At 71.1% G+C, this 91,877-nt stretch carries 80 protein-coding genes (1 of these 80 only partly in view); 70 read left to right on the forward strand and 10 right to left on the reverse strand.

The window, feature by feature from the left end:
- The 8 genes from VF584_00450 to VF584_00485 all read left to right on the forward strand — a co-directional run.
- Nucleotides 1–27, forward strand: the 3' portion of a protein-coding gene (locus VF584_00450; GenBank protein HEX8208622.1) for a diguanylate cyclase. It extends 1,677 nt beyond the left edge of the window; 27 of the gene's 1,704 nt are visible here — the last part of the coding sequence; the start codon falls outside the window, past its left edge; its stop codon occupies nucleotides 25–27.
- Between the two features lie 123 nt (nucleotides 28–150).
- Nucleotides 151–1,371 (forward strand): sensor histidine kinase, encoded by a 1,221-nt coding sequence (locus tag VF584_00455; GenBank protein ID HEX8208623.1) that lies wholly within the window; start codon nucleotides 151–153, stop codon nucleotides 1,369–1,371.
- A 187-nt stretch (nucleotides 1,372–1,558) separates the two neighbouring features.
- Nucleotides 1,559–4,000 (forward strand): glycogen/starch/alpha-glucan phosphorylase, encoded by a 2,442-nt coding sequence (locus VF584_00460; protein HEX8208624.1) that lies wholly within the window; start codon nucleotides 1,559–1,561, stop codon nucleotides 3,998–4,000.
- A gap of 532 nt (nucleotides 4,001–4,532) precedes the next feature.
- Nucleotides 4,533–7,637, forward strand: a complete 3,105-nt coding sequence (locus VF584_00465; GenBank protein ID HEX8208625.1) for a SusC/RagA family TonB-linked outer membrane protein — start codon at nucleotides 4,533–4,535, stop codon at nucleotides 7,635–7,637.
- A gap of 1 nt (nucleotide 7,638) precedes the next feature.
- Nucleotides 7,639–9,213, forward strand: coding sequence for a SusD/RagB family nutrient-binding outer membrane lipoprotein (locus tag VF584_00470; protein ID HEX8208626.1), 1,575 nt, complete (start codon nucleotides 7,639–7,641; stop codon nucleotides 9,211–9,213).
- A 10-nt stretch (nucleotides 9,214–9,223) separates the two neighbouring features.
- The gene (locus VF584_00475) at nucleotides 9,224–10,003 is read left to right on the forward strand and encodes a DUF4397 domain-containing protein (protein ID HEX8208627.1); all 780 of its coding nucleotides are present in this window, start codon (nucleotides 9,224–9,226) and stop codon (nucleotides 10,001–10,003) included.
- A gap of 176 nt (nucleotides 10,004–10,179) precedes the next feature.
- Complete coding sequence (locus VF584_00480; protein ID HEX8208628.1) at nucleotides 10,180–11,715, forward strand: family 10 glycosylhydrolase; 1,536 nt, start codon at nucleotides 10,180–10,182, stop codon at nucleotides 11,713–11,715.
- A 194-nt stretch (nucleotides 11,716–11,909) separates the two neighbouring features.
- Nucleotides 11,910–12,158 carry a hypothetical protein gene (locus tag VF584_00485; protein ID HEX8208629.1) on the forward strand — a complete coding sequence of 83 codons (249 nt, stop codon included), beginning with the start codon at nucleotides 11,910–11,912 and terminating at the stop codon, nucleotides 12,156–12,158.
- Between the two features lie 29 nt (nucleotides 12,159–12,187).
- Here VF584_00485 and VF584_00490 read toward each other — a convergent pair whose 3' ends face one another.
- The 5 genes from VF584_00490 to VF584_00510 form a co-directional block, all read right to left on the reverse strand.
- Nucleotides 12,188–14,254, reverse strand: coding sequence for a PBP1A family penicillin-binding protein (locus tag VF584_00490; protein HEX8208630.1), 2,067 nt, complete (start codon nucleotides 14,252–14,254; stop codon nucleotides 12,188–12,190).
- A gap of 154 nt (nucleotides 14,255–14,408) precedes the next feature.
- The gene (locus VF584_00495; GenBank protein HEX8208631.1) at nucleotides 14,409–15,161 is read right to left on the reverse strand and encodes a transglycosylase SLT domain-containing protein; all 753 of its coding nucleotides are present in this window, start codon (nucleotides 15,159–15,161) and stop codon (nucleotides 14,409–14,411) included.
- Between the two features lie 84 nt (nucleotides 15,162–15,245).
- Nucleotides 15,246–15,479 carry a PAS domain-containing protein gene (locus tag VF584_00500; protein HEX8208632.1) on the reverse strand — a complete coding sequence of 78 codons (234 nt, stop codon included), beginning with the start codon at nucleotides 15,477–15,479 and terminating at the stop codon, nucleotides 15,246–15,248.
- A 517-nt stretch (nucleotides 15,480–15,996) separates the two neighbouring features.
- The gene (locus VF584_00505; protein HEX8208633.1) at nucleotides 15,997–17,019 is read right to left on the reverse strand and encodes an LLM class flavin-dependent oxidoreductase; all 1,023 of its coding nucleotides are present in this window, start codon (nucleotides 17,017–17,019) and stop codon (nucleotides 15,997–15,999) included.
- Nucleotides 17,016–17,615, reverse strand: a complete 600-nt coding sequence (locus VF584_00510; protein ID HEX8208634.1) for a short chain dehydrogenase — start codon at nucleotides 17,613–17,615, stop codon at nucleotides 17,016–17,018. Before VF584_00510 ends, VF584_00505 begins: the two co-directional genes overlap by 4 nt.
- Before the next feature lie 383 nt (nucleotides 17,616–17,998).
- Here VF584_00510 and VF584_00515 point away from each other — a divergent pair, with 383 nt between their 5' ends.
- Nucleotides 17,999–18,442, forward strand: coding sequence for a hypothetical protein (locus tag VF584_00515; GenBank protein ID HEX8208635.1), 444 nt, complete (start codon nucleotides 17,999–18,001; stop codon nucleotides 18,440–18,442).
- Between the two features lie 83 nt (nucleotides 18,443–18,525).
- Here the strand turns inward: VF584_00515 and VF584_00520 are convergent, their stop codons facing one another.
- Complete coding sequence (locus tag VF584_00520; protein HEX8208636.1) at nucleotides 18,526–19,500, reverse strand: DUF4349 domain-containing protein; 975 nt, start codon at nucleotides 19,498–19,500, stop codon at nucleotides 18,526–18,528.
- A gap of 272 nt (nucleotides 19,501–19,772) precedes the next feature.
- Between VF584_00520 and VF584_00525 the strand changes: the two genes are divergently transcribed.
- The 12 genes from VF584_00525 to VF584_00580 all read left to right on the forward strand — a co-directional run bounded on the left by VF584_00525 (nucleotide 19,773) and on the right by VF584_00580 (nucleotide 36,139).
- Nucleotides 19,773–21,002, forward strand: a complete 1,230-nt coding sequence (locus VF584_00525) for a serine hydrolase (protein ID HEX8208637.1) — start codon at nucleotides 19,773–19,775, stop codon at nucleotides 21,000–21,002.
- 430 nt (nucleotides 21,003–21,432) lie between these two features.
- On the forward strand, nucleotides 21,433–23,385 hold the full coding sequence (nagB, locus tag VF584_00530) for a glucosamine-6-phosphate deaminase (protein ID HEX8208638.1): 1,953 nt from the start codon (nucleotides 21,433–21,435) through the stop codon (nucleotides 23,383–23,385).
- Between the two features lie 3 nt (nucleotides 23,386–23,388).
- Nucleotides 23,389–24,303, forward strand: a complete 915-nt coding sequence (locus VF584_00535; GenBank protein ID HEX8208639.1) for a BadF/BadG/BcrA/BcrD ATPase family protein — start codon at nucleotides 23,389–23,391, stop codon at nucleotides 24,301–24,303.
- A 246-nt stretch (nucleotides 24,304–24,549) separates the two neighbouring features.
- Nucleotides 24,550–26,229: a D-aminoacylase gene (locus tag VF584_00540; GenBank protein ID HEX8208640.1), complete on the forward strand. Its 1,680-nt coding sequence runs from the start codon at nucleotides 24,550–24,552 to the stop codon at nucleotides 26,227–26,229.
- A 232-nt stretch (nucleotides 26,230–26,461) separates the two neighbouring features.
- Nucleotides 26,462–27,397, forward strand: coding sequence for a carboxypeptidase-like regulatory domain-containing protein (locus tag VF584_00545; protein HEX8208641.1), 936 nt, complete (start codon nucleotides 26,462–26,464; stop codon nucleotides 27,395–27,397).
- A 177-nt stretch (nucleotides 27,398–27,574) separates the two neighbouring features.
- A complete protein-coding gene (locus VF584_00550; GenBank protein ID HEX8208642.1) occupies nucleotides 27,575–28,477 on the forward strand; it encodes a diacylglycerol kinase family protein in 903 nt (300 codons plus the stop codon).
- Nucleotides 28,478–28,758: 281 nt separating this feature from the next.
- Entirely contained in the window at nucleotides 28,759–30,198 is a 1,440-nt protein-coding gene (locus VF584_00555) for an Ada metal-binding domain-containing protein (GenBank protein HEX8208643.1), read from the forward strand.
- Complete coding sequence (locus VF584_00560; GenBank protein ID HEX8208644.1) at nucleotides 30,195–30,659, forward strand: methylated-DNA--[protein]-cysteine S-methyltransferase; 465 nt, start codon at nucleotides 30,195–30,197, stop codon at nucleotides 30,657–30,659. Before VF584_00555 ends, VF584_00560 begins: the two co-directional genes overlap by 4 nt.
- Before the next feature lie 417 nt (nucleotides 30,660–31,076).
- Complete coding sequence (locus tag VF584_00565) at nucleotides 31,077–31,325, forward strand: hypothetical protein (protein HEX8208645.1); 249 nt, start codon at nucleotides 31,077–31,079, stop codon at nucleotides 31,323–31,325.
- Between the two features lie 224 nt (nucleotides 31,326–31,549).
- Nucleotides 31,550–31,849, forward strand: coding sequence for a PDZ domain-containing protein (locus tag VF584_00570; protein HEX8208646.1), 300 nt, complete (start codon nucleotides 31,550–31,552; stop codon nucleotides 31,847–31,849).
- Nucleotides 31,846–32,517 carry a DsbA family protein gene (locus VF584_00575; GenBank protein ID HEX8208647.1) on the forward strand — a complete coding sequence of 224 codons (672 nt, stop codon included), beginning with the start codon at nucleotides 31,846–31,848 and terminating at the stop codon, nucleotides 32,515–32,517. Before VF584_00570 ends, VF584_00575 begins: the two co-directional genes overlap by 4 nt.
- 13 nt (nucleotides 32,518–32,530) lie before the next feature.
- Nucleotides 32,531–36,139, forward strand: a complete 3,609-nt coding sequence (locus VF584_00580; GenBank protein ID HEX8208648.1) for a carboxypeptidase regulatory-like domain-containing protein — start codon at nucleotides 32,531–32,533, stop codon at nucleotides 36,137–36,139.
- Between the two features lie 63 nt (nucleotides 36,140–36,202).
- On the opposite strand, the gene VF584_00585 is transcribed toward VF584_00580, so the two are convergent.
- Nucleotides 36,203–37,876, reverse strand: coding sequence for an ATP-dependent DNA helicase RecQ (locus VF584_00585; protein ID HEX8208649.1), 1,674 nt, complete (start codon nucleotides 37,874–37,876; stop codon nucleotides 36,203–36,205).
- Between the two features lie 378 nt (nucleotides 37,877–38,254).
- Between VF584_00585 and VF584_00590 the strand changes: the two genes are divergently transcribed.
- On the forward strand, nucleotides 38,255–38,947 hold the full coding sequence (locus VF584_00590; GenBank protein HEX8208650.1) for an OmpA family protein: 693 nt from the start codon (nucleotides 38,255–38,257) through the stop codon (nucleotides 38,945–38,947).
- A gap of 322 nt (nucleotides 38,948–39,269) precedes the next feature.
- Here the strand turns inward: VF584_00590 and VF584_00595 are convergent, their stop codons facing one another.
- Nucleotides 39,270–40,202, reverse strand: a complete 933-nt coding sequence (locus tag VF584_00595; GenBank protein ID HEX8208651.1) for an agmatinase family protein — start codon at nucleotides 40,200–40,202, stop codon at nucleotides 39,270–39,272.
- A 134-nt stretch (nucleotides 40,203–40,336) separates the two neighbouring features.
- Here VF584_00595 and trpS point away from each other — a divergent pair, with 134 nt between their 5' ends.
- From trpS to VF584_00650, 11 genes are all read left to right on the forward strand, one after another.
- The gene (gene trpS, locus VF584_00600) at nucleotides 40,337–41,302 is read left to right on the forward strand and encodes a tryptophan--tRNA ligase (protein ID HEX8208652.1); all 966 of its coding nucleotides are present in this window, start codon (nucleotides 40,337–40,339) and stop codon (nucleotides 41,300–41,302) included.
- 341 nt (nucleotides 41,303–41,643) lie between these two features.
- Entirely contained in the window at nucleotides 41,644–42,033 is a 390-nt protein-coding gene (locus VF584_00605; protein HEX8208653.1) for a hypothetical protein, read from the forward strand.
- Nucleotides 42,034–42,037: 4 nt separating this feature from the next.
- Nucleotides 42,038–42,946: a 4-hydroxy-tetrahydrodipicolinate synthase gene (gene dapA / locus VF584_00610; GenBank protein ID HEX8208654.1), complete on the forward strand. Its 909-nt coding sequence runs from the start codon at nucleotides 42,038–42,040 to the stop codon at nucleotides 42,944–42,946.
- Between the two features lies 1 nt (nucleotide 42,947).
- Entirely contained in the window at nucleotides 42,948–43,739 is a 792-nt protein-coding gene (gene dapB / locus VF584_00615) for a 4-hydroxy-tetrahydrodipicolinate reductase (protein HEX8208655.1), read from the forward strand.
- A gap of 358 nt (nucleotides 43,740–44,097) precedes the next feature.
- Nucleotides 44,098–44,799, forward strand: a complete 702-nt coding sequence (locus VF584_00620; protein ID HEX8208656.1) for an MgtC/SapB family protein — start codon at nucleotides 44,098–44,100, stop codon at nucleotides 44,797–44,799.
- On the forward strand, nucleotides 44,796–45,824 hold the full coding sequence (locus VF584_00625) for a D-2-hydroxyacid dehydrogenase (protein HEX8208657.1): 1,029 nt from the start codon (nucleotides 44,796–44,798) through the stop codon (nucleotides 45,822–45,824). Before VF584_00620 ends, VF584_00625 begins: the two co-directional genes overlap by 4 nt.
- A gap of 2 nt (nucleotides 45,825–45,826) precedes the next feature.
- On the forward strand, nucleotides 45,827–46,981 hold the full coding sequence (locus VF584_00630) for a PilT/PilU family type 4a pilus ATPase (protein HEX8208658.1): 1,155 nt from the start codon (nucleotides 45,827–45,829) through the stop codon (nucleotides 46,979–46,981).
- Nucleotides 46,982–47,121: 140 nt separating this feature from the next.
- Nucleotides 47,122–47,628, forward strand: a complete 507-nt coding sequence (locus VF584_00635; GenBank protein ID HEX8208659.1) for a DUF456 domain-containing protein — start codon at nucleotides 47,122–47,124, stop codon at nucleotides 47,626–47,628.
- 318 nt (nucleotides 47,629–47,946) lie between these two features.
- Nucleotides 47,947–48,552, forward strand: a complete 606-nt coding sequence (locus VF584_00640; protein ID HEX8208660.1) for a CDP-alcohol phosphatidyltransferase family protein — start codon at nucleotides 47,947–47,949, stop codon at nucleotides 48,550–48,552.
- Nucleotides 48,553–48,651: 99 nt separating this feature from the next.
- A complete protein-coding gene (locus VF584_00645) occupies nucleotides 48,652–50,055 on the forward strand; it encodes a rhodanese-like domain-containing protein (GenBank protein ID HEX8208661.1) in 1,404 nt (467 codons plus the stop codon).
- A 410-nt stretch (nucleotides 50,056–50,465) separates the two neighbouring features.
- Nucleotides 50,466–50,744: a hypothetical protein gene (locus VF584_00650; GenBank protein ID HEX8208662.1), complete on the forward strand. Its 279-nt coding sequence runs from the start codon at nucleotides 50,466–50,468 to the stop codon at nucleotides 50,742–50,744.
- 151 nt (nucleotides 50,745–50,895) lie between these two features.
- On the opposite strand, the gene VF584_00655 is transcribed toward VF584_00650, so the two are convergent.
- On the reverse strand, nucleotides 50,896–51,795 hold the full coding sequence (locus VF584_00655; protein HEX8208663.1) for a hypothetical protein: 900 nt from the start codon (nucleotides 51,793–51,795) through the stop codon (nucleotides 50,896–50,898).
- Between the two features lie 18 nt (nucleotides 51,796–51,813).
- Between VF584_00655 and VF584_00660 the strand changes: the two genes are divergently transcribed.
- The 18 genes from VF584_00660 to VF584_00745 all read left to right on the forward strand — a co-directional run bounded on the left by VF584_00660 (nucleotide 51,814) and on the right by VF584_00745 (nucleotide 71,270).
- A complete protein-coding gene (locus tag VF584_00660; GenBank protein ID HEX8208664.1) occupies nucleotides 51,814–52,941 on the forward strand; it encodes an NAD-dependent epimerase/dehydratase family protein in 1,128 nt (375 codons plus the stop codon).
- An 11-nt stretch (nucleotides 52,942–52,952) separates the two neighbouring features.
- Entirely contained in the window at nucleotides 52,953–54,035 is a 1,083-nt protein-coding gene (locus VF584_00665) for a GDP-mannose 4,6-dehydratase (protein HEX8208665.1), read from the forward strand.
- Nucleotides 54,036–54,485: 450 nt separating this feature from the next.
- Nucleotides 54,486–55,466 carry a zinc-binding dehydrogenase gene (locus tag VF584_00670; GenBank protein HEX8208666.1) on the forward strand — a complete coding sequence of 327 codons (981 nt, stop codon included), beginning with the start codon at nucleotides 54,486–54,488 and terminating at the stop codon, nucleotides 55,464–55,466.
- An 82-nt stretch (nucleotides 55,467–55,548) separates the two neighbouring features.
- Nucleotides 55,549–56,580, forward strand: a complete 1,032-nt coding sequence (locus VF584_00675) for a Gfo/Idh/MocA family oxidoreductase (GenBank protein ID HEX8208667.1) — start codon at nucleotides 55,549–55,551, stop codon at nucleotides 56,578–56,580.
- Nucleotides 56,577–57,698, forward strand: a complete 1,122-nt coding sequence (locus VF584_00680; protein ID HEX8208668.1) for a glycosyltransferase family 4 protein — start codon at nucleotides 56,577–56,579, stop codon at nucleotides 57,696–57,698. Before VF584_00675 ends, VF584_00680 begins: the two co-directional genes overlap by 4 nt.
- Nucleotides 57,695–58,825: a glycosyltransferase gene (locus VF584_00685; GenBank protein HEX8208669.1), complete on the forward strand. Its 1,131-nt coding sequence runs from the start codon at nucleotides 57,695–57,697 to the stop codon at nucleotides 58,823–58,825. Before VF584_00680 ends, VF584_00685 begins: the two co-directional genes overlap by 4 nt.
- On the forward strand, nucleotides 58,816–59,898 hold the full coding sequence (locus VF584_00690) for a glycosyltransferase (protein ID HEX8208670.1): 1,083 nt from the start codon (nucleotides 58,816–58,818) through the stop codon (nucleotides 59,896–59,898). The genes VF584_00685 and VF584_00690 overlap by 10 nt, the downstream gene beginning before the upstream one ends.
- Nucleotides 59,895–60,974: a glycosyltransferase gene (locus VF584_00695; protein ID HEX8208671.1), complete on the forward strand. Its 1,080-nt coding sequence runs from the start codon at nucleotides 59,895–59,897 to the stop codon at nucleotides 60,972–60,974. Before VF584_00690 ends, VF584_00695 begins: the two co-directional genes overlap by 4 nt.
- 124 nt (nucleotides 60,975–61,098) lie before the next feature.
- Nucleotides 61,099–62,433, forward strand: a complete 1,335-nt coding sequence (locus tag VF584_00700) for a hypothetical protein (protein ID HEX8208672.1) — start codon at nucleotides 61,099–61,101, stop codon at nucleotides 62,431–62,433.
- A gap of 434 nt (nucleotides 62,434–62,867) precedes the next feature.
- Nucleotides 62,868–63,809, forward strand: a complete 942-nt coding sequence (locus VF584_00705) for a ribose-phosphate diphosphokinase (GenBank protein ID HEX8208673.1) — start codon at nucleotides 62,868–62,870, stop codon at nucleotides 63,807–63,809.
- Nucleotides 63,806–65,146: an erythromycin esterase family protein gene (locus VF584_00710; GenBank protein ID HEX8208674.1), complete on the forward strand. Its 1,341-nt coding sequence runs from the start codon at nucleotides 63,806–63,808 to the stop codon at nucleotides 65,144–65,146. The genes VF584_00705 and VF584_00710 overlap by 4 nt, the downstream gene beginning before the upstream one ends.
- A 104-nt stretch (nucleotides 65,147–65,250) precedes the next feature.
- Nucleotides 65,251–65,835 carry a hypothetical protein gene (locus VF584_00715; protein ID HEX8208675.1) on the forward strand — a complete coding sequence of 195 codons (585 nt, stop codon included), beginning with the start codon at nucleotides 65,251–65,253 and terminating at the stop codon, nucleotides 65,833–65,835.
- Nucleotides 65,836–65,913: 78 nt separating this feature from the next.
- Complete coding sequence (locus VF584_00720; protein ID HEX8208676.1) at nucleotides 65,914–66,396, forward strand: DUF2059 domain-containing protein; 483 nt, start codon at nucleotides 65,914–65,916, stop codon at nucleotides 66,394–66,396.
- A 111-nt stretch (nucleotides 66,397–66,507) separates the two neighbouring features.
- On the forward strand, nucleotides 66,508–68,802 hold the full coding sequence (locus VF584_00725; GenBank protein HEX8208677.1) for a DPP IV N-terminal domain-containing protein: 2,295 nt from the start codon (nucleotides 66,508–66,510) through the stop codon (nucleotides 68,800–68,802).
- 151 nt (nucleotides 68,803–68,953) lie between these two features.
- Nucleotides 68,954–69,454 carry a hypothetical protein gene (locus tag VF584_00730; protein ID HEX8208678.1) on the forward strand — a complete coding sequence of 167 codons (501 nt, stop codon included), beginning with the start codon at nucleotides 68,954–68,956 and terminating at the stop codon, nucleotides 69,452–69,454.
- Nucleotides 69,455–69,596: 142 nt separating this feature from the next.
- Nucleotides 69,597–69,932: a TfoX/Sxy family protein gene (locus VF584_00735; GenBank protein HEX8208679.1), complete on the forward strand. Its 336-nt coding sequence runs from the start codon at nucleotides 69,597–69,599 to the stop codon at nucleotides 69,930–69,932.
- 26 nt (nucleotides 69,933–69,958) lie between these two features.
- A complete protein-coding gene (locus tag VF584_00740; protein HEX8208680.1) occupies nucleotides 69,959–70,675 on the forward strand; it encodes a hypothetical protein in 717 nt (238 codons plus the stop codon).
- A gap of 196 nt (nucleotides 70,676–70,871) precedes the next feature.
- Nucleotides 70,872–71,270, forward strand: a complete 399-nt coding sequence (locus VF584_00745; protein ID HEX8208681.1) for a hypothetical protein — start codon at nucleotides 70,872–70,874, stop codon at nucleotides 71,268–71,270.
- Between the two features lie 53 nt (nucleotides 71,271–71,323).
- Here VF584_00745 and VF584_00750 read toward each other — a convergent pair whose 3' ends face one another.
- A complete protein-coding gene (locus tag VF584_00750) occupies nucleotides 71,324–71,878 on the reverse strand; it encodes a hypothetical protein (protein HEX8208682.1) in 555 nt (184 codons plus the stop codon).
- Between the two features lie 185 nt (nucleotides 71,879–72,063).
- Here VF584_00750 and VF584_00755 point away from each other — a divergent pair, with 185 nt between their 5' ends.
- The 19 genes from VF584_00755 to VF584_00845 all read left to right on the forward strand — a co-directional run bounded on the left by VF584_00755 (nucleotide 72,064) and on the right by VF584_00845 (nucleotide 91,666).
- Nucleotides 72,064–72,435, forward strand: coding sequence for a hypothetical protein (locus VF584_00755; protein HEX8208683.1), 372 nt, complete (start codon nucleotides 72,064–72,066; stop codon nucleotides 72,433–72,435).
- Between the two features lie 258 nt (nucleotides 72,436–72,693).
- Nucleotides 72,694–73,806 carry a glycine cleavage system aminomethyltransferase GcvT gene (gcvT, locus tag VF584_00760; protein HEX8208684.1) on the forward strand — a complete coding sequence of 371 codons (1,113 nt, stop codon included), beginning with the start codon at nucleotides 72,694–72,696 and terminating at the stop codon, nucleotides 73,804–73,806.
- A 24-nt stretch (nucleotides 73,807–73,830) separates the two neighbouring features.
- On the forward strand, nucleotides 73,831–75,414 hold the full coding sequence (locus VF584_00765; GenBank protein HEX8208685.1) for a sigma-54 dependent transcriptional regulator: 1,584 nt from the start codon (nucleotides 73,831–73,833) through the stop codon (nucleotides 75,412–75,414).
- A gap of 205 nt (nucleotides 75,415–75,619) precedes the next feature.
- The gene (locus VF584_00770; protein ID HEX8208686.1) at nucleotides 75,620–76,786 is read left to right on the forward strand and encodes a THUMP domain-containing protein; all 1,167 of its coding nucleotides are present in this window, start codon (nucleotides 75,620–75,622) and stop codon (nucleotides 76,784–76,786) included.
- Between the two features lie 703 nt (nucleotides 76,787–77,489).
- Nucleotides 77,490–78,527, forward strand: a complete 1,038-nt coding sequence (locus tag VF584_00775) for a LysM peptidoglycan-binding domain-containing protein (GenBank protein HEX8208687.1) — start codon at nucleotides 77,490–77,492, stop codon at nucleotides 78,525–78,527.
- A gap of 82 nt (nucleotides 78,528–78,609) precedes the next feature.
- A complete protein-coding gene (gene ccsA / locus VF584_00780; protein ID HEX8208688.1) occupies nucleotides 78,610–79,428 on the forward strand; it encodes a cytochrome c biogenesis protein CcsA in 819 nt (272 codons plus the stop codon).
- A gap of 130 nt (nucleotides 79,429–79,558) precedes the next feature.
- A complete protein-coding gene (locus tag VF584_00785) occupies nucleotides 79,559–80,197 on the forward strand; it encodes a bifunctional precorrin-2 dehydrogenase/sirohydrochlorin ferrochelatase (GenBank protein HEX8208689.1) in 639 nt (212 codons plus the stop codon).
- Nucleotides 80,179–81,489, forward strand: coding sequence for a glutamyl-tRNA reductase (gene hemA / locus VF584_00790; GenBank protein HEX8208690.1), 1,311 nt, complete (start codon nucleotides 80,179–80,181; stop codon nucleotides 81,487–81,489). The genes VF584_00785 and hemA overlap by 19 nt, the downstream gene beginning before the upstream one ends.
- The gene (locus VF584_00795; GenBank protein ID HEX8208691.1) at nucleotides 81,486–82,193 is read left to right on the forward strand and encodes a MotA/TolQ/ExbB proton channel family protein; all 708 of its coding nucleotides are present in this window, start codon (nucleotides 81,486–81,488) and stop codon (nucleotides 82,191–82,193) included. The genes hemA and VF584_00795 overlap by 4 nt, the downstream gene beginning before the upstream one ends.
- Complete coding sequence (locus VF584_00800; GenBank protein ID HEX8208692.1) at nucleotides 82,193–82,624, forward strand: biopolymer transporter ExbD; 432 nt, start codon at nucleotides 82,193–82,195, stop codon at nucleotides 82,622–82,624. The genes VF584_00795 and VF584_00800 overlap by 1 nt, the downstream gene beginning before the upstream one ends.
- Before the next feature lie 4 nt (nucleotides 82,625–82,628).
- Complete coding sequence (locus VF584_00805) at nucleotides 82,629–83,621, forward strand: hypothetical protein (GenBank protein ID HEX8208693.1); 993 nt, start codon at nucleotides 82,629–82,631, stop codon at nucleotides 83,619–83,621.
- 4 nt (nucleotides 83,622–83,625) lie between these two features.
- Nucleotides 83,626–84,942 carry a hypothetical protein gene (locus tag VF584_00810; GenBank protein HEX8208694.1) on the forward strand — a complete coding sequence of 439 codons (1,317 nt, stop codon included), beginning with the start codon at nucleotides 83,626–83,628 and terminating at the stop codon, nucleotides 84,940–84,942.
- Nucleotides 84,939–85,241 carry a hypothetical protein gene (locus tag VF584_00815; protein HEX8208695.1) on the forward strand — a complete coding sequence of 101 codons (303 nt, stop codon included), beginning with the start codon at nucleotides 84,939–84,941 and terminating at the stop codon, nucleotides 85,239–85,241. The genes VF584_00810 and VF584_00815 overlap by 4 nt, the downstream gene beginning before the upstream one ends.
- A complete protein-coding gene (locus VF584_00820) occupies nucleotides 85,238–85,549 on the forward strand; it encodes a hypothetical protein (GenBank protein HEX8208696.1) in 312 nt (103 codons plus the stop codon). The genes VF584_00815 and VF584_00820 overlap by 4 nt, the downstream gene beginning before the upstream one ends.
- Before the next feature lie 85 nt (nucleotides 85,550–85,634).
- Entirely contained in the window at nucleotides 85,635–86,252 is a 618-nt protein-coding gene (locus VF584_00825; protein ID HEX8208697.1) for an OmpA family protein, read from the forward strand.
- Nucleotides 86,249–87,049: a tol-pal system protein YbgF gene (gene ybgF, locus VF584_00830; GenBank protein HEX8208698.1), complete on the forward strand. Its 801-nt coding sequence runs from the start codon at nucleotides 86,249–86,251 to the stop codon at nucleotides 87,047–87,049. The genes VF584_00825 and ybgF overlap by 4 nt, the downstream gene beginning before the upstream one ends.
- A 10-nt stretch (nucleotides 87,050–87,059) precedes the next feature.
- Nucleotides 87,060–87,593, forward strand: coding sequence for a transcriptional regulator NrdR (nrdR, locus tag VF584_00835; protein ID HEX8208699.1), 534 nt, complete (start codon nucleotides 87,060–87,062; stop codon nucleotides 87,591–87,593).
- Between the two features lie 290 nt (nucleotides 87,594–87,883).
- A complete protein-coding gene (gene tatC, locus VF584_00840) occupies nucleotides 87,884–88,651 on the forward strand; it encodes a twin-arginine translocase subunit TatC (GenBank protein HEX8208700.1) in 768 nt (255 codons plus the stop codon).
- A gap of 87 nt (nucleotides 88,652–88,738) precedes the next feature.
- Nucleotides 88,739–91,666 (forward strand): putative LPS assembly protein LptD, encoded by a 2,928-nt coding sequence (locus VF584_00845; GenBank protein ID HEX8208701.1) that lies wholly within the window; start codon nucleotides 88,739–88,741, stop codon nucleotides 91,664–91,666.
- Nucleotides 91,667–91,877 lie beyond the last annotated feature (211 nt).

Genomic DNA, 91,877 nt, shown 5'->3' on the forward strand with positions numbered 1-91,877 from the left:
CGGCCCACCATCGCCGAAGCAACGTAGTTCTTTCCGTCTGCCTCTGTGTCTCTGTGTGAGCCGCGGTTGCGATGCAGAATACGGCACGGCCCGTGGCCTGCAACATGCTTGTGGAGATCCCACTTACCCTCAAGGCGAGTCGCGAGCGCGATGGAGATCAACATCAACTGCAGGCTCGCCGCGGCGCTCGCCGGGCGGATGCGCGAAGCCCGGGAAGATCTCACGCGCCGCTGGCTGGAGCGGATCGTGGCGCGCGTAGCGATCGACCCCAACCGCGTTTTTCCCACCGACGAGCTGCTGAACCACGTCCCGCTGCTGATGGACCGCATCGCGGACTACATGGAAGACCCCGCGGACGAGATCAGCGCCGACGCGCCCGTCACCGCCAAGGCCATCGAGCTGGGGGAGCTGCGCTACTCGCAGGGCTTCGACGCGCACCAGATCCTCAAGGAGTACGAGATCCTGGGCGGCGTCCTCTTCGCGTTCCTGGTGCGCACGGTCGACGACATCGACGAGGAGTGCACACGCTCCGAGCTGCTGGCGTGCGCGCACCGCCTCTTCCGCGCCGTCACCATCATCCAGCAGGTGACCACCACCCATTACCTGCGTCTGGGCGCCGAGCGGGTGAACGAGCGCGAGGAGCGGCTGCGCGGCTTCAACCGCATGGTGTCGCACGAGCTCAAGAACCGCATCGGCGCCGTGCTGGGGGCGGGGCAGCTGCTGGCCGACCCCGACATCTCGGCCGACCCGGCGCGGCGGGAGCGCTTCGCGCGCATCGTGGTGGAGAATGCGCACGCCATGCAGGGGGCGCTGGAGAACCTGATCGAGCTGTCGCGGATGGATCCCGGGATGCGCCGCCAGCGCAACGTGGTGCTCCCCAGCGTGGTGGCGGAGGTGGCGCGGCAGCTCCGCGAGATGGCGCAGTCGGCGGGCGTGGAGGTGCGCATCGACGCCGAGATGCCGCAGGTGGAGGTCAACGCGGCGGCGCTGGAGCTGGCGCTCACCAACTACCTGTCCAACGCCATCAAGTACTCGGACCCCGCGGCCGACCCGCGCTGGGTGCGGATCGGCGGGCATCTGGCGCCCGGCGGGGAGCTGGTGGTAGAGGTGGAGGACAACGGGCTGGGGGTGCCGCCGGAGAAGCGCGCCGATCTCTTCACCCGCTTCTTTCGCGCGCACGGCGAAACGGTGACGGGCATCGAGGGTACTGGACTGGGGCTGAGCATCGTGCGCGAGACGGTCGAAGCGCTCGGCGGGCGCGCCTGGGCGGAGTTCGACCGGCCCGCGGGGTCGCGCTTCCTGCTCTCGCTCCCATCGCGCCGCGCCGAGGACCGCCACGCGGCACTTCCGCAGGCGGACGGGGATGGGTAGCTTTACGGAGCATCCCTTCAAGAATCGCAACTGCATGGCTCACACGGAGACACAGAGCCACAGAGAGGGACTTCTTGCCTTTCCTCCGTGTCTCCGTGTCTCCGTGTGAGATTGCAGTTCCACGGCCACGATCCTTACTTCGCGGCGACCGCCCCGGCCGCCGCATCTCTTTCAGTATCTCCTGACTATGTCCGAAGCAAACGTCCTGGACGCGGGGCGCCGCACGACGCGTGTGGATGCGCTCAAGCGGGCCATCGACGACCACATCAAGTATACCCTGGCCCGCGACCGCGGCACGGCCACCGAGCGCGACGTCTACATGAGCGCCGCGTGGACGCTGCGCGACCGCATGGCGGGGCACTGGGCGGACACGCAGGCGCGCTACCACAGCGAGAACGCCAAGCGCGTCTACTACCTGTCGCTCGAGTTCCTCATGGGGCGCACCTTTGGCAACGCCCTCCTGAACCTGGGGATGGAGGACGCCGCCGCCGAGGCGCTGGCGGAGGTGGGGTACCGCGTGGAGGAGCTGGAGGAGGTGGAGCCCGACGCCGGCCTGGGGAACGGCGGCCTGGGGCGCCTCGCCGCCTGCTACCTGGATTCCATGGCCACGCTGAAGCTCCCCGGCTACGGCTACGGGATCCGCTACCAGCACGGGATCTTCAAGCAGGCCATCACCGCCGGCCGGCAGGTGGAGAAGGCGGACAACTGGCTGCGCGACGACAACCCCTGGGAGATCGCCCGCCCGGACCGCACCTACCCGGTGAAGTTCTACGGGCGCGTGCTGGGTGAAAAGGATGCCGAGGGCCGCGTCCACTTCAGCTGGGTGGAGACGCAGGACGTGCTGGCGATGGCGTACGACACCCCCATCCCCGGCTACCGCAACGGCACGGTGAACACGCTGCGCCTCTGGTCCGCCAAGGCGACCGAGGAGTTCGACCTGGAGGACTTCATCCGCGGCAACTACATCGCCGCGGTGGAGGCGAAGACGCAGACGGAGACGATCTCCAAGGTCCTCTATCCGCCGGACGATACGGGGCAGGGGAAGGAGCTGCGGCTGAAGCAGCAGTACTTCTTCGTCTCGGCCACGCTCCAGGACATCCTGGCGCGCTACCTCACCGAGCGCCGCACCTTCACGGACTTCGTGGACAAGGTGCAGGTGCAGCTCAACGACACCCACCCCGCCGTCGCCATCCCGGAGCTGATGCGGCTCCTGATGGACGAGCACGAGATGGAGTGGGACAAGTCGTTCGACATCGCGCGCCAGACCTTCGCGTACACCAACCACACGGTGCTCCCCGAAGCGCTGGAGACGTGGAGCGAGGAGCTCTTCGGCCGGCTCCTTCCGCGCCACCTGGAGATCGTTCGCGAGATCGACCGCCGCTTCCGCAACCGCGTCCGCGAGGCATTCGCGGCGGACCCGGGGCGAGAGGAGCGCATGGCGATCCTTTCCGGCGGGCTGGTGAAGATGGCGCACCTGGCCATCGTGGGGAGCCACACGGTGAACGGCGTGGCCCAGCTTCACACGCAGATCCTGCAGGAGCGCATCTTCCGCGACTTCGCCGAGCTGTGGCCCGACCGCTTCACCTCGGTGACCAACGGTGTGACGCAGCGGCGCTGGCTGCTCAAGGCCAACCCCGGCGAGTCGCGGCTGATCACGGGCGCCATCGGCGACGGGTGGATCACCGACCTGCCGCAGCTCTCCGCGCTGGAGCCGTTCGCGGAGGATGCCGAGTTCCGCAACCAGTGGCGCACGGCCAAGGCGCGCAACCGGCAGCGGCTGGCGGAGCTGGTGAAGAAGGAGGCGGGGGTGCAGATCGACCCGCACGCGCTGATGGACGTGCACGTCAAGCGCATGCACGAGTACAAGCGCCAGCTGCTGAACGCGCTGCGCGTGGCCGACGAGTACCTGCAGCTGCGCGACACGGACAAGCCGGACGCGGTGCCGCGCGCGGTGCTCTTTGGCGGCAAGGCGGCGCCCACCTACTGGACGGCGAAGCTGATCATCCAGCTCATCAGCGCGCTGGCCGGCCGGGTGAACGGCGACGCGCGGGTGAGCAAGGTGCTCCAGGTGGCGTTCATCCCGGATTACCGGGTGTCGCTGGCGGAGTGCATCTTCCCGGGCAGCGACCTTTCCGAGCAGATCTCCACCGCGGGCTTCGAGGCGTCGGGTACGGGGAACATGAAGTTCGCCCTGAACGGCGCGCTCACCATCGGCACGCTGGACGGCGCGGTCGTGGAGATCGCGGAGGCGGTGGGGCGCGACAACATCTTCATCTTCGGCCTGACCGCCGAGGAGGTGGGGCGGCGCAAGGCGGAGGGCTACAACCCGCGCGCCGAGGTGGAGGCGAGCCCCCGGCTGCGGCGCGTCCTGGAGTTCATCGCCAGCGGCGAGCTCTCGCCCGACGAGCCGGGACGCTTCCGCCCCCTGGTGGACAGCCTCCTGCACCACGACGAGTACATGCTGCTCGCCGACTTCGACGCCTACCTGGCCGCGCAGGACGAGGTCGACGCCGCCTTCCGCGACCCCGAGCGGTGGACGCGCATGGCGATCCTGAACGTGGCCCGCTGCGGCTACTTCAGCAGCGACCGCTCGGTGCGCGAGTACGCCAAGCGCATCTGGAAGCTGTAACGAACCGCATCCCACACAGAGACACAGAGCCACAGAGAGATCTTCGCTGTCTTTCCTCTGTGGCTCTGTGTCTCTGTGTGAGCCAGTGTGAGCCATGCAGTCGCCGTTCTCTCCCGCGCCTCCGCGCCTCCGCGCCTCCTCGTGAGACCCTTTTTCAAAGGATTCTGGAGATGTGGCGGCGCAGAGGGAGCGCTCAAGGGTTTCCGCGTTCCGTAGCTATTGGACGCACGGTGGCCGCTTCTGTGTCGGCTACTGGAAGCGCGCCCAAAGGCGGATATTGTCATTCTTGCGGCGGGGACGTTACATAGTTTACATTAGCGTCCCATTACCAGTCACCGATCTTGCAGCCCGTCCCCATCTCGCCGCAGGACAAGGAGTTAGTCAGTAACTCCCGCTTCCTCATCCAGAGCCGGGGTTCCGCCCGTCACCTCACCGCCCGCAGGAGGAGATGAGATTCCGCTCGTCCGCTGAGTCCGTGCCGTCTCCCGTTGTCCCATCTCATCAGGCAGTGCATCCCATCAGGAGGAAAAGGATGATCTACAAAGCTCGTGCGATGACGATCCTGCTCTTCGCCGCGCTCGCGGCGGGGCTCGGTGTGTCGCCCGATCCACTCGCCGCACAGGCGACCGGCAGCGTCCGGGGCAGAGTCGTGGAGAGCGGCTCCAACCGTCCCATTAGCGGGGCGCAGGTGTCCATCCCCAACACCGCGATCCGCACCGTCACCTCCGCGGGGGGCGAGTACACGCTGGGCAGCGTGCCCGCGGGCACGCAGCGCGTGCGCGCGTCGCTCATCGGCCACACCACCAGCGAGCAGACCGCGCAGGTTACGGCGGGGCAGGCCACGCAGGTCAACTTCACCCTCTCCTCCGCGGCGGTGGCGCTCGACGCGCTGGTGGTGACGGCGCTGGGGCAGACCACGGCGCAGCGCTCCGTGGCCACGGCGCAGCAGAGCGTGCGCGGTGAAGAGATCGCGCAGACGCAGCGCGAGAACTTCGTGAACGCGCTGCAGGGGCGCGTGGCGGGCGTGGAGGTGACCACCTCCTCCGGCACGCCGGGCGCATCGTCGTCCATCACCATCCGGGGCGTGAGCTCCATCAGCGGGAGCAACCAGCCGCTGATGATCGTGGACGGCCTGCCGATGGACAACAAGACGCTGAACACGGCGTCGATGGCCTCCGACGCCCCGGGCTCGTCGACGGCGCTGACCAACCGCGGGGTGGACTTCACCAACCGCGCCGCCGACATCAACCCCGAGGACATCGAGACGCTGACGGTGCTCAAGGGGCCCGAGGCGTCGGCGCTGTACGGCATCGACGCGGCCAACGGCGCCATCGTGATCACCACCAAGCGCGGGAAGGCCGGGCGCGGCGGGATCGAGTACAACAACAGCTTCCGCTTCGAGAGCACCCGCACCCGCCCCGAGCTGCAGCGCGAGTTCGGCATCAGCGGGGTGGGGGGCAGCACCTTCCAGTTCTTCGGCCTGCCGTACGCGGACTCGACGACCTTCTACGACAACGTGGAGGGCTTCTTCCAGACCGGCAGGACGCAGAAGCACAACCTGGCGTTCAGCGGCGCCGCCGCGGACAACCGGGTGAACTACCGCATCTCGTCGGGCCTTACGCAGCAGGAAGGCGTGGTGCCGGGCACGCGCTACGACCGCATCAACGTGACGGGCGCGTCGCAGGCGCAGGTCAACCGCTGGCTGAACGTCGACCTGTCGATGCAGTACGCCAATGCCGCCAACGACCAGGACTTCAAGGGCGCCAACGGGCCGCTGATCGGCCTGCTGGTGTGGCCGCAGACGGACCGGGCCAGCGACTACCTGACCCCTGCCGGCACGCGCCGCCGCGTGACCAGCCTTTCTGGCGGCGCCGAGGTCGACAACCCGTATTTCAGCACCGACAAGAACGACGTGCAGTCGCGCACCAACCGGCTGCTCGCCAACTTCGGCTTCGTGCTCTCGCCCTTCTCGTTCGGCAACCTCCGCACGAACCTGGGGGTCGACAGCTACACGAACCAGAACCAGATCGTCCGCCACCCGGAGAGCACGTTCGGGATCTCGAACAACGGCATCATCGGCGTGGACACCGACATCACGCGCAACCTGAGCGCGCAGTCGGTGCTTAACTTCAACCGCCGCACGCTCAACCGCCGCTTTTCCGTCACCGGGCTGGTGGGCGGCTCCGCGCGCGACGACAAGTCCAACGTGGAAGGGCTGCAGGGAACGCAGTTCATCGAGCCGGACTTCGTCTCGGTGAACAACGCCCAGCTGCGCAGCAACCGCAGCGTGATCGCGCAGCGCCGCCTGCTGAGCGCGTTCGGCAGCGCCACGGTGGACTACGACCGCTACCTGTTCGTTACGGTCACCGGGCGTAACGACTGGACGTCGACGATCCCGCAGGGGGCCAACTCGTTCTTCTACCCGTCCATCTCCACCGCCTTCGTATTCTCGGACGCGATCCCGGGGCTGGGCGACGTGATGTCCGGCAAGCTGCGCGCGGCGTACGCGCAGGTGGGCAAGGACGCCCGCCCGTACGCGTACCGCTCGGCGCTCGAGTTCAAGACCTCGTCGTACGGCGGCTACGGCTACGGCTTCACCGGGCCGAACCCGGGGCTGCGCCCGGAGTTCGCCAGCTCGTACGAGATCGGAACGGAGCTGGGCTTCTTCGAGGATCGGCTGGGGCTGGACGTGACGATGTACCGCAAGGACACGCGCGACCAGATCATCAACGACGTGCGCGGAAGCTACGCTACGGGTTTCGTGCTGCTGAACATCAACGGAGGCGTCACCCGCAACACCGGCCTCGAGGTGTCGCTGCGCGGCACGCCGGTGCAGAGCGACCGCTTCCAGTGGAACTTCCTGGTCAACTTCGACCGCTCCAAGGGCCGGGTGATCTCGCTGCCGCGCGACCTGCCGGAGTCGTACGTGTCCGACACGTGGCTGTACGGCAACGTGCGCAACGGCACGGCCAAGGGGCTCTCGACCCGCTCGCTGACCGGCCAGTTCTACCTGCGCAACAACAACGGCGACATCCTGATCGACCCCACCAGCGGGCTTCCGCTGCGCTCCACCGCGTTCATCGACGCGGGGTACGACCGCCAGCCGGACTGGACGGCGGGGATCACCAACACGCTGCGCTACGGGCGCGCCTCGCTCAGCTTCCTGCTGGACGTGCGCCGCGGCGGCGACGTGCTGAACGCCACGCAGCACTTCCTTACGGCACGCGGCCTCGCCACGGGGACGCTGGACCGCTTCGAGCCCCGCGTGATCGACGGCGTGCTGCGCGACGGCAAGGAGAACTCGCCCAACCCGACGCCGAACAACATCGTGGTGGTGCCGGGCGTCAACACCGGGTACTACACGCTGATGAGCGAGGAGCAGTTCATCGAGAAGGACATCAACTGGGTGCGCCTGCGCGACGTCACGCTGCGCATGGGGCTTCCGCGGCGCTTCGGGCAGAACTCCAGCGTGTTCGTGACGGGCACCGACCTGTTCCTGCTGACCAACTACTCGGGGCTCGACCCGGTGGTGAACGGCAACACCGCGGCGGTGGGCGGTTCCGGCGCGGCCGGCATCGACTACGGCAACTTCCCTATGCCTCGCGGCATCAACTTCGGCATCAGCACGAGATTCTGAGATGAGAAATGCGCGTATCGCACTCGTGGCCGGCTCGCTGGGCCTGCTCGCGGGGTGTGAAAACTTCCTGGACGTCAACAACAACCCGAACGCGCCCGAAACGGTATCGGCGAACACGTACATCCCGCCGATGCAGCACCAGATCGCCACCGGGCTGCAGCTCGACGGCCGCCTCATCGGGCGGTACACCCAGCAGTGGTTCACGACCGGCAACACGTCGCTCAACCAGTACGACCGCATGGGGTACCTCGCCGGCAGCGACGAGGGCGGCGAGGTGTGGCGCAACGTGTACTGGATGCTGGGGCAGAACCTGGTCGACATGATGGCCAAGGCCGAGGCCGAGGAGCGGTGGGACGTGCTCGGCATGGGCCACGTGATGAAGGCCTGGGGATGGCATACCGCCACCAGCCTGTATGGCGAGATCATCATCAAGGAGGCGTTCGACGTCAACAAGTCGACCTTCAACTACGACAGCCAGGAGTTCGCGTACGAGGAGGTACGCCGGCACCTGAACCTGGCGATCGAGAACCTGCAGCGCACCGACGGCCGGGTGGACCCGGTGTACCTGGGGCGCGGCGACCGCTGGTACAACGGCGACCGCGAGAAGTGGCTCAAGTTCGCGTACGGCCTGCTGGCCATGAACCTGAACCATTACAGCAACAAGGCGTCGTACAAGCCGGCCGAGGTGATTGCGGCGGTGGACAAATCGTTCGCCAGCAACGCGGACGACGCGCTGCACACGTACACCAACCAGAGCACCAACAACGACGACGTCAACTTCCTGGGCCGCAGCCGCAGCAACCACCAGGCGTTCCGGCAGACCCGGTTCGTGGTTGACCTCATGAACGGGACGCACTTTGGCGGCGTGGTGGACCCGCGCATGAGCCGGATGCTGGCGCCGGCGCCGGACGGGCAGTACCGCGGGCTGGACGTGAACACGGTCAACTTCGGGGCGCTGCCGGTGGCCCAGCGGCCGAACAACTTCTTCGGCTACCCGGAGCTCGGCGGGCTGAACCTGCCCGGCCGCTACCTGTTCGACAACCGGGCCAAGATGCCCGTGATGACGTACGCGCAGCTCCAGTTCGTGAAGGCCGAGGCGGCGCTCCGGTCCGGCCAGCGCACGGTGGCGCTCACGGCGTACCGCAACGGGATCGGCGCGCACATCGACTTCGTGAACGCGCGCAACAACGACGCGGGGCAGACCCCGACGCAGATCACCGCGACGGAGCGCGCGGCGTTCCTGGCCAGCCCGGCCGTGGTGCCCACGGCGGCCAACCTGACGCTGTCGCACATCATGACGCAGAAGTACATCGCGCAGTGGGCGTGGGGGCACAGCGAGCTGTGGATGGACATGCGCCGCTACCACTACACGGACGCGGACCCGCAGGCCGGCCGGCAGGTGTACCCGGGCTTCGCGATCCCCACCAGCCTGTTCCCGGACAACAACGGGAACCCCGTGTACCGCCTGCGCCCGCGCTTCAACTCCGAGTACGTGTGGAACCGCCCCGGTCTGGAGGCGATCGGCGGGCTGGACGCCGCCTACCACACGAAGCGGCTCTGGATCACCGAACCGTAACGGGATGACGATGCAGAAACTCAAATCGATCGCGGCGCTGCTGTGCGCCGCCGCCGCGCTGGCCGGGTGTGAGAAGATTGGGCCGCAGGACATCACCGGCCCGGACCCGGTGGCCCGCATCAAGTTCTACAACTTCGGCGTGAACGCGCCGGCGGTGAACTTCTACGCGAACGACACCAAGATGACGGCGGTGAGCTCCACCACCGGCAGCGAGTCCACGAGCGGGGTGGCCTACGCGGGCGTGGGGAACGCGGGGCTGTACTCCGCCATCACGCCGGGGCAGTACACCGTGTCGGGCCGGATCTCGGCCACGACCGACAAGGACCTGCCCATCTCCAGCATCCCGGTGAACATCGCGGCGGGGAAGCTGTACTCCGTGTTCCAGAGCGGGGTATACAACGCCACGGCCAAGTCGGTGGACGGCTTCGTGGTGGAAGACAACTTCCCCACGGCGCCGGATTTCACGACGGCGCGGGTGCGCTTCGTGAACGCGATTCACAACTCTGCCCCGATGATGCTGATCGCGCGCGACTCCACCACCAAGCAGGAGTACCCGGTGGGCGGCACGATCGCGTACAAGTCGGCCGGCGAGTTCGTGAACCTTCCGGCGGGGATCTACACCCTGAGCACGCGCACCCAGGGCTCCAGCACCAACGTGATCGTGCGTACCGACGTGGGCTTCGGAATCGGCCGCGTGTACACCATCGCCTCGCGCGGCGACATGACGATCACCTCCGCTACACCCGCTCCTGACCGCCGTCCGTCGCTGGACCTGACGACGAACTTCTAGTCGCTGGGGGGAACACGCACGGAAAAGGCGCCCGGCTCCGGCCGGGCGCCTTTCGTTCGTCCGGGCACGGGATGCCGCCCGTCGGAGTGGCGCCGCCCGCGGCCGTGCCGTATGCTACACGGACGACGCGATCTCGCCGATCCCCTCGCACCCCGCTGCCCATGCGACCCGGTTCAGTGCCTTTCGTGCTCCGCCGCTCACCCCGCCCGCTCGCCGCCGCCATGCTCCTGCTGGCGGCGGCGTGCACGCCCCCACCCGCCTCCGCGCCCGCCCCGGCTGCCATGGCGGGCCCCCCTGCCTCGCCCGACGCGCCGCCGCCCGTGCAGCGCGAGTTCCGCGGAGTGTGGGTGGCCACCGTCGCCAACATCGACTGGCCGTCGCGCCCCGGCCTTCCCGCCGACAGCCAGCGCGCGGAGATGGTGCGCATCCTGGACCGCGCCGCGGCGATGAAGCTGAACGCCATCGTTCTGCAGGTGCGGCCCGCGGGGGACGCGCTCTACCCGTCCGCGCTGGAGCCGTGGTCGGAGTACCTCACGGGGGCGCAGGGGCGCGCGCCGTCGCCCGCGTACGACCCGCTGGAGTTCGCGGTGACGGAGGCGCACCGCCGCGGGATGGAGCTGCACGCCTGGTTCAACCCGTACCGCGCGCGGCACCCCTCCGCCACCACGCCGCAGTCGGCTGGGCACCTCAGCAACACGCGCCCGGCGCTGGTGCGCACGTACGGCCGGCACCTGTGGATGGACCCCGGCGAGGACTCGGTGCGCGCCCACTCGCTTGCCGTGATCCGCGACGTGGTGCGCCGCTACGACGTGGACGGCGTGCACATCGACGACTACTTCTATCCGTACAAGGAGCGTGACGCGGCCGGGGCGTTGATCGACTTCCCGGACGACTCGTCGTACGCGCGCTACCAGCGCGGCGGCGGCCGGCTGGGTCGCGATGACTGGCGCCGCAACAACGTGGACCGCTTCGTGGAGGAGATGTACCGCGAGGTGAAGCGCGAGAAGCCGTGGGTGCAGGTGGGGATCTCGCCCTTCGGCGTGTGGCGCCCCGGCTATCCGCCGCAGATCACCGGCTTCGACGCGTACCAGGAGCTCTACGCGGATTCGCGGAAGTGGCTGCGCGAGGGATGGGTGGACTACTTCACCCCGCAGCTCTACTGGCAGACGGCGCGCACCGGCGTCAGCTACCCCGTGCTGCTGGGGTGGTGGATCGGCGAGAACGTGCACGCCCGCCACATGTGGCCCGGCAACTTCACCAGCCGCGTGGGGAACGCCACCGAGGGAAACTGGCGCACCGACGAGATCATCGAGCAGATCTACATCACGCGCGGTCAGGCGGGCGCCACGGGCAACGTGCACTTCAGCATGAAGATCTTCATGCAGAACCCCGACTCGCTGGTGGACCGCCTCACCAACGACGCCTACCGCGAGCCGGCGCTCATCCCCGCCACGCCGTGGCTGGGCGGCCGCGCGCCGTCGCGCCCGGCGGTGACGCTGGAGGGGTCCACGGTGCGCTTCACCCCCGGCGCCGGCACTCCGCCCGCGCGCTGGGTGGTGCAGTCTCGCCACGGCGACCGCTGGCGCACCGCCATCCTCCCCGGCGGCGCACGGTCGCACGTGGTGGCGGCCGACTCGCTGCGCGCCGTGGCCGTATCCGGCGTGGACCGGCTGGGGAACCAGAGCGCGCCCGTCGTGGTGCAGGCGCCGTAGCGGACGGCCACGCGCGCCGTACGAGCAGCGGAAGGCCCGGCGAGAAGCGTCTCGGCGGGCCTTTTCGCGCTCAGTGTCCGATCTGGCAGCGCCAGCCGCAACTGGACAGCGTTGCAGCTTGTGCCGCGGCGCCCGTGCGGTTTACTCGTAGAACCGGATGTGTCCCTCTGTTGATGCGGCCGGAGAGAAGTCGTATGCCAAAGATCGGGATCCTGACGATTCACGGGATGGGCGAGCAGGAGGAGGACTTCGACGGAAACGGGAGTCTCACGCGGAGGCGCAGAGACGCAGGAGAGAACTGCGACTGCATGGCTCACACAGAGACACAGAGCCACAGAGAGAACCCGCAAAAGGTTTTCTCTGTGGCTTTCAGTTCCTTCTGTGGCCTCTGTGTGAGGCTTTTCTCTGTTGTTCTCTCCCTGCGTCTCTGCGCCTCTGCGTGAGACAAGCCGGTTCTCTGTGTGGTGCTGTTTTACGGCGCCGCGGTATCCGGCGCGGGGGCGAGCGAGTCGGGCACCAGGGAGTCGGGCGCGGGGCGGGCGGGGGCGACCACGCGGCCTCCCAGCACGCGGCAGGCACCCGCGGGCTCGGTTCCGGCGATGAAGTACTCGCGGCGGGCCGCGGCGGCCGGGCAGGCGCCGCTGAGGGGCCGCCGCGTCGCCGCGTCCGCCGCCACGGCGACGACGCCGGCCGGCATCGCCCACGGCGCCGGAGAGCGGCGGCGGGCGTAGGCGGCGCGCATCATCTCCCCCCAGATGGGCGCGGCCAGGGTGCCGCCGAACGCGCCCGGGCCGATGGAGCGCGGACGGTCGAAGCCCAGCCACACCGCCGTCACCATCTCTGGCGTGTAGCCCACGTACCAGACGTCGGTGCCGTCGTTGGTGGTCCCCGTCTTCCCCGCCATGGGGACGCGCGCGGGGAGGCGCGTGCGTGCCTCGCGCCCGGTGCCGCGCTCGGCCGCGTCGCGCAGCAGGTCGGTGGTGACGAAGGCCAGGGCCGGGGAGAGGGTGCGCACTCCGCGCCCGCGCCCGTCGTACACCACGCGCCCGCCGCCGTCCATCACGCGCCGCACCAGAAACGGCTCCACCCGCATCCCGTTGTTGGCGAACGCCGTGTACGCCGCCGCCATCTCCAGCGGCGCCACCGCGCTCGCGCCGATGGCGGAGGACGGGTACGGCTGCACCTGCGACTTGATGCCGAAGCGGGCCGCGATCGCCGGGAGCGTCTGCCACCCCATCGTCTGCGCGAGCTGCACGGCGACGGTGTTGACCGACTCCACCAGCCCGTCGCGCACGGAGATCGGCCCGCGAAATCGTCCGTCCGAGTTGCGCGGCGAGTACACCGCGCTGCCGCGCATGACGATGCGGAGCGCCGTGTCTTCCATCATGGTGGCCGGGGTGGCGCCCTGCTCCAGCGCGGCGGCGTACACCAGCGGCTTGAACGACGAGCCCGGCTGGCGGCGCGCGGCCGTCACCCGGTTGAAGTGCGACTCCTCGAAGTTGCGCCCGCCCACCATCGCCAGGATCTCGCCGGTGCGGGCATCCACCGTGACGATGGCGCCCTGCAGGTAGGTGGTGCCGGTGGGGCTCGCCGTCCCCGGCGCGCCCATGCGCGGGCCACGGTACCACGCCTCGCGCTCGATGCGCGCCAGCCCGCGCACGAGGGCGCTGTCGGCGGCGTTCTGCGCGGCGGGGTCGATGGTGGTCCACACGCGGGCGCCGGTGGTGCCGTACTGCGGGCCCACGCGCTGCGCCAGGATCTGCTTCGCCTGCTCGATGGCCCACTGCGGGCGCGCCGAGTAGCCGTGGTTGGGCGCCAGGCGGATGGTGGTGCGCTTCGCCGCCGCCGCCTGCGCGCGGGTGATGGCGTTGCTCTGCGCCATCAGGTCCAGCACCAGGTTGCGCCGCTCCAGCGCCCGCGCCGGGCTGATCTTGGGGGAGTAGACGCCGGGCCCCTTGGGCAGGGCGGCCAGCATCGCCGCCTCCTCGATGCTGAGCTGCGCCGCGCCCTTGCCGAAGTAGTGCCGCGCCGCCGACTCGATGCCGTACCAGCCGTGGCCGAAGTAGATCCAGTTGAGGTACGACTCCAGGATGCGCTCCTTGCCGTGCCGCTGCTCCAGCTCCAGCGCGAGCCGCATCTCGCGCAGCTTGCGCTCGGCGGTCTGCTCCTGCCGGTTGACCCGCTCCGGGTACATCGCCCCGATGAGCTGCTGCGTGATGGTGGACGCTCCCTCGCGGTCGCCCCCCAGCGTGTTCCTCAGCGCCCGGGCCACCGCGCGCGCGTCCACCCCCGCGTGCTCAAAGAACCTGCGGTCCTCCACCGCCACGAACGCCATCGGCACGTACCGGGGCAGCGTGCGCATGGCGATCACCGTGCGAACCTGCGGCCCCAGCTCCGCGATCAACGACCCGTCGCGTGCGTAGACGCGCGCGCTCTGGGTGGGCGCGCGCAGGGTGATCTCCTGCGCACTCGCGGGGAGGGCCAGGAGCGCGGCCGCGGGAATCGCGAGCCGAAGGGCGCAGGGGAGGCGGATGGGCATGGGATGACTGGGTCTGACGGCGGGAAGTGTGCGACGGAGGAATATAGCGAAAAGAATCACACAGAGGGCACAGAGGAGACTGCAAGGCCACGGAGAACCCCTTTCCGTTCCACTTGCCGTACCCCTCTGCGTCTCTGTGTGAGGGCTGTTGTCGTTACTGCGTCGTCGCGGCGGTGGCGGTGGCGGGGAGCAGGCCCTTGCCGGTGTAGCGCTGGCCGCCGTGGTGGCGGGGACCAAGGACGCGCTCGCCGTAGCCGTTCTCGGGGTCCTTGCCGCGGCGGAGGGCGCGCTGCACGGCCACCTCGCCGCGGTTGTAGGCGATCACCGCCAGGCGCACGTCGCCGTCGAAGAGCTCGATCATGTTGCGCAGGTTGGTGAAGCCCACGCGCATGTTGGTGTCGGGGTCCAGCAGCTCCTTGGGGGTGTCCACCTCGGGGTCGATGTCGGTGGCGGTGCCCAGCATCACCTGCGTGAGGCCCAGGGCGCCCATGTTGCCGGCGTCGGCGTCGAAGACGCTCTCCACGCGGATCAGGCGGAAGGCCAGCTCGGGGTCGATGCGCTGCGCGAGGGCGGCGTCGTAGATGCGGCGCGCCAGGGGGCGGGTGACGTTGTAGCGCTCCATCAGCCCCGTGAGCACGGCCTCGCGCCCCGTTTCCTTGAGGACCGCGCGGCGCAGGTAGCGCGCCTCCACCCCGAGAGGCGGCTTGGCGACCGGAGTGCCCAGGTGCTTCAGCGTGTCCGGCGGGCCGGCGGGCGGCCGGAACACCGCCGCGACCCCCGCGGTGTTGTAGGCGATCGCCACCGCACCCGGGATCACCAGGAGCGCGGCAAGCAGCAGCTTCCACCACGACCAGGCGGCGACCCGGCCGGTGACCTGCCTGGGCTGCTGGCGCCTTTGTTCGATCATCCTGCCACTCCGGGTTGCGGCTTCAACAGGCTCACGAGACGGGAAGGCGGAGGGTGAACGCGCTCCCCTCGCCGGGGGCGCTCCTCACCGTGAGCTCCGCGCCCAGTAGCCGCGCCGGGCGTGCTCGTAGCCGTACATGCGCGCCATCGCGTCGTTGCACTCCAGGAGCACCCCGTGCCGGTACGCGTGCTCGATCTGCTCGTCCATCGGCACGTCCAGCGGCACGGGCGGATCGAACTCGAAGCACCAGATCCCCTCCGAGCTCTGCTCGACGAAGGCGCGGTAGCGCTCTTCCGGGGTGGAATCGGTACGCAGCACGACGGTCCGGTAGCGGGTTCCGGGCGATGCGGGCAGCGTGCGGTTCCTGCAAAGCCGGAGCCGCGGAGAAAAGCCTCACACGGAGGACACGGAGGGGACGGCAAGGCCACAGACCACACTTCCTGAACGGAGCGCCTCACCGTCGCCTGCGTACACGCGGAGTCCTGGCGCGGAGTGAAGGAGAGGGGCTCTGCCGCGCCTGCGGATCCATCCAATGTTCGGTAGCCGGTCGTTTGGGAACCCATGCGAGCGGGATGCCCAAGGCCGCTGCTGGAATGGGCCGCGGCCGGCGGAGCCTCTTCGATACGGTGTTGTCGTGCCCGAACATGGGATGGGATGGTGCACACCGCAGAGCCCGTCTCCTTCACTACGCGCCACCGGATTGTGCCGTGAAGCCGCGGGCGGAGGGGGGCGCTCCGTTCAGGAAGTATTTTGTATCTTGGCTCTGTGTCTCTGTGTGAGCCATGCTGTTGCTTTTCTCTCCCGCGTCTCCGCGCCTCCGCGTGAGGCCCGCTGTTCATGTCGGCGTGAGCTCCATCGCCTGGGCCAGCAGCTCGTGGGAGCGGAGGCGGGCGGCGTGGTCGTGGGTCACGGTGACGGCCATCACCTCGTCGACGCCGCAGCGGGCGGCCAGGCGGCGCAGCTCGGCGGCGACGTGGGCGGGGTCGCCGACGATGGCGCGGGCGCCGTCGGTGCCGAGATCGGGGAGGCGCCAGGATTCGCCCAGCTCGCGCAGCGCTTCGTCGGGGGAGGGGATGCCCCGGTCGCGCCCGATGGCGATGCGGCGGCGCCAGAGCTCCAGCGAGGAGGAGAGGCGCCGCGCCGCATCGTCCGTGTCCGCGCAGATGACGCCGACCGCGAGGGATGCGCGCGGATTGGGGAGGTGAGGCCCGGGGAGGAAGCGCTCGCGGTAGGCGCGCAGGGTGGTGGCGCCGTCTTCGCCGCTGATGAACTGGGCAAAGGTGAAGCTGAGCCCCATCTGCGCGGCGTACCCCGCGCTGCCGCCGCCGGAGCCCAGGAGCCAGAGCTGCGGGATCGTATCGCCGCGGGGCATCGCGCGGACGCGGCCCCACGGATGCCGCTTGTCGTACGAGTTCTCCAGCCAGCCGATCAGCTCCGCCACCTGCTGGGGGAAGTGCTCGATGGAGATGCTGCGCCCGTAGCCCAGCGCCATCACCGCGCGCGCGTCGCCCCCCGGCGCCCGCCCGATGCCCAGGTCCATGCGGCCGGGGAAGAGCGCCTCCATCACGCGGAACTGCTCCGCTACCTTGAACGGCGAGTAGTGCGGCAGCAGCACGCCGCCGGAGCCCACCCGCAGCGTCGTCGTGGCGGCGGCGACCATCGGGATCAGCACCTCCGGCGCGGAGCCCGCAAACGAGTTGGTGCTGTGGTGCTCGGCCAGCCAGTAGCGCGAGTAGCCGAGCCGCTCCGCCAGCCGCGCTAGCTCCAGCGTGTTGCGCACCGCGTCCGCCCCCGTGCCGCCGGTGGGCACGGGGGATTGGTCGACGATGCCGATCTTGAGAGGTGTGCCGCCGCTCACGCGAAGCGGCGCGCGTCGATGACGGTGCCGTTGACCTCGTCGTGGACGCTGCTGAGGTACGCCCTCGCCACCACCGCCGCGGGGAGGCCGCCCGACGGGTCCTGCCCCATCTGCACCAGCGTCTCGCTCACCCACGGCGGGCTCACGGTGTTGACGCGGATGCCGCGCGGAGCCTCCAGCGCGGCGGCGCGCGCGAACGCCTCTACCCCCGCGTTCACCAGGCTGATGGCCGCGCTACCGGGGATCGGCACCTGGCTCAGGACGCCGCTGGTGAGGGTGATGGAGCCGCCGTCGCGGACGTGCTCCATCCCCAGACGCACCAGGTTGACCTGCCCCATCAGCTTGTTCGCCAGGCTGAAGGCGAAGTCGTCGTCGCTCAGCTCCGCCAGCGGGTTGAAGCGCGCGCTCCCCGCGCACGACACCACCGCGTCCACCTGGCCGATGCCCGCAAAGAGCTCGCGGATCGACTCGGGGCGCGAGATGTCGGCCCGCACGTCGCCGCTGCTGCTTCCCACGCGGATGACCTCGTGCCCGCCCAGCGCATCCGCCACCGCGCTCCCGATGGTCCCCGTCGCGCCGATCACCATCACTCTCATCTTCCCACCTCGTTCCGGAATGGACTTCGACCGTGTGCAGCACGATGCCGCCGCGTTGTCGCGGGGGCAAGGCCGGCTCCCACCCCGCCGTCCTGAAGCGCCGTGCCGCCATCGCCGACAACTCCGAAATGAATGGGGAGCCGGCCAAATCGCAAGCACCGGCACGCGCGCCCTGTGCACACTTAAAGTCGGTAATTGCGAGATAGCAATTTCTCACATACATTGAGCGCACGAGAGTCTGATCGACCGCTCGCACGGGACCCGACCGGCGATATCCGTCCGATGGGCGACGTCACACACGAGCAGGTCCTGGGCATCCATTGGACGATCGGGACCCGCCATCCGGGCGGGTCCGGCTGCTACTCCGCTCGTTGGAGGACGTAATGTTTCTCAAGCGGTATCTGTCCCCGCTCTTCGTCTGTGCGTTGCTGGCGGGCTGCACGGATTCGCCCGGGATCACCGCTCCGGAGCGCCGCTCATCGGTCGCGACGAGCTACGACGTGGCGATGACGGGCCCCACGTACGCGTACGATGAGTCGTACACGGTGACCGCGGAGGGGACCCCCGCCGGCAGCTACCACTACACGTGGACGTACTCGGACTGCTACGTCAGCGAGCCGGGATGCAACAACGGCTTCGTGGAGATCCAGAGCGGGTGGGACGTCACCTCGACGTCCAACTACATGCCCGCATGGGGGGTCAACCAGAAGTACCGCGTCGACCTGCGGGCGAGCGAAAGCGGGCCCATCCTCGCCTCCGGCTGGGTGATCGTGCACGGTGCGGCGGAGGCGAACCCGAACCCGACCTGCACCGGGATCGTCTGCTAGCGTAGCGGAGGACGGAGAACACGGCGGAGGCCGGGAGATCACCTGATCTCCCGGCCTCCGCCGCGTCGCGCCCGTTCGTGTGCCTAGCGACCGCTCGGCGCGGGCGGATCCGTAGGCTGGCGCGCTGGCGGCGTGCCTCCCCCCGGCCCAGAGCGCCTCCGGCGAAGGCGGCGCACCGCCCATACGAGCACGGCCACGATCAGCCCCAGCGGCACCAGGAAGCCCAGCGACGCGATCAGGCCCGCCGTGAAGCCGATGAAGTTGCGCCACGCGTCGCGGAACGCCTCGCGAATGGGGCGGGCGCGGGGATGGTCGCCGATCAGGGCGCGGGGCTCGTGCACCGTCACGTTCAGCGTGCTCACCGCCGCGCGCGAGCGGAGGAAGCGGAGGCGCCCCTCCTGCGTGTCGATCTCCTGGCGGACGCGGGCCAGCTCGCGCTCCACCGCCAGCACGTCTTCCAGCTTGCCGGTGCGCGTGGCGAGGAGGCCCAGCAGCCGCTCCTCCAGCCGCCGCGCGTTGGCCGTGCGGGCGGAGAGGTCCACGTACTCCTCGCCCACGTCTTCCGCGTGCACCTGCACGCTCTCCACCTTGCCGAGCGGGCGCAGTCCGTTGACCGCCTGGTCGAAGCGCGCGGCGGGGATCTTGACCTCCAGCGTGGCGGACCTCGTCGCCTGCTCGCCACCGCTGACGGAGGTGTTCCCCACGTAGCCGCCGAGCCGCTGCGCCAGCTCCTGCACCCGCGCCACCGCCAGCTCCACCGAGTCCACCTCCACAGACGCGTTCCCCGTGCGGATCAGCATGCTCGGGGCGACGCTGGCGGAATCAGCCAGGGCGGGGGGGCGCGGGGGCGAGATCGCCAACGCCGCCGGCTGTCCCACGTTGTCACCGCCGCTCTCCTGCCGGTCTCGGGGTGCGGAGGTCGCCACGCCCTCGTTTCGCATCGGGGGCGAAGCCGCGCGGTCCACCTGCCATGTGTCGGTGGCGGATGTGGCCTCTCCGCTCGTCTCGCCCGAGCAGGCGGCGAAGGCCAGAAGTGCAAGGATGATGACGGGCTTCATGGAGTCTCGTAGGGCGAGAGAAGGGGAGCGCGGTCCGGAGTACGCGTGAGGCAGCGGCCGTGCCGTTGTGTGCTCGATCGCAACTGATTGTGAGGCAGCGGTTTGGATGATGCGCGCCACCGCACCTCGTTGTTCGGCGGTCGTCCGCTGGGCACCGGGCGGCGTTCAGTGAACGCGGTCCGTACGCCGGTTCTGACGGCGCGGGGTGGTTTGACGCGGGGGGCGCCGGCGTCTAGGATAGGGAAAACACTCCCCCGAACCGACTTCCCGAGATGCGCCGCACCGCGCTCGCCCTCCTCCCCCTCGCCGCCGCGTGCGCCGCGCCGCGGCCGGCGGTCGTGCCCACCCCCACGCCCGTGCTCGCGCCGGTGGCGGTGCTGACGCCGGCCCCGCCGGGCCAGGTGGGGATGCTGGCCACGCTCCCTGCGCGGCTCGACTCCATCGCCAACGAGGCCATCGCCAACGGGGCGGCGCCGGCCATCGCGGTGGCGGTGGGGCGGCACGGGCGGCTGGTGCACATGGCGTCGTACGGCCGCATCGACCGGCCGGAGGGCTCGCCCGCGGTGGACGACAGCACGCTCTTCGACCTGGCGTCGCTCACCAAGGTGGTCGCGACCACCACCGTCGCCATGCGGCTGGAGCAGGACTCGCTGCTGGACCTGGACCGCACGGTAGCCTCGTACCTCCCGGAGTTCAACGATTCCGCCAAGGCGGGGATCACGGTGAGGATGCTGGTGGCGCACAACGGCGGCCTGGAGGCCGGGGCGCCGCTGCACCGCCAGTTCCGCGGGCGCGAGGCGTTCCTCCAGCAGATCAGCCAGCGCCCGCTGCGCTTCACCCCCGGCACGCGCACCACCTACAGCGACTGGGACATGGTGCTGGCGGGCTTCATCATCGAGCGCCTGACCGGCAAGACGCTGGACGTGATCGCGGACGAGCAGCTCTTTCGCCCGCTGGGGATGCGCGAGACCCGCTGGAACCCCGGCGCCGCGCTCCGCCCGCGCACGGCGGCGACCGAGGTGGCGGCCGACCGCGGCGGGCTCATCTGGGGCGAGGTGCACGACGCCAACGCCTGGGCCATCGGTGGGGTGGCGGGGCACGCGGGGCTCTTCAGCAGCGTGCGCGACATGGCCGTCTTCGCCCAGATGCTGCTGAACGGCGGCGAGTACAACGGCGTGCGCATCCTTCGCCCGCAGACGGTGGCGCGCTGGACGGCGCCGCAGGGGCGCGGCGCGAGCCGCGCGCTGGGGTGGGACACGCCCTCCGAACGGTCCAGCGCGGGACGCTACTTCGGGCCGCGCTCCTTCGGCCACACGGGGTACACGGGCACCTCGCTCTGGATCGATCCGGAGCGCGGGCTCTTCGTCATCATCCTCACCAACCGCGTGAACCCGACCGCCGAGAACCAGAAGCACGTCCCCCTGCGCCGCGCCATCGCGGACGTGGTGCAGGAGGCGATCACCGACGCGCCGCTGGTGGATTGGGAGGCCAGGCGGCAGTAGGGGAATGGGGAATGGGAACAGCAGGGGACAGGCGGGGGCCGCGGTATTATCCCCAACCCTCTGTCATCCTGAGCGACGCGCCTCTCCATCCTTTCCTGTGCTCCAATCTTTGGCGCGGAGCGAAGGATCTACTGCGCTTGGCGAGGGGTCCGTAGCGACGTGCCGTCCTCTTGCCTCGCCGGCTAGATCCTTCGGGGCGCCGCAGGAGTGCGGCGTGCACCGCGGCGCTGGGAGCAGGCGGCTTCCTCAGGATGACAAGATGGGGACAGGTGTACCGAGAGGCACTTGGCACTTAGCACTTAGCACTTAGCACTTAGCACTGTTTTACATCGTTTGTCCTTGCGCTGGACCCCGCCCGGTGCTAGAAAAGGGGCTTGCGTGGCGCGCGGAGGGCGCCCACACCAAACCAGCAAACCCCGAACGAGGTGGCATGGCGCAGACCCGTGAGCGCGTCCCCGTCGTCATCGTAGAGTACGACCAGATCGCCAACACCATCGCGCGGCGCATCGCGGAGATCGTCCGCGAGCGCAACGCCCAGGGGCGACCCGCGGTACTGGGGCTCGCCACCGGGAGCACGCCCATCGGCATCTACCGCGAGCTGATCCGGCTGCACAGGGAGGAAGGGCTCGACTTCTCCAACGTCGTCTCCTTCAACCTGGACGAGTACTACCCCATGGAGCCGGAGAGCATCCACAGCTACCACCGGTACATGCGGGAGAACCTCTTCGACCACATCAACATCCCGCAGGGGAACGCCCACCTCCCGCCCGGCAACATCGAGCGCGTGCGGGTGGAGGAGGCGTGCGAGGAGTACGAGGACGCCATCCGCGCGGCGGGCGGCATCGACTTCCAGATCCTGGGGATCGGCAAGACGGGGCACATCGGCTTCAACGAGCCGGGGTCGGGGGTAAACAGCCGCACCCGGCTGATCGCGCTGGACACCGTCACCCGGCGCGACGCCGCGGCCGACTTCTTTGGCGAGGACAACGTCCCCACCGAGGCGGTGACGATGGGCGTGGCCTCCATTCTGGACGCGCGCGAGATCGCGCTGGTGGCCACCGGCGAGCACAAGGCCGCCATCGTGCGGCGCTCGGTGGAGGGGGAGCCGGACCCGGACGTGGCCGCCACGTATCTGCAGGACCATCCCAACGCCACCTTTTACCTGGACCCCGCCGCCGCCGCCGAGCTCACGCGCATCAAGACGCCGTGGGTGGTGGGCGAGGTGACGTGGACGCGCAAGCTGGAGATAGAGGCGGTGATCTGGCTCAGCCAGACCACGGGGAAGAGCATCCTGAAGCTGGACCCGGAGGACTACCGCGAGAACCACCTGAGCGCGCTGCTGGCGCGCTACGGATCGGCCGGGCCGCTGAACGGCGAGGTGTTCAACGCGCTGATCTCCAAGATCCGCGGGCGCAGCAAGCTGCCGCAGGGGAAGCGCATCATCGTCTTCAGCCCGCACCCGGACGACGACGTCATCTCGATGGGCGGCATCCTCAACAAGCTGCACCAGAACGAAAACGACATCGTCGTGGCGTACCAGACGTCGGGCAACATCGCCGTCTTCGACCACGAGGTGCGCCGCTACCTGGACTTCCTGCAGCGCTTCGGCAGCGACTTCGCCAACGGCGGGGAGCTGCTCGACCTCACGCGGCGCATGGAGTCGTTCCTCGACTCCAAGCACCCGGGGCAGGTGGACATCCCCGAGGTGCAGACGATCAAGCAGCGCATTCGCGAGGCCGAGGCCGTCTCCGGCATCGAGACGTTCGGGATGACGCGCGACCAGGCGTGCTTCCTCAAGCTCCCGTTCTACCAGACGGGGAAGGTGCGCAAGGACCCCATCGGCCCGGAGGACGTGGCCATCGTCCTGCGCCTGCTGGAGGAGCAGCGGCCGGAGCTGATCTACGTGGCCGGCGACCTTTCCGATCCGCACGGCACCCACCGCATGTGCCTGGAGGCGGTGGAGCGCGCCCTGCAGCAGTACAGCGGCGAGCAGCCCGAGGTGTGGTACTACCGCGGCGCATGGCAGGAGTGGAGCGTGAGCGACGCGGACATCCTGGTGCCGCTCAGCGAAGAGGAGCTGCGCACCAAGATCCTGGCCATCTACAAGCACCAGAGCCAGAAGGACAAGGCGCCGTTCCCCGGCCAGGACGAGCGCGAGTTCTGGCAGCGGGTGGAGGAGCGCAACACCGGTACGGCGCGCATCGTGGACCAGCTCGGCCTTCCGGAATACTTCGCGATGGAGGCGTACGTGGTGCGCAAGAACGGCCAGCCGGTGGAGCAGGAGACGATCTCCACCAGCGGGCTGGCCCGTCCGCCTCGCCACCGCCGCGCGACGGACGTACCCGGTGCGCGCGGGGTCGAGCTGGCCGGCGCCGCGGGCTGAACGGTGGAGACCTTTGCGGGGGTGGACGGCGGCGGCACCCGCACCACGCTGGTGCTGGCCGACGGTTCCGGGCGCGAGATCCTGAGGCGGGTGGGGGGCGCGGGGCTGGTGGACCCGCGCGACCCACTCGCCAGCGCCGCGCTGGTGGCCGACCTGGTGCGCGGCGCCATGGCGGAGGCGGGGCTCTCGCAGGCCCCCGCCGCCCTCTGCGCCGGACTGGCCGGCGTGGGGAACGAGACGGAGCGCCTCGCCGTGGAGAACGCCCTCGCCGCCGAAGGGGTGGCGGGGCGCGTGAGGATCGTGACGGACGGGGAGATCGCGCTGGAGGGCGCCCTCGGCGGCGGGGCGGGCGTGCTGATCATCGCCGGCACCGGCTCCGTGGCCTTCGGGCGCGCGGAGGACGGGCGGGTGGAGCGGTGCGGCGGGTGGGGGATGTTCGTGGGCGACGAGGGGAGCGGGTACTCGATCGGCCGCTCCGGCATCATCGCCGCCCTGCGCGCGGCGGACGGGCGCGGGCCCGCCACCACCCTCCTCGCCGAGCTGATGGCGGAGATGGGGGTGGACACCGCCAGCGGGATTCCGCCGTGGGTGGGGCGCGCGGCCAAGGGCGACATCGCCGCGCTCTCCCGCCACGTCGCCGCCGCCGCCGACGCGGGCGACGGCGTGGCGCTGGACGTGCTGCGCCGCGAGGCGGGGGAGCTGGCGCTGCACCCGCGCGCCCTGGCCGAGGTGCTGGGCCCCTGGACGGCACCCGTGTCGGTCGTCTTCCACGGCGGCGTCCTCTCCTCGCCCCTGTACGCGCGCCTGGTGACGGAGGCGCTCGCGGGCGGCCCGCAGGAGCTCCGCGTGCGCCCGCCCGTCGCCGATGCGGTCGCCGGGGCGCTGGCGCTGGCGATGGGCCCTCACCCGGCGGCCTGACAGCCGCCACCCTCTCCCACAAACCGCCGTGGGAGAGGGGGCAACACCGGCGCGGACGGCAGGCGCCGGTGCGGGGGCTGGCACGGGCGGCCACGTGGGGCCGCCCCTACCGGATCCGTGCGCAAACGAGCGGATGCCCGCGCCCGCCCCTCCCCAGGTTGTTTTGGGGGTGGGGCAGCGAGGAACGAGCGGGGTGGGGGCCCGCGCGACGCCCGCTCCCGATCCCCAACCATCCCACCACATCTCATGCGCAACTCGATCCGTCTCGCCGCCGCGCTCGCCCTGCTCACCGCCTGCGCGAACCCGCCGCGCACAGGGCCCGCGCCGGATGCGCCGTACGACCTGCTGATCCGCGGGGGGCGCATCGTCGACGGCACCGGGAGCCCCTGGTACCGCGGCGACGTGGCGGTGCGCGGGGATCGGATCGTGGCCGTGGGGCTCCTGCCGGGAGCACGCGCGCGCGACACCATCGACGCCACGGGGCTCGTCGTGGCGCCGGGGTTCATCGACATGCTGGGGCACTCGGAGTACCCCCTGCTGCGCGACCCGCGCGCCATCTCCAAGATCACGCAGGGCGTGACCACCGAGATCACCGGCGAAGTCACCAGCGTGGTGCCCGTCAACGAGAACACGCTGCGCGAACTGCCCTCCGAGACCCGGCCCCGCGTCACCTGGACCGACCTCGACGGCTACTTCGCGGCGCTGGAGCGCGCCGGGCCCGCCATCAACCTGGGCACATTCGTCACCGTGGGCTCGGTGCGGCGCTACGTGATTGGCGACACGGACCGCCCCGCGACGCCCGCCGAGGTGGAGCAGATGAGGGGGCTCGTGGCCGGCGCGATGCAGCAGGGAGCGATGGGGCTCTCCAGCGGCCTCATCTACGCCCCGGCATCGTACGCCAGCACCGAGGAGGTGACCGAGCTGGCGCGGGTGGCGGCGCGCTACGGCGGCGGGTACGCGTCGCACATCCGCTCCGAGGGCGACCGGCTGGTGGACGCGATCAACGAGGCGATCGCCATCGGCGAAGGAGCGGGGACGTGGGTGCAGATCCACCACCTCAAGGCGTCCGGCCGTGCCAACTGGGGGAAGATGCGCCCCGCCGTCGCCGCCATCGAAGCCGCCCGCTCCCGCGGCGTGGACGTGACGGCGGACCAGTACCCGTACATCGCTTCGGGGACCGGGCTGGACGCCACCATCCCCAACTGGGCGCACGCGGGCGGCACCGACTCGCTCCTCGCCCGCCTGCGCGACCCCGTCACCCGCGCCCGCCTGCGCACCGAGCTCACCAGCGGCGGCACGGACTGGCGGATCGGCACCTCGGCCGGCGGCCCCAGCGGCGTGATGATCGCCTCCGTGGGCGCGGACTCGCTGCGCCGCTACCAGGGGATGCGCCTCAACCAGGTGGCGGAGGCGCGCGGCCAGGAAGTGGTCGACGCCCTCTTCGACGTCCTGCTGGCGGACCGGGCCCGCACGGCCGCCATCTACTTCTCCATGTCCGAGGAGGACCTGGAGTGGGCGATGAAGCAGCCGTGGGTGAGCGTGGGGATGGACGCCGGCGCCCGCGCCGCGGATTCCACGGTGACCAGCCGCCCGCACCCGCGCGCGTACGGCACCTTTCCGCGCATCCTCTGCCGCTACGTGCGCGAACGCCAGGTGATCACGCTGGAAGACGCCGTGCGCAAGTTCACCGCGCTCCCCGCATCGCGCGTCGGGCTGGCGGACCGCGGCGTGGTGAAGGCCGGGATGTACGCCGACCTCACCCTCTTCGACCCCGCCACCGTCTGCGACCGCGCCACATTCGAGAACCCCGTCCAGACCTCGATCGGCATCCGCCACGTCCTCGTCAACGGCACCCCCGTGGTGCGCAACGGCGCGGTGACCGGGGCGCGGTCCGGCCGCGGGCTTCGGCGCGGCGCGGGCAGGTGACCGATCCCTCGTAGGGGCGCGATTCATCGCGCCCGCCCTTTCCATTCCTCGAAAGATGCCTTTCCCGCGGGTGCCGGCGTAGGGGCAGCCCCATGTGGCTGCCCGTGCTATCCCCTGCGCCGCAGCCCGCCAACAGCGCCCAACCGACGGGTCGCTACGAGGGTGCGGGCTCTCACCCGCACCCCGCGCTCGCTGTCCCATTCGCTCCTGATCTACACCCGCCCACCCAATCATGCGCCCCACCACGACGTGGCGGATCATTGCCCTGCCGCTCTCCCTTCTTGTTTTGTGCGCCCCAACTGCCGCAGCCCAGGTTCGGGGCTCCGTTGTCGACAGCCTGGGGAACGCCGTCCCCGCTGCCAGCGTGGAACTGTGGAGCGGCTTGCGGCGCGTTCGGGAGACGCGAACCGACGCGCAAGGTGCCTTTCAACTCGAGACCGACCGCGCCTCGCCTCCAACCGGGCTGTTCGTGCGGCGGATCGGGTTCGAGGACAGCTCGCTCGCGATTCGCAGCGATACGAGTGTCGTGATCGCGCTTCGCGCGACGGCCTTGCGACTGTCGGGGATCGTTGTGACGGCCGGGAAGCGCGTCTGTCCGAATCGCGAGGATCCAGCGGCGCGGGCTCTTTGGGAGTCGATGCGGGCGCGGTACTCGGCGCTCTCGGGAACAGGTTACTTTCACTCCCTCGGCACCCGAGTCCGCACGACTGTGCCGTTTGAACAGATCGAAGAGGTTGGGGAGGTGGAACCGCAAGAACGCACCTGGCAGTACTCAGGCACACCAACCTGGAGCGTGTGGCGAGACATCATCGGCCGGGACGGATATGCGATGCGGATCAACGGAGGAATGGGGGAGGCGTATGCTTTCTGGTTCTATGCACCCCTCCAGCTGGCGACCGCACAGCACTTTGTGGAGTCGCAGTTCGCTGAGCTGCATACGATCAGCATCGTGAGTACCGGCCGCGGCGAGACGGTTCTCGGCTTCTGCTCGCACCCGGGCAACGGGCGCACTCGAACGCGGCTCGAAGGGATTCTGACGCTGTCCGCCGCGCGTGAGCTGATTCGTGCCAGGTGGCGGTATCTCACACCGACCTTGAACGAGGACGCGGGTTCGGAAGTAGAGTTCCTGCCCCCTGGTACCGTCTCTGGCGCGCTGCTCCTTCCGTGATCGTACCGCTACTGGCGGCGAACGAACCGGGGGCGCTTCTTCGTGCAGCAGCAGACTTTTTCCGAGTGGCGCATTTTACCGGATCGAACGCCTCCCGTGATGCCTGCGCGACGCGATGACTGACGACACGGCCGGGTGGTTGCATAGGCGCGGGCCCACCCCCGCACCCGTGCACCGATGCCGCGCTCGCTCCTGATCTACAATCCCGCCGCCGGCCAGCGCTGGCGGCACCCCTCGCCCGCCTCCGTGCTCCGCGAGCTGGAGCGCCGCGGCTGGACGGCGGAGCTCCTCGTCACCGAGGGACAGGACCACGCCACGCACCTCGTGCGCGAGCATCTGTCGCCGGAAGTGGAGGCGGTGTGGGTCTGCGGCGGCGACGGGACGCTGGGGCAGGCCGCCACGGCGCTGGTGGGGAGCGGGGTCCCGCTCGGCATCCTCCCCACCGGCACGGTGAACGTCATCGCGGCGGATTGCGGCATCCCGAACGGCCCTGGCCCGGCCCTGGACGCGCTCACCCGCCGTCCGGGGCGGCGCGCGTTTCGGACGTGGCGGGTGGGCGAGCGGGCGGCGCTGCTCGGGCTGGGAGTGGGCTTCGAGGCGCGGGTGATGGAGCGCGTGTCGCTGGGGATGAAGCGGACGCTCGGCTTCCCCGCCATCGGCGCGCGGGGGGTGCTGGAGTGGGCGCGCTACGAATTCCCCGCGTTGCGCGTGTCCGGCGAAGACGGCGACGGGCACCCGTTCGATCTCCCCGCAACGCAGGCGCTCGCCACGATCACGCGCCGCTTTGGCGGCACCCACACCGTCGCCCCCGCCGCGGATCCCGAGGACGGGTGCATCGATCTCGTCCTCTTCAGCGGCCGCTCGCGGGCGAGGATGGCGGGTTTCTGGCTCGGCGTCCAGCTTCCCGGCACCGCCCACCTGCGCATCCCCGGCGTCCGCACCCTGCGCGCCCGCCGCCTCCGCGTCACCGCCGCCGACGGCTCCGCCGTCATCGCGCACCTCAACGGCGACCCCGTCGAGCACACCCCCTTCGCCGCCGACCCGTGGGGCCCCGTCCAGATCCTGGTCCCGCCTCGATAAACCGCCCCCGCTGTCGATAAGAGGTTGGTGCGGAAGGCAGGGGTTGCGATGGGGCAGGCGGTGGGCGGCGGTCGCGGTGGGGGCGAGGGCGGGCGCGATGGATCGCGCCCATACGATGGCATCCGCGTAGTGCCCGCCCCCTCTCCAGATAACAGCGAGGGCGCAGCCCTCTCCCGTTATCGGGAGAGGGGGCAGCGAGGAACGAGCGGGGGTGAGGGCCCCCCCGATTCCAGCGGCCGAATCAGGACGACAGCGCCGCCCCGGCATGTTAGACTGTCCGCATGACGCTGACCCACGACGAGATGATGGCGCGCTTCTACGGGCGCGACCGCACGGCCAACGGGCGCTTCCTCACCGGCGTGCTGACGACGGGGATCTACTGCCTACCCTCGTGCACGGCGCGCAAGCCGCGGCCGGAGAACGTCCGCTTCTTCGGCAGCGAGGACGAGGCGCGCACCGCCGGCCTGCGCCCCTGCCGCCGCTGCCGCCCGGACCACTTCTACCAGGAATACGATCCGGACCTCCACCTCCTCGCCACGCTGGTATCCGAGGTCCGGCGCGGACCCGCCGCATTCGGCGATGCCGCCGCGCTCGTCTCCGCCTCCGGGATCGGCGCGACGAAGCTGAATGCGCTCTTCCGCCGCCATCATCACACCACGCCCGCCGCCTTCCTGGCCCGCGAGCGCGTCCGCGCCGCCTGCCGCGTGCTCTCCGAGGGCGAAGGAACGACGGGGGCGGCGTACGCGGCGGGGTTCGAGAGCCTCTCCGCCTTCCACGAGAACTTCCGCCGCCACACCGCCCTCACCCCCGGCGAGTACCGCCGCCTGGGAAGCTCGGACGGGTTCACGCTCACCCTCCCCGACGACTTCCAGGGTGGCTACGCGCTGCGCGTGATCGGGCGCGACGCGGAAAGCGCGGTGGAGCGGGTGGAGGGCGGCACCGCGTACAAGGCCGTGCGCCTCGCCGGCCGCCCCGCGGTGCTGGTGATGGAGGTCGCGGACGGCCGCGTCCGCTGCCGCGTGGAAGCCGCGCACGAGCCCGATTCCGAGACGATGCGCCAGGCCCACGCCATCTCGCTGCGGCTCCTGGGTCTCACGATGGACCCCGCGCCATTCGAGCGCCGGCTGACGGAGAACCCGGCGCTCCTTCCGCTGATCGAGGGGCGCCGCGGCCTGCGCATTCCGCAGACGGCCGATGCGTTCGAGGGAATCGTGTGGGCGATTGCCGGGCAGCAGGTCAACCTCCCCTTCGCCTACGCGCTGCGCCGCGACCTGGCGCGGCTGTGTGGCGAGCCGGCCGGCCGCGGGCTCCGCGCGCACCCCACGGCCGAGGCGGTGGCGGCGCTCGGCTACGACGACCTCACCGCGCTCCGCTTTTCGCGCCGCAAGGCCGAGTACCTGGTGGACACCGCGCGCCTGGTCGTAACCGGAGAGCTGCCGCTGGACAGCTTCGCGGACGTCCCCGCCACGGAGGTGGAGCGTCGGCTGGGGGCGGTGCGCGGCTTCGGGCCGTGGAGCGTGCACTACTTCATGATGCGCGCGTGCGGCTTCGCGGACTGCGTCCCGGTGGGCGACACGGGGCTCTCCACCGGCCTGATGAACTTCTTCGGGATGGACCATCGGCCGGGCGCGGACGAGGTGCGGTCGCTGATGGAGCCCTTTGCCCCCTTTCGCAGCCTGGCGACCTTTCACCTCTGGATGAGCCTGGGAGACCCCGCATGAGCCTCTTCGCGACGTGCATCGACACCCCCATCGGCGCCCTGGTCGCGCTGGTGGACGAAGACGGCGCCCTCGCGCGCCTCCTCTTCCCCCACCAGCCCGTGCCCGACGGCGTGGCGCGGGACGACGCCCGCTGCGCCCCCACGGCCGCGCAGCTCGCCGAGTACTTCCGGGGGGAGCGCCGCAGCTTCGACCTGGCGCTCGCCCCGCGCGGCACCGACTTCCAGCGCGCCGTGTGGGACGAGCTGCGGCGCATCCCGTACGGCGCCACCGTCAGCTACCGCGCGCTGGCCGAGCGCATCGGCCGGCCGAAGGCATCGCGCGCCGTGGGCCGGGCCAACGCCACCAACCCGCTCCCCATCGTCGTCCCCTGCCACCGTGTCATCGGGGCGGACGGCACGCCCACCGGGTACGCGGGCGGGATTGATGCCAAGATGCAGCTGTTAGCGCTGGAGACGCGCTAACAATCGCTCTCCGCGGAACATGGCAACCCTCTGTCTTTCTACAGCACAGGGTTCGGGAATATGGTTTGTTTCACACCAGAGCGACGGAGATGCCCTGTTTCCATGCCTTTGTCTCGTTTGGATACGCGAAACACACCAGAGGCTCCCCATGAGCCAATCTTGTGTGAAGCTCAGTAGAGTCCAGGGCTGGACTGGAACTTGTCATCAGAGCGCCCAAGCCCGTACGTCATTGGATTTAGCGGCCGACATGCTCGACGCAGCACCTTTCCAGACAATTGACTTGGCCGAGACTGTCGGCTACTGTCCAATCGCAGTCTAGCAGGGACCCCTGGTGAAGCTCGCCACGAGCCCACGATGGCAAAATACGAGTACTCACTCTGGCGGTACCCAACCACGCACCCCACCCCGGAGGACATCATGAGGAACGCAAAGCTCGGGACCTGCCTCGCCGCCGCCGCGATCACCCTCGCTGGCTCCACCTACCTCGCCAAGCCGGTGGCCGCCACGGAGCTGGCGCGCCCGTGCAACGCGGAGGAGCTCGCCTACGCGAACGGCTACGTGGACGGTTATTGCGCCGCGAGCGGCATGGGTGACGGCACCGTCACCTCCTGCGAGTCGGACGGGAACGGAAATCTGAGCGGCACCGCTACCTGCTCTGCCGCCTAACGGCAGGTATTCGCCGTCCAGTGGTTTCCGGGTTTCCACAGGTGTGGCCGCGGGTTTCTCCGCGGCCACACCGCCGCTTCTCTACTTCTCAGAGGAATTACATGCGCAGATCCGCATTTGCTCCCGCCCTTGGCCTTGCGGCGCTGCTCCTGTGCAGCGGGTGTGCAGCCGCGCAGAACCCGGCTGGAGCCGCGCCCGCGCCTACCGGCCTCGGGGGACCTGCCGTGGCCGAGCGTGGCTACACCGGCTTCTCGATCCGCTTCGCGATGACGATGACTCCGGGCCGGGCGACCTCGGATTACCCGGTGATCGACGCGGTCCATCCCGGCTCGCCGGCGCAGAAGGTCGGACTTGCATCAGGCGACGTGATCCTCGAGGTAGACGGGCGTGATGCTCGGGAAGAAGGCGCGCTCCGCATGCGTCCGGGGGGGCGGTACTCACTGCGCATCCGCCGCGGCGACGCGGAGCGGGAAGTGGCGCTAGTGGCGGTTACCCGTCCCGCCACAAACGGCGCACGTCCGTGAAAACGGAACGCCTCCTGAATGTGGCGGTCGCCATCCTCACGGGGTGCGCGCTCGTTGTGACGGCGCTCGTGGTGCGCCGGGAGCTTTCGGCCCCGCGCGCGGCGTCTTCCGCACCCATGCAGATCCCATCGTGGCGCAGCTTCGCACAGAGCGGACACCGGATGGGACCCGCAAAGGCCCCGGTGATGATCGTCGTCTTTTCCGACTTCCAGTGTCCGTACTGCGCGGTGCTTATGGAGCGGCTCCAGAAGCTGAGGAGCGCGCGACCCGCCGAGGTGGCGGTGGTCTACCGGCACTTTCCGGTCGCGGGCCACCCGCACGCGGTCGCGGCCGCGCGGGCGAGCGAATGCGCGGGCGAGCAGGGACGATTTGAGCCGTTCCACGACGCGCTGTTCGCGGCCCCGCCCGATTCTATCGGCATCGTTCCCTGGGAACGCTACGCGGAGGCCGCGGGAGTAGGCAGCCTGCCGAAGTTCAGGGAATGCGCCGGCGCGACCGGCCCAGTGGCCGCGCTGGCGCGCGACACCCTGGCAGCCCGTAAGCTCTACGTCAACGCCACTCCCACGATGCTCATCAACGGACTGCGCGTGGTGGGCGCCCCCTCCATGGACTCGCTGGAGGCGTATGTCGGACGCGCGATGCGGTCGAGCGCGGTAGCCGGGTCATGAACCGCCCGATGCTTTGAGAGTCTTCCCCATCCGCGCGGCGCCCCTGCGGCTCGCCGGCGCCATGCTGGGCGTGCTCGCCGTGCTGGCCACGCCCGCGATGGCGCAGGAGCGTGCTGCCGCCGACACCGTGGCCGGGCGCGTGATCGCGGCCGGCAACGCTCCGATTGCAGGCGCCACCGTGCGTCTCACGCAGGAGGCGGGCGCGCGCGAGCAGGCGGTGCTGACCGACAGAGGGGGATGGTACCGGTTCGTGGTGCCGGGCGGGTCCGGATCCTACGTGGTGAGCGCGACCGCCTTCGGCTACCTGCCGTTCAGCGTGGCGGTGGAGCGCGGCCCCGGCGCCACGCGCATTGACCGCGACCTCCGCCTCAGTCCCCGTGCGCTGGTGCTGGACACGCTGCGATCGCGCGTGCCGAGGCCCGGCCGGGAGACGCCGACGGCCGCGGAACGTGCGGCGCGCTGGAGCTCCCTGAGCAGTGAGGGCTTCCCGGTGGACCCCGGGAGCTTCGCAGACGTCGCGGCCCTCGAGCCGGGCGTGGTGCGCGTCGGCGGGGAGGGGTCAGAGCTCTCCATCGCCGGCCAGTCGCCGGAGCAGAATGGGGCCACGGTGGACGGGGCGACCTACGGCGGCGGCAGCCTCCCTTCCGAAGGGGTCCGCAGCGTAGGCGTGTTCACCAGCAGCTACGACGTGGCGCGAGGGCAGTTCTCGGGTGGGCAGATCGCGGCGACCACCATTAGCGGAACCAACCTGTGGGGCGGCTCGCTCAGCAGCTACGTGGATGACCCGGCGCTGCGATACGGGGTCGCGCCAGAGGGGCTCGCGGGCCGGACCGGTCGACAGGTGCGCCTGAACGGCGGGGGTGGCGGGGCCCTGGTACGGGACCGCCTCTTCGTGTACGGAGCACTGGACCTGTCGCATGGCAGTGCCACGAGCACCGGGCTCGAGCTGCTGGATTCCACGGCGCTGCGCCGGCTGGGCGTTGCGCCCGACTCGGTGCGGCGTCTGGTCGAGATCGCCCAGCGCGTGGGAGCGGCGGCGGAGGAGGGACCCCAGCGGTCGGGCTCGCGTGCCTTCGCGTCGGCGCTCGCACGGGTAGACTACACGTTGTCCGAGCACCAGTCGCTGACGGCACGCCTGGACTGGCGCGGGTTCGACGGGTCCGGGTTCGGCTCCTCACCCCTCCGCCTCGGCGGCGAGGGAGCGGACCAGCGGGTGCGGGATGGTGGGCTCCTCCTGCAGCACACCGCCGGGCGGGGACGATGGGCCAACGAGCTGCGGGCCTACGCTTCGGCCGGGCATTCCGGCGCGGGGGCGGATGCTCGCACGCCCTCCGGTACGGTACGCGTGCTCTCGACCCTCCCGGACGGTATGACAGGGGCCTCGGTGCTCGGGTTCGGCGGAGCGCCGTTCGCCAGGCGGGAGGAGCACTCCCTGCGGGAGGTGGCCAACGAGCTGAAGATAGAGGCGGCGGGCGGACACCTCGTGAAGGCCGGGCTGCTCATCCAGGAAGAGCGCGCGACGGGGGGGGCGGCGTCGGCCCCGGCCGGCAGCTTCGCCTTCAACAGCCTCGGCGACCTTGAGAACGGGCGTCCTTCCGCCTTCACTCGCATCCTCGCGCGGGAGCCTGCGGAGGCGATGCGCCGCTACGGCGCGCTCTACGTGGGTGACAGCTGGAAGCCGTCTGAGCGGCTGGGCCTGGTGTACGGGCTGCGGCTGGAGGGAACCCGGTACCGCCAGCGCCCTGCCCTGGCCCCGGCCGTGGATTCGCTCGTCGGCGGAGGGCGTGGCCAACCGCCGGCGGAGCTGATGCTCACGCCGCGCCTGGGGCTTCGCTATGACGTGCCCGGCCGGGGTGCCTGGACCATCGCGGGCGGAGCGGGCGGCTTCGGCGGGGTGCCCCCGCTGGCGCCGCTAGCGGCGCTCTGGAGCCACACGGGAGCGGGAGAGGCGAACCTCGTCTGCATCGGCGCCGCCGCTCCCACCCCGGAGTGGGAACGCTACGGGGCGGACTCCAGCGCGATCCCCTCCGCATGCGCCAACGGGGGCTCCATCTTCGCCAGCACCGCGCCCCGGACAACCCTGTTCAACCCGGAGTTCGGCGCGCCCCGCACCTGGCGGCTGTCGCTGGGCGCGAGCGGAAAGGTCAGCCGCCGGGTAGGGGTGGGAGTGGACGCGCTCCTGGTGCGCGGTACGCACCTGCCCAGCGCCACAGACCGCAACCTGAACGGCACGTCCGCCTTCGTACTCCAGCAGGAGGGAGGGCGCCCGGTCTACGTGGCACCTGAGGAGATCGATCTGGCGACGGGCGGGATCGCGCCGGGCGGATCACGCGCCATACCGCCTCTCGGCCCGGTTCTGGAGCTCGGCTCCCGCGGTGAGTCGCGGACCGGGCAGCTTACGGGAACGGTGAGCGCGCTGCTGCCGCGCGGTCAGCTGAGCCTTGCTTACACCATGACGCACTCCCGGACGCTCGCGGGTGGCATACCGGCGCCCGGCGCCGCTCCCGCGAGCACGGCCGGCGATCCCACGCACATGGAGTGGACCAACGCGTCTTTCGCGCCCCGGCACCTTGTCCAGGGCATTCTCAGCACCCGGCTGACGCGGCGCCTGCGCCTCAGCGCGGTCGGCCGGCTCGCCTCCGGGCTCCCGTTCACGCCGCTGGTGAGCGGAGACGTGAACGGCGACGGGTATGGCAACGACCGGGCCTTCGTCTTCGACCCAGCGTTCACCACCGATCTGGAGGTCGCCGCCGCGATCGAGCGGCTGGTGGACGACGCACCCGCCGGTGTGCGGCGGTGCCTGCGCGACCAGGCGGGGCGCGTCGCGGAGGCCGGCTCATGCCACACGCCCTGGTCGCCAACGCTCGACCTGCGCGCCGAGCTCCTGGCGCGGGGGAACGTGAACACGCGGCGAGCGACGCTCACGCTGACCGCGACCAACGTGACGGCCGGGCTGGATTACCTGCTGCACGGCCCCGACCGGCTCCACGGTTGGGGGCAGTACTCGTTCCCAGACGCCACCCTCCTCGAGGTGCGCGGATTCAACCGGGAGCGCCGGGCGTTCGACTACGGCGTGAATCCGAATTTTGGCAGGCCGCTGGGTGGCGGCACGCTGCGCCTCCCGTTCCGCGTCGCGCTGCAGGCTCGGATCACCCTCGGCGCGGACCCGCGCTACCAGCCGCTCATGCAGGCCATCGAGCTGGGCTCCGGGCGCGCGCGCGAGTCCATTCGCGCGGACCTCGCGCGGCGCGTCCGCAACGTCCCCGCGATCCTCCTCAACCTGAGCGCCGGCGACACCGCCGCACTGGCGCTCACCCCCATGCAGCGCGCCCGGCTGCGCGCGCTGGCCGATTCCATCGCGCCCGCCATCGCCTTCGCGGTGGACTCGCTCACCGACGTATATACGGAGAAGGGTCCGTTCACGGCGTTGCGCAGCGCGCGACTCCAGGAAGCAACCGCGCGGGCGGGTAGGCTCGCCGCAAGCGTCATCGAGCGCACGCGCGAGCAGCTCACTCCCGAGCAATGGGACCGGGTCCCCGCCTGGCTTGCGCGCCCGCCGAGCACGGAGGAGCTGAACAGCCCGCCGAGGATCGAGATGTCCATACCCATGGGAGGACCATAGAAACGGAGGCACAGAGGAGCTTCCTCTCTGTGCCTCCATCCGCTGTGCGAGCCCTGCAGTTTTTCAGTCGATGCGGCTCAGGAACTCGGTCTTCACGGTGCGGGTGCCGTGGCCGAAGAAGTCGACCTCGGCGCGATCCTGAGTGATGGCCAGCACGAGGCCCTCGCCGAATGTGCCGTGCGTCACTTCGTCGCCGGGGGCGAGGCCGGCGGGCGGAGGCGCGGCGGGCGAGGCGATGGCGGGCGCCGGGCCGGACTCCCGCTCGGCGGAGTCGGTGCGGGGGTGGAGGTCGTTGTCGCAGTGGCCGCAGACGAAGTCCTCGCCCGGTTTCTCGCCGAAGTACTCCAGGATCATGCGGGTGCGGCAGCGCGCGGTGCGGCAGTAGCGCACCATCTCGTCCAGCTTCTCGCGGTCGCGGGCGCGGCGCTGCTCGTAGTCCACCAGCTCGCGGCTCAGGTCGGCGGCGGTCACGTCGTCCGCCATGCGCTCCCACACGCCGCCCCGGTGCTCGCGCACCATCCCGTGGCGCTTGAGGAGTGTTAGGACGATGCGCGCCTTGCGCCGCGCCACGTTCGCCATCTCGGCCAGCTCGTCCAGCGGCCTCTTTTCTTCTTTGGGCGCGGAGTTGATGATGCGCGCCACGGCGACCGCTTCCTCCAGGTCCGGATACTTGCCGCCCAGGAAGTAGCCCTGCACGGCGCTGTCTTCCACGCGGTAGAAGATGGTGCAGCGCGACGGCAGCCCGTCACGCCCGGCGCGCCCCGCCTCCTGGTAGTACGACTCGATGGAGCCCGGGAAGTGGTAGTGGATCACGAAGCGGATGTCCGGCTTGTCGATCCCCAGCCCGAAGGCGTTGGTGGCGATCACGGCGCGCACCGCACCGGCCATGAACCGGTCCTGCGCCTCGTGCCGCTCCGCCGACGCGAGCTTGCCGTGGTACAGCGCCAGCTCATGACGTTTCCCGAACTCCTCGTACAGCCGCTCCGCCTCCTTGATGGTCGCCACGTACACGATCCCCGTGCCACTAGCCGTGCGCAGGTAGCGCTCCAGGGCGGCATCCTTTTCGGAGTCGTTGACGGTGGGGACCACTTCCAGCGTGAGGTTGGAGCGCACCAGGTCGGCGATGTGCTCCACCGGCGTGCGCATCCGCATCTGGCGGGTGATGTCGTCGCGCACCTCGGGCGACGCGGTGGCGGTGAGCGCAAGGATCGGCGGGCGGCCCAGCCGCTCGGCCACGGCGCCCAGCATCATGTAGTCGGGCCTGAAGTCGTGCCCCCACTGCGACACGCAGTGCGCCTCGTCCACCACGAAGAGCGACACCTCGCGGTCCAGCAGCACCTCGAAGAAGGCGCGGTCGCGGAAGCGCTCGGGGGTGATGTAGAGGATCTTGCCGCCTCCGCCCTCCACGGCCTCCTCCGCCTGGCGCTGCTGGCGGGCCGTCTGCGACGAGTTGATGGTCCAGGCGTCTACGCCCAGTTCGTCCAGCTTGTCCGTCTGGTCCTTCATCAGCGCGATCAGCGGGCTCACCACCACGGTCAGGCCGGGCAGCAGGAGCGCCGGAAGCTGGTACAGGAGCGACTTTCCCGCGCCGGTGGGCATCACCACCAGCGTGTCGCGCCCTTCCAGAACGCCGCGGATCACTTCCTCCTGACCCGGGCGGAACTCGTTGAGCCCAAAGTTCTTGCGAAGCGTGGCGAGGAGCTCGTCACGCGCGATGCCGGTAGTGGCGGTGGTCAAGCAGTGCTCTGGGGGTGTGGGGTGCCGGGAGCGCGGTTTCCGGCGCTCAGGCAAGGCAAGCATCGGACCACGCGCGGCCTGAAAACGGCGGTGAAGCCCATGTGAGTTGATCGATGAACGTAACTGTAGATGCGCCATGTACTTGCCCGTGCGGACGAATTGTACTCCAACGAGGACAGGGGCGCTGGTGGAGGTTTGGGCATCCGGCACGTGGAACTCACCGGAAACAGCTGTATTCGCAAGGGTTTGGGCGGATTTCAAGGATCGCGGGGCGTCCGCGGGGGCAATGCGAGCGGCGGGCCCGGTGCTTGCAAAGAGGATGGGCACAACTGGCCCATGGGGCGACAGTTTCCGGAGAACCACAGCCAGAGGCGACGAATGACTACGTTTTCACGCAAGCTGACCGTGCTTGCCTGCGTCAGCACCCTGGGGATGACGGGTGTGACCGGGTGCGCTTCGCTGAACAGGACGGAGCAGGGCGCCGTGATCGGCGCCGGTACGGGTGGCGCCATCGGAGCGGTGATCGGCAAGCAGACCGGGAGCACGGCGCGTGGCGCCATCCTGGGCGCGGTGCTGGGCGGCGCGGCCGGCGCGGTGATCGGGCGCCAGATGGACCGCCAGAGCCAGGAGCTGGAGCAGAGCCTTCCCGACGCCGAGGTGCAGCGCGTAGGCGAGGGGATCGCGGTGACCTTTGCGTCGGGGATCCTCTTCCCCACCAACAGCACGCAGATCCTTGCGGCCGGGCAGAACAATCTGGCGCAGCTCGCGAGCAGCCTGCAGCGCTACCCGGAGACCACGGTGCTGATCGTGGGGCACACGGACGCCCGCGGGACGGACCAGTACAACATGCAGCTGTCGCAGAACCGCTCGCAGTCGGCGGCCAACTTCCTGATCTCCCGCGGGATCGCCGCCTCGCGCATCCGCACCGAGGGCCGGGGTGAGTCGGAGCCGGTCGCCTCCAACGAGACCGACGCCGGGATGCAGCAGAACCGCCGCGTCGAGGTCGCCATCTTCGCGAGCGAGCAGTACCGCCAGCAGATCCTCCGCGAGTACGGCACGCGCCCGCAGTAAGCACGGTCCCGCACGACGGAGCAGCATCGCCCCCGGCACACGCGTGCCGGGGGCGATTGCATTTGGGGAATGGGGAATGGGGAATGGGGAATGGGGCAGGTCCGGGGCGGCGTGGTGCGTCGTGGGGGAAGGCACGGGCAGCCACGTGGGGCGGCCCCTACGCGGGATCGGTGTGCCGCACGGGGCGGCGGAGCGGCGCCGGGCACGGGCGCGATGAATCGCGCCCCTACCGGATCTGGGCGCGCCTGACGGAGTTCTCCCCCTCGCCCGCCCTGCGCCCCCGCAGGCGGGGGAGGGGGCCGGGGGGAGGGGACGTTTGCCCTCACCCCATCGCCGCCATCAGCTCCAGCAGGAGGCGCGCGGCGAGCTTCGCGGTGCGGCCGTCCTGGTCGTACGGCGGGGAGGTCTCCATGATGTCGGCGGCGGCGAGGCGCGGGTCGGCGGCGAGGGCGCGGACCAGCGCGATCATCTCGCGCGCGGAGAGGCCGCCGATGCCGGGGGCGCTCACGCCCGGGGCCGCGGAGGCGTCCGCGGCGTCCATGTCGATGCTCAGGTAGAGCGCGTCGGCGTCCGCGGTGATGCGGTCCAGGGCGGTGCGGGCGGCGCGCTCCGGGGACTGCGCGGCCACCTCGTCGACGCTCGCCAGGTGGATGCCGCTGGACGCCGCCCACTCCAGGTAGAAGCGCGAGTTGGCGAAGCGGCGCAGCCCCAGCATCGCCACGCGCGCGCCCTTCAGCACCGGCGTCTCCAGCGCGCGGCGAAAGGGGGTGCCGCTGGAGAGCGAGGCCTGGTCGTCGTACTCGCGCACGTCCAGGTGGGCGTCCACCGTGGCGAGGGCGAGCTTCGTGTGCGGGCGCGCGGCGGCGAGGCCGCGGATCAGCGAGCCCGTGATCCCGTGGTCGCCGCCCAGGAAGATGGGGCGCGCGCCAGCCTCGAACACGCGCCGCGCGGCGTCCTCGATGCGGGCATGCGCGGCCGCGCCGTTCATCGAGGGAAGCGACAGGTCGCCCAGGTCCAGCGCGGGAGGCACCTCGCGCTCGCCATCCCAGGTGCCGAACGAGGAGAGCGCGTCGCGGATGGCGCGCGGGCCGAAGCGGGCGCCCGGGCGCGATGGGATGCCGCCATCGTACGGAATCCCCAGGAGCACCACGCGGCCGCCGATGGAATCCGCGTCGCCGCGCGGATGGAGGAGCGCTGGCGCGCGGGGGTCGCGCGGGTCGGGCTCGGCGCGGAGGCCCTGGAGCGGATCGGTCATGGCGGCGCGGCGTGGGGATTCGGCTTGTCAGCGATCGTCGGCGGGGGCTAAGTTACGCCCACGGGCCGATGTGCTGCCAGTAAGCACGCCGCCGGCCCGCCACGTCCGCCCGCAACGCACCGGCACCTGACCTGATGAAGCGCATCCTGACGGGGATCCAGCCTTCCGGCACCCTCCACATCGGCAACTATTTCGGGGCGATGCGCCCGATCCTGGACCGGCAGGGCGACGGCGAGGTGTTCGTCTTCCTGGCCGACCTGCACGCCCTCACCTCGCTGCGCGACCCCGGCGCCCTTCGCGCCAACGTGCGCGAGGCCACGGTCGACTTCCTGGCGTGCGGGCTGGACCCGGAGCGCACCGTCTACTGGCGCCAGTCCGACGTCCCCGCCCACTCCGAGCTGATGTGGATCCTCAGCACGCTCACCCCCATGCGGATGCTGGAGCTGGCGGTGTCGTACAAGGACAAGGTGGAGCAGGGGATCGCGGCCTATGCGGGCCTCTTCACCTACCCCGTCCTCCAGGCCGCCGACATCCTCCTCTACGACGCCGACGTCGTCCCCGTGGGCAAGGACCAGAAGCAGCACCTGGAAATGACGCGCGACATCGCCGTGAAGTTCAACGCGGTGTACGGCGACACGCTCAAGCTCCCCGCGCCTGAGATCAGCGAGAACGTGGCGGTCGTGCCGGGGCTCGACGGCCGTAAGATGAGCAAGAGCTACGGCAACGCGCTGGACATCTTCCAAGACGAGAAGCCGCTGCGGAAGCGGGTGATGAGCATCGTCACCGACTCCACGCCGCTGGAGGAGCCGAAGCTGATCGAGGGCTCCAACATCCTCGCGCTCTACCGCCTCGTCGCCTCGCCCGAGCAGGTGGCACGGATGGAGGACGACTTCCGCGCCGGCGGCATCGGCTACGGCGACTTCAAGAAGCGTCTCTTCGAAGCGCTGTGGGAGTACTTCGCCCCCATGCGCGCGCGCCGCGCCGAGATCCTGGCGCGCCCCGGATACGTGGACGAGGTGCTGGAGCACGGCGCCCGCCGCGCCCGCGACATCGCTGACGCCACGATGGAGCGGGTGAGGGCGGCGGTGGGGTTGCGGTAGGGGGGCGGGGGTGAACCCAGGCGCCGGGGGCTGAAGCCCCCGGCTGGAACCACGGGAAGCCCACTGAAGTGGGCTCGAGAAGCGCGGTATCAGACCCCGAGTCCGCGCAGGCGGACTTTGTGCTTTTGTTGCAGCGAGTTCACTCGCCCGGAATCGTCGGCCTGGCTATTCCCTGTCTCCTGCCATTCCCCATTCCCTATTCCCCATTCCCTATTCCCCATTCCCCATTCCCCATTCCCCATTCCCCATTCCCCGCCGTCCCGCTGGTCCGCCTTGTGCACCCCGCGCCCTTCTGCCCCGCGGCACCGGCCGCGGCACACCCGAGAGCCGGAAGGAAGCGCATGCAAGACGAGAATCGAGATCCCAACCAGCACCTGCACCAGGCCGAGGCGTACACGTCGGACGACGCGACGATCGCGGGGGCCAAGCACGCCACCGAGAACCTGCGCGCCAACCCGGCCGGCGAGCCGCCGCGCGGGCGCGAGCCGGCGACCGAGGTGCTGACGCTGGTGTGCGAGAACTGCGGCAAGGACTACTTCTTCGAGGACGAGCAGCCGCTCCCCGGCATGACGTGCGAGAAGTGCGGCGCCTCCGTCTTCCGCTCCTTCCACACGCCCATCGGCGACGAGGCGGCGGACGACTTCCGCGACTCCACCGAGCGCGACCTGGACCCGGACGATCCCGAGGGCGACGTCCTCCCCGGCGACATCCTGGACCTCAACCGGCTCTAGGCGGATGCCCGACGCAACCCGGCCCGCCGGCGCCCTCTTCGTGGGCTCCGGCGTGGCGCTCGTCAACCCGTTCGACGACCGCGGCGTCAACGAGGCCGTCCTCCGCGAGCTGGTCCGCTTCCAGCTCGGCGAGGGGACGGACGCCTTGATCGTCAACGGGAGCACCGGCGAGGCCCCCGCCATGTCCGCCGCCGAGCAGCGCCGCGCGGTGGAGATCGTGGTGGATGAGGCGGCGAAGCGCGTTCCCGTGATCGCTGGGGCGGGGGGGAGCGACACGGCCGCGGTGGCCGGGCTGGCGCGCGGGGCACGCGAGGCCGGCGCCGATGCCCTCCTGATCGCGCCGCCGCCCTACAGCAAGCCGCCGCAGCGCGGGATCGTCGCGCACTTCCGCCACGTGATGGACGCGGGCGGCCTCCCCGCCATCGCGTACAACGTCCCCGGTCGCACCGCCTGCAACATCCTCCCCGAGACGATGGAGATCCTCGCGGAGGACGAGCGCATCGTCGGCATCAAGGAGGCGAGCGGTGACATCTCGCAGGTGGCGGAGGTGTGCCGCCGCCTGACGGACCGCGTGGCCGTATACAGCGGCAACGACGACCAGATCGTCCCGCTGATGTCGCTGGGCGGCGTGGGCGTCATCTCCGTGCTCGCCAACGTCGCGCCGCGCGACACGGCGCGGATGGCGCACGCCTTCCTGGAGGGCGAAGCCGCCGAGGCGCGCGACCTCCAGCTCCGCTACCTGCCCCTGATCGCGGCCATCTTCCGGGAAGCGAATCCCATCCCCATCAAGGCCGCGGTGGAGATGCTGGGCTTCGCGGTGGGCGCGCCACGGCTCCCGCTCGTCCCGCTCGCGGACGCGGCCCGCGCGGAGCTGGTGGAGGCGATGCGCAACCTGGGGCTGGGGGAGCGCTGAGGTGGCGGCGCTGCGCGTGGTGCTCAGCGGCGTCACCGGGCGGATGGGCACCGTCCTGGCCGAGCTGATCCGCGTGGACGACGGCATCGAGCTGGTCGGCGGGATCGGGCGCATCCCCGAGCGCGGGTGCGACGTGGGATGCCCCATCGTGGAGACGCCGGAGACCGCCGGCGCCTGGATCCGGGAGGCCGACGTGGTGATCGACTTCTCCTCGCCGGAGCTTTTCGGCCGCCTGCTGGAAGGGCAGGGGGATGCGCTGGCCGGGAAGGCGCTCGTCGTGGGGACCACCGGGCTGGGCGACGATGGCGAGCGCACGCTGGACGAGGCCGCGCGCCGCACGGCCGTCCTCCCCGCGGCCAATTTCAGTATCGGCGTCAACCTCCTCCTGGCCCTTGCCGAGCGCGCCGCCGCCGTCCTGGGCGACGGCTACGACGCCGAGGTCGTGGAGGCGCACCACCGCCGCAAGGCCGACGCGCCCAGTGGGACCGCGCTGGCGCTTGGCGAAGCGCTCGCCCGCGGGCGCGGCGTATCGCTCGCGGACGTGCGCGCGGACGGGCGCAGTGGCATTTCGGGGGAGCGCCCGCGCGGCGAGATCGGCTTCCACTCGGTGCGCGGCGGCGACATCGTGGGCGAGCACCGCGTGATGCTGATCGGAGAGCGCGAGCAGGTGGAGCTGGGCCACGTAGCCCGCGACCGCGCGCTGTTCGCGGAAGGCGCGCTGCGGGCCGCCCGCTGGCTCGCCGGCAAGCCCGCCGGCCGCTACACCATGCGCGACGTGCTCGGATTGTCGTGATGCCGCTTTCCCGCCCGCGCTGCCGATAGATCATCTGCGCCGACTTCCTGAACGGAGCGCTACGCTGTATTTGCCTCCACACGGTTGCCGGACGCGAAGTGAAGGAGCCGACCGACGCCACCCGCGTCCAAACGGCCCCCGCGCAGCAGCCTGTACGGCCCCCGCCTGACCGAGGAACATGGTCCAGTGGGGGAGTGGGCGGCATGGATCACTTCCTTCACTCCGCACCTGATCTCGGCGCGGAGGCACGGATCGGGCGGTGCTCCGTTCAGGAGGTGGGCGTGCTATGTCTGCGCTCCGGCGATGTCGACAGGCCTCCTATCTCCCGCGAACCAGCCCCCATCCCCCACCTGAATCCATGGACGAATTCCTCCTTCGCATCGGCATACCGGCCGCGGTGGTGGCGGCGCTGCACCTGGACACGCTGGGGCGGCTCGTGCTTGCGTGCGTGCTGGGCGGCGCGGTCGGCGTGGAGCGCGAGGCTTCCGGCAAGCCCGCGGGGCTGCGCACCAACATCCTCATCTGCGTGGGCGCGGCGCTTATCACCGAGATTTCGGTGCTCATTACCATGCTGGCCGGGGGAGGGGTGCGCGGCGACCCGGGACGCCTGGCCGCGCAGATCGTCTCCGGCATCGGCTTCATCGGCGCGGGGACGATCCTGCAGTCGCGCGGGCGGATCATCGGTCTGACGTCGGCGGCGACGCTGTGGGTGGTGGCGGCGGTGGGGATCGCGATCGGCGCGCACCAGTACACCGTCGCCATCGGCGCCACGACGCTCATCATCATCACCCTCTTCGCCCTGCGCAGGCTGGAGAGCGCCTTCCTGCAACGGCGCGTGGACCGGCGCTACAACGTGGCGGTGGACCCCACGATGGAGTCGCTGGCGACAGTGGAGGAGAAGCTGAAGGGGCTCGGCCTTCGCACCCGCATCGAATCGATCGACAAGGAGAGCGAGCTGTTCCACCTGGTGATCCGCGCCGTCGGGCCGCTTCCCGGGCACGATCGCGCGGTGAGGATGATGGCGATGGAGCCACAGGTGCGCAGCGTGGGGCGCGGATGAAGCGCCGCATCGTCGTGGACCTCAACGACCGCCGCCCGCTCTGGTCGATTCCGGATTGGGCGGTGGAGGAAATCTGCGCCGCCGTTCCGGAAGATTGGGAGACGGTGGTGCTGCGCGACGTGGTGGACGCCAGCGGCGACGGCGGCGAGCCGACGCCCGCCGCGCTGCACGCCATCAGGGACGCCGAGGTGTACCTGGGCTACGGCATCCCCGCCGCGCTGCTGGAGGCGGCGGGCGATGGGCTGCGCTGGGCGCACTCGGGCGCGGCGGGCGTGGGAGGATCGCTGCACGAGGGGATGCTCGCCTCCGACGTGGTGCTCACCAACTCCGCGGGCGTGCACGCGGAGCCCATCGCGGACACGGTGCTCGCCGCCATCCTCTACTTCGCGCGGGGGCTGGACTGGGCCGTGCGCCTGCAGGCGGAGCATCGCTGGGACAAGGGCCCCTGGGAGGCCGCCGACGCCCCCGTGCGCGAGCTCACCGAGCTGACGCTGGGGGTGCACGGGCTGGGCGGCATCGGCAAAGCGGTCGCGCGGCGCGGGGTGGCGCTGGGGATGCGCGTCGTCGCCACCCGCCGCCGCCCCGGCGACGGCCCGGATGGCGTGGAGCTGCTCACGGGCGACGACTCGCTGGACCGCCTCCTCGCAGCGAGCGACGTGCTGGTGGTCACCGTGCCGCGCACGAAGCAGACGGAGGGGAGCATCGGCGCGGCGGAGCTGGCGCGGCTGCCCAAGGATGCCACGCTGGTGCTGATCTCGCGCGGGGGCGTGGTGGACGAGGACGCGCTGGCGGATGCGCTCCGCGACGGGCGGGTGCGCGGGGCCGCGCTGGACGTGTTCGCGCACGAGCCGCTCCCGCCCGAGTCGCCGCTGTGGGCCCTTCCCAACGCGCTGCTCACCCCCCACATTTCGGGTGCCTCACACCTCTTCTGGCGGCGCCAGACCGGCCTCGTGGTGGAAAACATCCGTCGGTACCTCTCGGGCGCCCCGCTCCTGAACACCGTCGACAAACAAGCGGGATACTGAGCGTGGACACCCCAGCGCAGGGCGTGGAGCCGATTGCCGGCGGCGACTTCCAGCAGGCGGTCGGGCGCATCATCGCCACGGCCGTGCAGCGCGGCGCCAGCGACCTGCACATCAAGGCGGGCGACGTCTTCCGCGCCCGCATCCACGGCGCCCTCGTTCCCCTCACCAAGCAGCGCCTGTCGCCCGAGCAGACGCGCGCCATCGCCCTGCAGCTCATCCCGCGCGACCGCGACCGCGCGCAGATCGACGAGCTGAACGACTACGACTGCTCCTGGGGGATCCCGGGGGTGGGGCGCTTCCGCGTGAACATCCTTCGCCAGCGGGGGAGCTTCATGATCGTGATGCGGGTGATCCCCTTCGAGATCCCCACCTTTGAGGGGCTCGGCCTGCCGCCGGTCCTTGAAAAGATCACGGCGAACGAGCGCGGGCTGGTGCTGGTGACGGGCGTCACGGGCTCTGGAAAGAGCTCAACGCAGGCCGCGATGATCGGCCACATGAACCAGCACATGCGCCGCCACGTGGTGACGCTGGAGAACCCGATCGAGTTCCTTCACCGGGACCTCAACTGCTCCATCACGCAGCGCGACGTGGGGATCGACACGGACTCCTTTCGCGTGGGGCTACGCGCGGCACTGCGCCAGGACCCGGACGTCATCCAGATCGGCGAGATGCGCGACGCGGAGACGATCGACATCGCGCTCAAGGCCGCCGAGACGGGCCACCTGGTGATCTCCACCGTGCACACCAAGGACGCCGCCTCCACCATCTCGCGCCTGGTCGCCACCTTCCCCCCGGAGGAGCAGCAGATGGCGCGGCTGCGCCTGGCCGAGTCGCTCCAGGCCGTGGTCTCGCAGCGCCTGCTCCCGTCGAAGGACGGCAAGGGCCGCGTCCTGGCGGCCGAGGTCATGGTCGTCACGGGCACCATCCGCGACTGCATCGCCGATCCGGAGCGCGTGGAGGAGATCCGCGAGCACATCGCCGAGGGGCGCACCACGTACGGGATGCAGACCTTCGACCAGTGCCTGATGGAACTCGTCCAGGCGGACCGGGTGGAGTACTCGATCGCCAGGGCCGCCGCCACCAACCCGGGCGACTTCGAGCTGAAGCTGAACATGCTGTCCGGGCGCGGCGGCGGGGCCACGACCGCGTTCTACTGAGGCGAACTGCCGTTTCACACAGAGCCGCAGAGGTAAAAAGAAAGGCACGGAGAACTGCAACCAACCCGTTCCTCCCTCCGTTCTTGTAGTTTCCTCTGTGGCTCTGTGTGAGGCTTTTCATCACCTTCCGGAGAAAACGAATGGGTGTCCCCCTTCTGGTGCTGGCGCAGGTCGCGGGGCTCCTGCTGATCCCGTTCGGTCTGCCCGGGATCTGGCTGCAGGTGGTGTCGCTGGGTGTGTTCGCCTGGGCGACGGGGTTCCGCGAGGTGGGGGTGATCACGCTGGTGCTGGTGGTGGTGCTCGCCGTCCTCGCGGAGGTCGCGGAGTTCGCGCTCGGCGGCAAGTACGCGGAACGCTACGGCGGCAGCAAGCGCGCGGCGTGGGGCGCCATTCTGGGCGGCATCGCGGGCGCCATCCTGGGCGTGCCGGTTCCCATCATCGGCAGCGTGATCGGCGCCTTCGTGGGGTCGTTCGTGGGCGCGGCGCTGCTGGAGATGACCAACTCCAAGGACTGGCGCAACCCCGAGTGGCGCGGCGCCATGCGCGTGGGCTGGGGCGCCTTCCTCGGCCGGCTCGTGGCCACGGCGGTGAAGTCGGGGATCGGGGTGGCGGTCGCGGCGGTGGCGGTGCTGTCGGCGGTGTTGTAGGGGGCCCTCACCCGGCAGCTTACAGCTGCCACCCTCTCCCACAAACCGCCGTGGGAGAGGGGACCTGGGGCCGGCGCGTCGGGCGGGCGGCGGTGCGGGTGTCGGGCACGGGCGGCCACGCGGGGCCGCCCCCACGGGATTGGTTCGCCAGGCCGGAGGTCGAGCCGCGGCATCGGAGGGCAGACACGCAGGTCTGCCCCTACCGCATCTGTGCACCGCGCGTGGAGTTCTCCCCCTCACCCGCCCTGCGCCCCCGCAGGCGGGGGAGGGGGCCGGGGGGAGGGGGCTCCCCGTTCAACATCAACCCAGCGCAACACCTTGCACGGTTCCCAGCGCCGCGGGGGCGGCGGATGGTTCGCCGCGGTCCGGGGCTACCTCAGCACCCCGGCGAACCTGCTCACGGGGCTCCGCCTCGCCGCGATCCCGGTGCTCTGGATGCTTGCGCTGGACGGGCGCGACCAGGCGCTGGGGTACGGGCTCGCCGCGGCGTTCGCCAGCGACCTGATCGACGGGCCGCTCGCCCGCCACCTGGGGCAGACCTCCGAGATCGGGAGCCGCACCGACTCCATCGCCGACCACATGCTGGCGACGTCCACGGTGGTGTGGCTCTTTCTCCTGCGCCCGGCGTTCTTCCAGGACCACGCGGCACTGCTGCTGGGGTGGTCGGCGATCGCGCTCTTTACGCTCGGCCTGGCGTGGGTGAGGTTCCGGCGGTTCGTGGACCTCCACCTGTACTCGGCCAAGGTCACCGTCTTCTTCGCCTACACCATGGCGATCGGGATGCTGGCGACGGGGCACTTCCGCGAGTGGCACTTCCGCATCGCCTTCGCCGTGGCGATGTTCGCGGCGCTGGAATCGCTCGCGATCCTGCTGACGTACAAGGACCCCGACAGGCACGGCGGATCCATCTTTCTGAAGCGCTAGAAAACACGCCCCGCTCCGCACCCCTCGCGGAACGGGGTTCTTCTTTGTACGTTGTCGCGCGCGTGCATCCGCTCGCGTCCACATCCGCGCAAGGCGGCCATGATCCTCAGGCGCTTCTACGACGAAAAGCTGGCGCAGGCGAGCTGGATGATCGGCTGCTCCGGCCAGGCGCTGGTGGTGGACCCCGCGCGCGACGTGGAGCCGTACCTGCGCGCCGCGGAGGAGGAGCGCGTCCGCATCAGCCTCGTTACCGAGACGCACATCCACGCCGACTTCGTATCCGGCGCGCGCGAGCTGGCGGCGCGCACTGGTGCGCAGCTCCTCCTCTCGGGCGAGGGCGGCGCGGACTGGAGCTACGGCTTCGATGCCACCCTCCTGCACGACGGCGACGAGCTCACGGTGGGCAACGTGCGGATCGGGGTGATGCACACACCGGGGCACACGCCGGAGCACCTGTCGTTCGTGGTGACCGATGGCAACGCCGACGCGCCGATGGGGGTGCTGACCGGCGACTTCGTCTTCGTGGGGGACGTGGGGCGCCCGGATCTGCTGGAGCGCGCCGCCAGCCAGGCCGGCACGATGGAGGCGGGCGCGCGCACCCTCTTCCGCTCCCTGCGCCGCTTCGCGGAAGAGGTGCCGGACTTCGTGCAGCTCTGGCCGGGGCACGGGGCGGGCTCGGCATGCGGAAAGGCACTCAGCGCCATCCCCACCTCCACGCTCGGATACGAGAAGCGCTTCAACTGGGCCTTCCGCCACGCCGACGAGGACGGATTCGCCGCCGAGGTGCTCGCCGGGCAGCCGGAGCCGCCGATGTACTTCGCGCGGATGAAGGCGATCAACCGCGACGGCCCGCCGCTCCTCGGCGAGATGGGTCGCCCAGCGCGCATCGACGGCGCCCGCCTGCACGAGCTGCTCGCGGATGGCGCCACCGTCGTGGACACGCGCCCCGCAGCGGAGTGGGCGCGCGGGCACGTCCCCGGCACGCTCAGCGTACCGCTGGGGAAGAGCTTCGCCACCTGGGCGGGCTCGGTGCTCTCCTACGAGCGGCCGTTCTACCTGATCGTAAACGACGCGCGCGTGGATGAGGCGGTGCACGACCTGGCCGCCATCGGGCTGGACGCCCCGGGCGGCTACGCGACGCCGGACGTGGTGGACGCCTGGGCCGCCGAGCACGACCCCGCCACTCTCACCGACGCAGACCCCGCTGAGGCCGACGAGCTCCGCGCCGCGGGCGCGGTGGAGATCGTGGACGTGCGCAACGGCTCCGAGTGGGCCGCCGGCCACATCCCCGGGAGCCGCAACCTCCCTTTGGGCCGCCTGTCGGAGCGCATTGGCGAGCTTCCGCGCGACCGGCCGCTGGTGGTGCACTGCCAGTCGGGAGCGCGCGCCGGCGTCGCCATCTCGCTTCTCAAGGCGCGCGGGTTCAGCGACGTGCGGCACCTCGCGGGGGACTGGGCGGAGTGGAGCCGGGAGGGGCGGGCGGCGGAGGTGGGCGGGGGGTGACGGCGGGGGATGAAGGGTCCGGGGGCTGAAGCCCCTGGCTGGGACGACGGGAAGGCGGCTGAAGCCGGCTCGAGAAGCGCGGCGTTGGCTCCTGGATGCGGGTTACGGCACAGGCCCAGCGCACGGGCGGCCACGCGGGGCCCACGCGGGCGCTGGGCGAGGGTCGAGGAAGGGCGAAGGGTGCGCGCGATGAATCGCGCCCCTACGAAGGTATCCGTGCAGCAACAGGTAGGGGGCAGCGAGGAACGAGCGGGGGTGAGGGCCCCCCAAAAGAAACACCCTGGACAAATCTTCTTCTTCTTCTACATTGCACGGCACGCCGCTTGCTCGTGAGGCACGCAATTATCGGCCCGATGGCGCAGCGACGGCCCTGGAGAGCGGTTTACTCAATCCCACGAACCCCGCTCCGCATGCTGAGCTCACCTCCCCCGAATGAGGCCCCCGAGGCCGCGGCGCTGCGCGGCCGCATCTTCACCGACCTCGACCGCCTCGCATTCGCGCTGGAGATGGAAGCAGCACAACAAGTTGACGCGGGCGACGAAGACCGGGCCCGCCGCACCCACGAGCTGCGCCTGGGCGTACGGCTCGCGCAGCGGCTGGTGGCCGGCGTCTACGCGGACGAAGTGGACAGCCGCCTCTCTCGCTGGGCCGGGGAGTACGACGCCCGCCTCTCCCCCACGGCCGGATGATCTCCCCGAACACCGATCGCTCGGTGCGCGACCGCGGATGCCGCCTCCAAGGCACCGCCGCCCGCACCGCGCCGCCGCATTCGTCGTCCATGGAAGCAGTCGAGCCCCGCACCCCCGCGCGTACGGCACGGAGGGCAGGGCTCGTCGTTCGCTACGGCTGCGCGACCGGAGCCGTGAGGGCGCCGTAGCGCTCGGCCATGCGCACGGCGAAATCGGCGAACTCGCCGGGGTCGCGCGGGGGGGAGGTGTGGTCGGGGCGCAGGCCCACGCTGCCGGGGGTGAAGCAGAGGGTGACGCAGACGTCGTAGGGCTCCAGGGCGCTCATCACGCGGTCGAACCAGCGCTCATGGCCGGGGATGTGGCTCTCGGCCCAGGAAAGGCCGGTGCGCACCTGGCGGACGCCCAGCCGCTCGAACCAGCGGACGGCAAGATCGAGCGCGCGCTCGTCGTTGTACTGGAACCACTGGCAGATCCCGAAGTCGGGAGTCCACGAGTCCAGCGCGCGCTTGGGAGTGCCGTCCCAGCGCAGGAGGCCGAAGTGGAAGTGCCGGAAGTACGAGCTTCCCTCCGCACGCTTGTGGCGCGTGGTGGCCTCGTACACGGGGGCCAGGTCCAGGAGCGTGTACCAGAAGACGCGCTCCCCGGCCAGCAGGGCGCGCATGCGGCGCAGCCCCCAGGCCGCGGTGGCCTCGCTGGCGAAGGAGGAGACGCCGGTCTCGGTGACCCACACGGGCTTGCCGAACTCGGCGCGGATCGCCTCGATGCGGGCCGGCCACTCCTCCACGGGCCACAGGTTCCAGTCCAGGGGAAAGCCGTGCAGGGCCAGCACGTCCACCGCGTCCAGTGCGCCCAGGTCGCGCATGCGGCGCAGGAAGCCGGGATCGATGGGGGAGATCCCGCCCAGCACCAGGGGACGGTCCCACCCGGCGGAGCGCAGGCCGGCGGAGGTGCGGCGCACCAGGTCGGCGTAGATCTCCCAGCCGGGGTCCAGCAGGAAGTCCCAGTGGGAAAGGTTGTTGGGCTCGTTCCAGATCTTGATCGAAGTGATCACCGCTACCGGAGGTGTTGAGTGTCGGGTCGGACGACGTTGGTGACGGGAGGGGCGGGGTTCGTGGGGAGCCACCTGGTGGACGCGCTGCTGGAGCGCGGGCACCGGGTGCGCATCCTGGACAACCTCGATCCGCAGGTCCACGGACCGGAACAGCGGCGCCCCGCCTGGGTCCCCGACGACGCCGAGCTGATGGTGGGCGACATGCGCGACGCCGACGCGGTCCGCCGCGCCCTGGAGGGCGTGGGGGTCGTCTATCACCTTGCCGCGGCGGTCGGTGTGGGGCAGTCAATGTACCAGATCGCGGATTACACGGCAACGAACACCCTGGGCACCGCGCACCTCCTCCAGAAGCTGGTGGACGACCGCGGGCAGGTGGAGCGCGTGGTTGTGGCGTCCTCCATGTCCATCTACGGCGAAGGGCGTTATCATCGGCCCGAAGGAACCGTCGCGCAGTCGCCGGTGCGCCCGCTGGAGCGGCTGCGCGCGGGCGAGTGGGAGCCGCTGGACGCCGACGGGGCCGTGCTCTCTCCCGCGCCCACCGACGAGGAGAAGCCGCTCGACCCCACCTCCATCTACGCCCTCACCAAGGCGGACCAGGAGCGGATGGTGCTGCAGATCGGCGCGGCGTACAACATCCCCAGCGTGGCGCTGCGCTTCTTCAACATCTACGGGCCCCGTCAGGCGCTCTCCAATCCGTACACGGGTGTGGCCGCCATCTTCAGCGCGCGGCTGCTGAACGGCGAGCGGCCCATGATCTTCGAAGACGGCGAGCAGCGGCGCGACTTCGTGTCGGTGCACGACATCGTACAGGGGCTCCTGCTGGCCGCCGAGCGCGACGAGGCGGTGGGAAGGGCGATCAACATCGGCAGCGGCGAGGCGGTCTCCGTGCGGCGCGTGGGCGAGACGCTGGCCAACGTGCTGGGGGTGGAGGTGGAGCCGCTGGTGACCGGCAAGTACCGGATCGGCGACATCCGCAACTGCTATGCGGACATCACGCGGGCGCGCGAGGTGCTGGGCTACGAGCCGCGCGTGACCTTCGAGGCGGGGATGGAGGAGCTGGTGGGGTGGCTGAGGGAGCAGGAGCGGCCCGAGGACAGGGTGGAGAGCCATGCCGCCGAGCTCGCGGCGCGCGGACTGACGCTTTGAGGGAGGCGAGGATGATGAACAGGGGTAAGCGCGAGTACGTGCTGATCACCGGCGGCGCCGGCTTCGTGGGCTCCAACCTGGCCGACGCCCTCCTCCGCGAGGGGGAGCGGGTGATCGTGGCCGACAACTTCTCCCGCGCCGGGGTGCGCCTCAACGCCGCCTGGCTCAAGGCCACCCACGGCGACCGGGTGCGCATCGAGAACGTGGACGTGGCGGATGCGGCGCGGATGCGCGCCCTGGTTCGCGAGAGCAGGCAGGTCTTCCACCTGGCGGCACAGGTGGCGGTCACCACCTCGCTGATCGACCCCGCGCTCGACCTGCGGACGAACATCATCGGCACCTTCAACGTGCTGGAGGCGGCGCGCACCATGCTCAACCCGCCGCCCATCCTCTTCACCAGCACCAACAAGGTGTACGGGGGGATGGAGGAGGTGCCGGTGGAGCTGGGGGAGGGCGGATACCGCTACGGTGGCGGCCTGACCGGCGTCACCGAGGAGCAGCCGCTCGACTTCCACTCGCCGTACGGGTGCAGCAAGGGCGCCGCCGACCAGTACGTGCACGACTACGCCCGCATCTTCGGACTCCCGACGGTGGTCTTCCGCATGAGCTGCGTGTACGGTACGCGCCAGTTCGGCACTGAGGATCAGGGGTGGGTGGCCCATTTCGCCCGCGCCATCCGCGCCGGCGAGGGGCTCACCATCTACGGCGATGGCCAGCAGGTGCGCGACATCCTCTGGATCGACGACCTGGTTCGTGCGATGCGGCTCGCGATGGACCGCATGGGCACGGTGGCGGGCGAGGTGTTCAACATCGGCGGCGGCGCGCGCAACGCGGTGTCGGTGCGCACGGTCATCGACCGGCTGCACGAGATCAGCGGCAGCGAAGTTCCCGTCACCATGGCCGACTGGCGCCCCGGCGACCAGCGCGTCTACGTCTCGGACACCGGGAAGCTGGAGCGCGTCCTCGGCTGGCGCCCGGAGACTTCGTGGAAAGCCGGCCTGGAAAAGCTCGTCGCATGGCTGGACGAAGCCAAGCTCGACACCGCCCTCGCGGAGGTGGAGGACGAGGGGGCGCTGGTGAAGGCGGGGGGGTGAGGGGCCGGCGCCGGATCGCCGGGGGATGAGCACCGGGGGATGAGCACCGGGGGATGAATCCCCCGGCTGGAACCACGGGAAGGCGGCTGAAGCCGGCTCGGGAGGCGCGGCGTTGGGGGTTCTGGAGGCGGGCTGCGGTACGGGACCAGGGCACGGGCAGCCACGTGGGGCTGCCCGTACGGGATTTGTGCGTTGGGCAACGGTCGAGGTGCGGCGAAGGGTGGGCAGACACGCAGGTCTGCCCCTACGGGATCGGTGCGGATGGACGGGCGGCGGTGCGGTGCTGGGCACGGGCGCGATGAATCGCGCCCCTACCGGATCTGCGCAGCGCGCGCGGGGTTCTCCCCCTCACCCGCCCTGCGCCCCCGCAGGCGGGGGAGGGGGCCGGGGGGAGGGGGCCAGCGTAACGAGCGGGGGTAAAGGCCCCCGCCATCACATACATCCAAACGAATGACGGATACAGTAGCGACCTCCACCATGCGCGCGGCGCGGCTGGAGGGGCCGGGGCAGATCGTGATGGAAGAGACCGCGATCCCCGGGCCGGGCGCGGGCGAGCTGCGCATCCGCCTGGAAGGGTGCGGGGTGTGCGCCTCCAACCTCACCCCCTGGGCCGGCGCGGAGTGGATGCAGTACCCGTTGGAGCCCGGCGCCATGGGCCACGAAGGCTGGGGCGTCGTCGATGCGCTTGGCGACGGCGTCAGCGGCGTGCGGGTGGGCGACCGGGTGGCCGCACTCTCGTACAAGTCGTACGCGGAGTACGACGTGGCCGCCGCCGACGCCATCGTCCCGCTCCCGGCCGTGCTCGACGGCAAGCCCTTCCCCGGCGAGCCGCTGGGGTGCGCGATGAACATCTTCCGCCGTAGCGGCATCAGCGCGGGGCAGACGGTGGCCATCGTCGGGATCGGCTTCCTGGGCGCGCTCCTCACGCGCCTGGCGGCGGACGCGGGTGCGCGCGTGATCGCCATCTCGCGGCGCCCCTTTTCGCTCGACGTGGCGAAGGAGATGGGCGCGCACGAGCTGATCCCCATGGACGACCACTGGCGGATCATCGAGCGGGTAAAGGAGCTGACCGGCGGCACCTTTGCCGACCGTGTCATCGAGGCAGTCGGCAAGCAGTGGCCGCTCGACCTCGCCGCCGAGATCACAAAGGAGCGCGGGCGGCTGGTGGTGGCCGGATATCACCAGGACGGGCCGCGTCAGGTCAACATGCAGCTCTGGAACTGGCGTGGGCTGGACGTGATCAACGCCCACGAGCGCGACCCGCAGGTCTATCTCGACGGCATCCGCGCCGCCGTGGACGCGGTCGCCGGCGGGCGCCTGGACCCGTCCTCGCTCTACACGCACAGCTACGCGCTGGACGAGCTGGGCCGCGCCCTGGACGACACCCGCGACCGCCCGGACGGATTCCTGAAGGCGCTCGTCACCATGTAACCGCCTGGCACCCGCGGCTCACCCCGCGGGTGCCTTTCTTGCTTTGTAGATCCTGTGCTTTGTAGATCCTGGGAGATATTCAGTGACCGACGCGCTGCTCGAAGAACGCACTGACGCACTTACGCACTCACGCACTCCCCGCTTGGGATTCCTGGGTGTCGGCTGGATTGGCCGGCACCGCATGGAGGCCATCGCGCGCGCCGGCTTCGGCACGGTGGCTGCCGTCTCCGATCCGTCGCCGGAGATGACGGCGGCGGCGCGCGAGACCGCCCCGGACGCCGAGGTGGCGGACGGACTCGATGCGCTGCTGGAGATGGGGCTGGATGGGATCGTCATCGCCACGCCGAGCGCGCTGCACGCCGAGCAGTCGATCCGCGCCCTCGAAGCAGGCGTCGCGGTGTTCTGCCAGAAGCCGCTCGGGCGCACGGCGGACGAGGTGCGGCGCGTGGTGGATGCGGCGCGGTCCGCTGACCGGCTCCTCTCCGTCGACCTGTCGTATCGCTTCACCGAGGGGATGCGCCACATCCGCGAGCGGATCGAGGGGGGCGAGCTGGGGCGGGTGTACGCGGTGGACCTGACCTTCCACAACGCGTACGGCCCGGACAAGCCCTGGTTCTACGATCCCGCTCTCTCCGGCGGCGGGTGCGTGATGGATCTGGGGGTGCACCTGGTGGACCTGGCGCTCTGGACCCTCGGCTTCCCGGCCGTCGATTCGGTGGATGGGAAGCTCTTCGCGGGCGGCGAGCCGCTGCGGGACGCGGCGAAGCAGGTGGAGGACTACGCAGTCGCCTCCATCGGGCTCCAGGACGGTACGGCGGTGCGGCTGGCCTGCTCCTGGCGCCTTTCGGCCGGCCAGGACGCGGTGATCGCGGCCGACTTCTACGGCACGGGCGGCGGCGCGGCGCTCCGCAACGTGAACGGCTCCTTCTTCGACTTCACCGCCGAGCTCTTCCACGGCACCTCCCGCGAAACGCTCGCGACGCCGCCGGACGAGTGGGGCGGGCGCGCGGGAGTGGATTGGGCGCGGCGGCTGGCGGCGGGGGAGCGCTTCGATGCGGCCAGCGAGCGGCTGGTGGACGTGGCGGCCGTGCTCGACCGCATTTACGGTCGATGAAGATACTCCTCACGACCGACACACTCGGCGGGGTGTGGGACCACACGGTGACGCTGGCGTGCGAGCTGAGCGCGGCGGGGCACGACGTGCTGGTCGCCGCGCTGGGCGAGGTGCGCGACGAGCGGCTGGCGCACCTCTCCGCGGGCGTCCAGGTCACCTCGCGCCCCTACAAGCTGGAGTGGATGCCCGGCGCGGGCGACGACGTGCGCGCCGCCGCCGGCTGGCTGCGCGGGCTGGCCGAGGTGTGGAACGCGGACGTGGTGCACCTCAACCAGATGGCGTACGCGGCGTTCGGCTTCTCCGTGCCCGTCGTGGCGGCGGTGCACAGCGACGTGCTCTCCTGGTGGACGCACGTGCTGGGCGGCGACGCGCCGATGGACGAGTGGGGGCAGTACGCGGAGTGGGTGCGCGAAGGGCTCCTCGCCGCGGACGCGGTGGTGACGCCCACCCAGTACCAGGCCACCCTCCTCGTGCGCCACTACGACGTGCGGGGGGCGCGCGTCATCTACAACGGCGTGGAGCTCGCCGCCGGCGACGATCCGCGGCCGCGCACCGAGTTCTGCGCGCTCAGCGTGGGGCGGCTGTGGGACCGCGGCAAGGGAGTGGACACGCTGGACGCCGCCGCCGGGCTGCTGGGCGCGGCCTTCCCGGCCGTCCACGTGCTGGGCGAGACGATGTCGCCGCACGGCGACCGCTACGAGCCGCGCCACCTGCGTGCGCACGGCCGCGTGGAGCGGTCGGAGGTGGACGAGTGGATGCGGCGCGCCTCCGTGTACGTGGCGCCCTCGCGCTACGAGCCGTTCGGGCTGGCGCCGCTGGAGGCCGCGCTGCACGGCTGCGCGCTGGTGCTGAGCGACATCGGCACCTTTCGCGAGCTGTGGCACGGGTGCGCGGAGTTCGTGCCGCCCGGAGACGCGGAGGCGCTGGCCGTGGCGCTCCGCGGGCTGCGCGACGACCCGGCGCGGGTGGCGCGGCTGGCGGAAGGTGCGCGCAAGCGTGCGCTCCGCCGCTACACCAGCGGCCGCATGGCCGAGGAGTACATCGCATTGTACCGGCAGCTCGCGCAGCGCCACGCCGTCCGCGACCGCGCGCAGGCCGCCACCGCAGCCGCTCCATGAGATTCGTCTTCTTCGTACACAGCGCCGTCTCGGACTGGAACCACGGCAACGCGCACTTCCTGCGCGGGCTGATGAGCTCGCTGGCGCGGCGCGGGCACACGGTGATCTCGTACGAGCCGCGCGGCGCCTGGTCGCTGGAGAACCTCCTGGCAGACCACGGCGTTGGGCCGGTGGTGGAGTTCGCCCGCGCGTACCCGGAGATCGAGGTGCGCTCGTACGACCCCGCCGCGCCCGCGCTGGACGAGGCCGTCGCCGGAGCGGACGTGGTGCTGGTGCACGAGTGGAACGATCCGGAGGTCGCCAACGCCATCCCGGCGGCCGCTCGGCGAGCGGGAGCGCTCGTACTCTTCCACGACACGCACCACCGGCCCTGGAGCCAGCCCGAAGCGATTGCCCGTTTCGACCTGGCGGCGTTCGACGGCGTGCTGGCCTTCGGCGACGTGCTGCGCGAGGTGTATCGCGACCGCTTCGGCGTGGAGCGCGCGTGGACGCTGCACGAGGCCGCCGACACCGTCCGCTTCCGCCCGCTGGACGTGCCGAAGACGCAGGACGTGGTTTGGATCGGCAACTGGGGCGACGAGGAGCGCACGCAGGAGCTGCGCGACTTCTGGCTGGCGCCCGCCGCGCGAAACCGAGACCTGCGCTGGACGGCGCACGGCGTCCGCTACCCGGAGTATGCCCTGAAGGAGCTGAGAGAAGCCGGGGTGGAGTTTCGCGGATGGGCGCCCTCGCTCCAGGTGCCGGAAGCATTCTCCTCCGCGCGCGCCACGCTGCACGTGCCGCGGCGCGCGTACGTGGAGGCGCTGGCGGGGATCCCCACCATCCGCGTTTTCGAGGCGCTCGCGTGCGGCATCCCGCTCGTCTGCGCGCCATGGAGCGACGCCGAGGGTCTCTTCCGCCCCGGCGACTACGCCGTCGCGGAGACGCCCGCCGAGATGGAGGCCACCCTCCTGCGCCTGGTGCGCGGCGAGGACGAGGCGCGCCGGCAGGCGGAGCGCGGGCTGGAGACGATCCTCGCCCGCCACACCTGCGACCACCGCGCGGACGAGCTGCTGCACGTGGTGGAAACACTCGGCGCCGCGGGCAGCGCCGGAACTCGCCCAACCGCCGGAACCGCATGCATCTGACCTTCTTCGGATCGTCGCTCGTATCGTCGTACTGGAACGGCGCGGCGACGTACTACCGGGGCCTCCTGCGCGCCCTCCACGAGCGCGGCCACCGCATCACCTTCTGCGAGCCGGACGCCTACGGCCGCCAGCAGAACCGCGACCTGGCGGTGGACCCGTCTTACGCCCGCGTCATCGTCTACCGCACCGAGGACGAGCGCGATGAGCTGATGGAGCGCGCGTTCGCGGACAGCGAGTGGGTGATCAAGTGTAGCGGAGTGGGCGTCTGGGACGCTGAATTGGAGGCAGCCGTCGCCGCGCGCGCCGGCGGCGAGGTGATGACGGCCTTTCTGGACGTGGACGCGCCGGCCACGCTGGGGCGCATCGCGGCGGACGCGGCTGACCCCTTCCGCGCGCACATTCCGCGTTACGATCACATCCTCACCTACGGCGGGGGACCGCCGGTGGTGGCGGAGTACGAGCGGTGGGGCGCCCGCGCGTGCACCCCCATCTACAACGGCCTGGACCCAGAGGAGCACCGCCCCCTGCCGCGCGACGGTGCGCCGAAGTGGGACCTCCTCTTCATGGGGAACCGCCTGCCGGACCGCGAGGCGCGCGTGAACGAGTTCTTCTTTCGCGCCGCCTCACTGTGCCCGGAGGCGCGCTTCGCCCTGGGCGGCGAGGGGTGGGGCGACCGCGGGATGCCCGCCAACGTCGAGTACCTGGGCCACGTCCCCACCGCGCGCCACAACGAGGTGAACGCGGCCGCGCGCCTGGTGCTCAACGTGCACCGCGACAGCATGGTACAGAACGGCTTCTCCCCCGCGACGCGCATGTTCGAGGCAGCCGGCGCCGCCGCGTGCCAGGTGACGGACGCATGGGTGGGCATCGACGAGTTCTTTGCGCCGGGCGACGAGATCCTGGTCGCCGCCAGCGCGGAAGAGGTGGCGGCGCTGGTGCGCTCAACTGGCGACGACGAGGCGCGGCGGATCGGCGAGGCGGCACGGAGGCGCGCGATCGAAGCGCACACCTACGGCCAGCGCGCGGCACTGCTGGACTCCATCCTGAGGGCACCCGTCGGGAGCGCGGCATGAAGCTCGTCGTCTTCGGCCTGTCGATCTCCTCCAGCTGGGGGAACGGGCACGCCACCACCTACCGCGCGCTGCTGCGGGCCTTCGCGGCGCGCGGGCACGAGGTGGTGTTCTACGAGTGGGACGCGCCCTGGTACGGCGGCGAGAACCGCGACCACCCGGACCCGTCGTACTGCCGCCTCGTCCTCTACCCCACCTGGGACGACGTCGCCGCCGACGCCGTCGCGGAGGCTCGTGACGCGGACGCGGTGATCGTGGGCTCGTACGTCAACGAGGGGCCGCGGGTGATCGACGCCCTTGCCAGCGCGGGCGTCGATCCCCTCTTCTTCTACGACATCGACACGCCGGTGACCGTGGCCGCGCTGCGCACCGGCGGCGCGGAGTACCTGCGCGCGGATCAGGTGCCGCTCTTCACGCGCTACCTGTCGTTCACGGGCGGTCCCTTTCTGCACGAGGTGCTGGAGGGGGAGCTCGGGGCCCGCGAGGCGCGCCCGCTGTACTGCTCCGTGGACGAGGCCCGCTACCGCCCCACGCCCGTGGACCCGGCGCTGGCGTGCGACCTGGCGTACATGGGCACCTACGCGGCGGACCGGCAGCCGGTGCTCGACCGTTTCCTGGTGGACGTGGCGCGGCGCCTGCCGGAGCGGCGCTTCGTGGTGGCGGGGCCGCAGTATCCGGACGGCATCCGCTGGCCGGCCAACGTGCGCCACATCCACCACCTGGGCCCGGCGCAGCACCCGGCGTTCTACAGCAGCGCGGCCTGGCAGCTCAACGCCACCCGCGCGGACATGGTTGCGGCGGGGTGGTCGCCTTCGGTGCGGCTCTTCGAGGCCGCCGCGTGCGGCGCGGCGATGATCTCCGACAGGTGGCCGGGAATCGAGGCGTTCTTCACCCCCGGCCGCGAAATCCTCCTCCCGCAAACGACCGCGGAGGTGGCGGACATCGTCGCACGGACGCACGAGGACGACCGGCGCGCGATCGGGCACGCGGCGCGGGAGCGCATCCTGGCGGAGCACACCGCCGAGCACCGTGCGGCGGAGCTGGAGGCGCTGGTCGGTGCGCCGGCGGGCATCCGATGAACAGCGCCTCACACAGAGACACAGAGGGTACGGAAAGCTGAACGGAAAGGGCTTCTCTGCGGCTTTCTGCTCCCCTCCGTGCCCTCTGTGTGATGGTTTCTCTCACCTCAACCCCGTGATCGCCATGTCACCCAATCGCTTCCGTGCAGCCACCCTTGCCGCGGCATTGATGCTCCTCGCCGGGTGTGCCGGGGCGCGCACCCCCGCGCCCGCCACGGCCGCGGCACCTCGGCTTGCGCCCGCGACGTGGGACCGGACTTCGTCGCCCGACTCGATCGCGGCGTGGGCGCTGAGGGGGTGCCGCGGGGCGGGTGCGGCCAAGCAGGCGTGCTTCGAGGAGGCGCTCATCTCCACCATCAAGCCGGCCGGGGTGGACAAGGCGATGGCCGCGCTGGAGCGCGTCGTCGCACAGGACGCGGATGTGGCGCGCGACACGCACGTGTACGCGCACGGCATCGGCATCGCGGCGTACACGGACGCGGCGACGGTGAGCCAGACGTTCGTGAAGTGCACGCCGGCCTTCCAGTCGGGATGCTACCATGGGGTGATCCAGGCGTACTTCGCGGATGCGGGCGCGGGCGGCGTGACGCCCGAGCGCCTCAACGCGCTCTGCGCGGAGCATCGGTCGCCGCAGGGGCGCTGGCTCCAGTTCCAGTGCGCGCACGGGGCGGGGCACGGGCTGATGGCGATTCACGGCCATCACCTGATCCGCGCGCTGGAGGCATGCGACATCCTCAAGGACATGGCGGAGCGGAGCGGGTGCTGGGGCGGCGCCTTCATGGAGAACGTGGTCAACGCCACGCGCCCGCACCACACCTCCACCACGCAGATCGCCGCGGGCGGGCACACAGGTCACGGACAGCCGGCGAGCGGCGGGCACGCGGGGCACGGCCAGGCCGCGGCGGGGCACGACCATGGCGCCATGCAGCACGAGCCGTTCAAGGCGCTGGACCCGGAGGAGCCGCTCTACCCCTGCACGATCGTGGCGGAGCAGCACCGCAGCTCGTGCTACCTGATGCAGACCTCCGCCATCCTCGCCGCCAACCGCGCCAACTTCGCGGAGGCCGGAAGGCAGTGCGAGCGCGCTCCGGAGCGGCACCAGCGCGCCTGCTTCGTGAGCCTGGGCCGCGACGCCGCCGCCTATTCGCGCGGCGACAACGCCCGCGCCGTCGAGCTCTGCGGCCAGGCGCCGGAGGCCCGGGTTCCGTGGTGCGTGATCGGCACCGTCAAGAACCGCATCGACGTCACGTCCGACCCCAAGGACGGCCTGGCGTTCTGCCGCGTCGTTCCGGGCGAGGCCGCCAAGCGCACCTGCTACCGCGCCATCGGCGAGCAGACCACCGCCCTCTACGCCGCCCTCCCCGAGCGCGAGCGCGCCTGCGCCGCCGCCGAGGCCGCGTTCGTGGAGGAGTGCAGGTCGGGCGCGCAGCTCGCGCGGCGGGAGAGCACGGGGAAGTAGGCGGGGGGTGGGCCCCCTCCCCGCTCGTTCCTCGCTGCCCCTCCCCCAAAAACAACTTGGGGAGGGCCGTGGGCATGGATCCGCGCGGGTGGCAAGCGGTGGCGCGGGCGAAGGCACGGGCAGCCACGTGGGGCGGCCCCTACGGGATCGGTTCGCCAAGCCGGAGGTCGGGCCGGGGCAAGGGTGGGCAGACACGCAGGTGTGCCCCTACCAGATGCGTGTGTCGAGCAGCGGTCGAGGTGCGGAGGAGGGAGGGCGCGATAAATCGCGCCCCTACGGATCTGCGCGAACCGCGCGGAGTTCTCCCCCTCGCCCGCCCTGCGCCCCCGCAGGCGGGGGAGGGGGCCGGGGGGAGGGGGCCTTTTCCCCGGCACACCGCGTGCACTCCCGCCGCCACCCAGACGCACGACCACCCACCCGCTTCCCGGAGCAAGGTGACGGAAGACGCGATCCTGTTCGGCGGCACCGCCAACCCCGCGCTGGCCCAGGCCGTGGCGCGGGAGCTGGGGATTCCGCTCGCGCCGTGCACGGTGGAGCGCTTTCCGGACGGCGAGCTTTCGGTGCGGCTCGGGCGGTCGGTGAGGCGGCGCGAGGTGTTCGTGCTGCAGGCGACGGCGCCGCCCGTCAACGACCACCTGATGGAGCTCCTCTCCTTCGCGGACGCCTGCCGCCGCTCCGCAGCCGCGCGGGTGATCGCGGTGGTGCCGTACTTCGGCTACGCTCGGGCGGACAAGCGCGAAGGCCGCCGCGAGCCCGTCACCGCCAGCCTCGTGGCGGCGCTGATGGAGGCGGCGGGGATCAGCCAGGTCCTCACCGTCGACATCCACTCGGCGCAGATGGAGGGGTTCTTTCGCATCCCCATGGACACGCTGTCGGCCGTCGGGCTGCTGTGCGATGCGCTGCGCGGGCGGCTGCCGGAGGGGACGACGGTGGTGTCGCCGGACGCGGGGCGGGTGAAGACGGCGTCCGAGTTCGCGGAGCGGCTGGGGCTGCCGCTCGCCGTCCTCAACAAGCATCGCGAGAGCGGCACCCGCACGCGCGTCACCCACATCGTGGGCGACGTGCGCGGGCGCGCGTGCCTCATCGTGGACGACATGATCTCCACCGGCGGCACCATCGTGGAAAGCGCGGAGGCGCTGCGCGGCGCGGGGGCCAGCGGGCCGATCGTGGTGGCCGCCACGCACGGGCTGCTGATGGGCGATGCCGTCCAGCGCATGGCTGCGCACGGCGTGGAAGAGATCGTGCTCACCGATTCCGTCCCCGCGCGCGGCGTGGATGGCATGCGGGTGCGCACCGTCACGCTGGCGCCGCTCCTGGCCGAGGGGATCCGCCGCGCGGCGGGCGAGTCGGTGAAGTCATACGAGGAGTTATCATGAGCAGCAACGACGTGCAGCGCATCGCGGACGCCGTCCGCGCGGAGGCGCAGCCGCTGGAAGGGCACGCGCACGACTACGACGCCCTCTTCGAGCAGATCGGCGACGCGCGCGTCGTGCTGCTGGGCGAGGCGACGCACGGCACGCACGAGTTCTACCGCGAGCGCGCCCGCATCACCCAGCGGCTGATCACCGAGAAGGGCTTCACCGTGGTCGCGGCGGAGGCGGACTGGCCGGACGCCTACCGCGTCAACCGCTGGATCCGCGGCGCGAGCGAGGACACCAGCGCCAATGCCGCGCTCGGCGACTTCCAGCGCTTCCCAACCTGGATGTGGCGCAACGCAGAGATCCTGTCGCTGGTGGGCTGGCTGCGCGAGTACAACGACGAGCTGGGCGAGGGGCGGCGGCGCGTGGGCTTCTACGGGCTGGACCTGTACTCGATGTACACCTCGATATCGGAGGTCCTGCGCTACCTGGACGAGACCGATCCCGAGGCCGCGCAGCGCGCGCGCTACCGCTACGGCTGCTTCGAGCACTTCGGCGAGGACCCGCAGGCGTACGGCTACACGGCGCAGATGCGCATCTCGCAGAGCTGCCAGGACCACGCCCTGCAGCAGCTGGTGGACATGCGCCGCCTGGGTGCCGCCACCGGCGTGGGCGTCCCCGAGGACGAGCTCTTCTACGCCGAGCAGAACGCCCGCCTGGTCAAGAACGCGGAAGAGTACTACCGCTCCATGTTCTCGCGGCGTGATTCGTCTTGGAACCTGCGCGACTGCCACATGGCGGACACGCTGGACGCCCTCCTCGCGCACTTCGACCGCGCCGGCGATGGCCCCACGAAGGCGGTCGTCTGGGAGCACAACTCGCACATCGGCGACGCGCGCGCCACGCAGATGGGTGCCGAGGGGGAGTGGACGGTGGGCCAGCTCGTGCGCGAGCGGCGCGGCGACGAGGCCTTCCTCCTGGGCTTCACCACGCACACCGGCACCGTGGCCGCGGCGTCGGACTGGGATGCGCCGGTGGAGCACAAGCGCGTCCGCCCGTCGCTGCCGGATAGCTACGAGGCGGTCTTCCACGCCACCGGCATCCCCAGCTTCTACCTTCCGCTCCGCGACGGCGCCGCGCGCGAAGCCCTCGCCGAGCCGCGGCTGGAGCGGGCGATCGGGGTGATCTACGCGCCGCAGACGGAGCGGATCAGCCACTACTTCGAGGCCGTCCTCCCCGACCAGTTCGACGCCGTGGTGCACTGGGACGAGACGCGCGCCGTGGAGCCGCTCGACCCGCCCGCCGGCTGGCCTCGGCGCGAGGCGGCGCCCGACACCTACCCCACCGGGCTGTAGCGGGGCCGCGCCGTCGTTGCGTGGCGCGGCCCCAGCACGCACTTTCAATCCGCTGCACGTGCGCGCCCCCGCGGCGCGATCCCCACCCCCACTCCGGAGAGGCAATGCGTTTCCCCCTCAGCATCTCATTCAAGAAGATCGCGCTGGCGCCCCAGATCTACGTGCGCGATTCGGACGGCCAGCTCCAGCTGTACGTGAAGCAGAAGTTGATGAAGCTGAAGGAGGCGGTCAGCATCTTTGGCGACGAGGCGCAGCAGAACCTCCTCTACACCGTGCAGGCGGACCGGATGATCGACATCAAGGCCCGCTACACCATGCGCGACGCGGCGGGCACCGAGATCGGATTCCTGCAGGGGAAGGGGATGCGCTCGCTGTGGAAGCTGCACTACGAGATCGGCCGCGATGGCGGCACGGTGTTCGACGTCCGCGAGGACAACGCGTGGGTGAAGGTGATCGACGGGCTCGTCGGCCAGATTCCCGTGATCGGGATCTTCACCGGCTACTTCTTCAACCCGAAGTACAACGTCACCCGGCCGGACGGGACGCTGGCGCTGCGGCTGATCAAGCAGCCCGCCTTCCTCCAGGGCGTCTTCAGCATCGAAAAGGCGGTCGATCTCACCCCCGAGGAAGAGGGAGTGGCGGTGCTCGGCCTGCTGATGATGCTCCTGCTGGAGCGCGCCCGCGGCTGACGCCAACGGAACCCCCGGCGCCCCTTTGCGGTACGGCGCCGGGGGTTTTCTCTTTCACGCACCTTGCGGGGAACCGTGGTGAAGAAGCAGCTGTGGATGGCCGTCCTCCTGCTCGCCTGCGCCGCGCGCCCGGCCGCGGCGCAGGTGGCGGCATCGCACCGCGCGGCCATCGAGGAGCTGTTCGCCGCCCTCGGCGCCGAGCGCGAGATGACGGCCGGCGTCGAAGCCGAGATCCGCGCCGCCACCACGCGCAACCCGGCCCTGGCGGAGTACCAGCCCCTGATGCTGGCGCACGCGCGCCGCTACCTGCGCTGGCCGGAGCTTAAGGAAGACTTCATCCGGGCCTACGCGCGCACCTACACCGAGGCGGAGGCGCGGCAGCTCGCCGCCTTCTACCGCACGCCGGTCGGCCAGAAGTCGCTGCGCGTGCAGAGCCAGCTCGTGGGCGAGGTGCGGCGCATCACGCAGGACCGGCTGCGTCCGCACGCCCGCGAGCTGACGGACGCCATCGTCGCCCGTGCGCGTGCAAAGGGGCAGGCGCCGCCGCGGAATCCGGAGTAGGGGAACCGCGGGGAATGGGGATTGGGGAATGGGGAATGGGGGGTAGTCAGCGGGGGCTCCGCGAACGAGAATACGGGGGCTCGACACAACGTACCTAGCCACACGGGACACATGCGCATTCACGCTCTTGCCCTGCTTCTGCTCGCCGTGCCGGCCGCGGCGCAGCAGCCGCGCCAGCTCACCGCCGAAGACTACGCGCGCGCCGAGCGCCGGCTCGCCGCCCACACCACGCCGCTGGTGACCGGGACGGCCGGGCCGCCCACCTGGACGGCGGACGGTCGCTTCTGGTACCGCTCCAACACGCCTGAGGGCGCGCGGTACTTCATGGTGGACCCGGCCCGCGGCACGCGCGAGCCGCTGTTCGACCCCGCGCGGCTGACGCCGGCGCTGGGGACGGCGGGGGGCGAGATCCCCGCCGGCCAGCTCCCCGTGGTGCTCGATCTAACGGAAGATGGGCGCCGCGCCACGGTGTTCGTGCGCGGGGGACGCCTCACCTGCGACCTGCAGGCGTACACCTGCGCGCGCGCCGCCGCCACGCCCGACGACGCCAGCCTGTCGCCGGACGGGCGCATGGCGGCCTTCATCCGCGACTTCAACCTGTGGGTCAAGGACCTCGCCAGCGGGCGCGAGACGCAGCTCACCACAGACGGCAGCAAGGAGTTCGGCTACGCCACCAACAACGCCGGCTGGGTGCACGGCGACGACCCGGTGCTCACCTGGTCGCCCGACTCGCGGCAGATCGCCACCTTCCAGCACGACGCGCGCGGGGTGAGCGACATGTACCTGGTGTCCACCAACGTCGGTGAGCCGCGGCTGGAGGCGTGGAAGTACCCGCTCCCGGGCGACAGCGTCATCTTCCGCATCCACCGCGTGGTGGTGAACGTGGCCGACGCCGCCCGCCCGCGCGTGGTGCGCTTCCAGATGCCGGCCGACCAGCACCGCTCCACCGTCTCCGACCACACGCAGTGCAGCGGCGGCACCGTTTGCGACCTGCAATGGTACCCGGACGGCTCCAAAGTCGCCTTCGTCAGCAGCTCGCGCGACCACAAGACGGCCTGGGTGCGCGTGGCGGACGCCCGCACGGGCGAGGTGCGCACCCTGTTCGAGGAGCGCTCGCAGACGCAGGTGGGCGACGCGTCGTTCACCGAGAACCTGTGGCGCATCGTCCCAGGGACCAACGAGCTGATCTGGTGGTCGCAGCGCGAGGGATGGACGAGGCTCTACCTGTACGACCTGAACACGGGCCGCCTCAAGAACGCCATCACCACCGGCGAGGGGAACGTGATGGACATCGTGCGCGTGGACGAGCGCGCCCGCACCATCTACTTCACCGCGCAGGGCAGGGAGGCGGGGCGCGATCCCTACTTCCAGCAGCTCTACCGCATCGGCTTCGACGGCCGCGGGCAGACGCTCCTCACCCCCGAAGACGCGCACCACACCGTCTCCATGTCAGCGGATGGGCGCTTCATCGTGGACACGTACTCCACGCCGGACACGCCCCCCGTCACCGTGGTGCGCGACATGAACGGCCGCGTGGTGCGGCAGCTCGAGCGCGCCGACGTGTCGCGCCTGGTGGCGACGGGCTGGCGGCCGCCCACGCGCATCCGCATGAAGGCGCGCGACGGCCAGACGGACATCTACGGACTGATGTTCACGCCGGCCGCCCTGGACTCGACCCGGAAGTACCCGATCGTCAACTACATCTACCCGGGCCCGCAGGTGGGGAGCGTGGGGCCGCGCAGCTTCATGCCATCCCGCAGCGACCACCAGGCACTGGCCGAGCTGGGCTTCGTGGTGGTGGCCATCGACGGGATGGGGACGCCGGGGCGTAGCAAGGCCTTCGCGGACGCCTACTACGGCCGGATGATCGACAACACCCTCCCGGACCAGATCGCGGGAATGCGCGAGCTGGCGCGGCGCTACCCCTTCATCGACATCGACCGGGCGGGGATCTGGGGCCACTCGGGCGGCGGCTACGCGACGGCTGCGGCCATGTTCCGGCACCCGGAGTTCTTCAAGGTGGGGATCTCCGAGTCCGGCAACCACGACAACCGCAACTACGAGGACGACTGGGGCGAGCGCTACCACGGCATGCTGGTGCGCACGGGCACCACGGACAACTACGCCAACGAGGCCACCCAGACGCACGCCGCCAACCTGCGTGGCAAGCTGATGCTGGCCCACGGCGGGATGGACGACAACGTGCCGCCGTACAACACGTACCTGGTGGTGGACGCGCTGGTGAAGGCCAACAAGGACTTCGACCTGGTCATCTTCCCCAACGCGCGCCACGGCTACGGCGCGGACAGCGGCTACATGATGCGCCGCCGCTGGGACTACTTCGTCCGCAACCTGATGGGCGCCGAGCCCCCGCGCGAATACCAGATCGGCCGTCTGGGCCGCTGAACACCGAAGGGATTGGGGATGAGGGATGGGGGATGGGGAACTGCAACCGCGTCCCGCTCATCCCTCATCCCTACCGTTCCGCCACTCGCGCCTCCCCGCCACCGCGGCTATCTTCGCGACACACACCGACTCCCCGCACCGACAGCTCCGGATGGACCAGCAGGCGCAGCCCCGACGCAGGAATCACCTCCCGATCACGATCGCCGTAGTGGTGGTCCTCGCCTGCGTCGCGACGCTGCCGTGGGCCTGTCGCGACCGCATCGAGCCGGAGCGTCGCTACCCCACCGCCGTGGCCGCACGCGGCGCCGCCGACGCGGGCGAGTGGGTCCCGGCCTTCCTCCCACCGACCGCCACGGACATCTACGAGCGACACGGGGTGGGCCGCCGCTTCGTCCGCTTCTCCGCCGATTCCGCCTCTCTGGAAGCGATCGCCGCCGCGATGCCGCGCATCGACACGGCGGAGGTCAAGCGCATCCCCCTGCCGACGCCGGGGTGGAGCGAATGGTGGCCGATCAGTCCCCGCACCCTGCAGAGCGGCCAAAGCAAGCAGATCCGCGTCCACCGCGTCGACGATCCCCGCGACCGGGGCTACGTCGCCATCGACCCGCGCACCCTCCGCGCGTTCTACTGGTCCGTGCCCGCGGCGCGGTAGCAAGTACGGCTGGTCTCACACAGAGCCACAGAGAAACAGAGAGAAAAGCAGAAGGTATTCTCTGTGCCTTTCAGTTTCTCTCTGCGTCTCTGTGTGAGGCTTCTGTTGCGGGCTTGCACATTCGCTCTTCACCCGAAAACCGATGCCCGTATCCGCGGAGTACCGGGAGTACGTGCTTGAGCAGCTCGGGCGCGTGGAGCCCGTGACGGCACGCAGCATGTTCGGCGGGGTAGGGGTATATTCCGGCGGACTGTTCTTTGCGCTGCTGGATGATGACTCCGTGTACCTCAAGGTGGACGACACCAACCGCGCGGACTTCGAAGCCGCCGGCATGGGCCCGTTCCGCCCGTTCGGCGACGACACGCACGTGATGCAGTACTACGAGCTTCCCGCCGAGCTGCTGGAAGAGCCGGACCGGCTCCGCCCCTGGGTACACAAGGCGCTGGACGTCGCGCGGCGAAAGCGCCGCAAGCGGTAGCCGAAACCCCCGTGAGGCCCCCTCTCATGCGTATCCCTCTCGCGCTGGCCCTGCTGGCCCTCCCCGCCGCGCTCGCCGCGCAGGCCCCCGCGCACCGTTCGCTCCCGCTGGGCGACACCTCCGTCACCATGGCGGGGGAGAAGGTGCTGCTCACCCACACCGTCGCCCGCTCGCGCGAAGGCATCGAGAGCGGCCTGGAGCGCGCCGACGGGCTGCAGGGGACCGCCCGCAGCGAGTTCGACGAGGACCTCCCGCGCCGCTACACCGTGCTCTGGACGACCCCGGACACCGCCATCGCCCTCCAGGTGCAGCGTCGCGGCACCCGGCTGCAGGTCTCGGGCGCGCGCACCGCGACGGTCCCCATCCCGCGGAACACGCGCTGGGCGATCGCGGACCAGGGGATGGACGAGCACCTGATCCCCACGCTGCGCACCATCCCGGAGGGGACGCAGGGAGTGCCCCTGGCCGTGTTCCGCCCGTACTCCGACCGCTGGGACCGTCTTACCGTCTCCGTCCTTGGCCTGGTCGGCGCCACCGTCATCCAGCTGCAGTCCGAGTCGGGGGAGATCGGGCGCTATATCGTCACCGAGACGGGCGACCTCCTCTACGGCGAAGCGCTTCAGCCGGGCACGGACACGCTCGCGTCCAGGCGCATCCCCAGCGCCGGCAGCCGGCGCGACGAGCGTCTTCAGGACCTGCTGGTGCTCGCGCGCAATCACGCGGGTACCCGCCCCACCCAGTAGCGCGCCACTACGGGACAGCCTTTCCCGCGCGCCCGCGCCTCCCGGCGGCGGGCGCGGGCGGGCGGCGCACGGATGGCGCCGCATTGGCCCGCAATTAAGGGCTTGTGGAGCGCGCGCGCAGGGGATAGTCTACCCAGTGTAACCGAATCGAAAATGGACGGACCGCGCACCGCGCGGCCGAAACGGGGGCCGGCGCTTGACCGCGCCCCCGAGGGATGCTGCGTCCCTGGACACCCTGCGCGAAGCGGCGCGGCTCTTCGTCGACTCGACCTCGCTCCGCCAGGCGGCCCGCGACATCGGGATGAGCCCCACCGGGCTGCGCGGCTTCCTGGACGGCGCGGACCCGTACGTCAAGACGGCGCGCAAGCTGGCCGAGTGGTACGTGCGCGAGGCCGGGCGCCAGCAGACCGACCTCACCTTCGAAACGGCGGCCGCCGCGCTGGACCTGCTCACCAAACACCTCCCCGTCGCCCGCCGCGACGCCGCGGCCGCGGAGCTGGTGGAGGTCCTTCATCGCCACTGCAGCCGGGGCGGGACCACGCCGCCCGAATGGCTGACGGAGCTCCGCCGGAGCTACGCGGCCGATTCCCCGTAGGAGCGCGATTCATCGCGCCCGTGCCCGCCGCCGCGCCGCCCCTTCGCACCCCCTCAAAGGGCCGCCTCCTCGTGCCCATCCCGCGCCGCCCCCTCCTGCCAGGGCCTGACCAGCTCGACGAGCGAACGCGCCTGCCCCTCCCAGTCGCCGGCGCGCCCGGCGAGCTGCGCTGCGCGGCGCAGCCACGTCTCGGCCTCCTCCTCCCTGCCGTGCGCGCGCAGGAGCCTTCCCGCGGCCCAGGCGTAGCGTCCCTGGTCCGGCCAGGCGCGCGCCGCGGCCTCTGCGAACGCGAGCCCCGCCGCCACCGCGCCGCTCTCCAGCGCCCATTCGGTCACGCACAGGCACGCCCACGCCACGCGCTCGGGCTCCGGCCCGTCCGCTTCGGCCAGCTCGCGCGCCAGCACGGCGAGGGGAAGCCGCGCCCCGGGATCCCAGCTTCCCAGGAGAAGCTCCCGCTCCCACTCCGCCATAGCGCCCGGGTCCACCCCCGCCGCTCCCTCGTCCACCCAGCGCAGGACGGCGCGCAGTCCTCGCTCGATGGCGGCGGTCGCTGCGCGGTCGGCTGGCGGAGGCTCCGCTCCGGGGCCGCCTTCGGGCGCTGGATCCATGGCGTTCACTCTGTTCAGGTGTTGTGGCTTGCGGCGCAGTTTAACGCGCCTGATGCGTGTCCGTCTACCGTGTTTTTGGAGCGCCCCACACGCGCCACCTGTCGCACCTGAAAATGGCTTGTGCCGGGCGCGCCCGCCGGATACGTTTCTGCTGTCCATTCCGTCCACCCGCACCGCGAACCGCCATGGATGAAACGCTCCCCACCAGCATCGACCGCCTGCGGGAAAGCGTCGCGATCCGGGTGCACGCGACCTCGTTGCGGGCGGTGGCGCGGCAGGTCGGGATGAGCCCCTCGGGGCTGGAGAAGTTCATCGCGGGCGGGATGCCGTACTCCAACACCCGCCGCAAGCTGGTGGAGTGGTGGTACCGCGAAGGCACCCAGTCTCATTCGGAGCTTTCCGCGGATAGCGTCGCGGTGGCCCTGGGCACCCTGGTGCGCGACCTCCCGCCGGACCGCCGCGAGCGCACCCTTCGCGAGCTGGTGGGGACGCTTCGGGAGCTGTACGAGGCGCACGGGACCCCGGTGCCGCCGTGGTTGGGGGAGAGGCCGGGGTGAACGGTGGGGGGATGGGGGATGGGGGATGGGGATGGCCCGCCGCGACAGGTGTCGAGGCGGGCTGATGTCGCGGGGGCGGGACGGGCGGCGGTGCGGGGTTGGGCACGGGCGGCCACGTGGGGCCGCCCCTACCAGGGACCGCTGTTCGCGGCAGGCGAGTGTAACGAGCCGGGGGTGAGGGCCCCGTTCTCGCGCCGGTTCGCGCCGTGTGTTACCTTTTCCGCGTCCGTGTCGAGACCCTCAGACCAGCGCACTACGATGGCCGAAGCCACCCTGCACCGCACGCCGCTGTACGCGGAGCACGTCGCCCTCAACGCCAAGATCGTCCCGTTCGCGGGGTACGAGATGCCCGTGCAGTACCCGGCCGGCATCACCGCCGAGCACCAGGCGGTCCGCAACGCCGCGGGGCTCTTCGACGTGTCGCACATGGGCGAGTTCATCGTCCGCGGAGAGCGCGCCCTGGAGTTCGTGCAGCACGTCACCACCAACGACGCGTCCAGGATCGAGGTGGGACAGGCGCAGTACTCCACCCTCTGCAACGAGAACGGCTTCCTGCTGGACGACCTCCTCGTCTACCGATTCGCCGACCGCTACATGCTGGTGGTGAACGGCTCGAACCGCGAAAAGGACTGGGCGTGGGTGTCGCGCTTCGCGGGTGACTTCGGGGTGGAGCTGGAGGACCGGAGCGACGACATCGCGCTGCTCGCGCTGCAGGGCCCGCGCGCGCAGGCGATCCTCGCGCGGCTGACGGACCACGACCTGGACTCGATCCGCTACTACCGCTTCGCCGAGGGGACGGTGGACGGTATCCCCATGATCATCTCGCGCACCGGCTACACCGGCGAGGACGGCTTCGAGTTGTACGTGGGCGCGGACGACGCGGCGGCGCTCTGGAGGCGGCTGCTGGAGGTGGGGAAGGAGGACGGCCTGCTTCCCACCGGCCTCGGGTGCCGCGACTCGCTGCGGCTGGAGATGGGGTACGCCCTCTACGGCAACGACCTGGACGAGGCGCGCACGCCGCTCGAGGCAGGGCTCGCCTGGGTCACCAAGCTGGACAAGGGCGACTTCGTCGGGCGCGACGCCCTCCGCCGCCAGAAGGAGGAGGGGGTGAAGGTGCGCCTCGCGGGCTTCAAGCTTCGCGAGCGTGGATTCCCGCGCCACGGGTACCCGGTGGAGTTCAACGGGGAGCGCACTGGAGAGGTCACCAGCGGCACGCTGAGTCCCACGCTCGGCTACGGCGTGGGGCTGGCGTACGTCCCCGTCGCGGCGGCGAAGCCGGGGTCGGAGATCGGGATCGTCATCCGCGACCGCGCGGTGCCCGCCGAGGTGGTGCGCCCCCCCTTCCATACCGGGGGGACGGTCCGCACGTGACGAACGCTCGCCACGGGTGATCCGGTGGCCGACGCGGTCCTGATCACCACCGAAGACCTGGAGCCCGCGGTCCGGCTGCGCGCCGCCTTCGAAGAGGCGGGGATGCGCACCGAGCTGCTGGCCTCCGGCGAATCGCTCGCCGACGCCGTCGGCGAGCCGGTCCTGCTCGTCATCACCGGCGGGCTGCGGGAGCGGCGTGCGCGTTCGCTGATCCAGCAGGCGCGCGGCCGTGCGCCCGTCATCGGCCTCACCGAGCCCACGGAGCCCACCGGCCGCGCCGTCTGCCGCGAGCTGGGACTGGCCGACTGCTTCCCCAAGCCGATCGACGTGGACGAGGTGGCGCTCATCGGCCGCCGCCTGATCCAGCGCGAGGAGCTGCGCGAGATCATCGGCATCGTGGGCGAGACGGAGGAGATGGAGGAGGTGCTGGAGCGCATCGTCCAGATCGCCCCCGTCAACTCCACCGTGTTGATCCTCGGAGAGAGCGGGACGGGTAAGGAGCTGGTCGCCCGCGGCATCCACGCGCTCTCTCCGCGCAGGCACCGGCCGTTCATCGCCGTCAACGTCGCCGCGCTCACCGAGACGCTGCTGGAGAGCGAGCTCTTCGGCCACGAAAAGGGCGCGTTCACCGGTGCGGCGGCGCTACGCAAGGGGCTGTTCGAGCTGGCCAACGGCGGCACCATCTTCCTGGACGAAATGGGGGAGATGCCGCAGGCGACGCAGACCAAGCTCCTGCGCGTCCTCGAAGAGCGCGAGTTCAGGCGCGTCGGCGGCGAGGAGTCGATCCGGGTGGATGTGCGGGTGGTGGCCGCAACGAATCGCGACCTTCGCGAGCAGGTGGCGCTGGGCGAGTTCCGGCGCGACCTGTACCACCGGCTGAACGTCCTGCGCATCGACCTTCCGCCGCTGCGCCAGCGCCGCGCGGACATCCCGCGCCTCATCGACCGCTTCATCCGCGAGTTCAGCGCGCAGCACGACCGTCCCTTCGTGGGGATCGATCCGGAGGCGCTGCGCGTGCTGGTGGAGTACGACTGGCCCGGGAACGTGCGCGAGCTGCGCAACTTGGTGGAGAGCATGGTGGTGCTCGCCCCCGGCCGGGTGATCCGCCCCGAGGACATCCCTCCCGAGGTGCGCCACAAGCGCACGGGCTCCCTCCTCCCGGTGCTGGCGCCGCGCCCGGTGTCGCAGGAGCGCGGGAGGAGCGACGACCGCGGCGGGCCCTCGCCGGAGCTGGAGTTCGTGCTGCGCACGCTGTACGATCTGCGCATGAACCTGGAGGACCTGCGGCGCGACGTGGAGGAGATCCGCAAGCGCGACCAGCCCGCCATCGCCCTCCCCGCGGCGACGGGGTACTCGCCGTACGGGCAGCCGGTGATCCCCCTGGGCGCCCCCATCGCGCCGCCCGAGCCCATTCCGCACGAAGAGGAGGGCGTCGTCGTCTTCCGCCGCGGGATGACGCTGGCGGACATGGAGCGCGAAGCCATCGCCGTAGCCCTGCGCGAAGCCCGCGGCAACCGCCGCCGCGCCGCGGAGAGGCTCGGCATGGGCGAGCGCACGCTGTATCGGAAGCTGAAGGAGTACGAGATGGAGCCGGGGGAAAGTGCGTGAGTGCGTTAGTGCGTGAGTGCGGTGCGGTGTCGCGGGAGCCGCCCCGCACTGGTCACCAGAAAAAGCATCACACAGAGAACACGAAGGGAACTGCAAGCCACAGAGAACCTCTCCTGCCGTTCTTTCTGTACCCTCTGTGTCTCTGTGTGAAACTGCCGTTCGTCTTCTCCGCACACGCACTCACGCACTCACGCACTCTCTTCCGTTGACTGCCCCGTTTCCAATCTTCGCCGCAACCGCGCCCGGGCTTGAGCCGCTGGCGGCGGCGGAGCTGCGCGCGCTGGGCATACAGGCGGCGCCCGAGCAGGGGGGCGTCGCGTGGGAGGGGAGCGCGGAGGAGCTGTACACGGCCAACCTCTGGCTGCGCACCGCCAGCCGTGTCACCGTCGGAGCGGCGGAGTTCCGGGCGCGCACCTTTTTCGAGCTGGAACGGCACGCGCGCAAGATCCCGTGGGAGCGGTGGGTGGCGAAGGGGCGCGCGGTGCGGCTGCGCGTCACGTCGCGCAAATCCAAGCTCTATCACGAGGGCGCCATCGCGGAGCGGGTGCTGGACGCCATCGAGCGGCGCGTCGGTGGACTGGGTGGCGCGGAGGTGGCACGCGACGACGAGGGCGACGAGGATGCGGGTGACGCGCAGCTCTTCGTAGTGCGCTTCGTGCGCGACGGGTGCATCGTGCGGGCGGATGCGTCCGGCGCGCTGCTGCACCTGCGCGGCTACCGGCGGGCCGTCGCCCGGGCGCCGCTCCGAGAGACGCTCGCCGCCGCCGCGCTCCTTGGAAGCCGCTGGCCCGGCGATGCCCCGCTCCTCGACCCCATGTGCGGCTCGGGCACCATCGCCATCGAAGGCGCGCTGATGGCCCGCAACATCGCGCCGGGGCTGGCGGGCGCGGACCGGGAGCCGCGCCGCTTCGCCTTCCGAGAGTGGCCGGACGCGGACGAGGTGGCGTGGCGGCGCGTGGTGGAGCGCGCCCAATCCGCCATCCGCCCATCCGCCCCCGCTCCCATCCAGGGCTCCGACCGCGACGCCGGCGCCATCGAAGCCGCCACCGCCAACGCCGAGCGCGCCGGCGTCCTCGCCGACGTGGAGCTCGCGGTCGCCCCGGTCTCTGCCATCGACCCTCCCGCGGGCCCTGGCTGGATCGTCACTAACCCGCCCTACGGCGTTCGCGTCGGCGAGACGGAGGCGCTGCGCAACCTGTACGCGGCACTGGGCCACGCCGCCCGCCAGCGCGCCCCCGGCTGGACGATGGCCCTCCTCTCCGCCGAACCCCGCCTCGACGCGCAGGTCGGCGTCCCCTTTGAGAACGCCCTGCAGACGCGCAACGGCGGCATCCCCGTGCACCTGGCGGTGGGCAGGGTGGGCGAGGGGTGAGGCGAGTGAACTCGCGGCAACAACGGCACCAAGTCCGCCTGCGCGGACTCACGCACAGGACGGCGCGTGTCCCCCGCCCCGCCACTTCCTGAGGGAGCCGCTTCGCCAACGCCATGAGCGCTAGAAAGCCTGGCGGCGACCGAAGGAAACGGGCCCTGCCGGTCCGAGCCGAGCCATCCAATGTTCGATGCCGCTGTTTGGTGATCGGAGCCAAACGGCTTGGACCGGCTCCCGAACACGGGAGGGGACAGCGCCCACAGGGAGAGCCCGTCTCCTTCGCTCCGCGCCAGAGGCTGGTTGGGCGCCTGGGGCGGTGAGGCGCTTCGCTCAAGAAGTGCGGTTCGACGCCGGACCCACGCGCAAACTTTTCCCAACCACGCACGCCCGGCACGCCTCCACACGCCTCCACACGCCTCCCGCCGCCCCGCCCGCGTCGTAAGCGGATGCCGCGCCGCCACATGAGACAAAGCACGGCCGGCGGCACACGGCTGGCATCGTGCGGAGGGGTCCGGGGCGGAAGCCTCCGTCCCGGCGCCTCCCGAAATTGCTTGCGGGGGGAGCGGGGGCGGGTTACTCTGTACCCGTCCACAAACATCGCACGTCCAGCCGCACCCCGGCGCCCGGCCCCAAGCCGCGGCGCGCTCGTCGCGTCCCGGCAGACCCCGCGAAGCACCGCTCGCCCCGCCCGTCCCCCCGAGGTCCCGTGAGATCGTCACTCGTCGCCGCCATCGCCGGCCTGGCCGCAGCAGCGCCCCTGGCCGCACAGCAGCAGCAGCCCGCGCAGCAGGACCGGGTGCACGTCGTTCGCCAGGGAGACACCCTGTGGGAGCTGGCGCGCACCTACATGAGCGACCCGTTCATGTGGCCGGAGATCTTCCGGCTCAACACGGACGTGGTGCAGGACCCCGCGAGGATCTATCCTTCCGAGCGGCTCGTCCTTCCCGGCGGCGCGCGCGAGGGGGCGGCCCCCAGTGGACCCCGCGACGGGCGCACGGTGTTCTACCGGGACGAGGATGCGGAGGACCGCGCCATCGTGGGCGCCTCCACCGCGCCGTACCCCGTGGTGACGCCGGGCGACTTCTACCGCGCGTCGTTCGTGGCGCCGGACGCCGAGGTGCGGCCCGTGGGCCGGCTGGCGGAGGTGCTCTCGCCCACCGAGGTGGCGCTGGACCGGCTTCCGGGAATCCAACCGTACGACCGGGTGTACGTAGCGATGGCGGCGGGGAGCGGCACGCAGGTGGGCGACCGCTTCCACTTCGTCCGCCCCGCGCGCGACCTGCGCCCCGCCGGCCGCGTGTGGGAGTCCACGGGCATCGCCACGGTGGCCGCCGTGGAGGACGGTGTGGCGACGGCGGTGGTGATCCGCATGTTCGGCGAGGTTCGCCCGGGCGATTTGGCGCTTCCCGCTGCGCGCTTCTCGGTCCCGGCGGGTGTGCGGCCGGTGGCGTCGACGGGGCTGCAGGGGCGGCTCCTGGGGCTGGAGACGGAGCACCCCATCGTGTCCACGCAGGAGTACGCCTTCCTGGACGTGGGCCGTCAGGCCGGGGTGCGCGAGGGCGACGAGTTCGAGGTCTACCTTCCGCGCGAGGCGCGCAGTTGGGGAAGCCGCCCCGAGATCCGCGTGGGGCGCATGCAGGTGGTGAAGGTGATGGATCGCACCGCGACGGTGAGGATCACCTCGATCGAGCAGCCGGCGATGCGGCCGGGGCTCCCGGTGCGCAGGGTGGCACGGATGCCGTGATGCAGGCCGGGGGTCCCGGCCTGCCCCGCGGTTCCGGCGCCCTTCCCCCAAAGGAAGGGCGCCCGCACTTTGTAGGGATATGATGACCGACGTCCTGCACCTGGCAGCCGTGGCGCTGTACGCGCTCGCCGCGGCGCTGCTGGGGATCTCCTTCGCGCGTACCGACCGGCGCCTCCCCGCCGTCGCCACCACCACCCTCGGGCTGGCGGTGGCGGCGCACGGGGCGGCGCTGGCCTCGTACATCCGCCAGTTCGGCGAGCCGCCGCTGGTGGGCCTCGCGCCGTCGCTCTCGGTGCTCGGCTTCCTGATCGCGCTGGGCTCGCTGGGCGTGGCGACGCTGGGGCGCACTGGGCCGCTGGGGCTGGTGCTGGTGCCCGTGGCCGCCGCCGTCGCCGCGGCCGCGCAGGCCGCCGGCGTGCGCCCGGATGGCGAGGCGATGCTCTTCCGCGGCCCCTGGTTCGTGCTGCACGTGGTGCTGGCGATGCTGGGCTACGCCGCGCTCGCCGTCTCGTTCGCCGCCGGGCTGATGTACCTCCTGCAGTTCCGGGAGTTGAAGGGGCGTCGCTTCGGGGCCATCTTCCGCTTCTTTCCGCCGCTGGAGACGCTGGACCGCATCGGGCGCCTGGCGCTGATGGCCGGCCTCCCGCTCCTTTCCGCCGCGCTGCTGGTGGGATGGGCCTGGACGGAGCGCTTTCAGCACCCGATGGCCATCGGAAACCCCAAGATCGTCTTGGGGGTAATCAGCTGGCTGGTGTTCGTGGTGGCGCTCGCGGTGCGCGCCGGCGGGAGCCGCCAGGCGCGGCGCGGGGCGCTGGTGTCGGTGGTCGGATTCGCGGTGGTGGTGATCTCGTACGTGGTGCTGCGGGTGGGGGCTTCCACGCACACGGGCGGGTTCCTGTGATCCGGCGGTTGAAACCGCTGCAACAAGAGCGGGAAGTCCGCCTTCGCGGACTGGTGTCTCGGCTGCAACCTGCGAAGGCAGGTTTCCCGCGGTCGTCGCTGCGGTTTCAACCGCCGGAATGGGGGTCCGCGTGAGCGCGCGGCTTCCGCTGCTGGTGGATGCGGCGCGGCTGCGGGTGCTGGTGGTGGGCGGCGGGGCGGTGGCGCTGCGCAAGGTCCGCGGCGTGGTGGAGGCCGGGGGACGGCCGGAGATCGTGTCGCCGGTGCTGTGCGGGGAGTTGGGCGAGATCGTGGAGCGTGAGGGGCTCGCGTGGCGGGAGCGCAGGTGGGAGGTGGGGGATGCGCGCGGCTTCCACCTGGTGTTCGCGGCGACGGACCGGGCGGAGGTGAACGCCCAGGTTGCGCGCGAAGCCGAGGCAGGTGGGGCGCTGGTGAGCGTGGCGGACGACGGGGCGGGGTCGCTCTTTCATCTGCCTGCCGTCATCCGCAGGGAGGGCGTGACGGTGGCGTTCTCCACCGGGGGCGCGGCGCCGCTGCTGGCCAGGCGGCTGCGCGAGCGGCTGGAGGCGGTGGTCACGCCGGGGCTGGGGCGCGCCGCGGCAAGACTCGCCGCCCTGCGCGGCGAGGTGCAGGCCCGCTGGGCCGGGGACGAGGGGCGCCGCCGGGCGCTCTGGTTCGACCTTATCACTCCGGAATTCGTGGACGACGCGGTCGCGGGCCGGGACGAAGACGTGGAGCGGCGGATCGGCCGATGCCTCTCGCAGTCGTAGGAGTCAGCCACCGCACGGCGCCGATCGAGCTCCGGGAACGGTTCGCCTTCGGGCGGGCCGAGCTTCCCGGCGCCCTGATCTCGCTGGTGGAGGAGACCGGCGCGGAGACGGTGGTGCTCTCCACCTGCAACCGCACCGAGGTGTACCTGGCCGCTCCCGAGGGGGTGGACGGCACCGAGGCCGCGCGCGCCGTGCTCGCTGGACGCGTAGGGATGTCCGCGGAGGGTGCCGCGCGCCACCTCTACCTGCACCGCGACCGCGGCGCCGCCGAGCACCTCTTCCGCGTCTCATCCGGCCTCGACTCCATGATCCTGGGCGAGCCGCAGATCCAGGGGCAGGTGCGCGACGCCTACGCCGTGGCCCGCGAGACCGCCGCCGAGGAGGGGCCCGTGGTCGGCCCCGCCCTCAACCGCCTCTTCCAGACCGCCCTCAACGTCGGCGGCAGGGTGCGCAGCGAGACGGGGCTGGGGATCGGCGCCGCGTCCGTGTCGTCCGCGGCGGTGGACCTGGCGAAGAAGATCTTTGGGTCGCTCAAGGGCCGGCGTGCTCTCGTGCTGGGGGCGGGCGAGATGAGCGAGACGACGCTGGAGTGCCTGCGGGGCGAGGGGGTTCGCACCGCCATCGTCGCAAACCGCACCTGGGATCGGGCGCGCGAGCTGGCGGAGCGCTGGGGCGGCGAGGCGGTGCGCTGGGAGCAGTTCGGCGACGCGCTCGCCGGGGTGGACATCGTCATCTGCTCCACCGCGGCGCCGCACCCCGTGCTCACGCGCGAGCGGCTGCGCGCGGCGCTGCCGAACGGGGCGAAGCGGCCGCTCTGCATCATCGACATCGCACTGCCGCGCGACGTGGAGCCGGCGGTGGGCGGCGAGCCGAACGTCTTCCTCTACGACATCGACGACCTGCAGGCCATCGTCAGCGGCAACCTGGACCGCCGCCGCGCGGAGCTTCCCGCGGCGGAGGGGATCGTGGGGGCCGGGGTGGATGAGTTCTGGAGCTGGTACTCGTCGCTGGCCGTGGTCCCCACCATCCGCGCGCTGCGCGACCACGGCGAGCGCGTGCGGCAGGCGGAGGTGGAGCGCGCGCTCCGCTCGCTGCAGCACCTGTCGCCCGGCGACCAGCAGGCGATCGACGCGCTGACCCGCTCGCTCCTCAACAAGCTGCTCCACGCGCCCACCGTGCGCCTGCGCCAGGCCGCCGGCAACGGGCGCGGCACCGGCGTGCTGGACACCGTGCGCTACCTGTTCGAGCTGGAGCCCGACGGCTCCCCCCAAGACCAGACCCCACCGGAATGATCATCCAGACGCATCAAGGCGAGTTCTCCACTGCGTGGGAGATGGTGGCGAAGGGTACCGCCTCCACGAAGATCATCATGGCCGTGCTGGCCATCCTCTCGCTCGCCTCCTGGGCCGTGATCGTGTGGAAGATCCTCCAGTTCCGCCGGCTGCGGGGCGAGAGCGACACCTTCATGCGCCGCGTGGGCGGGGCGCAGACCACGGACGACGCCTACCACGCGGTCACGCTGATGGATGCGTCGCCCTTCACGCGGCTCTTCCAGCGCGGGCTGGGTTTCTTTCGCGAGATGCGGCCCGGCGCCGCGCGCGCCAACAGCGAGGTGCGCGGCCTGTCGCCCGCGCAGCTGGAGGTGCTGCGCATCGTGCTCGAAAAGGAGGAGGGGGAGGAGCGCGACGACGCGGCGCGCGGGGTGGGGTGGCTCGCCATCATCGCCTCCGTCTCGCCGCTGCTGGGACTCCTGGGCACGGTGCTCGGGGTGATGACGTCGTTCATCGGCGTGGCGCAGGCGGGGTCCAGCAGCATCGACGCCGTCGCCCCGGGTGTGGCCGAGGCGCTCCTCACCACCGCGGGGGGGCTGGTGGTGGCGATCCCGGCGGCGATGGCGTACAACTACCTGACCGGCAAGCTGAACGACTTCATGGGCGAGCTGGAGGGGATCAGCAGCGAGCTGATCGCCACGCTGGCGCGCGAAGGGCGCATCTAGTGCCGCGCCGGCGCGGAAGGGGCCGCGGCCAGGACCTTGGCTTCAGCGCCGAGATCAACGTCACCTCGCTGGTGGACGTGGTGCTGACGCTGCTCGTGATCTTCATCATCACCGCGCCGATGATGCAGGGCGGCGTGGAGGTGAGCATCCCGCGCGCGCAGACGCAGTCCGTCGCCTCGCCGGAGGGGGTGGTGGTGACGATCGACAGGACGGGCGCCATCTTCGTGGGGCAGGCGGCGGTGCGGTGGGACGAGTTCACCACCCAGTTCCCGCTGCTGGTGAAGGAGCGCGGAGCGGACAACGTGTACCTGCGCGCGGACGAGGCGGTGCCGTACGGGCGCGTGGTGCAGGTGCTGGGCGCCATGAAGTCCGCCAACGTCGCCACCGTGGGGCTGATCGCCGAGCCCGAGCGGCCGGCGGGGGGGCGGTAGCGCGATGTGGGGACGGCGGCAGCGTGCACGCGGGCGCCCCGGCGCGGCGCTCGTCGCCTCGGTGGCGCTGCACGTGGCGATCGTGGGGATCGCCGCGCTGGCCGCCGCAGCGGGGCCGCCGCCCGTCAAAAAGGTGGTGGTGTACAGCGTCGGCATCGTCTCGCCCCCGCCCTCCGCGCTGGGCGAGCCGCCCGCGGAGGAGCCCGCGCCCAACGAGGGCGGCCCCGCTCCGGCCGGCGAGCCCAACCCCGCTCCCCCCGCTCCCGAGCCCGCGCCAGCTCCCGCGCCGAAGGCCGCGCCACCCGTTCCCAAGCCGGTCCCGCCGACGCCACCCATGCGCGAGCCTGCGCCAAAGGCGGCGGAGCCCGCGCCGAAGGCACCCGCGCCGAAAGCCACTCCGCCGCGCCGCGAGCCCGCGCCGAAAGCGGCCGAGCCCGCACGGAAGGCGCCCGCCCGGCCCGCGGCCACGCCCGCCCGCCCGACGCCTGCGCGCCCCAACGCAACTCCGCGCCCGGGAGCCGCGTCCAACACGGAGGCGGCGAAGTCTGGCGCGCGCACCACGACGCCCGCGGCGGGCGGCACGAGGACCGGAGCCGGAAGCGGGCCGCCCAGCGCGGGGACGGGCACGCGCGGCGCCGCCACCGGGCGCAATCCGCAGGCGAGCTCGCCCGGCGGCGAGGGGCTGAACATCCGCACGGCGGGCATCCGCTGCCCGTCGCCCGAGTACTGCAACAACATCCCGCGCCAGGTGAGGCGCTTCTTCCGCCGCCCCGAGGGTAACACCGGCGCCGCGGACGTGTGCTTCACCGTGTTCCGCGACGGGACGGTGGACGACGTGCACGTGGAGCGGCAGCGCGGCGGCGGGATCGCCTTCCGCATGGCGCTGATCGAGTCCGTGGAGCAGGCCGCCCTCCGCAAGGCATTCGGGCCCATCCCCGCCGAGTTCAACCGCGAGTCGCTCCCGCTCTGCGTGGAGATGGCTCCCAACGCCCAGTGATCGCGTGATCCGCATCCGCCACATCGCACTTCCCGCCCTCGCCCTGGCGCTCGCGGCCCCGGCCGTGGCCCAGGACACCACCACCGTCGTGCGGCTGCGCGCCACCTACGAGGTCGGCAACCTGTCCGGCTTCGTCGTGCTCCCCTTCGGCGGCGGCGGCGACCTGGCCGATGCCGCCAGCGAGTCCGCGGAGATCGTGCGGCGCGACCTGGACTTCAGCGACCAGTTCAAGCTGGCGGCGGCCACGGGCGCCCGCGCGGGCGACCCGGTGAACGTCGCCCTCTGGCGCGAGCGCGGCGCGGACTGGGTGCTCAGCGGCACGCTGGCCCCCAGCGCCGGGGGGAGCACGCTGCGGCTCACGCTGCACGACGCCGTCTACGGGCAGACCAAGGGGGAGGGGAGCTTCGACCTCCCGCCCGCCGGCGACCGCCGCTTCCGCATGGCCGTGCACGCCGCCGCCGACGCCGTCGTGCGCTGGGCCACCGGCGAGCCGGGGATCGCGGCGACGCGCATCGCCTTCGTGACGCAGGGGCGCGGCTCCAAGGAGATCTACCTGGTGGACTCGGACGGCGAGAACGTCACGCGGCTGACCTCGGACGGCTCGCTGGCCCTCTCGCCCGCGTGGTCGCCGGACGGCGGGCGGATCGCCTACACCTCGTACCGCGGCGGGATGCCGGCGCTGTACGAGCGCAACCTGGCCAGCGGCGCGGACCGTGTCCTCTCCAGCCGCGAGGGGCTCAACATCACCCCGTCGTACGCACCGGACGGGCGCACCGTCGCCTTCGCGGCCACGGCGGGCGGGAACACGGAGATCGCCACCGTCGGCGCGTCCGGCTTCCGCCAGCAGACCACGGGGCGCCGCTCGGACTCGCTCTCCCCCTCGTTCTCGCCGGACGGCGCGCGCATCGCCTTCGTCAGCGACCGGCTGGGCGAGCCGCAGATCTACGTGATGAGCGCGAATGGCGGGGAGGCGCGGCTGGTCTCCGACTACACGTACGGCAACCGCGGCTACAGCACCTCGCCGGACTGGGCGCCGGTCGGCAACCGCATCGCCTTCCACACGCGCGTCGGCGGCGTGCACCAGATCGCCATGGTCGAAGCCGACGGCAACCGCCCGCGACTCCTGACCAGCGGCGGCCGCAACGAGGACCCGAGCTGGGCCCCCGACGGACGCCACCTCGTCTTCTCCTCCCCGGACCGCGACGGCGGCGGGCTCTTTGTGCTCGACACCAAGACGGGGCGCGTGCGGAAGCTCCTCGCCGGGCGCGGGCACGGCCTGCCGGACTGGTCGCCGGTGCTGATGCGCGCGGATGGTCGATGAGCGGCGGATCGCAGCACGAACCGGTGGTGCGGAGGAATGAACTGGCAAGATCACTCGCCCGGAGCTTCGCCGTCGGAATTAGCGTCACCGTCGGTTTTACCATCCTTGGGTACTTCGCGGGTATACCGGAACCGCTTCACGTGCCGGTAGCCGTGTCGGCGGGGTTCGCGATCATGGCGGGCGGAATTCATCCAGCCGGTACACCCAACCGGTGGCGCAGGAACCTTGTTGCCTGGAGCGTGCCGTTCGCGTTCATGCTGCTCGGATCGCTGTTCATGAACTGGTGGAGGGGAGTGTGATCCGGCGCTCCGGCCTCGCTGTCGAGCCCGTCACACCCGGCACCGGCCCCGCTTGGAGCGCGCGCCTGCTCTGGGGCGCGTACGGACTCCTGGCCGGCTTCGCGACGGGGACACTCTTCTCGCTCGCGCTGCTGAGCGTGGCGGGGCCGCTGGCCGCGCAGTTCGTCTTCCGCCTCTGCGCCTACGGCTTCATCCTCGCCGGGCTGGACTACGGCGGCGAGCGGCCGCGGTGGCGGCAGGCGCTGCTGCGTGGGTTTGGGCTCGCCGCCGCCATCGCGATCCTGCGCATCGTCTTCGCCATCCTCTAGCGCCGGAAGGCGCATCGCCCCAACGTATCCTTTCGCGCGGCCCACGCGGCCACGACGCGTACCTACCGGACAGGAGATCCCGCCGATGAAGCTCCGCCACCTCGCCACCCTCGCCCTCATCCCGCTGGCGATGGGCGCCTGCCGCAAGCGCCCGCCGGCCGCCGCGCCGGGCACGGACAGCACGACGGCCGGGAGCACCACCGGCGCCGGGGCGCGCGCGGACTCCATCCGGCTGGAGGAGGAGGCGCGGCAGCGCGCGGAGGCGAACCGTGCCGAGGCGGACCGCGTGGAGCGCGATCGGCGCGAGCGCGAGTCGGCGCTGGCGCCCGTGCGCGAGGCGCTCACCGAGATCATCTTCTTCGAGTACGACAGCGACGAGATCCGCGGCGAGGCGGAGGCGAAGCTCCGCGCCAAGGCGGACATCCTGCGCGCAAACCCCAGCATCCGCCTGCGCATCGAGGGGCACGCGGACCAGCGCGGCTCCACGGAGTACAACCTGGCGCTGGGCCAGCGCCGCGCGGAGGCGGTGAGGGCGTGGCTGGGCGCGTACGGCATCGACGCGTCGCGCTTCACCACGCTGTCGTACGGCAAGGAGCGCCCGCTGGACGAGGGGCCGGACGAGGGCGCGCTGGCGCGAAACCGCCGGGCCGAGTTCGCCATCGTGGGCGGGCAGCTGAGCACCGCGCCCGGAGGCGGACGATGAGGCGCGCGGCGCTCGTGCTGCTGGCCGTACCGCTCCTGGGAGGGTGCCTGGCCACGCAGCGCGACATCCAGGACCTGCGCGCGCAGATGCAGCGGGACCAGGCCAGCCAGGAGCAGCTCCTGCGCGACGTGCTGCGCCGAAACCAGGCGCTGCTGGACTCGCTGACGGACCAGAACGTGCGCCTGCGCGGCGACGTCTCCACGCGCCTCGTCGCGATCGAGCGGCAGCTCGTGCAGATCCAGGAGCTGACGGGGCAGGGTCAGCAGCAGCTCAGCCAGCTCCGCCAGCAGATCGCCACGCGCGAGGAGGAAGCGCGCCGCGCCCGCGATGCCGCCGCCGAAGCCGCCCGCAACGCCCCACCCCCGGCTGCTACCATCGACCCCGCCGACGACGCGCCGGCGGGCGGCGGGGGCGACGCGACCGCCCAGGAGATGTACGATGCCGCGCTCGGCGCCCTGCGCCGCGGATCGGTGAACGCGGCGCGCGCCGGCTTCGAGGAGTTCCTGCGCGCCGCCCCCGGCCATCCGCGCGCCGCCGACGCGCAGTTCAACATCGGCGAGGCGTACGCGGGCGGAAGGAATCTGGAGCGTGCCATCGAGGCGTACGGACGGGTGGTGGACACCTACCCCACCTCGCCGCGCGCTCCGGCGGCGCTGCTGCGCATCGGGCGGATCGAGGCGGGGCGGGGGAACCGCACGCAGGCGCGCGCCCGCTTCAACCGCATCATCGCCGACTACCCCCGCAGCCCCGAAGCCGCCGACGCGCGCCGGGAGCTGGCGGCGCCCCCGCGCTCCTGACGGGAAGCCGGTGCGCTGCCCCTTTTGCCATCACGGCGACGACCGCGTGGTCGACTCGCGCACCAGCCGCGAGGGACGCGCCGTGCGCCGCCGCCGCGAGTGCCTGCGGTGCAGCCGGCGCTTCACCACGTACGAGTACATCGAAGAGCGCCCGCTGACGGTGCACAAGCGCGACGGCGAGAGCGAGCCGTACGACCGCCGCAAGCTGCTGCTCAGCATCCAGATCGCGTGCGCCAAGCGGCCCATCACGCCGGCCGAGATCGACACGCTGGTGGAGGCGATCGAGCGGGAGCTGGATCACCGCGAGGAGGCGGAGGTCACTTCGGAGGAGCTGGGGAAGATGGTGATGGACCGGCTCCGCTCGCGCGACCACGTGGCGTACGTGCGCTTCGCGTCGGTGTACCGAAACTTCCAGGATCCCGAGGAGTTCTACCGCGAGCTCCGCGACCTGGCCGACCGCGAAGTACAGACGGAGGTCCGCCGCCACCAGCGCGAGCTGCCCCTTCAGCCCGAAGAGGAAACCGAACCGGCCGACGCGGGGTAAACGCATGCGCGGCATCGGGTGAGGACGGGGCGGGGGCGCGTGCGCGTCCTCGCTCCGCGTTTTCGGGCGGGTTTCTACGGCAGGGCCTCGCGCGGAGGCGCTCGGCCCTTGCCGCCGAGTCCGCGAAGGCGGACTTCGTTTGGATCCGGCGGCGAATTCATTCGATTCTGGACCGGGACGCCGGGGTCGAGGAAGGCAGAGGGTGGGCGTGATGAATCACGCCCCTACGGCGTGGTTGGCGGGGCGGGTCCGCGCGGGCGGACGTCGTGGCGCACATAAACGGAGCACGGATGCTCAAGCGGAAGAACCCGAGCGGCGACGAGATGCCGTTCCTGGACCACCTGGAGGAGCTGCGCTGGAGGCTGCTGTGGAGCCTCCTCGCCGTCGTGGTGGGGGCGGGAGTCGGGTTCCTGCTGGTGATGAAGCTGAACGTGCTCGGCATCCTCATCGACCCGATCGAGCCCTTCCTGCACGGCAGCCGGCTCAAGTACCTGAGCCCCACCGACCCGTTCTTCATCACGGTGAAGCTGGCGATCGTGGTGGGGCTCCTACTCGCCTCGCCCGTGCTGATCTACCAGGTGTGGGCGTTCTTTGGGCCGGCGCTCCTCCCGCACGAGAAGCGGGTGATCGTGCCGTCGCTGTACATGGGGCTCGTGCTCTTTGGGCTGGGCGTGTGGTCGGCGTACAAGATCGTGCTGCCGATGACGCTCAAGTTCACCATGGGCTTCCAGACCGAGGCGCTGGAGCAGGCCATCACCATCGGGCCGTACCTGGACGTGGTCACGCGCGTGCTGCTGGCGTTCGGGACGGTGTTCGAGCTTCCCGTGGTGATCCTGATCCTCTCCGCGCTCGGGCTGGTGACGCCGGAGTTCCTGGCCTCCAAGCGGAAGCACGCCATCCTCATCATCACCGTCGTGGCGTCGCTGCTCACTCCGGGCGACGTGATCACGCTGACGCTGATGATGATGGTGCCGCTCGTCTTCCTCTACGAGTTCAGCATCGTGCTCTCGCGCATGGTGACGCGGCGCCGGGCGGCCGCGACGGCCGCGAGCGCGTGAAGAATCGGTGAGGGCGGGGCGCGGACGGGTTCCGCTCCGCGCCCGGCACAGCCACCTTTCAGGCCGTACCCCTTTCGCAGCGAACGCGTGAATCATAGAGCAGTTTTTCTAGCCTGTGCCGCCGCGGCGGCACTTTCCATCCCCGCCCTGCAGGCCGCCCGCGGTCCCGGTGCCCAAGGGTGGGCCCTGGCGCGCCCGGCGTGGGAGGAGCTCGACACCCTCCCCACCGGCCTGGTGCGGCGCGACACCACGCCGCCCGCGCGCCCCGTGCGCGGCGACAGCGCCCGGCGCGACACCGCACGCCGCGACAGCTCCGCGCGCGCGCTGCCGGCCGACACGCTGGTGGACCGCCTGCTGAAGCTGAGCGGCTACGTCCCGGTGGAGTACGCGGGCGACAGCGCGCAGTTCGACGGCACCGAGCGCATCCTGCGCCTGCGCGGCGACCCGCAGGTGACGCGCGAGGGGACGACGCTGGTGGCGCGAGACTCCCTGGTGTACCAGGAGCGCACCGACTTCGTGGCCGCGTACGGCACCCCGCGCGTCTCCGGCGAGGGAGAGCCGATCTCCGGCGAGACCATGTACTACGACCTCGCCAACAAGCGCTCCTCCGTGCGCGGCGCGCAGACCAAGATCACCGACAACGCCACCTGGCTGGTGCGCGGCGACGTGACCGCGGAGGACCAGGGGCGGCGGATCTACGCGCGCGGCAGCGAGTTCACCTCGGACGACCGGCCGGAGCCGGCGTACCACTTCAAGGCGGACCGGATCATGGTGATCCGCAACCGCATCCTGGTGGGGCGCCCCGCGTACCTGTACTTCCGCAACGTGCCGGTGATGGCGCTCCCCTTCATCGTGCAGGACCTGGAGAAGGGGCGGCGCAGCGGATTCCTGGTGCCGCAGTTCGAGCTGAACGACATCTTCCGCACCCACTCTCCCGGCCGCAACGACCGGGGCACGGGGCGTGAGATCAGCAACGTGGGCTACTACTGGGCGATCAACCCCTACATGGGCGCGTCGCTGGCCACGGGGTGGCGGAGCGGGACGTACACGCAGCTCGCCGCCAACCTGGACTACCGCGTGCGGCGGCGGTTCCTGGACGGACGCGTGGGGCTGACGCGCTACGCCCTCAACGAGGGAACGGCCACGTACACGCTCAACGGCAGCACGAGCTGGCGTCCCAACGAGCGCACCTCGCTGAACGCCTCGCTGGACTACGCGCAGAGCAGCAGCTTCGAGCGCAACCGCACGGTGGACCCGCTCCGCCAGACGCAGGACCTCAACTCCAGCCTGGCCGTCACGCGCGAGCTGGACTGGGGCAACTTCAACATGACGGTGGGGCACCGGCAATCGCTGGCCAACGACGACGAGACACTGACCCCCAGTCTGGGCCTGACGATCGAGCCGTTCACCTTTTTCCCGGCGGCATCGGCGGACCAGCGGCGCTGGTACAACGACGCGACGCTCACCCTGGGCGTGAACGCGCAGGGGAGCTCCTTCGATCCGGGCGATCCCCTCCAGCGGCGCCCGAACTCGGACCAGTACAACCTCTCGTCCAGCCCCAACCTGCAGTTCGGCGACCTGGCGATCAGCACCGCGGTGCAGTACCAGTTCGACCGCCTGGACCAGCAGTCGGCGCTCGACACGGTGGGGCTCGGCGTGGACCGGCCGATCCCCGGCGGGCTGGCTCCGCTGGGCGGGCGCACGCGGGAGACGATGGCGATCAGCGCGAGCACGGGGTACCAGATCTCGCTGATCGGCTCCACGCGTCTGACGCCCAGCATCTCGCTGCAGCGCAACTACATCCGCGCCGACACCATCCTCGCGCCCGGCGACACGATCGGCGGGGCGGAGCTGGCGGACACCCTGAGCGACGTGTACGGGACGATGGTGGCCGGCCCGGCGCGCATCAACTTCGGGGCGGGGCTGAGCACGGACCTGTACGGCTTCTTCCCGGGGGTGGCGGGGTACTCGGCGTTCCGGCACCACCTCACGCCCTCGGTGTCGTACACCTACTCCCCGGCGGCGGGCGGCGAGCAGAGCCGGGTGCAGCGGATGCTCTTCGGGCAGCAGGTGGGGCAGACGGTCAACCAGATCACCGTCGGGCTGAACCAGACCTTCGAGGGGAAGATCCGCCAGCCGCGCCCGGTGCGCGGCGACTCGATGGCGGATTCCGCGCGGTCCGCGGGGAACGCGGCGACGCCGCAGGATGCGCAAAAGGTCACGCTCCTCTCCATCAACACCTCGGCGATCGGCTACTCGTTCGTGCAGCGGGACTCGCTGATCCCACGCTTCGAGACGGACGCCATCACCAACAGCGTGCGCTCGGACCTGCTGGGGGGGCTGACCTTCACCACCTCGCACGACCTGTTCGCGGACCAGCAGCGGGGCGGACGGCTGCGGCGCGGCGCGTTCAGCCCGTACCTGACGTCGCTGAACACCTCGTTCTCGCTGGGAGCCAACTCGGCGCTCTTCCGCCGGCTGGGCTTCGGCGGGCGGCCGGAGCAGGAGCGCGGTCCGGGGGAGCAGCGCGGGCGCACGGCGGATACGGCGGGCGCGCAGCCGGCCCGGCCGCCGGGCGGCGCCACCTTTACGGGGAACAACCAGCAGGCCGGCCGCGGCCCCTGGAACCTGAACCTGACCTACTCGCTGGCCCGCACCCGCCGCGCCACCGGCGACGTGCAGCCCGGCCGCTTCGAGCGCGGCGACCAGACGGTGCGCGGGGACCTGAGCTTTTACCCCACGCGCAACTGGGCGGTGAGCTGGGGCACGCAGTACTCGCTCACCTCCGGCGAGTTCGACGCGCACTCGCTGCACTTCAAGCGCGACCTGTACCGGTGGGAGGCGAACTTCGACTTCTTCCGGGCGCCGAACGGGAACACGTCGTTCGCGATGCGCGTGCACCTCATCGACCTGCCGGACCTCAAGGCGGACTACAACGAGCGGAACCTCGGCATCGACCGGCCTGACGAGTCCCGCACGAACCCGCGGGCGAATCTGAACCGGGCGAGTCCCTAACGAACCATCACACAGAGGACACAGAGGGAACTGCGAAGGCACAGAGGGGCCCTCCTTTGTTCTCGCTGTACCCTCTGTGTCTCTGTGGTGCGCCGTGCAAAGGCGGCGTGTTCTTGCGGGTGAAAGTCCCGCCGGAGGAGTTGACGGTACACCTCCGTAGCTACGGGCGGGTGGCGACCGGCGACGGGAGACACCGAGCCGTCCGGACAAC

Origin of the sequence: Longimicrobium sp., assembly GCA_036389135.1 — a bacterium.
GTDB lineage: Bacteria > Gemmatimonadota > Gemmatimonadetes > Longimicrobiales > Longimicrobiaceae > Longimicrobium.

What these genes read in the sequence shown, in the direction of transcription:
- VF584_00695 (HEX8208671.1), top strand. Translation starts at nt 59,895, where the DNA reads ATGAAGCTCGTCGTCTTCGGCCTGTCGATCTCCTCCAGCTGGGGGAAC.
- tatC (HEX8208700.1), top strand. Translation starts at nt 87,884, where the DNA reads ATGCTCAAGCGGAAGAACCCGAGCGGCGACGAGATGCCGTTCCTGGAC.
- VF584_00550 (HEX8208642.1), top strand. Translation starts at nt 27,575, where the DNA reads ATGCCGCGCTCGCTCCTGATCTACAATCCCGCCGCCGGCCAGCGCTGG.
- VF584_00825 (HEX8208697.1), top strand. Translation starts at nt 85,635, where the DNA reads ATGAAGCTCCGCCACCTCGCCACCCTCGCCCTCATCCCGCTGGCGATG.
- VF584_00520 (HEX8208636.1), bottom strand. Translation starts at nt 19,500, where the DNA reads ATGAAGCCCGTCATCATCCTTGCACTTCTGGCCTTCGCCGCCTGCTCG.
- trpS (HEX8208652.1), top strand. Translation starts at nt 40,337, where the DNA reads ATGAAGCGCATCCTGACGGGGATCCAGCCTTCCGGCACCCTCCACATC.
- VF584_00680 (HEX8208668.1), top strand. Translation starts at nt 56,577, where the DNA reads ATGAAGATACTCCTCACGACCGACACACTCGGCGGGGTGTGGGACCAC.
- VF584_00635 (HEX8208659.1), top strand. Translation starts at nt 47,122, where the DNA reads ATGGGTGTCCCCCTTCTGGTGCTGGCGCAGGTCGCGGGGCTCCTGCTG.
- VF584_00690 (HEX8208670.1), top strand. Translation starts at nt 58,816, where the DNA reads ATGCATCTGACCTTCTTCGGATCGTCGCTCGTATCGTCGTACTGGAAC.
- VF584_00665 (HEX8208665.1), top strand. Translation starts at nt 52,953, where the DNA reads ATGATGAACAGGGGTAAGCGCGAGTACGTGCTGATCACCGGCGGCGCC.
- VF584_00465 (HEX8208625.1), top strand. Translation starts at nt 4,533, where the DNA reads ATGATCTACAAAGCTCGTGCGATGACGATCCTGCTCTTCGCCGCGCTC.
- VF584_00510 (HEX8208634.1), bottom strand. Translation starts at nt 17,615, where the DNA reads ATGAGAGTGATGGTGATCGGCGCGACGGGGACCATCGGGAGCGCGGTG.
- nagB (HEX8208638.1), top strand. Translation starts at nt 21,433, where the DNA reads ATGGCGCAGACCCGTGAGCGCGTCCCCGTCGTCATCGTAGAGTACGAC.
- VF584_00700 (HEX8208672.1), top strand. Translation starts at nt 61,099, where the DNA reads ATGTCACCCAATCGCTTCCGTGCAGCCACCCTTGCCGCGGCATTGATG.
- VF584_00495 (HEX8208631.1), bottom strand. Translation starts at nt 15,161, where the DNA reads ATGATCGAACAAAGGCGCCAGCAGCCCAGGCAGGTCACCGGCCGGGTC.
- VF584_00540 (HEX8208640.1), top strand. Translation starts at nt 24,550, where the DNA reads ATGCGCAACTCGATCCGTCTCGCCGCCGCGCTCGCCCTGCTCACCGCC.
- VF584_00725 (HEX8208677.1), top strand. Translation starts at nt 66,508, where the DNA reads ATGCGCATTCACGCTCTTGCCCTGCTTCTGCTCGCCGTGCCGGCCGCG.
- VF584_00460 (HEX8208624.1), top strand. Translation starts at nt 1,559, where the DNA reads ATGTCCGAAGCAAACGTCCTGGACGCGGGGCGCCGCACGACGCGTGTG.
- VF584_00605 (HEX8208653.1), top strand. Translation starts at nt 41,644, where the DNA reads ATGCAAGACGAGAATCGAGATCCCAACCAGCACCTGCACCAGGCCGAG.
- VF584_00815 (HEX8208695.1), top strand. Translation starts at nt 84,939, where the DNA reads ATGAGCGGCGGATCGCAGCACGAACCGGTGGTGCGGAGGAATGAACTG.
- VF584_00685 (HEX8208669.1), top strand. Translation starts at nt 57,695, where the DNA reads ATGAGATTCGTCTTCTTCGTACACAGCGCCGTCTCGGACTGGAACCAC.
- VF584_00755 (HEX8208683.1), top strand. Translation starts at nt 72,064, where the DNA reads ATGGATGAAACGCTCCCCACCAGCATCGACCGCCTGCGGGAAAGCGTC.
- VF584_00645 (HEX8208661.1), top strand. Translation starts at nt 48,652, where the DNA reads ATGATCCTCAGGCGCTTCTACGACGAAAAGCTGGCGCAGGCGAGCTGG.
- dapA (HEX8208654.1), top strand. Translation starts at nt 42,038, where the DNA reads ATGCCCGACGCAACCCGGCCCGCCGGCGCCCTCTTCGTGGGCTCCGGC.
- VF584_00560 (HEX8208644.1), top strand. Translation starts at nt 30,195, where the DNA reads ATGAGCCTCTTCGCGACGTGCATCGACACCCCCATCGGCGCCCTGGTC.
- VF584_00715 (HEX8208675.1), top strand. Translation starts at nt 65,251, where the DNA reads ATGCGTTTCCCCCTCAGCATCTCATTCAAGAAGATCGCGCTGGCGCCC.
- VF584_00805 (HEX8208693.1), top strand. Translation starts at nt 82,629, where the DNA reads ATGTGGGGACGGCGGCAGCGTGCACGCGGGCGCCCCGGCGCGGCGCTC.
- gcvT (HEX8208684.1), top strand. Translation starts at nt 72,694, where the DNA reads ATGGCCGAAGCCACCCTGCACCGCACGCCGCTGTACGCGGAGCACGTC.
- VF584_00710 (HEX8208674.1), top strand. Translation starts at nt 63,806, where the DNA reads ATGAGCAGCAACGACGTGCAGCGCATCGCGGACGCCGTCCGCGCGGAG.
- VF584_00485 (HEX8208629.1), top strand. Translation starts at nt 11,910, where the DNA reads ATGCCAAAGATCGGGATCCTGACGATTCACGGGATGGGCGAGCAGGAG.
- VF584_00595 (HEX8208651.1), bottom strand. Translation starts at nt 40,202, where the DNA reads ATGACCGATCCGCTCCAGGGCCTCCGCGCCGAGCCCGACCCGCGCGAC.
- VF584_00545 (HEX8208641.1), top strand. Translation starts at nt 26,462, where the DNA reads ATGCGCCCCACCACGACGTGGCGGATCATTGCCCTGCCGCTCTCCCTT.
- VF584_00455 (HEX8208623.1), top strand. Translation starts at nt 151, where the DNA reads ATGGAGATCAACATCAACTGCAGGCTCGCCGCGGCGCTCGCCGGGCGG.
- VF584_00525 (HEX8208637.1), top strand. Translation starts at nt 19,773, where the DNA reads ATGCGCCGCACCGCGCTCGCCCTCCTCCCCCTCGCCGCCGCGTGCGCC.
- VF584_00735 (HEX8208679.1), top strand. Translation starts at nt 69,597, where the DNA reads ATGCCCGTATCCGCGGAGTACCGGGAGTACGTGCTTGAGCAGCTCGGG.
- VF584_00470 (HEX8208626.1), top strand. Translation starts at nt 7,639, where the DNA reads ATGAGAAATGCGCGTATCGCACTCGTGGCCGGCTCGCTGGGCCTGCTC.
- VF584_00795 (HEX8208691.1), top strand. Translation starts at nt 81,486, where the DNA reads ATGATCATCCAGACGCATCAAGGCGAGTTCTCCACTGCGTGGGAGATG.
- VF584_00490 (HEX8208630.1), bottom strand. Translation starts at nt 14,254, where the DNA reads ATGCCCATCCGCCTCCCCTGCGCCCTTCGGCTCGCGATTCCCGCGGCC.
- VF584_00670 (HEX8208666.1), top strand. Translation starts at nt 54,486, where the DNA reads ATGACGGATACAGTAGCGACCTCCACCATGCGCGCGGCGCGGCTGGAG.
- VF584_00475 (HEX8208627.1), top strand. Translation starts at nt 9,224, where the DNA reads ATGCAGAAACTCAAATCGATCGCGGCGCTGCTGTGCGCCGCCGCCGCG.
- VF584_00740 (HEX8208680.1), top strand. Translation starts at nt 69,959, where the DNA reads ATGCGTATCCCTCTCGCGCTGGCCCTGCTGGCCCTCCCCGCCGCGCTC.
- VF584_00750 (HEX8208682.1), bottom strand. Translation starts at nt 71,878, where the DNA reads ATGGATCCAGCGCCCGAAGGCGGCCCCGGAGCGGAGCCTCCGCCAGCC.
- VF584_00565 (HEX8208645.1), top strand. Translation starts at nt 31,077, where the DNA reads ATGAGGAACGCAAAGCTCGGGACCTGCCTCGCCGCCGCCGCGATCACC.
- VF584_00730 (HEX8208678.1), top strand. Translation starts at nt 68,954, where the DNA reads ATGGACCAGCAGGCGCAGCCCCGACGCAGGAATCACCTCCCGATCACG.
- VF584_00515 (HEX8208635.1), top strand. Translation starts at nt 17,999, where the DNA reads ATGTTTCTCAAGCGGTATCTGTCCCCGCTCTTCGTCTGTGCGTTGCTG.
- ccsA (HEX8208688.1), top strand. Translation starts at nt 78,610, where the DNA reads ATGACCGACGTCCTGCACCTGGCAGCCGTGGCGCTGTACGCGCTCGCC.
- hemA (HEX8208690.1), top strand. Translation starts at nt 80,179, where the DNA reads ATGCCTCTCGCAGTCGTAGGAGTCAGCCACCGCACGGCGCCGATCGAG.
- VF584_00650 (HEX8208662.1), top strand. Translation starts at nt 50,466, where the DNA reads ATGCTGAGCTCACCTCCCCCGAATGAGGCCCCCGAGGCCGCGGCGCTG.
- VF584_00620 (HEX8208656.1), top strand. Translation starts at nt 44,098, where the DNA reads ATGGACGAATTCCTCCTTCGCATCGGCATACCGGCCGCGGTGGTGGCG.
- VF584_00625 (HEX8208657.1), top strand. Translation starts at nt 44,796, where the DNA reads ATGAAGCGCCGCATCGTCGTGGACCTCAACGACCGCCGCCCGCTCTGG.
- VF584_00555 (HEX8208643.1), top strand. Translation starts at nt 28,759, where the DNA reads ATGACGCTGACCCACGACGAGATGATGGCGCGCTTCTACGGGCGCGAC.
- ybgF (HEX8208698.1), top strand. Translation starts at nt 86,249, where the DNA reads ATGAGGCGCGCGGCGCTCGTGCTGCTGGCCGTACCGCTCCTGGGAGGG.
- VF584_00590 (HEX8208650.1), top strand. Translation starts at nt 38,255, where the DNA reads ATGACTACGTTTTCACGCAAGCTGACCGTGCTTGCCTGCGTCAGCACC.